This is a genomic window from Pseudomonas sp. TMW22089, assembly GCF_022496645.1.
GTDB classification, from domain to species: domain Bacteria; phylum Pseudomonadota; class Gammaproteobacteria; order Pseudomonadales; family Pseudomonadaceae; genus Aquipseudomonas; species Aquipseudomonas paraversuta.
The window spans coordinates 1-115343 of the sequence record NZ_SCFG01000004.1 but is presented as its reverse complement, the minus strand read 5'-3'; the positions used below and the strand labels follow the sequence as shown (position 1 = coordinate 115343).

General features: G+C 59.3%; 95 protein-coding genes, 3 pseudogenes and 1 riboswitch (1 of these 99 running past the window's edge). Of the genes and pseudogenes, 43 read left to right on the top strand and 55 right to left on the bottom strand.

The window, feature by feature from the left end; genetic code table 11:
- The 5 genes from EQV90_RS06070 to EQV90_RS06050 all read left to right on the top strand — a co-directional run.
- Nucleotides 1-175, top strand: partial view of an iron chelate uptake ABC transporter family permease subunit gene (locus tag EQV90_RS06070; protein ID WP_160627522.1) — the 3' end only. Its footprint begins 767 nt before the window's first position; 175 of the gene's 942 nt are visible here — the last part of the coding sequence; its start codon lies off the left edge, out of view; its stop codon occupies nt 173-175.
- Entirely contained in the window at nt 172-1122 is a 951-nt protein-coding gene (locus tag EQV90_RS06065) for an iron chelate uptake ABC transporter family permease subunit (protein WP_276617499.1), read from the top strand. Before EQV90_RS06070 ends, EQV90_RS06065 begins: the two co-directional genes overlap by 4 nt.
- Nucleotides 1119-1880 (top strand): ATP-binding cassette domain-containing protein, encoded by a 762-nt coding sequence (locus EQV90_RS06060; RefSeq protein WP_240877880.1) that lies wholly within the window; start codon nt 1119-1121, stop codon nt 1878-1880. Before EQV90_RS06065 ends, EQV90_RS06060 begins: the two co-directional genes overlap by 4 nt.
- Nucleotides 1881-1891: 11 nt before the next feature.
- Nucleotides 1892-2875, top strand: coding sequence for a siderophore ABC transporter substrate-binding protein (locus EQV90_RS06055; protein ID WP_240877879.1), 984 nt, complete (start codon nt 1892-1894; stop codon nt 2873-2875).
- Nucleotides 2876-2990: 115 nt separating this feature from the next.
- A complete protein-coding gene (locus EQV90_RS06050) occupies nt 2991-5207 on the top strand; it encodes a TonB-dependent siderophore receptor (protein WP_240877878.1) in 2217 nt (738 codons plus the stop codon).
- A 108-nt stretch (nt 5208-5315) separates the two neighbouring features.
- Here EQV90_RS06050 and EQV90_RS06045 read toward each other — a convergent pair whose 3' ends face one another.
- Nucleotides 5316-6194: a LysR family transcriptional regulator gene (locus tag EQV90_RS06045; protein WP_240877877.1), complete on the bottom strand. Its 879-nt coding sequence runs from the start codon at nt 6192-6194 to the stop codon at nt 5316-5318.
- Nucleotides 6195-6325: 131 nt separating this feature from the next.
- Between EQV90_RS06045 and EQV90_RS06040 the strand changes: the two genes are divergently transcribed.
- The 9 genes from EQV90_RS06040 (at nt 6326) to EQV90_RS06000 (ending at nt 18090) form a co-directional block, all read left to right on the top strand.
- Nucleotides 6326-7192 carry a hypothetical protein gene (locus EQV90_RS06040; RefSeq protein WP_003445253.1) on the top strand — a complete coding sequence of 289 codons (867 nt, stop codon included), beginning with the start codon at nt 6326-6328 and terminating at the stop codon, nt 7190-7192.
- 126 nt (nt 7193-7318) lie between these two features.
- Entirely contained in the window at nt 7319-8887 is a 1569-nt protein-coding gene (locus tag EQV90_RS06035) for an ABC transporter substrate-binding protein (protein WP_240877876.1), read from the top strand.
- Nucleotides 8888-8898: 11 nt separating this feature from the next.
- Nucleotides 8899-9840 (top strand): ABC transporter permease, encoded by a 942-nt coding sequence (locus tag EQV90_RS06030; RefSeq protein WP_003445255.1) that lies wholly within the window; start codon nt 8899-8901, stop codon nt 9838-9840.
- A complete protein-coding gene (locus EQV90_RS06025; protein WP_003445257.1) occupies nt 9837-10706 on the top strand; it encodes an ABC transporter permease in 870 nt (289 codons plus the stop codon). The genes EQV90_RS06030 and EQV90_RS06025 overlap by 4 nt, the downstream gene beginning before the upstream one ends.
- 2 nt (nt 10707-10708) lie before the next feature.
- Nucleotides 10709-12340, top strand: a complete 1632-nt coding sequence (locus tag EQV90_RS06020) for an ABC transporter ATP-binding protein (protein WP_161718598.1) — start codon at nt 10709-10711, stop codon at nt 12338-12340.
- A 130-nt stretch (nt 12341-12470) separates the two neighbouring features.
- Nucleotides 12471-13751 (top strand): OprD family porin, encoded by a 1281-nt coding sequence (locus EQV90_RS06015; RefSeq protein WP_010656587.1) that lies wholly within the window; start codon nt 12471-12473, stop codon nt 13749-13751.
- Between the two features lie 66 nt (nt 13752-13817).
- Nucleotides 13818-15335, top strand: a complete 1518-nt coding sequence (locus tag EQV90_RS06010; protein ID WP_240877875.1) for a serine hydrolase — start codon at nt 13818-13820, stop codon at nt 15333-15335.
- Nucleotides 15332-16657: an aminotransferase class III-fold pyridoxal phosphate-dependent enzyme gene (locus tag EQV90_RS06005; protein WP_240877874.1), complete on the top strand. Its 1326-nt coding sequence runs from the start codon at nt 15332-15334 to the stop codon at nt 16655-16657. Before EQV90_RS06010 ends, EQV90_RS06005 begins: the two co-directional genes overlap by 4 nt.
- Nucleotides 16658-16671: 14 nt before the next feature.
- On the top strand, nt 16672-18090 hold the full coding sequence (locus EQV90_RS06000) for an aldehyde dehydrogenase family protein (protein ID WP_240877873.1): 1419 nt from the start codon (nt 16672-16674) through the stop codon (nt 18088-18090).
- A gap of 12 nt (nt 18091-18102) precedes the next feature.
- Here the strand turns inward: EQV90_RS06000 and EQV90_RS05995 are convergent, their stop codons facing one another.
- From EQV90_RS05995 to EQV90_RS05985, 3 genes are all read right to left on the bottom strand, one after another.
- Nucleotides 18103-19287, bottom strand: coding sequence for an MFS transporter (locus EQV90_RS05995; protein ID WP_240877872.1), 1185 nt, complete (start codon nt 19285-19287; stop codon nt 18103-18105).
- Nucleotides 19288-19742: 455 nt separating this feature from the next.
- Nucleotides 19743-20681, bottom strand: coding sequence for a LysR family transcriptional regulator (locus EQV90_RS05990; RefSeq protein WP_240877871.1), 939 nt, complete (start codon nt 20679-20681; stop codon nt 19743-19745).
- A gap of 439 nt (nt 20682-21120) precedes the next feature.
- A complete protein-coding gene (locus EQV90_RS05985; protein ID WP_003445313.1) occupies nt 21121-22035 on the bottom strand; it encodes a LysR family transcriptional regulator in 915 nt (304 codons plus the stop codon).
- 242 nt (nt 22036-22277) lie between these two features.
- On the opposite strand from EQV90_RS05985, the gene EQV90_RS05980 reads away from it, so the two are divergent.
- The 5 genes from EQV90_RS05980 to EQV90_RS05960 all read left to right on the top strand — a co-directional run bounded on the left by EQV90_RS05980 (nt 22278) and on the right by EQV90_RS05960 (nt 29402).
- Nucleotides 22278-23300, top strand: coding sequence for a zinc-dependent alcohol dehydrogenase family protein (locus EQV90_RS05980; RefSeq protein WP_127195441.1), 1023 nt, complete (start codon nt 22278-22280; stop codon nt 23298-23300).
- A gap of 482 nt (nt 23301-23782) precedes the next feature.
- A complete protein-coding gene (locus EQV90_RS05975) occupies nt 23783-25432 on the top strand; it encodes a VRR-NUC domain-containing protein (RefSeq protein ID WP_003445318.1) in 1650 nt (549 codons plus the stop codon).
- Nucleotides 25429-27681, top strand: a complete 2253-nt coding sequence (locus EQV90_RS05970; RefSeq protein ID WP_037001755.1) for an ATP-dependent DNA helicase — start codon at nt 25429-25431, stop codon at nt 27679-27681. The genes EQV90_RS05975 and EQV90_RS05970 overlap by 4 nt, the downstream gene beginning before the upstream one ends.
- A gap of 73 nt (nt 27682-27754) precedes the next feature.
- Nucleotides 27755-28144, top strand: a complete 390-nt coding sequence (locus EQV90_RS05965) for a RidA family protein (protein ID WP_003445324.1) — start codon at nt 27755-27757, stop codon at nt 28142-28144.
- Nucleotides 28145-28184: 40 nt separating this feature from the next.
- Nucleotides 28185-29402, top strand: coding sequence for an amino acid deaminase (locus EQV90_RS05960; protein ID WP_177412908.1), 1218 nt, complete (start codon nt 28185-28187; stop codon nt 29400-29402).
- 101 nt (nt 29403-29503) lie between these two features.
- Here the strand turns inward: EQV90_RS05960 and EQV90_RS05955 are convergent, their stop codons facing one another.
- A complete protein-coding gene (locus EQV90_RS05955) occupies nt 29504-29779 on the bottom strand; it encodes a peptidylprolyl isomerase (RefSeq protein ID WP_003445327.1) in 276 nt (91 codons plus the stop codon).
- Between the two features lie 69 nt (nt 29780-29848).
- A pseudogene (locus EQV90_RS05950) lies at nt 29849-31147 on the bottom strand (ATP-binding protein); the annotation flags it as partial.
- A 242-nt stretch (nt 31148-31389) separates the two neighbouring features.
- On the opposite strand from EQV90_RS05950, the gene EQV90_RS05945 reads away from it, so the two are divergent.
- Entirely contained in the window at nt 31390-32691 is a 1302-nt protein-coding gene (locus tag EQV90_RS05945; protein WP_003445331.1) for an OprD family porin, read from the top strand.
- Nucleotides 32692-33085: 394 nt separating this feature from the next.
- Here the strand turns inward: EQV90_RS05945 and EQV90_RS05940 are convergent, their stop codons facing one another.
- From EQV90_RS05940 to EQV90_RS05905, 8 genes and pseudogenes are all read right to left on the bottom strand, one after another.
- Nucleotides 33086-34021 (bottom strand): carbohydrate kinase, encoded by a 936-nt coding sequence (locus tag EQV90_RS05940; protein WP_240877913.1) that lies wholly within the window; start codon nt 34019-34021, stop codon nt 33086-33088.
- Between the two features lie 5 nt (nt 34022-34026).
- Nucleotides 34027-35508 carry a xylulokinase gene (xylB, locus tag EQV90_RS05935; protein WP_240877870.1) on the bottom strand — a complete coding sequence of 494 codons (1482 nt, stop codon included), beginning with the start codon at nt 35506-35508 and terminating at the stop codon, nt 34027-34029.
- 195 nt (nt 35509-35703) lie between these two features.
- Entirely contained in the window at nt 35704-37179 is a 1476-nt protein-coding gene (locus EQV90_RS05930) for a mannitol dehydrogenase family protein (RefSeq protein ID WP_003445362.1), read from the bottom strand.
- Nucleotides 37180-37199: 20 nt separating this feature from the next.
- A complete protein-coding gene (gene ugpC / locus EQV90_RS05925; RefSeq protein ID WP_240877869.1) occupies nt 37200-38303 on the bottom strand; it encodes a sn-glycerol-3-phosphate ABC transporter ATP-binding protein UgpC in 1104 nt (367 codons plus the stop codon).
- Between the two features lie 22 nt (nt 38304-38325).
- Nucleotides 38326-39158 (bottom strand): annotated as a pseudogene (locus EQV90_RS05920) (carbohydrate ABC transporter permease).
- 7 nt (nt 39159-39165) lie between these two features.
- On the bottom strand, nt 39166-40092 hold the full coding sequence (locus EQV90_RS05915; RefSeq protein WP_003445367.1) for a sugar ABC transporter permease: 927 nt from the start codon (nt 40090-40092) through the stop codon (nt 39166-39168).
- Nucleotides 40093-40222: 130 nt separating this feature from the next.
- Entirely contained in the window at nt 40223-41533 is a 1311-nt protein-coding gene (locus EQV90_RS05910) for a sugar ABC transporter substrate-binding protein (RefSeq protein WP_240877868.1), read from the bottom strand.
- Nucleotides 41534-41673: 140 nt separating this feature from the next.
- Nucleotides 41674-42609, bottom strand: coding sequence for an AraC family transcriptional regulator (locus EQV90_RS05905; protein ID WP_050949476.1), 936 nt, complete (start codon nt 42607-42609; stop codon nt 41674-41676).
- Nucleotides 42610-42711: 102 nt separating this feature from the next.
- On the opposite strand from EQV90_RS05905, the gene cobF reads away from it, so the two are divergent.
- Nucleotides 42712-43470, top strand: coding sequence for a precorrin-6A synthase (deacetylating) (gene cobF, locus EQV90_RS05900; RefSeq protein ID WP_203008739.1), 759 nt, complete (start codon nt 42712-42714; stop codon nt 43468-43470).
- Nucleotides 43471-43986: 516 nt separating this feature from the next.
- Here cobF and EQV90_RS05895 read toward each other — a convergent pair.
- A complete protein-coding gene (locus EQV90_RS05895) occupies nt 43987-45285 on the bottom strand; it encodes a glycosyltransferase (RefSeq protein WP_003445374.1) in 1299 nt (432 codons plus the stop codon).
- A gap of 184 nt (nt 45286-45469) precedes the next feature.
- Nucleotides 45470-45668, top strand: a riboswitch (cobalamin riboswitch).
- Nucleotides 45669-45760: 92 nt separating this feature from the next.
- Here EQV90_RS05895 and cobW point away from each other — a divergent pair.
- The 4 genes from cobW (at nt 45761) to EQV90_RS05875 (ending at nt 52371) form a co-directional block, all read left to right on the top strand.
- Nucleotides 45761-46831, top strand: a complete 1071-nt coding sequence (gene cobW, locus EQV90_RS05890) for a cobalamin biosynthesis protein CobW (RefSeq protein ID WP_003445375.1) — start codon at nt 45761-45763, stop codon at nt 46829-46831.
- A gap of 3 nt (nt 46832-46834) precedes the next feature.
- The gene (gene cobN, locus EQV90_RS05885; RefSeq protein WP_203008738.1) at nt 46835-50605 is read left to right on the top strand and encodes a cobaltochelatase subunit CobN; all 3771 of its coding nucleotides are present in this window, start codon (nt 46835-46837) and stop codon (nt 50603-50605) included.
- Nucleotides 50606-50698: 93 nt separating this feature from the next.
- On the top strand, nt 50699-51706 hold the full coding sequence (locus tag EQV90_RS05880; protein WP_240877867.1) for an AAA family ATPase: 1008 nt from the start codon (nt 50699-50701) through the stop codon (nt 51704-51706).
- Nucleotides 51631-52371: a VWA domain-containing protein gene (locus EQV90_RS05875; RefSeq protein ID WP_167542004.1), complete on the top strand. Its 741-nt coding sequence runs from the start codon at nt 51631-51633 to the stop codon at nt 52369-52371. Before EQV90_RS05880 ends, EQV90_RS05875 begins: the two co-directional genes overlap by 76 nt.
- Before the next feature lie 62 nt (nt 52372-52433).
- Here EQV90_RS05875 and EQV90_RS05870 read toward each other — a convergent pair whose 3' ends face one another.
- Entirely contained in the window at nt 52434-52700 is a 267-nt protein-coding gene (locus EQV90_RS05870) for a hypothetical protein (protein ID WP_003445381.1), read from the bottom strand.
- A gap of 347 nt (nt 52701-53047) precedes the next feature.
- On the opposite strand from EQV90_RS05870, the gene EQV90_RS05865 reads away from it, so the two are divergent.
- Complete coding sequence (locus tag EQV90_RS05865; RefSeq protein ID WP_240877866.1) at nt 53048-54373, top strand: sigma-54 dependent transcriptional regulator; 1326 nt, start codon at nt 53048-53050, stop codon at nt 54371-54373.
- A gap of 72 nt (nt 54374-54445) precedes the next feature.
- Here the strand turns inward: EQV90_RS05865 and EQV90_RS05860 are convergent, their stop codons facing one another.
- The 22 genes from EQV90_RS05860 to EQV90_RS05755 all read right to left on the bottom strand — a co-directional run bounded on the left by EQV90_RS05860 (nt 54446) and on the right by EQV90_RS05755 (nt 77054).
- Nucleotides 54446-55729, bottom strand: a complete 1284-nt coding sequence (locus tag EQV90_RS05860) for a transporter (RefSeq protein ID WP_160627572.1) — start codon at nt 55727-55729, stop codon at nt 54446-54448.
- 45 nt (nt 55730-55774) lie between these two features.
- A complete protein-coding gene (locus tag EQV90_RS05855; RefSeq protein ID WP_240877865.1) occupies nt 55775-56515 on the bottom strand; it encodes a hypothetical protein in 741 nt (246 codons plus the stop codon).
- A gap of 45 nt (nt 56516-56560) precedes the next feature.
- Complete coding sequence (locus EQV90_RS05850) at nt 56561-57241, bottom strand: C39 family peptidase (protein WP_003445386.1); 681 nt, start codon at nt 57239-57241, stop codon at nt 56561-56563.
- A 63-nt stretch (nt 57242-57304) separates the two neighbouring features.
- Nucleotides 57305-58303 (bottom strand): heme utilization protein, encoded by a 999-nt coding sequence (locus EQV90_RS05845; protein ID WP_160627576.1) that lies wholly within the window; start codon nt 58301-58303, stop codon nt 57305-57307.
- A 70-nt stretch (nt 58304-58373) separates the two neighbouring features.
- A complete protein-coding gene (locus EQV90_RS05840) occupies nt 58374-58946 on the bottom strand; it encodes an adhesin (protein ID WP_127195427.1) in 573 nt (190 codons plus the stop codon).
- A 4-nt stretch (nt 58947-58950) separates the two neighbouring features.
- Entirely contained in the window at nt 58951-59391 is a 441-nt protein-coding gene (locus EQV90_RS05835; RefSeq protein WP_003445389.1) for a hypothetical protein, read from the bottom strand.
- A gap of 593 nt (nt 59392-59984) precedes the next feature.
- Nucleotides 59985-60452, bottom strand: coding sequence for a tail fiber domain-containing protein (locus EQV90_RS05830; RefSeq protein ID WP_003445392.1), 468 nt, complete (start codon nt 60450-60452; stop codon nt 59985-59987).
- A 123-nt stretch (nt 60453-60575) separates the two neighbouring features.
- On the bottom strand, nt 60576-61100 hold the full coding sequence (locus tag EQV90_RS05825; protein WP_010656538.1) for an AAA family ATPase: 525 nt from the start codon (nt 61098-61100) through the stop codon (nt 60576-60578).
- Nucleotides 61097-61660 carry a nicotinamide riboside transporter PnuC gene (gene pnuC, locus EQV90_RS05820; protein WP_003445396.1) on the bottom strand — a complete coding sequence of 188 codons (564 nt, stop codon included), beginning with the start codon at nt 61658-61660 and terminating at the stop codon, nt 61097-61099. Before pnuC ends, EQV90_RS05825 begins: the two co-directional genes overlap by 4 nt.
- A gap of 144 nt (nt 61661-61804) precedes the next feature.
- On the bottom strand, nt 61805-63412 hold the full coding sequence (locus EQV90_RS05815) for a phospholipid carrier-dependent glycosyltransferase (protein ID WP_240877864.1): 1608 nt from the start codon (nt 63410-63412) through the stop codon (nt 61805-61807).
- A gap of 75 nt (nt 63413-63487) precedes the next feature.
- Entirely contained in the window at nt 63488-64852 is a 1365-nt protein-coding gene (locus tag EQV90_RS05810; protein ID WP_003445400.1) for a UDP-glucose/GDP-mannose dehydrogenase family protein, read from the bottom strand.
- Complete coding sequence (gene arnF, locus EQV90_RS05805; RefSeq protein WP_003445402.1) at nt 64849-65256, bottom strand: 4-amino-4-deoxy-L-arabinose-phosphoundecaprenol flippase subunit ArnF; 408 nt, start codon at nt 65254-65256, stop codon at nt 64849-64851. Before arnF ends, EQV90_RS05810 begins: the two co-directional genes overlap by 4 nt.
- A complete protein-coding gene (gene arnE / locus EQV90_RS05800; protein WP_003445404.1) occupies nt 65253-65597 on the bottom strand; it encodes a 4-amino-4-deoxy-L-arabinose-phosphoundecaprenol flippase subunit ArnE in 345 nt (114 codons plus the stop codon). The genes arnF and arnE overlap by 4 nt, the downstream gene beginning before the upstream one ends.
- Nucleotides 65594-67243, bottom strand: coding sequence for a lipid IV(A) 4-amino-4-deoxy-L-arabinosyltransferase (gene arnT, locus EQV90_RS05795; protein WP_160627586.1), 1650 nt, complete (start codon nt 67241-67243; stop codon nt 65594-65596). Before arnT ends, arnE begins: the two co-directional genes overlap by 4 nt.
- The gene (gene arnD / locus EQV90_RS05790; RefSeq protein WP_003445409.1) at nt 67240-68124 is read right to left on the bottom strand and encodes a 4-deoxy-4-formamido-L-arabinose-phosphoundecaprenol deformylase; all 885 of its coding nucleotides are present in this window, start codon (nt 68122-68124) and stop codon (nt 67240-67242) included. The genes arnT and arnD overlap by 4 nt, the downstream gene beginning before the upstream one ends.
- Nucleotides 68124-70115 carry a bifunctional UDP-4-amino-4-deoxy-L-arabinose formyltransferase/UDP-glucuronic acid oxidase ArnA gene (gene arnA / locus EQV90_RS05785; protein WP_029612633.1) on the bottom strand — a complete coding sequence of 664 codons (1992 nt, stop codon included), beginning with the start codon at nt 70113-70115 and terminating at the stop codon, nt 68124-68126. Before arnA ends, arnD begins: the two co-directional genes overlap by 1 nt.
- A complete protein-coding gene (arnC, locus tag EQV90_RS05780; protein ID WP_003445413.1) occupies nt 70112-71125 on the bottom strand; it encodes an undecaprenyl-phosphate 4-deoxy-4-formamido-L-arabinose transferase in 1014 nt (337 codons plus the stop codon). Before arnC ends, arnA begins: the two co-directional genes overlap by 4 nt.
- 460 nt (nt 71126-71585) lie before the next feature.
- Nucleotides 71586-72410, bottom strand: a complete 825-nt coding sequence (gene efeO, locus EQV90_RS05775; protein ID WP_240877863.1) for an iron uptake system protein EfeO — start codon at nt 72408-72410, stop codon at nt 71586-71588.
- Nucleotides 72411-72442: 32 nt separating this feature from the next.
- The gene (efeB, locus tag EQV90_RS05770; RefSeq protein WP_240877862.1) at nt 72443-73762 is read right to left on the bottom strand and encodes an iron uptake transporter deferrochelatase/peroxidase subunit; all 1320 of its coding nucleotides are present in this window, start codon (nt 73760-73762) and stop codon (nt 72443-72445) included.
- A 26-nt stretch (nt 73763-73788) separates the two neighbouring features.
- Entirely contained in the window at nt 73789-74973 is a 1185-nt protein-coding gene (gene efeO / locus EQV90_RS05765) for an iron uptake system protein EfeO (protein WP_240877861.1), read from the bottom strand.
- A gap of 8 nt (nt 74974-74981) precedes the next feature.
- Nucleotides 74982-75824 carry an iron uptake transporter permease EfeU gene (efeU, locus tag EQV90_RS05760; RefSeq protein WP_003445418.1) on the bottom strand — a complete coding sequence of 281 codons (843 nt, stop codon included), beginning with the start codon at nt 75822-75824 and terminating at the stop codon, nt 74982-74984.
- Between the two features lie 231 nt (nt 75825-76055).
- Entirely contained in the window at nt 76056-77054 is a 999-nt protein-coding gene (locus EQV90_RS05755; RefSeq protein ID WP_240877860.1) for a DNA-binding protein, read from the bottom strand.
- A gap of 178 nt (nt 77055-77232) precedes the next feature.
- Here EQV90_RS05755 and EQV90_RS05750 point away from each other — a divergent pair, with 178 nt between their 5' ends.
- The 3 genes from EQV90_RS05750 to ahpF all read left to right on the top strand — a co-directional run bounded on the left by EQV90_RS05750 (nt 77233) and on the right by ahpF (nt 80584).
- The gene (locus tag EQV90_RS05750) at nt 77233-78171 is read left to right on the top strand and encodes a site-specific integrase (RefSeq protein ID WP_240877859.1); all 939 of its coding nucleotides are present in this window, start codon (nt 77233-77235) and stop codon (nt 78169-78171) included.
- Nucleotides 78172-78338: 167 nt separating this feature from the next.
- Nucleotides 78339-78902 (top strand): alkyl hydroperoxide reductase subunit C, encoded by a 564-nt coding sequence (gene ahpC / locus EQV90_RS05745; protein ID WP_003445433.1) that lies wholly within the window; start codon nt 78339-78341, stop codon nt 78900-78902.
- 128 nt (nt 78903-79030) lie between these two features.
- Nucleotides 79031-80584 carry an alkyl hydroperoxide reductase subunit F gene (gene ahpF, locus EQV90_RS05740; RefSeq protein ID WP_003445435.1) on the top strand — a complete coding sequence of 518 codons (1554 nt, stop codon included), beginning with the start codon at nt 79031-79033 and terminating at the stop codon, nt 80582-80584.
- A gap of 53 nt (nt 80585-80637) precedes the next feature.
- On the opposite strand, the gene gloA is transcribed toward ahpF, so the two are convergent.
- From gloA to EQV90_RS05725, 3 genes are all read right to left on the bottom strand, one after another.
- Nucleotides 80638-81159, bottom strand: coding sequence for a lactoylglutathione lyase (gloA, locus tag EQV90_RS05735; RefSeq protein WP_003445437.1), 522 nt, complete (start codon nt 81157-81159; stop codon nt 80638-80640).
- 425 nt (nt 81160-81584) lie between these two features.
- The gene (locus EQV90_RS05730) at nt 81585-81944 is read right to left on the bottom strand and encodes a histone-like nucleoid-structuring protein, MvaT/MvaU family (protein ID WP_003445439.1); all 360 of its coding nucleotides are present in this window, start codon (nt 81942-81944) and stop codon (nt 81585-81587) included.
- A 251-nt stretch (nt 81945-82195) separates the two neighbouring features.
- Nucleotides 82196-83746, bottom strand: a complete 1551-nt coding sequence (locus EQV90_RS05725) for an EAL domain-containing protein (protein ID WP_240877858.1) — start codon at nt 83744-83746, stop codon at nt 82196-82198.
- A 298-nt stretch (nt 83747-84044) separates the two neighbouring features.
- Here EQV90_RS05725 and hppD point away from each other — a divergent pair, with 298 nt between their 5' ends.
- The gene (hppD, locus tag EQV90_RS05720) at nt 84045-85121 is read left to right on the top strand and encodes a 4-hydroxyphenylpyruvate dioxygenase (RefSeq protein ID WP_003445442.1); all 1077 of its coding nucleotides are present in this window, start codon (nt 84045-84047) and stop codon (nt 85119-85121) included.
- 102 nt (nt 85122-85223) lie between these two features.
- Here the strand turns inward: hppD and EQV90_RS05715 are convergent, their stop codons facing one another.
- From EQV90_RS05715 to EQV90_RS05705, 3 genes are read right to left on the bottom strand one after another with little or no spacing between them, the layout of a single operon-like run.
- Entirely contained in the window at nt 85224-85862 is a 639-nt protein-coding gene (locus tag EQV90_RS05715) for a DUF1345 domain-containing protein (RefSeq protein ID WP_003445443.1), read from the bottom strand.
- A gap of 56 nt (nt 85863-85918) precedes the next feature.
- Nucleotides 85919-89020, bottom strand: coding sequence for an efflux RND transporter permease subunit (locus EQV90_RS05710; protein ID WP_003445445.1), 3102 nt, complete (start codon nt 89018-89020; stop codon nt 85919-85921).
- Nucleotides 89021-89067: 47 nt separating this feature from the next.
- Nucleotides 89068-90177 (bottom strand): efflux RND transporter periplasmic adaptor subunit, encoded by a 1110-nt coding sequence (locus EQV90_RS05705; protein ID WP_240877857.1) that lies wholly within the window; start codon nt 90175-90177, stop codon nt 89068-89070.
- A 178-nt stretch (nt 90178-90355) separates the two neighbouring features.
- On the opposite strand from EQV90_RS05705, the gene EQV90_RS05700 reads away from it, so the two are divergent.
- Both EQV90_RS05700 and EQV90_RS05695 read left to right on the top strand, forming a co-directional pair.
- Entirely contained in the window at nt 90356-91057 is a 702-nt protein-coding gene (locus EQV90_RS05700; protein ID WP_003445448.1) for a response regulator transcription factor, read from the top strand.
- A gap of 4 nt (nt 91058-91061) precedes the next feature.
- Nucleotides 91062-92357 (top strand): ATP-binding protein, encoded by a 1296-nt coding sequence (locus EQV90_RS05695; RefSeq protein ID WP_240877856.1) that lies wholly within the window; start codon nt 91062-91064, stop codon nt 92355-92357.
- Between the two features lie 6 nt (nt 92358-92363).
- Here EQV90_RS05695 and rarD (EQV90_RS05690) read toward each other — a convergent pair whose 3' ends face one another.
- The 3 genes from rarD (EQV90_RS05690) to EQV90_RS05680 all read right to left on the bottom strand — a co-directional run bounded on the left by rarD (EQV90_RS05690) (nt 92364) and on the right by EQV90_RS05680 (nt 95857).
- Nucleotides 92364-93245 carry an EamA family transporter RarD gene (gene rarD, locus EQV90_RS05690; RefSeq protein ID WP_240877855.1) on the bottom strand — a complete coding sequence of 294 codons (882 nt, stop codon included), beginning with the start codon at nt 93243-93245 and terminating at the stop codon, nt 92364-92366.
- A gap of 281 nt (nt 93246-93526) precedes the next feature.
- Entirely contained in the window at nt 93527-94411 is an 885-nt protein-coding gene (gene rarD, locus EQV90_RS05685; protein ID WP_003445455.1) for an EamA family transporter RarD, read from the bottom strand.
- Between the two features lie 132 nt (nt 94412-94543).
- A complete protein-coding gene (locus tag EQV90_RS05680) occupies nt 94544-95857 on the bottom strand; it encodes an MFS transporter (RefSeq protein WP_003445458.1) in 1314 nt (437 codons plus the stop codon).
- Between the two features lie 158 nt (nt 95858-96015).
- Between EQV90_RS05680 and EQV90_RS05675 the strand changes: the two genes are divergently transcribed.
- From EQV90_RS05675 to EQV90_RS05655, 5 genes are all read left to right on the top strand, one after another.
- Nucleotides 96016-97116, top strand: a complete 1101-nt coding sequence (locus tag EQV90_RS05675; RefSeq protein ID WP_003445464.1) for a sugar diacid recognition domain-containing protein — start codon at nt 96016-96018, stop codon at nt 97114-97116.
- Between the two features lie 118 nt (nt 97117-97234).
- Complete coding sequence (locus EQV90_RS05670) at nt 97235-98377, top strand: glycerate kinase (RefSeq protein ID WP_240877854.1); 1143 nt, start codon at nt 97235-97237, stop codon at nt 98375-98377.
- Nucleotides 98378-98643: 266 nt separating this feature from the next.
- On the top strand, nt 98644-99987 hold the full coding sequence (gene pssA, locus EQV90_RS05665; RefSeq protein WP_127195415.1) for a CDP-diacylglycerol--serine O-phosphatidyltransferase: 1344 nt from the start codon (nt 98644-98646) through the stop codon (nt 99985-99987).
- 626 nt (nt 99988-100613) lie between these two features.
- Complete coding sequence (locus EQV90_RS05660; protein ID WP_003445473.1) at nt 100614-101219, top strand: SCO family protein; 606 nt, start codon at nt 100614-100616, stop codon at nt 101217-101219.
- A gap of 29 nt (nt 101220-101248) precedes the next feature.
- Nucleotides 101249-101719, top strand: coding sequence for a copper chaperone PCu(A)C (locus EQV90_RS05655; protein ID WP_003445475.1), 471 nt, complete (start codon nt 101249-101251; stop codon nt 101717-101719).
- A gap of 318 nt (nt 101720-102037) precedes the next feature.
- Here EQV90_RS05655 and EQV90_RS05650 read toward each other — a convergent pair whose 3' ends face one another.
- The 4 genes from EQV90_RS05650 to EQV90_RS05635 form a co-directional block, all read right to left on the bottom strand.
- Entirely contained in the window at nt 102038-103357 is a 1320-nt protein-coding gene (locus tag EQV90_RS05650; RefSeq protein ID WP_240877853.1) for an OprD family porin, read from the bottom strand.
- Nucleotides 103358-103380: 23 nt separating this feature from the next.
- Nucleotides 103381-103821, bottom strand: a complete 441-nt coding sequence (locus EQV90_RS05645) for a pseudoazurin (RefSeq protein WP_003445478.1) — start codon at nt 103819-103821, stop codon at nt 103381-103383.
- Nucleotides 103822-103920: 99 nt separating this feature from the next.
- Nucleotides 103921-105084 (bottom strand): heparan-alpha-glucosaminide N-acetyltransferase domain-containing protein, encoded by a 1164-nt coding sequence (locus EQV90_RS05640; RefSeq protein ID WP_240877852.1) that lies wholly within the window; start codon nt 105082-105084, stop codon nt 103921-103923.
- A 115-nt stretch (nt 105085-105199) separates the two neighbouring features.
- A complete protein-coding gene (locus EQV90_RS05635) occupies nt 105200-105973 on the bottom strand; it encodes an SDR family NAD(P)-dependent oxidoreductase (RefSeq protein ID WP_010656522.1) in 774 nt (257 codons plus the stop codon).
- A gap of 146 nt (nt 105974-106119) precedes the next feature.
- On the opposite strand from EQV90_RS05635, the gene EQV90_RS05630 reads away from it, so the two are divergent.
- From EQV90_RS05630 to EQV90_RS05610, 5 genes and pseudogenes are all read left to right on the top strand, one after another.
- Nucleotides 106120-106995, top strand: a complete 876-nt coding sequence (locus tag EQV90_RS05630) for a LysR family transcriptional regulator (protein WP_010656521.1) — start codon at nt 106120-106122, stop codon at nt 106993-106995.
- A gap of 106 nt (nt 106996-107101) precedes the next feature.
- Nucleotides 107102-108136 (top strand): DNA topoisomerase IB, encoded by a 1035-nt coding sequence (locus EQV90_RS05625; protein ID WP_085994789.1) that lies wholly within the window; start codon nt 107102-107104, stop codon nt 108134-108136.
- A gap of 76 nt (nt 108137-108212) precedes the next feature.
- Nucleotides 108213-108773: pseudogene (locus tag EQV90_RS05620) on the top strand (DNA polymerase ligase N-terminal domain-containing protein); the annotation flags it as partial.
- Nucleotides 108774-108885: 112 nt separating this feature from the next.
- A complete protein-coding gene (locus EQV90_RS05615) occupies nt 108886-109221 on the top strand; it encodes an RcnB family protein (RefSeq protein WP_003445489.1) in 336 nt (111 codons plus the stop codon).
- 141 nt (nt 109222-109362) lie between these two features.
- Nucleotides 109363-110598: a M20/M25/M40 family metallo-hydrolase gene (locus EQV90_RS05610; RefSeq protein WP_003445492.1), complete on the top strand. Its 1236-nt coding sequence runs from the start codon at nt 109363-109365 to the stop codon at nt 110596-110598.
- Between the two features lie 77 nt (nt 110599-110675).
- Here the strand turns inward: EQV90_RS05610 and EQV90_RS05605 are convergent, their stop codons facing one another.
- The 4 genes from EQV90_RS05605 to EQV90_RS05590 form a co-directional block, all read right to left on the bottom strand.
- Entirely contained in the window at nt 110676-111176 is a 501-nt protein-coding gene (locus EQV90_RS05605) for a PaaI family thioesterase (RefSeq protein WP_160627613.1), read from the bottom strand.
- Nucleotides 111177-111380: 204 nt separating this feature from the next.
- On the bottom strand, nt 111381-112568 hold the full coding sequence (locus EQV90_RS05600) for an acetyl-CoA C-acetyltransferase (RefSeq protein WP_240877851.1): 1188 nt from the start codon (nt 112566-112568) through the stop codon (nt 111381-111383).
- Between the two features lie 25 nt (nt 112569-112593).
- Nucleotides 112594-113253 carry a CoA transferase subunit B gene (locus tag EQV90_RS05595; protein WP_240877850.1) on the bottom strand — a complete coding sequence of 220 codons (660 nt, stop codon included), beginning with the start codon at nt 113251-113253 and terminating at the stop codon, nt 112594-112596.
- Nucleotides 113254-113290: 37 nt separating this feature from the next.
- Nucleotides 113291-113989 (bottom strand): 3-oxoacid CoA-transferase subunit A, encoded by a 699-nt coding sequence (locus EQV90_RS05590; RefSeq protein ID WP_003445501.1) that lies wholly within the window; start codon nt 113987-113989, stop codon nt 113291-113293.
- Between the two features lie 134 nt (nt 113990-114123).
- On the opposite strand from EQV90_RS05590, the gene EQV90_RS05585 reads away from it, so the two are divergent.
- Nucleotides 114124-115023, top strand: coding sequence for a LysR family transcriptional regulator (locus EQV90_RS05585; RefSeq protein ID WP_003445503.1), 900 nt, complete (start codon nt 114124-114126; stop codon nt 115021-115023).
- Nucleotides 115024-115343 lie beyond the last annotated feature (320 nt).

Sequence of the window (115343 nt, the reverse complement as noted above, 5' to 3'; positions counted from 1 at the left end):
CGACAACCTCAGGCGCACGCTGCCCATCGTTGCGCTGGGCGGCGCGTGCCTGCTGCTGGTCTGCGACATCCTCGGGCGGCTGCTGATCTACCCGTTCGAGGTGCCTATCGGCCTGACCGCGGGCAGCGTGGGCGGGGTGCTGTTCCTCGCGTTGATCATCCGGAGGTACAGATGATGCGCCTGCAACCCCGGCACGCGGTATGGATTGTGGTGGTGACGCTGGCACTCATCTTCGTGTTCCTGCACTCGGGCCTGGACTTTGACTATGTGATCCCCAAGCGGATCGCGCGGCTGACGGCCATGCTGATCGGCGGAGCAGCTATTGCCTGGTCGTCGATCACATTCCAGACCCTTACCGGCAACCGGATACTGACGCCGGCGATCATGGGCTATGAGGCTGTCTACTTACTGTGGCAGGCCTTGCTGATTCTATTTATGGGCAGCGCCAGCCTGGTGCTGCTCGGGGTCAACGGCAACTTTATGCTCTCGGTGCTGCTGATGCTCGGCTATTCGTGGGGCATCCATCGCTGGTTGTTCCGCGATGGCAAGAGCAACGTGTATTTCCTGCTGCTGGTGGGGTTTGTACTGACCCTGTTGATCAGCACCTTTACCCAGTTTGTCCAGCTCAAGGTCAGCCCTGGCGAGTTCTCGATCCTGCAGGGCTTCAGCCAGGCCTCTTTCAACCGGGCCCAACCCTCGCAGTTGCTCTTTTCGGGACTGCTGGTGGGGGCGGTTTGCCTGCTGGGACGCAAGACCTTGCCGACCCTCGATGTGCTTTCTCTGGGACGCGACCAGGCCGTTTCTCTGGGGGTCGACTATCGGCGCAATGTACGCCTGCATCTCGCGCTGATCGCGATCCTGGTCGCTGTGTCCACCAGCCTGCTCGGGCCCACGGCTTTTATGGGGGTGTTCGTGGCAAACATCACCTACGCCCTGGCACGCACCTTCAGGCACCGCGTCACGCTGCCACTGGGGGGCGCGATAGCCACCGGCATGTTCATCACCGCGCAACTGCTGGTCGAGCATGTTTTCAACTACAAAACCACCGTCGGCATTCTGGTCAATCTGGTCTGCGGCGGCTATTTCCTGGTGCTGATGGTTCGTACCCGAGGAGCCCCATGATCACTGTCCACGACATCCACAAGGCCTATGGCGCCAAGGCCGTACTGAAGGGCGTAGATGCCTGTTTTCCGGCCCGGAGCCTGACTTCGCTTATTGGCCCGAATGGCGCGGGCAAGACCACGCTGCTGCTGATGATCGCGCGGCTGACGGCGCCTGGCCGTGGTGAAGTGCGCATCGAGGGCCGCCCGGTTGCAGGCATTGATATAGGTGAATACGCCAGGCGGGTTGCGACCCTGCGTCAGGCGCCGGACTTCAACCTGCGCCTGACGGTGGAGGAGCTGGTCGCGTTCGGGCGCTTTCCCTACAGCCGTGGTGCGTTGACCCGCGAAGACCAGCGGGTGATCGACGAGGCCATTGCGTTCCTGTCCCTGGAACCCCTGCGCCATGCCTACCTCGACGAACTCAGCGGCGGGCAACGGCAAATGGCCTTTCTGGCGATGACCATCGCCCAGCAGACGGACTATCTGTTGCTGGATGAGCCGCTGAACAACCTCGATATCAAGCACGCCGTGCAGATCATGCGTGCGCTGCGCCGCCTGTGCGATGAGCAAGGGCGCACCATCATCCTGGTGGTGCATGACATCAATTTTGCCGCCAGCTATTCCGACCACATCGTTGCGATGAAGGAGGGTGCGGTGTATTGCGCCGGCAGCGTTGCCGAGGTGATTACCGAGGCGCGCCTGGGTGAACTCTACGGTCTGGCTTTCGATATCACACAGGGTCAGCGCGGGCGCCTGTGCAACTACTTCAACCCATAAAGAGATCCCCCATGTCCAGCCATCACACACACCGCAGGTGGACGTCGGCCTTGCTGATCGCCGTGACTGCCGCACTCTGTGCATGTAATGAAAAGTCCGCCCAAGCGCCATCCCCACAATCATCAGCGGCGGCTTACAGCCCTGTCACAGTGCAACACCAACTGGGCACGACCCGGATCGACCATGCGCCACAACGGGTGGTCGCCCTGGACATGAACGAGGTCGATTTTCTCGACCAGTTGGGGGTACCTGTGGCGGCGATGCCAAAGGATTTCGTCCCGCATTTTCTTGCCCGCTACAAGGATGCAGCGAGCGTCGAGGACGTGGGCTCGATCGTGCAGCCCAATCTGGAACGCGTTCATGGCGCCCGGCCTGATCTGATACTGATTACATCGCTGCAGGCCAATCGCTTTGAGGAATTGAGCGAGATGGCCCCGACCCTTCATTTTGATGTCGACTATCGCGATAGCCAGGCGCGCCACATCGACGTCATCAGGGAGCACCTGATGACGTTGGGAGACGTCTTCGCCCGGCAGGCGCTCGCCCGGCAGAAGGTCAACGAACTGGACACCCGGGTCGAGGAGGTCAGGCGTATCACTGCGGGGCGCCCCGACAAAGCATTGGTGGTTTTGCACAACAATGGCGCCTTCAACTCCTTCGGCGTGCAGTCGCGCTACGGCTTCATCTTCAGTGCCCTGGGGGTGAAGCCGGCCGGCCCGAATGCCGAAACCGGCCTGCATGGCCAGCCGATTTCCAGCGAATTCATCCTGCAGGCCAACCCCGACATCATCTTCGTCGTCGACCGCACGGCAGTGATGGAGCGTCGACCGGTGATGGATGCCCGAAGCATGGATAACCCGCTGCTGCGCCAGACCAAGGCCTGGAAAAACGGGCGGGTGATCTTTGTCGATGCCCAGGCCTGGTACGTGACCGGGGCCAGTCCGACCTCACTGAAATTGATTATCGACGACGTCGAAAAGGGCTATCAGCGCTAAAGGGTGCCAGGCCGTAGCCGCTTACGTCTTTGATAGTTATCGATTCTCATTAAAACCATTCTTTAGATTCAGATTCAACACAACAAATACCTTCTCAATTGAACGGAGTCATAGCGTGCGTAAACGCCACTTTCAAACCCGCATTGCGCCACCACGCGCAGTCTTTGCCTTGAATCGCACTGCCGCCGCCGTACAGGGTGTACTACTGGGCCTGACCCTGGCCGCAACCGGCTTGCCGGCTTATGCCCAGAGCACGACCAGTGAAGAAGAGGGTGTCTCCACGCTGCCCGCCACCCTGGTGGAGGGCGAAATGCTATTGCCTTTCGGGCTGCCGCCCACCTATGCCGGCGGGCAGGTGGCGTACGGCAGCCGTGTCGGCCTGCTGGGTAACAAGGACTTCATGGAAACGCCGTTCAGCACCGTCAGCTACACGGAGAAGTACATCGCCGACCGTCAGGCGCAAAACATCACTCAGGTGATTGCTGCCACTGATCCTTCAGTGTTCAGCAACGGCCTGACCGGCACCTTCAGTGAGAACTACTCCATCCGTGGCTTCGCCAGTGACATCAGCGACGTGACCATCGGTGGTTTGTATGGCGTCGCGCCGTACTATCGGATTTCGCCGGAAATGTACGAGCGCATCGAGGTGCTCAAAGGCCCGTCTGCACTGCTTAATGGCATGCCGCCCGGCGGCTCGGTAGGTGGCAGCGTCAACCTGGTACCCAAGCGTGCTGGCGATGAGCCGTTGACGCGGCTGACCGGCACCTACATGTCGGATGCCCAGTTTGGCGGGCATCTGGATGTGGGCCGGCGGTTTGGCGAGGACCAGCAGTTCGGCATCCGTTTCAACGGTGTTTACCGTGATGGCGACGGAGCGATCAATCACCAGGAGCAGAAGGCCGAACTGACGTCGCTGGGCCTGGACTGGCGCGGCGAGCGTGCTCGCCTCTCCGCCGACCTGTATGAAAGTGAAGACCGTATTCGCGGGCAGAACCGGGGGATCAACCTGGCCTCCGGCGTGGCAGTACCCAAACCGCCCAAGGCCGACACTCTGCTGAACCCCGACTGGGCGTATGTGCAGACTAAAGACCGGGGGGCGATAGTGCGCGGTGAGTACGACCTGACTGACAGCCTGATGGCTTATGCGGCCTACGGCGCCAGCAGGACCCGCTACACCTACAGCGGCACGATGCTGGCCACTGTGTTTAACGATGCGGGCGACTTCAGGACCAGCATGGGCCAGTTGAAAATGGAACTCGAGAAGACCTCGGGGGAGGTTGGCTTGAAGGGCCACTTCCAGACGGCGGCCATCAAGCATCAATGGTCCTTGAATGCCACGCATTACGGCGATACCCAAAAGGACTTCGGGCGCCGCACGGTGCCGGGTGCAGACTGGGTGACCAATATCTACAACCCGGTCTGGGGCCCGGCTGCGCCCACCGATTTCCCCTACATTGCCCATAACGAAAGCCGTCTGACCAGCTACGGCGTGGCAGATACGCTGTCGGTTCTGGAGGAACAGGTGCAACTGACCCTTGGCGTGCGCCGTCAGCAAGTGCTCACCGACAGTTTCAGTGTGACTACCGGGGCGCGCACAGACCGTTATGACGAAGAGGCCACCACGCCTGCGGCGGCGTTGCTGGTCAAACTCAGCGAGCATGTGTCTTTGTATGCCAACTACATCGAAGGCCTGAGCCAGGGGGCGACCGCACCGATGACGGCCGCGAATGCGGGAGATGTATTCGCGCCCTACAAGTCCAAGCAAAAAGAGGTCGGGCTCAAGGTCGATCTCGGTGACTTCACCCACACCCTCAGCCTGTATGAAATCAAGCGTCCCAGCAGCTATCTGGACCCGAACAGCAATATCTTTTCGTTTGGTGGCGAACAGCGTAACCGGGGTGTCGAGTGGGGATTCTTCGGCTCACCGCTGGACAATGTGCGCCTGATGGGGGGCGTGGCTCATGTGGACCCGAAAATCACCAAGACCGAGGGCGGCGTCAACCAGGGCAAGACGGCCACCGGCTTGCCCAAGCTGCAAGGAAAGCTGGGCGTGGAATGGGACACACCGGTACTCGACGGTTTAACCCTGACCGCCAATGCGACATCAGTGTCAAAGCAGTACATCAGCGACGACAACACGCAATCGATACCTGGCTATACGATCTTTGACCTGGGCACACGCTATGCCACCCGCGTAGCCAGTCGCCCGGTGACGTTGCGCGCCAGTGTCACCAACCTGACCGACAAGGCCTACTGGGGCACGCCGTTGTTGTCCAGCCTGGGCCTGGGGGCGCCACGTACCTTTGAGCTCTCCGCGTCGGTGGACTTCTAACTGACAGGCGGAGCAAAACCTCTGGCGGCATCCGCCGCCAGAGTCCGCTTCAACAGCGATCGGACTCGAGCCGATACGCCTGACGCTACCGGCAAAGCTGCAAAAAGCTCACTTCGCCACCGCCTGCATCAGCAACTTGCGAATCTCCCCGGTAATCGCACTTTTGGTGCCTTGCTCCAATATCCCCACCCGGCGTACCGCCAGGTCGCCCGGCAACGGCAGCACCCGCAGGCAAGGGTCTTTGTCCCAGTCAAAGTTCTTCAGCAACGGCACGATTGCCACACCGACTTGCTGGCGAACCAGGTCAGCGATGCCAATGATCGAGTTGAGTTCCAGAATCTCCAACGGCTCGATGGATTCGCTCTTGATGATCGACTGCACTTTGCGGCCCACTGCCGTGGACCTGTCGTAGCGAATAAACGGCTGGGTTCTGAGCAGATCCACGGCGTCGTTGATGCCGGCGGTTTGTGTAGCGTTGGCAAGCATGACGATGGGTTCGTTGTAGAGCAGGGTCCAGCTCAAGCCATCGAAATTCTGCCGCGCGGTTTCGATCAGCAAGGCGGCGTCGAGCTTGGCGGCATGCACCAGGTTGACCACTTCATCGGAGCGGGCGGTCATCAGGTTGACCGATATCCGCGGGTGCAGCTTTTTCAGTTGCACCAGGCAATTGGCGAGCAGGCCCATACCGGAGGTAATGCCGCCAATGGACACTTCGCCCTCCATGGCCAGACCGTCAGGGGCTTCGGCGATCATCTGCTCGTAGTCCTCCAGTAAGCGCTTGGCTTTGGGCAGCAGCAACACGCCATCGCGGCTCAACTTGATCTGTCGCTGGCTGCGGTCGAACAACGGCCTGCGCATCTCCTCTTCGAGGGCACGCATTTGCTGGCCAACGGCGGCGTTGGTAAGGGCCACGCGGTCGGCGGCGGCAGCGAAGCTGCCGTACTCGGCGACGGCGATAAACGTCTTGAAAAAACGCATGTTGCTCATGGGCAGACCTGTAGCGAGGGCAGGGGGTTGATAGTAAAGATAATGTTTACTATTGATAAAGTTAAATTAGTTTTTCTTTTTATAGCCGCCGAACAATACTCAAGTCCGAACTGATTCGGCGAACTTTCCCCATGAGCAATCCTGATAACAACACCCTCGACGCGGCCTTGCGCGCTGCCAAAAACGTCTATCACCTCGGTGCAACCACGGTTTACTCGCACCAGCAGGACAGCCGTTTTGCCTACACCCTGTATGTGCCCGAGGCCATCGAAGACAGCACCCGGCCGGTTGACCTGGTGGTCTCGCTGCACGGTTCTACCCGGGCGATGGAAATCTACCGCAATGGCTTCGCGGAATTTGGTCGCTGGAACGATTGCGTGATTCTGTCGCCGCTGTTCCCGGTCGGCGTGCTGGGTGACGACAATGGGGACGGTTACAAGCAGATGGTCGAAGGCGATATTCGCTACGACAAGGTCTTGCTCGACATGATCGCCAGCGTCGGCAAACGTTACGGTCGCCGCTTTGAGACCTTCGCCCTGTTCGGTTATTCCGGCGGCGGGCAATTCAGCCATCGCTTCTGCTATCTGCACCCCGAAAAACTCTGGGCGGCATCTATTGGCGCGCCGGGTTCTGTCACCTTGCTGGATGCCGACCAGGACTGGTGGGTCGGGGTGCGGGACTTCGCCGCGCGCTTCGGTAAACCGCTGAACCTGCAAGCCTTGCAGCAACTGCCGGTGCACATGGTGGTGGGCGATTCCGACCTTGAAACCTGGGAGATCACCCACCGCGAAGGCGGCAAACACTACATGGCCGGCGCCAACTCCGCCGGACGTACTCGTCCGGAACGTCTGGCGGCCTTGAAGCAAAGTTTTGAAGCCGCCGGGGTGCAGGTGCATTTCGACCTGCTACCCAATGTGGCCCACCAGGGCATCAAGGCCATGCCGGCTGCCCAGGATTTTTTCGCCAGGGTCTTGCGCCACAAGCGCAGCCTTGGCTGATACAACGCTGGTAGCTGCACTCAGAACAGACCGTATAACAATAATCAAGGATTCACTCATTCTGATGCCGGTCCTGCCTTGGCCCTTGCCACCGACCGGAATATTTCTTCAAGGAGTCTTTCTCCCGTGAACAGTTACGTAAAGACGGCGCTGGCCGTCGCAATGTCGGCGTGCACAGTGTCCATGGCCGTCGCGCAAGACAAGGTCATCAGTGTTGGCCTCAATGGTGATATCCGCAGCACCGACCCGGGCGTCAACCGCGACGACAATACCGACGCGGTGATGATGCATATCGTCGAAGGGCTGGTGGCGTATCGCGAAGACACCAGCATCGCGCCACTGCTTGCCAGTGCGGTGGACATATCGCCGGACGGCCTGCGCTACACCTTTACCCTGCGTGACGGGATGCACTTTCAAAATGGCCAGTTGTTGACGGCCCGGGATGTGCAATGGACCTGGCAACGCTATCTGGACCCCAAGACCCAGTGGCGCTGCCTGGCGGAGTTCGATGGCCGCGGGGCGGCGAAAATTGTCGATGTGGCCACTCCCGACCCGAAAACCGTGGTGTTCCAGCTGGACCAGGCCAACGGCTTGTTCCTGGCGGCAATGGCCCGCCCGGATTGCGCCGGCAGCGGCATTGTGCACCCGGACTCCCTGGCCGCCGATGGCAGTTGGCGCGCACCGATTGGCACCGGGCCGTTCAGTCTGGGCAAATGGCAGAAAGGCCAGTACGTCGAGCTGGATCGCTTCAAGGACTACAGCCCCCGTGCCGAGGCCGAGGTGGACGGTTACACCGGCAACAAGCAGGCGTTTGTCGACAAGGTGCGTTTCGAGGTGATCCCCGATTCGGCGTCGGCCAAGGCCGCGTTACTGTCGGGTGGCGTGGACCTGCTGCCGGATGTAACGGCAATGGACGCAGCACAGCTCAAGCAGGTCAAGAACCTGCAGATACAGGTCAGTCCGATCATGACCATCAGCGGCCTGCTGTTCCAGACCAATGACCCGCTGCTCAAGGACGTGCGTATTCGTCGAGCGGTGGCGCTGTCCCTGGATTACGCGCAGATGGTTGCGGCGTTGTCCGATGGTTTGTCGGTGGTCAACAACTCGGTAATCCCCACCGCCAGTCCCTATTACGACGCCACCGCCCACCAGGGTTACACCTACAACCTCGACGAGGCCCGGCGCCTGTTGAAAGAGGCGGGTTATGGCGGTGAAAAAATCCGCATGCTGGTCAATAAACGCTACCCGCAGATGTTCGACATGGGCTTGCTCAGCCAGGCCATGGCCCAGGCGGCGGGGCTGAATATCGAGATGGAGACGCTGGAGTGGGGCACGCAACTGGAGCGCTACCAGACCGGCAGCTACCAGATGATGTCGTTTTCATATTCCGGGCGCTTTGATGCTGCGCAAAGCTATGAGTCTGTCATCGGCGACAAGCAAAAGGAGCCGCGCAAAGTGTGGGACAACCCCCAGGCCCTGGCGATATTGCGCGACGCCCAGCGTGAGGTCGACCCCGCCAAACGCCAGCCACTGTTCGACAAGCTGCACAGCATGATGCTCACGGATGTGCCGCTGGTGGTCATCTACAACGGTACAGCCATCGGCGCCATGGGCAAGCGCGTTGAAGGTTACCGCTCCTGGCCCGTTGCCAAGCCGCGCCTGTGGGGCGTGAAGCTGGCCGACACTTCCAAGTAAGGCGTAGAGCTATGTTTCGATTCATATTGCACAGGCTCGGCATGGCAGTGCCGACCCTGTTGCTGATCTCGGTGATTGTATTTGCCTTGATCCGCCTGATTCCCGGCGACCCGGCATTGCTGATGCTCGGCGACATGGCCGACCCGCAAAGCCTGGCCGACATGCGCAGCAGCCTGGGTCTGGATCACTCGGTGGTGAGCCAGTACCTGATCTGGATCAAGTCGGTGCTCAGTGGTGATCTCGGGGTGTCCATCAGCAGCCGCCAGCCAGTGCTGGAGTTGCTGGTCGAGCGTTTCAGTGTCAGCGCCACGGTGGTGCTGGTTTCGGTGTTACTGGCAACCTTGCTCGCGGTGCCGGTGGGCTTGCTCGCGGCCTGGAAGCAAAACAGCGTGATGGACCTGGGCCTGGTGGCAACTGCGACCCTGCTGCTGTCGGTGCCCAGTTTCTGGCTGGGATTGCTGCTGCTGTATGTCTTCGGCATTCAGTTGGGCTGGCTGCCGGTGATCGGTTACGTCGGCTTCGCCAGCGACCCGCTGAAGGCTGTGACCTATGTGGTGCTGCCGATCATCACCCTGACCCTGGTGGAGTTCGGTGCCATTGCGCGGATGGCACGGGCCAGCACCATTGAAGTGCTACGCCTGGAGTATATCGCCCATGCCCGGGCCAAGGGCTTGTCCGAGAGTGCGGTGTTGTGGAGGCACGCCTTGCGTAATGCCTTTGCGCCGACCTGGACGCTGATCGGTCTGATTCTTGGCAATCTGCTGGGCGGCATTGCGGTACTGGAGACGGTGTTCACCTTGCCGGGGATCGGCCGGCTGATGGTGGATGCGATCTTCTCCCGCGACTATCCGGTGCTGCAGGGCTGCCTGCTGCTGATCACTTGCATCTACGTGTTGGTCAACCTGTTGGTGGATCTGCTGTATCCGTTGTTCGATCCAAGGGTGAAGCTATGAACCTCAAGACTCTTTCCTTGCCGGCAGAACCGGCTTGCCAGCCCCGGCGGCCCTGGCGTTACCCGCCGCTGAATGCATTGATCGGCGGCACCTTGCTCGCGGCATTGGTGGCACTGGCTCTGCTGGGTGTGGTGTGGACCCCGTACGACCCGCTGAAACTGGATCTGTTGTCGCGCCTGCAGCCGCCGAGCGCAGCGCATTGGCTGGGCACCGACGAATTCGGCCGTGATGTGTTCAGCCGCTTGATCATTGGTGCGCGTACCAGCCTGTGGATCAGCCTGCTTTCGGTAGCTGTAGCGGTTATCTGCGGCACGCTGATCGGCATGCTCGCCGGTTACCTGCGGGGCTGGACAGACCGCGTGCTGATGATGCTCAACGATGCGTTGCTGGCATTTCCCGGCATTCTCATGGCCCTGGGCATCATGGCGATCGTCGGTGCCAGCCAGTACGGCATCGTGCTTGCCTTGGGCATCGCCTACACCCCCTCAGTGGTGCGCGTGGTGCGTGGCAGCGTGCTGTCGTTACGTGAACTGGAATTCATCGAGGCCTCGCGGGTGATCGGCAACTCGGAGCTGTACACCATGTTCCGGCACATCACCCCCAATTGTCTGGCGCCATTATGTGTGCTGGCCACTAGCATGTTCGGCTGGGCCTTGCTCTCGGAGAGTGCGCTGAGCTTCCTTGGCCTCGGCGTGCCACCACCCGCTGCCACCTGGGGCAGCATGCTGTCGGCAAGCCGCACCTATATTTCCAGTGCGCCATGGCTGGGGATCTTCCCGGGCATCTTTATCAGCCTGACCTTGTTGGCTATCAATCTGTTCGGCGATGCCTTGCGTGATCGTCTCGACCCGCGCATGAGGACATGAGCATGAGCGCTCCAGTTACGTTACTGGCTGTTGAAAATCTACAGATTCGGGTCGGTGCAGACGGTCCGCTGGCCGTCGATGACTTCAGCTTCAACATGGCTCCCGGCGAGATCGTTGCGCTGGTGGGCGAGTCGGGCAGCGGCAAGACCATGGCCGCCCGCGCGGTCATTGGCTTGCTGCCGACGCCGATGCAGGTGTGCGGCGGGCGCATCACCTTTCAGGGCGAAGCGCTCAATACCGCTGATCCCAAGGGTATGCGCCAGGTACGGGGGGCACGGATCGGCATGGTATTCCAGGAACCCATGGTGTCGCTCAACCCGGCTCTGACCATAGGCCGGCAGATGAGTGAGGCGCTCAAGTTGCACACCACCCTGGACGCAGCCGCGATCCGCGAGCGCTGTATCGCGATGCTGCAACGTATCGGCATCAAGGACGCCGAGAAATGCCTGGCGTCCTACCCGCACCAGTTTTCCGGCGGCATGCGCCAACGCATCATGCTCGCGTCGGTGATGTTGTTGCGCCCGGCACTGCTGATCGCCGACGAGCCCACCACCGCGCTGGATTGCCTGGCACAGCTGGACGTGATCGAGCTGATGCTGGAACTGACCCGCGAGCAAGGCACCGCGATTCTGTTTATCAGCCACGACCTGTCCCTGGTGGCGCGTTATGCCCACAAGGTGGTGGTGATGCGCTCGGGCAAAGCCGTGGAGCAGGGCCGTATCGAAGACATCCTGTTTGCGCCCCGGGCCGACTACACCCGCCAGTTACTGGAGGCGTTGCCGCGCCGTGGCAAGCTGGTTCCACTCCCGGCCTCAGACAGCGCGCTGTTGCAGGTTCGCGATGTGTGTATCGAACATCCCGGCCCCCGCAGTTTCTGGGGCCGTAGCGTGCCAAAGCGCGTGGTGCATTCGGTGAACCTGAGCATCGCCCCGGGGGAGACCCTGGCGCTGGTCGGTGGCAGCGGTTCGGGCAAGACCACCCTGGGACGTGCGGTGGTCGGGCTGGTCACGCCCTGCGCCGGGGCGATCATGTTTCAAGGCGTGGATATCCTCAAGGCCGCCAACCGCGCGCATCGCCTGCAATGCCAGATGATTTTCCAGGACCCGTATTCATCCCTTGACCCGCGCATGACCGTCGGCCAGATCATCGCCGAGCCGCTGCGCCATGAGCCGGGGCTGAACCCTGCGCAAAAACGTCAGCGGGTCACCGATACCCTGGTGGACGTGGGCTTGCCCGAGCAGTTTCGTGAGCGCTTTGCCCATCAACTCTCCGGTGGGCAACGTCAGCGCGTGGCGATTGGCCGGGCGCTGGTCAGGCGGCCAAAACTGGTCATTGCCGACGAGCCGATTTCGGCGCTGGACATGACCATTCAGAAGCAGATCCTCGAACTGTTCGAGCGCTTGCAGCGCCAATATGGATTTGCCTGCCTGTTTATCTCCCACGACCTCTCGGCGGTGGAACGCATCGCCCATCGCGTGGCGGTGATGAACCAGGGCGAGGTGGTTGAAATTGGCTCGCGGGACAGTATTTTCGACACCCCGCAACACCCCTATACCCGTCGGCTCCTCGCGGCGGCCAGCCCCCTGGAGAAACGTGCGGATGGCAGTTATCGCCTTCGTGCCAGTGTGATTTAGCGACTGCAGCACCCCAGGCCATGGCGTAGAACCCCAACCCTTCGCAAATCGATGATTTGCGAAGCGGGCGAAGCCATGGCCGAAGAAAACAAAAATAACCTTACTCAACCTGTCTGCCAGGAACCTACACATGAAGAACCGCATCAACCAAGTCGTTACCAGTGCCGGGGTCGTGGGCGCCAGTTTCATGCCCGTGTTTGCCCAGGCCGACTTCGTCTCCGACAGCAAAGCTGCACTTGAACTGAAGAACTATTACTTCAACCGCGACTACCGCGAATCCAGCGGGCAGAACAAGCGCGAGGAGTGGGCACAGGGCTTTATCCTGAACCTTGAGTCGGGCTTCACCGAGGGCACCGTCGGTTTTGGTCTGGATGCAGTCGGCATGCTGGGTGTAAAGCTCGATTCCAGCCCGGACAATTCAGGCACAGGGCTGCTGGCGCGCTCGAGCGTGGCCGAGCCGGGCTCCCCCAGCTATGCCCGCCGCGCCCATGACAACTACTCCAAGCTCGGTATCACCGGTAAGGCGCGCCTGGCCCAAAGCGAGCTGCGGGTGGGCTACATGGTGCCCGACCTGCCGACCCTGCAGCCGAACCTCAGCCGTCTGTTCCCGCAGAGTTTCAGTGGTACGGCGCTGACCTCCAAAGACATCGACAATCTGACGTTGAGCGTGGGCCAGCTGGATCAGGTCAAGCAACGGGACTCGACTCACTACGAGGACATGGGGCTTACCAGCCAGTACGGCGCCTACAAAAGCAGCGCCAGGAGCGACGAGTTCCGCTACGCCGGCGGCGACTACAAGCTGACGCCGACCACCCTGGTCACCTACCAGTTTGCGCAACTGGAGAGCCTGTATCGCCAGCATTACCTGGGTTTGAAAAACAGCTTCAAGTGGGGCCCCGGTACCTTCAAGACCGACATCCGTTACTTCAGTGCCAGCGAAGACGGCTCGGCGCTTGCCGGCAAAGTGGATAACCGTGCGTTGAGTACCCGGGTGGGCTACGGCCTCAATGGCCACAACCTCAGCGGGGGCTACCAGCAGCAGTACGGTGCGACACCCTTCACCTATGTTGACGGCAGCAACACCTACCTGTTCACCGAGTACCAACTGGCCAACTTCTCCCAGACCAACGAACGGGTGTGGCATGCCCGCTATGACTATGACTTTGCCGTACTGGGCGTACCGGGCCTGCTGTTTTCGACGCGTTATGCCAAGGGCTTTGACGCCAAGGTCATCGGCTTCAACGGCGAAGGGCGCGAATGGGAGCGTGATTTAAGCCTGGGCTATGTGGTGCAGAGCGGCACCTTCAAGAACGTGTCGCTGCGTTGGCAGAACGCCAGCGCCACCAGCAACTTTGCCCGCGACACCAATGAGAATCGAGTGATCCTGGGTTACAGCCTGGCGCTCTGGTAGCGGTATCGGCGTGCGCCAGGGTGAGCCTGGCGCACGCCCAAGCAGTGGAATGAGGGGATAGATCAGATGACGAGTTTGCCGTTGCGGCGGGCATTGCCCGGCCAACAACGCGTGTCGGCGCGTGGCGTGAGTGATTTCATCGATGCGGTGAACGCTGCGGGCCTGGAGTTGCACAGTTTCATGCTGTATCGCGACGGCGCGGTGGTGGCCGAAGCATTTTGGGCGCCTTACCGTGCAGACCGGCTGCACGTTCAACATTCGGCAACCAAGAGCTGGGTGTCCATGGCCATCGGGCTGTTGGTGGATGACGGCGTGCTGTCGCTGGACGCCAAAGTAGTGGATTTTTTCCCCGGCCAATGCCCGACCCCCATCAGCCAACACCTGGCGGCCATGACCGTGCGCGATTTGCTGACCATGCGCACCGGCCATCGTCAGGGAATTTCCGGCGGGGCCTGGCGCGGGCGCAGTGAAAGCTGGGTCAGATTGTTCCTCAATGAGCCGGTCGAAGAGCCGCCAGGACAGCGCTTCATCTACAGCAGCGCGTCGAGTTTCATGCTCTCGGCCATTGTCAGTGTCGTCAGCGGCCAGACCGCCTTTGAACTGTGCAACGCACGTATCTTCGAGCCCATGGGCATGGGCCGTATCGAGTGGGATCTGGCGCCTGGCGGTTACAACACCGGCGGTAATGGCTTGAGTTGCAGTACCGAAGATTTGCTCAAGTTCGGTGTACTGCATTTGCAGCAAGGAAGCTGGGAAGGGCAGCAACTGCTGTCCCGCGAGTGGGTGGCCGAGGCCACGCGCGGGCATGTCGAGGATGTGTGGATGGGCGCCTTCGATGGCAAGCGCTACCTGGGCCGCGACGAGTCCGGCGACGCCGGTATCACCCGCCGCGAGGGCTACGGCTACCAGTGGTGGATGACCCTGCACGGTGGCTATTACGCCTCCGGGGTGTTTGGCCAGCAGTGCATTGTGCTGCCGGAGCAGAACGCGGTGATTGCCTTTACTGCCGGGCTGCCATTGGGCGAACGGCGCTTGCACAGCCTGCTGTGGGAACACCTGTTGCCTGCGCTGGACGGGCCGGCCGACAGCGCGGCAGACCCGGGGCTGGCGGCGCTGTTGGCCCGCCAGCAGCGGCCGTCTCTGTCTGGCGCATCGACCTCATCGCGCCAGGCCGGGTTCAGCGGCAGGTTCGTGATGCAGGCCAATGAAGATCAGGTCAGCCAGGTGCGTCTGGTGTTTGGTGCCGGCTTCTGCGACTTCTACCTCACCGACCCGCGAGGCACCCACTGCATCCGCGCCGGGTTCGCCGACGCCATCGAAAGCCGGACCAGCATGACCGGCCACTATCTGCATCACCAATACCAGCCGGACATGACCCCGGTAGTGGCGCAAGCGGTCTGGACCGAAGACGGGGCGCTGAGCATGAGCTGGCAATTTGTCGAAACGGCCTTTTGTGACCGCGTCATCTGCCGGCTTGAGCACGGCACCTTGTCTGTGGACCGCAGCGTCAACGTTAACGCAGGTCCGTTGCAGCGCCCGACGCTGAGCGGACATCCCGCAACAGCTTTTCAGGAGTCACCATGAACGATCTTTCCCACCCGGCAGGTTCCGCGAGCAGCGCGTTCTGGGCGCCGTTTACCCCGATGCGCCAGTTCCAGCAACAACCGATGATGTTCACCAGCGCCGACGGGATGTACTACACCACCAGCGATGGCCGGCGCGTGCTGGATGCGATGGCCGGGTTGTGGTGTGTCAACGCCGGGCATGGCCAGGCAAAAATTGTCGAAGCCATTCGCGAGGCCGCGGGGCGCCTGGACTTTGTTTCGTCATTCAAGATGAGTCACCCACAGGCCCTGGAGATGGCCGAGCGCCTGATCGAAATCAGCCCGGCGGGTATGGAGCAAGTGTTCTTCACCAATTCGGGTTCCGAAGCGGTGGACACCGCCCTGAAGATCTCCCGGGCGTATCACCAGGCCCGGGGCGACAGCCGCCGCACCAAGTTTATCGGGCGTGCCAAGGGCTACCACGGCATGGGTTTCGGTGGCCTGTCGGTGTCGGGTATCGGCCGCCAGAAGCGTGACTTTGGTCCGCTGCTGGGGGAGGTCTCACACCTGCCGCTGCCGTACGACGCGGGCATGCGTTTCAGCGCGGGGCTCGCGCAACAGGGCGAGAGTTACGCTGATGCACTGACTCAGTTGCTGGATATCCAGGACCCGAGCACCGTGGCCGCTGTCATCGTCGAACCGGTTACAGGCTCGGGCGGCGTCTATCCACCGCCCCAGGGCTATTTGCAGCGCTTGCGCGAGATCTGCACCCGCCACGGTGTGCTGCTGATATTCGATGAAGTGATTACCGGCTTTGGCCGCGTAGGTGCCAGCTTTGCCGCCCAGGCCTTCGGCGTGACGCCGGACCTGATCACCACGGCCAAAGGTCTGACCAACGGCGCCGTACCTATGGGGGGCGTGCTGGTCAGCGGCGCGGTGTACGAAGCGTTCATGGCCGGGCCGCCGAACGTTATCGAACTCATGCACGGTTATACCTATTCGGCGCACCCGCTGGCGTGTGCGGCCGGGCTGGCGACCATCGAGGTGCACCGCGAACTGGGCATCAACGAGCACGTTAACGCGGTCAGCGGCCTCTGGCAGTCTGCCGCGCTGGCACTGCAGGGCGTTGGGCCGGTACTGGATGTACGCGCCATCGGCTTGCTCTGCGCCGTCGAACTTGAGCCGCGCCCCGGTGCTGGCGGCGCCCGTGGCAGCGAAGTTGCGCAGTGGTGCTTTGAACATGGCGTGCTGGTACGCGGCTCGGGCGACACCATCGTGATCTCGCCGCCGCTGGTGATCAGCCCGCAGGAGATTGCCCAGGTGTTTGACACCTTGGCAGGTGCTTTGAATCAGGTGGCCTGAGGGGAGTCGACGGCATGTCCGATCTGTTTGAGTTCTATATTGACGGCGCCTGGGTCAAACCCCACGGCGAAACCGTCGAAACGGTGGTGAACCCGTCCACCGAACAGGTGGTCGCGCGCATCATCCTGGGTGACGCGCAGGATGCGGACCGTGCAGTCAGCGCGGCCCGCCAGGCTTTCCCGGCGTACGCCGCCAGTTCACTTGAGGCACGCATTGACCTGCTGCACAGCATCATCGAGGTCTACAAAGGCTACAGCGAAGCGTTAATCGAAGCGGTGCACCTGGAGATGGGCGCGCCGTTGTCCCTGGCGCGCAGCGCCCATGTACCGGCGGGCCTTGGCCACCTGATGCAGGCGCTGGAGGTGTTGCGCGAGTACCGTTTCGAACGTCGCCTGGGCAATACGCTGGTGGTGCGTGAGCCCATTGGCGTGAGTGCCCTGATCACCCCGTGGAACTGGCCGCTCAACCAGCTCACCTGCAAGCTCGCGCCAGCCCTGGCGGTGGGCTGCACCCTGGTACTCAAGCCGAGTGAGCGTGCGCCTTTGTCGGCCCATATCCTCGCTCAGATATTGCATGAAGCCGGCGTGCCCAAAGGGGTATTCAACCTGGTCCACGGCGACGGCCCTGGGGTGGGAGCCGCACTGGCCCGCCATGTTGATGTGGACATGGTGTCTTTTACCGGTTCGACCCGCGCCGGTATCGCTGTGGCCAAAATGGCCGCCGATACGGTCAAGCGTGTATCCCAGGAGCTGGGCGGCAAATCCGCGAATATCCTGCTCGACGATGCCGACCTGCCCAGCGCGGTGCGCCACGGCGTGCTGGGCTGTATCCGCAACAGCGGCCAGTCGTGTAATGCACCGACGCGCTTGCTGGTGCCTCGTGTGCAGCAACAGGCGGTGATTGATATCGCCCGTCAAGTGCTGGACCAGGTGTGCTTCGACGACAGTGAGCCGACCTCAGCCATAGGCCCGGTGGCTAACGCCATGCAGTTTGAACGGGTACAGGCCATGATCGCGCAGGCCATTGCCGAGGGGTCGCGGTTGGTCGCCGGAGGACCGGGACGACCCCATGGGATTGAGCGTGGCTACTACGTGCAACCGACGATATTTGCCGACGTCACGCCGGACATGCTGGTGGCGCGAGAAGAAATCTTCGGCCCGGTGCTGGCGATCATGCCGTACGACAGCGAAGCCGAGGCCATCGCTATTGCCAACGACAGCCCTTACGGCTTGTCGGGGTACGTCACCTCGGCAAGCCTGGAGCGCAGTCGCAAGGTTGCCCGCCAACTGCGCACCGGCATGGTCCACCTCAACGGCGCACGGGCCGACCAGGCCGCGCCTTTTGGCGGCTACAAACAGTCGGGTAACGGCCGTGAGTGGGGCGAGTCGGGGTTTGACGAATACCTGGAGAGCAAGTCGCTGTTCGGCTATTAGCGGCACGTCTGGTCAGACCGCGTGTCCATCGGCAGTTGGAGGCCTGCTTTTCATTTGCAGGGCAAGTGCGCCGATGGCCACACCTGCTGCAGCGGCGCCCGTAATGGGGATATAGGCGAGCCCGAAATGGGTAATCACCCAGCCTGCACCTATGCCGCCCAACGCCGTTCCGAGGTTGAAGGACGCAATATTAAGCCCTGAAGCCACTGCACTGGACTGCGGAGTGTAGTGGTGTGCCAGGCGCAGCATGCGCAGGGTCGACATGGTCACTATGGCAAAGAACACCACTCCCAATAGCCCCACCAGCGTTAACGTGGCGATCATCGAATCGCCCCAGAGGTACAACCCCGACAGATTAAGCATCAATGCCGTCAACCCGCCGAGCAAACATCGATCGGCGTCGAAGGCATCCACGAGATAGCCCCCCAGCAAATTGCCGAGAATGGAGCAGATACCGAACACCAGCATCGCCAGGCTCAGAACCTGCGGCGGGACACGGGTGATGTCCAGCAGGAACGGCGATACGAAGGTAAAGAATGAAAAAGTCGCCACGCTCACCAGCATCGCGATCGTGGCAGCCCCCAACAGTTCAGGGTGCAACAGGGCCGCGAGGCTTTGTTTCAGGTCTGTGGTGCGGGGACTTGCGCAACGGGGTTGCTGGCGCATCAGCAGCACCAGGCCCAGGGTGCTGATCAGGCCCAGGCCGCTGATGGCCAGGAACACCATGCGCCATGACCAGTAGCTGCCGAAGAAGGTGCCCAGAGGCACGCCAAAGGCGATTGAAAGGGTCAGGCCCATCCATACCAGCGATAGCGCTCGCCCTGCGCGCACCGGGTCGACCAGTTTGACCGCCGCGTTGGAGGCCACGGCCATGAATACCCCATGCGCGAGGCCGATGATGAAACGTACGCCATGCAAGGTCAGTACATCGGGCGCCAGACTGATGGCCACGCTGCCGGCGGCAAGCACGCCGAGGGTCAGCAACAAGACGGTTTTGTCGCGCCAGTTGGCCAACAGGGCCGTGATGATCGGGGCGCCGATGGCTGCGCCCAAGGCATAGGCGGCGATGGCTGAGCCAACTTGGGAGATGGACTCATGCAAGTCCATTGAGATCGCCGACACCAGGCCGGCAACAACGAATTCGGACAGGCCGAAGGTAAAAGTACAGAGCGAAAAAATGTAGATGACGGCTGGCATAAAAACTCGGTTGTGGGGGAGGGGCGCAACCCGTTGTTGCAAAGGTGGAGGGGATAGTGCGGCGCCAAGAGTGAGATGAGAAATACTTTAAAAGTCTCTGTTTAATACTATTGGCGGGGCTTGGTTGCTTTTTGATGGCGCGAGTATTGATCCGCGGTGAATGGCTGGTTTAGTTGTGATGTTCGGCGGGTTGGCGTATCACGGGGCGGCACGATCCTGAATAACAGGTCGATTACTCAAGTATCGGTTTTTCTCGCTGACAGCTGCAGGCGCTTGCCAATAGACGTGAAAGTAATTTGCTTTATCGGTCGGCTCGGCAATGTTTGTTTGAGCTTTTTAACGGGGGCAAGTGAATCTCGGTTCATAACCATTATCTGCACCGTTGATGACGGCCGGGCCGCCAGGTTATTGATCCCGCGCACTGGCGTCGCGAGCTTGAACAGCCTGCTGGCACTCTAACTGACCCGGGCGGCCAGCATCCCCTCGACCCGGGGACCGGCGTTGAAGTCGAGCATGGAAATGAAGCTGTCCATCAGCGGTGATTGGTTGTCGATGTTCCAGCTCATATACAGGCCGATGGCCGGGTTGGGGGAGGCGGTCACGGGGTTGATCCGGCGGAACAGGACCTTGTCGCGCATGATTGAGCCGGCAATCGACTCAGGCACCAGGGCAACGCCGAAACCGCAGGCCACCAAGCCGATCAAGGTCTGGATCTGCGCAGCCTCCTGCACCACCCTGGGGTAAAAACCGGCGGCTTCACACAAGGCGATCAACTGACTGTGATAGCCGATGCCCAGGGCTTGGGGGGTGAATACGAAGTCTTCCCCGGCGAAATCCCTCAAGTCGATCCGACCTTCCTTCGCCTTCGGGTGATCGGCGGGCAGCGCCATCACGATCTCTTCGTCCAGCAGCAGGCGTGACTCGACGTTTTGCGCCGAGATCGGCAACTTGCGCATGAAGGCAATATCCGCTTCTCCCGACACAATGGCCCTGGCCTGGCTGGAAGAAGGCATCTCCTTGATGATCAACTGGACTTTGGGGTAGGACTCGCGGAACTGGCGCAAGGTACTGAGCAGTGACTCGTAGTAGGCGATCGACAACGCAGTCACCGTGAGTTTGCCGGCAATGCCCTGGGACACCTGGCGGGCGTGTTCGATGCCCAGCTCCAGCTCCTTCAACGTGCTGTAGGCAGTGTTCAGGAATGCATCGCCAGCCGGGGTCAGCTTGACCCCGCGTTTATTGCGCGTGAACAGACTGAACCCCAGTTTGTCTTCCAGCCGGTTGATGGCCTGGCTCAACGGGGGCTGGGCCATATGCAGGCGAATGGCCGCCTTGTTGAAATTCAGCTCTTCAGCCACGGCGATGAATTGGCGTAGCAGGCGGGTTTCGATCATTTCTTCTGTTCCTTCATTGAACTGATCTGTGGGCTGGGTGCGGCAATGGTAGCGGTAAACAGGCGCTCGACTAAGGCATAAACATCGCCAAGTTGTAGGTTTGATCCAAAAACGTGCAGGCGCTGTCGAGCAGGCCTGAATGCCGCGGGGACGTTTGCGGATGGGCCTTGGAATAAATAATCGTCAAGGGATCATTTGGATTGAACATCAGCTTGATAGGCCGCATGTATCAACTTGCGTCGCCGTTAGTATTAAACAATGTGCATATACATTGTCAGGCTGAGGCAGCACCCAAGAGCAAACCGATATCTTGACTCACAACATCGGTTGGGTCGGTTATCAAGCAATTGAAGAGGCCGACCCGACAACTGGAAGTGAATGGAGCTCCATGGTTGGTGGAAAGGCATAAATGATCAGATAACAGTCTTTCCGACGACACCTACAGACTCTCAGGGTCGCCAAAGAACATCTGAATTCGCGAGCGCAACCAGCGCTCCCCGGGATCGTTGTCCTGGGCGCCGCGCCATGCCATGTGCAGTTCAAAGGCCGGGGTGTCCAGCGGCGGGTCTTCGGCGCGAACGCCGCCGGCGGCGGTCAGGGCTTCGGCGGTGTAATCCGGCACGGTGGCGATGATGTCGGTGCCGGCGAGCAGGGTACTCAGGCCGTTGAACTGCGGTACGGCCAGCACGACGTGGCGCTTGCGGCCCATTTTTTCCAGCTCGGTGTCCATAAAGCCGCTGAGGTCGCCGGCAAATGAAACCAGGGCATGGGGCCGGGCACAGAAGTCATCCAGGCTTAACGGGCCGGGCACTGTGTCGGCGCGCAACAGTTTGGGCTTGCTGCGGCGCAATACCTTGCGCTTGGCATTGGCTGGCAGGTCGCTGGTATAGCTGACACCCACGGAAATTTCACCGGAGGCCAGCAGCGGCGGCATCAGGATGTAGTTGACCCGGCGCACCACCAGCACGATCCCCGGCGCTTCTGCCCGCAAGCGCTTGAGCAGCATGGGCAGCAGCGCAAATTCCACATCATCTGACAGGCCAATCCGGAATACCGAGGTGCTGGTGGCCGGGTTGAACTCCGAGGCGCGGCTCACGGCCGTGGAAATTGAATCCAGGGCCGGAGACAGCAGGGCAAAAATCTCGATCGCCCGGGCCGTAGGCTCCATGCTGCGCCCGGTGCGCACAAACAAAGGGTCGTCGAACAGGTTGCGCAGGCGTGAAAGTGCCGCACTGATTGCCGGTTGCCCCAGAAACAGTTTCTCGGCGGCGCGGGTCACACTGCGCTCATGCATCAGGGTTTCGAAGACGATCAGCAAATTCAGATCGACGCGACGCAAGTCGTTACGGTTCATCTGGCAGGCTTCACAGGCGGTTCAACGGTGAGGTAGGTAACGGATCTTACTGGCAAAACTCGTAAATCGACACACGGTAGATTGGCTTTCTGCGTTTTTACTGGCCGCAGTGCTGTTTGCCAGCGGACAAAATGCCTGCGGATCAATGTCAGGCATGTCGACTATTAATGCTGTCTGTTAGTCTTGCGCACAAAGCCCGGATAAAGTCCGTGGCATTAGCGATTAATTAGGCGAGGTTTGTAATGTCGCGCACGATCCGTTTTCACAAGTTTGGCCCGGCCGAGGTACTCACGTGCGAAGAGCACGAGGTCGCTGCGCCTGCGGCCGGGGAAGTGCAGGTGCGTGTCCAGGCTATTGGTATCAGCTGGTATGACGTGCTCTGGCGGCAGAACCTGGCCCCGAGCCAGGCCCGCTTGCCTGCAGGTATCGGCCATGAGATGGCCGGTATTGTCACTGCCGTAGGTGCCGGTGTGGAGGATCTGGCGGTGGGTGACAAGGTCGCCAGCTTTCCCGGCCAGAGTGCCAACGACTATCCCACCTATGGCGAGCTGATCGTGATGCCGCGTTCGGCCCTCACTCGCTACCCGGATGTCCTGACCCCGGTTGAGGCCAGTGTGCATTACACGCCTTTGCTGATCGCCTACTTTGCCTATGTCGATCTGGCGCGGGTCAAGCCCGGCCAGACCGTGCTGATCACCGATGCCAGCCACTGCGCAGGGCCTTCGTTCGTGCAGCTGGGCAAGGCGTTGGGGGTCAAGGTCATTGCGGCGACCCGGGATGCTGCAGAGCGTGAAGGTTTGCTGGCTCTGGGTGCAGACAAGGTCATAGTCACCGAGGAGCAGGACTTGCTGATGCAAATCAACAAGATCACTGACAACAAAGGGGTCGACGTTGTACTTGACGGCCTTGGCGGCCCGCAGATGTCGGTGCTGGGTGATGTGCTGGCCCCCCGGGGCAGTCTGGTGCTGTATGGCCTGCAGGGCGGCAACAACACCCCGTTCCCGGCCTGTGCGGCGTTCCAGAAGAACATCCAGTTCTTTGTTCACTGTATCGGTAACTTCACCGGCAAGCCGGAGCTGGGCATTGCCCAGGATGAAGAAGCCATGCAACGGGCGCTGCGCGAGATCAACCAGTTGACCGCCGACCGGGTGCTGTTGCCACTGGAAGTGCGGGTGTTCCCCTTTGAAGAGTTCGTAGAGGCCCATCGCTACATGGACGATTGCCCATGCCGTGGGCGGGTCGCCTTGCAACTGACCGACGCCTGAAACTGCCAGCGCCCCCAGTGCAAGGCTAAGGGGCGTTGATTTCACCCCGTAGTCTGCATCGCTGGCAAGCCAGGCTCCCACAGGGAGAGTTGACCGGGTTGAGTCTGCAGGAGCGGGCTTGCCCGCGATGCGGGGTCAGACGCAGCACCCCGTGGTCAGCATCGCTGGCAAGCCAGACTCCCACAGGGAGAATCGACCGGATTGATTCTGTAGGAGCGGGCTTGCCCGCGATGCGGGGTCAGACGCAGCACCCGGTGGTCAGCACCGCTGGCAAGCCAGGCTCCCACAGGGAGAATTGACCGGGTTGAATCTGTAGGAGCGGGCTTGCCCGCGATGCGGGGTCGGACGCAACATCTGCGTCAGCGCCCACTGATTTTTCATTAACAACCCGCACCACTCATCCAATAGGGTTTGCCAGAGCACCGGGCAAACTGATATCTGTACGCATATCCAGTATTCGACGCCAGTGGTTTGTCCTGCCCGTGATTTCCGATCCTCTTGAAGATCCGCTTTATTACCTGAAGAATTTCCAGCACGTGCTCGGCTGGATCGCGACCCGCTACAGCGATGTCCTCAGTACCGAAGAGCAGCAATTCATCGCCGGTTTTGCCCTGTTGCCCAATGCCTCCCAGGCGCTCTGGGTGCGCATGATCATGCGCAAGGGGCAGCACTTTCGCGCAAGCAAGCTCGACTACCCGGAAATCGGTGATTGCGCGCAGGCGGCTGCGCCTCTGCTGGCTCTGGGCTGGCTGGATGATCAGGCGCCCCTGGCCCTGGCCGAGGTGTTTGAAGTGCTGACCAAGCCGGAAATCCAGGCACGGTTCAGCGCCCATCTCACCCGGCCCAAGGGTAAAAAAACCGATTGGCTGCAGGACCTGGCCGGCGACTTTCCGCAAATACAGAGCCTGTGTGCATGGCACCCCACGCTGCAAGAACCCCTCTACAGCCTCGGCAACCGGGCGCTGGGGGATCGCCTGCGGCTGATGTTCTTTGGCAACCTCAGTCAGGGCTGGTCAGATCTGGTGTTGGCCGATCTGGGTCTGTTCACCTACGAAAAGGTTGATATCAGCCCCGAGTCACGGGCCTTGCGCTGCCGGGCCGATATTGACGGTTATCTGCATCTTTATGCCTGTCGCGAACAGTTTGAAAGTGCTGGCGATGTGAGTGCCGTGCTGCCAGCGGTGCTGGACTACGTGGCAGATAACCCCTGGCTGCAACGACGCAGGGCGCGCTTGCTGTTCCAGTTCGGCCAGCACCACGAACGGGCAGGGGAGCTGGCCCGGGCACTGGAGGTTTACCAGCACTGCGGGCACCCCGAGGCGCGCCTGCGCATGATCCGGGTACTTGAATTGCTGGAGCAATACCCGCAGGCCATGACCCTGGCAGACGCTGCGCAAGGTGCGCCGTTCAACGACGCCGAGCATCAGCAATTGCAGCGCATGCTCCCGCGGCTGCGACGCAAGCTCGGACTGCCGGCGCTGGTGCGAACCAAACCCAGCCCCCCTGAACGGTTGGACCTGAGCCTGGAGCGCATTGAGGCAACCTCGGTCGAGTTCATGGTGGTGGCACATCTGCACACGCCGGACGAGCCCGTGCATTACGTTGAAAACACCTTGATCAACGGGCTGTTTGGCCTGTTGTGCTGGCCGGCCATTTTTGCACCGCTGCCCGGGGCATTTTTTCACCCGTACCAAAGCGGCCCGGCTGATTTGCTGGAGCAAGACTTCTACCTGCGCCGGGCCGAGCTGTTCGAGGCCTGTCTGGCGCAGCTGGACAGTGGCCAGTACCTGAAGACTGTCCGCGATGCATATAGCGCCAAGTTCGGTGTGCAATCACCCTTTGTGGCCTGGAACTATCTGAGCGAGGCGCTGCTGGAAGACGCACTGACCTGCCTGCCGCCCGCCCACTTGAAGGTCTGGTTCCTGCGCCTGCTGCAGGACATCAAGGCCAACCGCTCGGGCATGCCGGACTTGATCCAGTTTTGCCCGGCGCAAAAAACCTACCGCATGATCGAGGTCAAAGGCCCGGGTGACCGTTTGCAGGACAACCAGCTGCGCTGGCTGGACCTGTGCGAGCAACATCAAATGCCCGTCACCGTCTGTTACGTGCAATGGCAGGCCCCGGGCCCTTGAACTATCGGGTGGCAGTCCGTGCCCTGTGCGAGTTCACGGCCAAGGTCGGCGATCTGGACTTGCGCTTCACCCCGTCACCCACGGCCCAGCAGGGAATTGCCGGGCATCGCACCGTCGCTTCCCGACGCAGTGCCGGGTACCAGGCCGAGTTGAGCCTGGAGGGGCAGTTCGGCGCATTGACCGTACGCGGCAGGGCGGACGGCTATGACCCGTCGGGCAATGTGCTGGAGGAAGTCAAAACCTATCGCGGCGATTTCACGGCGATACCGGCCAATCACCGTCAATTGCACTGGGCCCAGTGCCGGGTTTACGGCTGGTTGCTCTGTCAGAGCCTGCAGTTGCCCGAGGTCAATCTGGCACTGGTGTATTTCGATATCGTCAGCGAGCAGGAAACCCGGCTCCAGGAAACCTGGAGCGCCGAGCGGCTGCAGGACTTTTTCAATCAGCAATGCAGGTTGTTTTTGACCTGGGCCGATCAGGAAATGGCCCATCGTGAAGCGCGGGATGCGGCGGCCCGCAGCCTGGCGTTCCCTCATCCACAGTTTCGTACCGGGCAAAGGGCTCTGGCCGAAGCGGTGTACAAGACCGCCAGCGGCGGGCGCTGCCTGATGGCCCAGGCGCCCACCGGCATTGGTAAAACCATCGGTACGCTATTCCCCTTGGTCAAGGCCATGCCGGCCCGGGAACTGGACAAATTGCTGTTTCTGACGGCCAAGACCCCCGGGCGCAAGCTGGCCCTGGATGCCGCTCAGGTGCTTTATCCGCGAGCTGCCAACCCGGCGCTACGGGTTTTGGAACTGGTGGCCCGGGACAAGGCCTGTGAATACCCGCAGAACGCCTGCAATGGTGAATCCTGCCCGTTGGCCAAGGGTTTTTATGACCGCTTGCCGGCAGCGCGGCTGGCGGCTGTCGCACAGTCGCCGCTGGACCAGCAGACCCTGCGCGAGGTGGCCCTGGCCCATCAGGTATGCCCGTATTACCTGAGCCAGGAAATGGCACGCTGGGCCGACCTGATCATTGCCGATTACAACTACTACTTCGATTTCACGGCCTTGCTTTATGGCCTGGCCCAGGCCAACCAGTGGCGGGTCGCGACCCTGGTGGACGAGGCGCACAACCTGGTGGAGCGCGGGCGCCAGATGTACAGCGCCAGTCTGCACCAGCAAACCCTCAATAGCGTGCGCCAGGATGCCCCGCCAGCGCTGGACAAGGTATTCAAGCGCCTCAATCGGGAATGGAATGCCCTGCACAAAGACCAGCCAGGGCCTTATCAGGTGCACGGGCAATTGCCGGCTAAATGGCTCAATGCCTTGTCCGGCTGCATCACCGCCATTGGCGACTACCTTAACGATCACCCCCAGGGGCTGAGTGGAAAACTGCAAGGCTTCTACTTTGAAGCCCTGCAATTCAACCGGGTGGCGGAGTTGTTTGATGCGCATTTCCTGTTCGACGTGAGCCTGGTTGAAGGCGGCAAAAAACGCCTGTCACAACTCAACCTGCGCAATATTGTGCCGGCGCTCTTTATCGGCCCGCGACTGGCCAGTGCGCAGAGCAATGTGCTGTTTTCCGCCACCCTCAGCCCGCGGAGCTATTACACCCACTTGTTGGGGCTGCCCACTGATGCGGTGTGGATCGATGTGGAATCGCCGTTTCAGGCCCGACAACTGGCGGTACAGGTAGTCAGCCGGATATCCACCCGCTTTGTGCATCGCCAGGCCTCGCTGGAGCCCATCGTGGAGCTGATCTGCGGGCAATTCACCCGGCGCCCCGGCAACTATCTGGCCTTTTTCAGCAGCTTTGATTACCTGCAACAGGTGGCCGGGTTGCTCGCCGAGCGCTATCCGCACATTGCCCAGTGGTCCCAGGCTCGGGGCATGGATGAAGCAGCGCGCCAAGGGTTTCTCGATCAATTCACGCTCTCGGGGCAGGGCATTGGCTTTGCGGTGCTGGGCGGGGCGTTTGGCGAAGGCATCGATTTACCCGGTGCACGGTTGATCGGTGCCTTTGTCGCGACCCTGGGGCTGGCGCAGTTGAACCCGGTCAACGAGCAGATCAAGCAGCGCATGGGTGCCCTGTTCGGTGCCGGGTATGACTACACCTACCTGTATCCGGGGGTGCAAAAAGTGGTGCAGGCGGCAGGGCGGGTGATTCGCACCCAGGATGATCAGGGCACGCTGTTTCTGATTGATGACCGGTTTGCCGAGCCCAAGGTGCAACAGCTGTTCCCGCGCTGGTGGCAGTTGGGTTGAGAGCACAACCTTGTGGCACACTGCTGAGCCTGTGGTGCATGACGCGCCTTGTCCAAGCAGTGGAGTTTTATCGATGAGCATCAAACGTTTCGGTACCGGCGCAGTAGGCGCAGGTGGGCAGCCTTTACCTTTCGCCCGCGCTGTTGAAGCCGATGGCTGGCTGCATGTGTCGGGTCAGGTGGCCATGGAAAACGGCGAAATCATCAACGGCGGCATCGTTGAGCAGACCCACAAGACCATGCAAAACCTGATCGCGATTCTTGAAGAAGCCGGCTATGGCCTTGAAGACGTGGTCCGCGCTGGCGTGTGGCTGCAGGACCCGCGGGACTTCTGGAGTTTCAACAAGGTGTTTGCCTCGTATTTCAAAAGCGAACACGCCCCGGCCCGCGCCTGTGTCCAGGCGATGATGATGGTGGATTGCCGGGTCGAAATCGACTGCATCGCCTACAAGGCCAAGCGCTAAACCCTGGCTCGCGATCAATATAAAATGTGAGGAGTCGAGTGTGTCGATGACGTTGAACAATGCCCAAGTACTCAAAGGTGCTGCCAACCCCGCCGACCATCTGGTGCGTGATGTCAGTTTGCCGGCGCTGGTGATTCACCGGGCTGCACTGGAACACAATATTCGCTGGATGCAGGACTTCGTCAGCCGCAGCGGCGCAGAGCTGGCGCCCCACGGCAAGACCAGCATGACCCCGGCATTGTTTCGCCGCCAGCTGGCGCAAGGCGCCTGGGGTATAACCCTGGCCAGTGCAGTGCAGACCTGCACGGCCTATGCCGGGGGGGTGCGCCGGGTACTGATGGCCAATCAATTGGTCGGCCGCGCCAATATGGCGTTGATCGCCGGTTTGCAACAAGACCCGGCCTTCGAATTTCATTGCATGGTCGATCACCCGGACAACGTCCAGGCGCTGGGGGCTTTTTTTGCCGAGCGTGGTCAGCGTCTGAACGTGATGATCGAATACGGTGTGGTGGGCGGCCGTTGTGGCTGTCGTACCGAGCAAGAAGTGCGGGCCCTGGCTGCTGCGATCAAGGCACAACCGGCCCTGGCGCTGACCGGCATCGAAGGCTACGAAGGGGTGATACACGGCGAGCAGGCGGTCAGCGGGATTCGCGCGTTTGCCGCTTCCCTGGTACGCCTGGCCCTAGAACTGCAACGTGACGGCGCCTTTGCGCTGGACAAGCCGATCGTCACGGCCTCGGGCTCTGCCTGGTATGACCTGATTGCCGAAGGTTTCGCCGCCGAGGCGGCCAGCGGGCGTTTTCTGAGCATTCTGCGCCCCGGCAGTTATGTGGTGCACGATCACGGGATCTACAAAGACGCCCAGTGCTGCGTGCTGGACCGTCGCAGCGACTTGCACGAGGGCTTGCGCCCGGCGCTGGAAGTCTGGGCCCATGTGCAATCGTTGCCGGAACCGGGCTTTGCGGTGATTGCCCTGGGCAAGCGCGATGTGGCCTACGATGCGGGGCTGCCGATGCCGTTAAAGCGTTACCGCGAAGGGGTATTGCCGGCCGTGGGTGATGACGTCAGTGCCTGTACGGTCACGGCGGTCATGGATCAGCACGCGTTCATGACGATCGCTGCGGGCACTGAACTGAAGGTGGGCGACATCATCAGCTTCGGTACCTCGCACCCTTGTCTGACGTTCGACAAATGGCGCACGGGCTGCCTGGTGGACGAGCAACTGAATGTGGTCGAGAGCCTTGAAATAGTGTTCTGAAACCAGCGCACCAGGCTTGTGTAGGAGCGAGCTTGTCTCGCGAGCTTTTGTGCCGCTAACAGCTCGCGAGGCAAGCTCGCTCCTACAGGTTTGGTGGTGTTTCAGTCGCGGTAGAACACCTGTACCAGGTGATAGCCGAACTTGCTTTTGATCGGTCCGTGCACCACCCGCAACGGCTTTTTGAAGATGATCTGGTCGATAACGCCAACCATCTGCCCCGGACGAACCTCACCCAAATCCCCCCCACGCTTGCCTGACGGGCAGGTGGAGAATTTTTTCGCCAGCACATCGAAGGCTTCGCCCTTGGCGATGCGTTGCTTGAGCGATTCGGCTTCTTCGGCGGTTTTCACCAGGATATGGCGGGCTTGAGCTTTCATGGGGCGTATACCTTGAAACTGTGGGGCAGATTGCGCGGCCGCGGATTATGCCTGAGTTTTGCTGTTGTAGCGCGGCAGGTACAGGCGCACGCAGGTACCACTGTCGATTTCGCTGCTGATGGTCACATGACCGCCGGACTGCTGGGCAAAGCCGTAAATCATCGATAACCCCAGGCCGGTGCCCTGGCCTACAGGCTTGGTGGTGAAAAAGGGGTCGAAAGCCCTGGCCAGAATCTGCGGGGACATGCCGGTGCCGTTATCACAAACCTCCAGCAGTACATACTCGCCGGATTTGACCGGTTCCAGACTTTGCAGGTCACTGGTATCCAGGTGGCTGTTGGCGGTCTTGACCACCAGTTTGCCGCCGTCGGGCATGGCATCGCAGGCGTTGATAATCAGGTTGAGCAGGGCGCTTTCAAGCTGGCCGGTATCGGTATTGACGGCCCAGATGTCCTGGCCCAGATCGACCTGCAGGTCGATGTGGGCACCCTTGGTACGACTGAACAGCTCCTGCAGTGAGCTCACCAGGGCATTAGGGTCCAGAGGTTTGCGATCCAGCGACTGGCGGCGGGAAAACGCCAGCAGACGATGGGTCAGGGCGGCTGCCCGTTGCGCTGAAGCGACGGCGGCATCGGTGAAGCGGACTATTTCGTCACTGCGCCCGGCCGCGATATAGCGATTGGCCAGGTCCAGGCTGGCGATGATACCGGTCAGCATGTTGTTGAAATCATGGGCTATACCGCCGGTCAGCTGGCCAACGGCTTCCATTTTTTGCGCATGCCGCAGGGTGTCTTCAATCCTTTCGCGCTCGATCATCTCGCGCTGCAGTTGATCGTTGGCCTCGGCCAGGGCCTGGGTGCGTTCCGTGACACGCTCTTCAAGGGTGTCATTGAGCTCGCGCAAGGCCTGCGCTGTACGCTTGATAGACGTGCGGCGCCTGGATGTCTGAACTGCAACCATCAAAATCCCGGCCACCTTGTGCGTCTCATCGAAAACGGGACTGAAGGTCAGGTCAAGCCACAGCTCGGTTGCCAGATACTGGTCCGGAAGCACGTAGTACTGGTCAAGATAGGAGCGGCTTTCACCGGCCAGTACGGCCTCGATAATCGGCTGGCTGTATTCACGGAACTCCGGCCAGCAGCGCTGCATGGGCTGACCAAAGGCGCCCGGGTGCTTGTTACCCGCCAGCGCTGCAAAACTGTCGTTGTAGATCTGGGTCAATTGCTCGCCCCAAAACAGCAACATCGGCAGCGGGGAGTTGAGTACAAGCTGTGCGCTGGTGCGCAAGCTCTGAGGCCATTTTGCGACTTCACCCAAGGGGCTGCGGGCTAATGCCCCACGTTGGCTGACAGAAAATACGGCGCTCATGGATAAGTCCCGAGATTGAATCTGAAAATGTACCTATTAAAGGCTGAGTGAAGGCTAAAGGCTATCATTGGTACTAACAAGTCCGGCTTAGACAGTACGACTAAGGTCGAGTGAGGCTCAGGCTTGGCCTTTCGTACAATTGCGCTCTCATTTTTGATCGAAGAATCCCGTTTGGGTCGTTAACCCCAGGCGCGTCTTCGATTGTTTCTGTTTTGCGCGTCATTCGCTGCTGGAGCTTGTCCATGGTTGTCCCTTTTTCATTGTTGACGCATTGCCGGGTTGCACGTGTCGGCGCACTGGCGGTGTGTACCGGTATTGCAACACAGACCCAGGCTGGCGGGTTCATTGAAGACAGCAGCGCCAGGCTGGAAGCGCGAACGGTGTATTTCAACCGTGATTTCCGTGATGGCAGCACTTCGAACCCCCAGGGCGCCTCCAAGCGTGACGAGACTGCTCAAGGCTTTATTCTCAATCTGCAATCGGGCTACACAGAAGGCACGGTGGGCTTCGGGCTCGATGCCTTGGGCATGTTGGGGCTGAAAATCGACTCCAGCCCCGCTGACAGCAACAGTGGCTTGCTACCTTCGACCGGCAGTGATCCCCGTCGTTCCAAGGATCAGTACGCCAAATTCGGCCTGACCGGAAAAATGCGGGTATCGCACAGCGTTCTGAAGTACGGGGCGTTGCTGCCGGACCTGCCATTGCTCAAGTACAACGACGGCCGTCTGCTGCCAACCATGTTCAATGGCGCGATGCTGGAGTCCCGGGAATTGAGCGACCTGAAGTTCACGGCCATGCGCCTTGATCGCTATACCGCACGGGACTCCACCGACGCTCAGGACCTGCGCCTGAACTGCAAGAACAAGCGTTATGCCTGCAATATCACTGCCGACCATTTCAATATGTACGGCCTGGACTACAAGGTGAACGAGCGGCTGACAGCGCAATACCACTATGCCGAACTGGAGGACATCTACCGCCAGCAATTTATCGGGATAGTGGCCAGTCAGCCTGTGGGTTCGGGCGTCGTGTCGGCCGATGTACGTTTGCTCAAGAGTGATGACGCCGGTTCGGCCAAGGCCTCGACCATTGATAACCGGGCGCTTGGTGCCCTGTTCAGCTACGCATTGGCCGGTCATAAATTCAGCGCCGGCTGGCAGCGCATGAACGGCGACACCTCGATGCCGTACCTGGATGGCAGCAACCCGTATCTGGTCAACTACCTTCAGGTCAACGACTTCGCCAATGCCCAGGAGCGTTCGTGGCAGCTGCGTTATGACTATGACTTCAAGGCGGTGGGCATTAACGGATTGTCGTTCCTGACCCGTTACGTCAATGGTGACCACATCAAAGTGGTTGGCCGTAGCGAAGAAGGCAAAGAGTGGGAACGCGACAGCGAGCTCAAATACATAGTGCAAAGCGGCAGGTTCAAGGACGTCAGCCTGCGTTTGCGCAATGCCACCTATCGCACCAACTACGCGCAGTTCGCCCGCGATGTTGATGAGACCCGCCTGATCGTCAGCTATAACCTGTCGATCTGGTGATACCACGCCCCTCAACCCTGTAGGAGCGAGCTTGCTCGCGAGCTTTTCAACCAAACCGCGAAGAGCTCGCGAGACAAGCTCGCTCCTACAGAGGTCGGGGTGTGATCAGTCCAGTTGGTGGCGGTAGGGCAGGTCCGGCCCGGTTTTGCTGCAGGTCTCCGATCTCCCCCAACCTGCAGGAGCGAGCTTGCTCGCGAGCTTTTCAACCAAACCGCGAAGAGCTCGCGAGACAAGCTCGCTCCTACAGAGGTCGGGGTGTGATCAGTCCAGCTGGTGGCGGTAGGGCAGGTCCGGCCCGGTTTTGCTGCAGGGCGCCGATCTCCCCCAACCTGTAGGAGCGAGCTTGTCTCGCGAGCTTTTCAACCAAACCGTGAAGAGAGAGGCCGGGGTGTGATCAGTCCAGTTGATGGCGGTAGGGCAGGTCCGGCCCGGTTTTGCTGCAGGTCAGCGCCGCCGCGCGGCTGGCGAAGTCCAGCAGGGCGCCGATCTGGTTTTTGCTCAACTGTTGCAAACCTTCAATCGAGTCCAGTCCATGCTCGGTCAGCCAGGCAATCACTGCCGCCTGAAAGGTATCGCCCGCACCCACGGTGTCGGCAACCTTTACTGCACTGGCCGCAACCCTCTGATGGCCATGCTCGCTGAATACGCTGGCGCCCTGGCCGCCACGGGTCAAAAACACCAGCTGGCAGCGCTGGCCCAGCCATGACCGGGCTATCTGTTGCGGGTCTTGCCCCGGGTACAGCAGTTCGAGATCTTCATCGCTGACTTTGATCAGGTCGGCATAGGGGATCAGTTGCTTGATCCGCTGACGCCAGATCTCTATATCCGGCTCCGGGTTGAGTCGCACGTTCGGGTCGAGGCTGATCAGGCGCCGTCCGCTTTCGCGTCTGACCAGTGCCAGCAGGGTGTCGGCAACGGGTTGCACCACCAGAGAGAACGATCCGACATGGATGCCCCGTATCTGCCTGCTTAGCTGCGGCAGATGATGGAGTTGCAGTTGCCGGTCGGCGCAGCCTTCGCCGCGAAAGCTGTAGGCGGGCGAACCCTTGGCGTCCAGCGCGACCATGGCCAGGGTGGTGGGAGCCTCCATATCCAGTAAAAACGCCTGGCTGACGCCTTCCTCGTTCAGTACCTGCTTTAACCGACGGCCAAGGTAATCGGTGGACAACCCGGCAAACATGCCGGCTTCGACGCCCAAGCGCCGCAGGCCCACGGCGACGTTGAACGGCGAACCTCCGGCAAGCGCCTTGAAGTCCACTTTGCCCGCCTGTTGGCTGCTGTCTGCCTGGGCAAAAAAATCAAACAGCGCTTCACCACACACCAGATACATAGCATTCACTCGGATAAGGCCGCGACCTGTAGACGGTAGCGCACATAGGATTGTTCATAGGCCGCGACGTTTTTGGCGTCGGGCCTGGTTTCGCTGGCGTGGTCAAGGCGCACGCAGCGTTGGCACAGTTGCTCAAGGCTGTCGGCACCTGTACACCATGCCGCCTGAATGGCTGCGCCCAGTGCCGCGGCTTCACTTTGTTCGGCACAGATGACCCGGGTGTCCATGATATCGGCCACGATCTGGCGCCACAGCGGGCTTTTCGAGCCACCGCCGACCAGCAGGATGGTGTGGCTTTGCAAGCCGTTGCGGCGCAGCAGGTCAAGACCATAACGCAAACCGAAGGTGGTGCCCTCGATTGCTGCCCGGCAAAAATTGGCCTGGTTCAGGTTGGTCAGGGTCAGGCCGTGGAAACTGCCGGTGGCGTCGGGCAGGGCGGGCACCCGTTCACCGTTGAGAAACGGCAGCAGGCTGACGCCTTCGGCGCCTATCGGTGCCTGGCCGGCCAATTGATTGAAGGCATCCAGGGACAGGCCAAACAGTTCGCGTATGGCGCTGGTGACATTGGTCAGGTTGAGGGTGCAAATCAGCGGCAGCCAGCCACCGCTGGACGAGCAAAAATTGGCAACCGCTGGCTCCGGGCTGGCCTGGGGTTGCGGGTCAAAGGCGTAGACGGTGCCGGATGAGCCGAGGCTCATGGTGATGATCCCGGGTTGGATATTGCCGGTGCCTATGGCCCCCAGCATATTGTCGCCGCCGCCGCTGCAGACCACTGCCTCGGGGTTGAGGTCTAGCAAGCGGGCAATTTCAGGCCGCAGCGTGCTTGCAGCGGCACGGGATTCGATCAGCTCGGGCAATGCTCGTTCCAGGCGCCCCTCGGGGTCGATATAACGCAGGATGTCGAGGTCCCACTGCCGGGTGCGCACGTTGAAATAACCGGTGCCGGAGGCATCGCCGTATTCACTGCAGTAACGGCCGGTCAGCCAGAAATTCAGATAGTCATGGGGCAACAGGATATGGGCGATGCGCTCAAACACTTGCCGATGGTGGTGGCGGGTCCAGAGCAGCTTGGACACCGTATAGCCGGGAGCTATTACCAGCCCCAGGCGTTGCAGTGAGCCGGCCTCACCGCCCAGCCACTCGAGCAGTTGGCGGTTTTCAGGGGTGGACTCGGTGTCGCACCAGAGTTTGGCCGGGCGCAGCACAGTGCCATGTTCATCCAGCAGCACCAGCCCGTGTTGCTGACCGCTGACCCCGATACCACGGATTTGCTGACCACTGACTCCGGCGGCCGCCAGCGCCTGTTGCGTGGCTGTCGTCAGGGCCTGCAACCATTGGCCGGTGTCCTGCTCGCGGCGACCGTGCTCACCCTGAATCAGCGTGTGCGGCGCCGAGCCCTGACCCAGAACCTGACCGCTCTGGCTGTCCAGGATCAGCGCCTTGGTACCCTGGGTGCCGCAATCGATACCGAGAAATAAGTGATTCATGGGGCGTTGACCTAATCAGAATCCGGAGAAATACCGCAAACCCTAAAACCACTGCTATCTCAATTGTAGGAGCGAGCTTGTCTCGCGATGGCCTCGAGAGCGTCGTGTTCAACTTGTAAAAACGCGTTATCGATAACAATCATCGCGAGACAAGCTCGCTCCTGCAGGGGCAGCACGGCATTGCGGCAGCACAGTTCAGAGCTGTACCAGCTGTTCCAGAGTGGCGGTTACCCCCACCTCTCGCAAACTGTTGAGGCACCACTCAAACGCCGCTACAAACTCGGCAGACTGGGCAATGGCTCCGCCAAATATCTCCTCTGCGCCCAGCAAGCGCTGCACGATCAGCGGGTCATCCTTGACCAGCGCCTGACAATAGTCAGCCCTGGGGTCGGGTATGGCATAGGTCTGGCCATTCTCGTCAACCCCCTTGAGATACAGGGCCCAGGCCGCCACCACCAGCGCCGCACGCTTGAGCTCGCGACCATCGGCAATCAAGCGGTTAATGGTCGGTACGGTGAATTTGGGGAATTTTGACGAACCATCGGAGCACACGCGCTCCAGCTGGTCGGCGATGGCCTGGTTGGAGAACCGTTGCACCAGGGTGTCTTTGTACGCCGTGAGGTCAATCCCGGGCACCGGCGCCAGTTGCGGAGTCACGTCCAGATCCATGTAGGCGCGCATATAGGCCACGAACAGCGGGTCATTCATGGTCTCGTGGACGAAACGATAGCCCTTGAGAAACCCCAGGTAGGTCAGCGCCAGGTGACTGCCATTGAGCAGTTTGATTTTCATCTCTTCGTAGGGCGTGACGTCATCGGTCATTTGCACGCCAACGGTTTCCCAGGCCGGGCGGCCAGTGCTGAACTTGTCTTCAAGTACCCACTGGATAAACGGCTCGCAGACCACCGGCCAGGCGTCGTCGATGCCCAGTTGATCGTGCAGTTGCAGGCGATGGGCGTTGCTGGTCATGGGGGTGATGCGGTCAACCATGGCGTTGGGAAAGCTGACATGGGTCGCGATCCAGTCATGCAGGTCGGCATCGCTCAGGGCTGCATAGGCCAGCAGGGCTTTGCGCGCCACGCCGCCGTTGTGGGGCAGGTTATCGCAAGACATCAGGGTAAAGGCGTCCGTACCCGCTGCCCGGCGTCGGGCCAGGGCGGCAAACAGCACGCCAAATACGGTTCGCGGTTGTTTCGGGTGGGCCAGATCCCGCTGAATCCGGGGCAGGGTGGCCATGAATTCACCGCTGCTGTCGTCAATGCAATAACCGCCTTCGGTAATGGTCAGCGAGACAATCCGGATGTCCGGGCTCGCGAGCTTGTCGAGCACCGCCTCGATACTGTCTTCGGCCAGCAGCATGTCACTGATGGAGCCGATGATGCGGCTTTGGGTGTCGTCGCTGTCGCCCAGTTCGAACAGGGTGTAGAGATAGTCCTGCCCGGCCAGGTCATCGCGCATTTTGCGGTCTTCGGCCCGCAGGCCGATGCCGCAGATGCTCCAGTCCAGGTCGCGGCCCTGATTCATCAGCGCATCGGTATAAAAGGCCTGATGCGCGCGGTGAAATCCACCGACCCCGATATGGGCTATGCCGTGCCGTCTGTCGCTCGCGAGGTAGGCTGGCTTTTCAACTTTACTGGTCAGGTTATCGAGGTTGCGGCGATTGAGTTTCATGGGTGCGATCTCAAAAAACGTTAGGCAGCAGCGCGCAGCGGGCGGGTGATCGCCAGCCCCTGTGCGTCGAATAGGTGGCAATGTTCACTGTCCAGGTGCAAGTGCAACTGCTCGCCGTACTGGCTCGCCATGTCCCCGCGAATGCGCATGGTCAGCGGTTCGCCGCAGGCAGTAATCACATGGCAATAGGTATCGCTGCCCAGGCGCTCGCCGACATCGGCGGTGACGGTCAGGGTGCAATCACCGGGTCTGGCCAGGTTCAGGTGTTCCGGGCGGATCCCCAGGGTAACCTCGCCGCCAATGCTCAATGACGCGCCGCTCAGGGGCAACTGGATACGGGTACCGGCGTCCAGTTCAACTTCGCAGCTTTGGCCATCGACCCGGCTGACCTTGCCTTTGAGGAAGCCCATTTTCGGGGTGCCGAGAAAACCGGCGACAAACAGGTTGACCGGCTGGTGGTACAGATCCAGCGGCGAGCCGACCTGCTCGACCTTGCCGGCGTTGAGTTCCACCACCTTGTCGGCGAGGGTCATGGCCTCGACCTGATCGTGGGTCACGTAAATCATGGTCGCCTGCAGTTCCTGATGCAGACGCGCCAGTTCCAGGCGCATCTGTACCCGCAGGGCGGCATCGAGGTTGGACAGCGGTTCGTCAAACAGGAAAATCTTCGGGTTGCGCACGATTGCCCGGCCGATTGCCACCCGCTGGCGTTGCCCGCCGGACAGGTGCTTGGGCTTGCGCTCGAGCAAAGGCGCAAGCTCGAGAATACGCGCCGCTTCGTTGACCTTTTTTTCGACTTCGGCTTTGGCCACACCGGCCAGGTCGAGGGCGAACGACATGTTTTTACGCACGGTCATGTGCGGGTACAGGGCGTAAGTCTGGAACACCATCGCCAGATCACGCTTGGCCGGGCTGACTTCGGTGATGTCGCGTCCGTCCAGCTCGATGGTACCGTCAGTCACTTCTTCGAGCCCGGCAATCAGGCGCAGCAGAGTGGACTTGCCGCACCCCGACGGGCCGACGAAGACCACGAACTCACGGTCGTTCACTTCAAGGTCGATGCCCTTGATGATCGAGAAACCTTCAAAGCCTTTTTGCAAATTCTTGATTTTCAGGTTGGCCATGATGGGCCTCCAAAGGTGATTTTTATTTGACTGCGCCAAAGGACAAGCCGCGAACCAGCTGTTTCTGGCTGATCCAGCCAAAAATCAGGATAGGGGCACAGGCCAGGGTCGAAACGGCAGACAATTTGGCCCAGAACAAGCCTTCGGGGCTGGAGTAGGAAGCGATCAGCGCGGTCAGTGGCGCGGCGCTGGATGACGTCAGGTTGAGTGACCAGAAGGCCTCGTTCCAGCACAGGATCAGCGACAGCAGCAGGGTCGAGGCCAGCCCGCCCTTGCTGATGGGCAGCAGTACGCGAAGCATTTCCTGCCACAGAGTGGCGCCATCAAGGCGGGCCGCTTCCAGGATGTCCTTGGGGATGTCCTTGAAGTAGGTGTAAATCATCCAGACCACGATCGGCAGATTGATCAGGGTGTAGATGATGATCAGCGCGGTCCGGGTATCCAGCAGGCCGAAGGATTTGGCCAGCAGGTAAATCGGCATCAGCACCCCCACCGGCGGCAGCATTTTGGTGGAGAGCATCCACAGCAACGTGCCTTTGGTCCGTTTGGTCTCGTAAAAGGCCATGGAGTACGCGGCCGGGATGGCAATCAACATGCTCAGGGCAGTAGCGGTGAACGAGATCACCACCGAGTTCCAGGCGAAGTGGAAATACCCGCTGCGTTCTTCGATGTGCACGTAGTTCTCCAGGGTCGGAGTGAAAATGAACTGCGGCGGCGTGGCGAATGCGTCGATCTCGGTTTTGAAGCTGGTAAGCACCATCCAGAAGATCGGGAAGAAATCAGGATGGCGATGGCCCAGGCCAGGGTGCCCAGCAGCAGGCTTTGCAGTCGACGCGATTGTTGCAGTGTCATCACTTGGCCCTCACGGCTTGTCAGTCAGGTTTTTACCCAGCATGCGCACCAGGATGATGGCTGCGATGTTGGCAATCACGACCGCGATAAGACCACCGGCCGAGGCCATGCCCACATCGAACTGCACCAGCGCCTGGTTGTAGATCAGGTAGGCCAGGTTGGTCGACGCGTAGCCGGGGCCGCCATTGGTGGTGGTGAAGATTTCGGCAAACACCGAAAGTAAAAAGATGGTTTCGATCATCACCACCACGGCGATGGGGCGCGCCAGGTGTGGCAGGGTCAGGTGCCAGAAAATCGCGATGGGGCCGGCGCCATCCAGGCGAGCGGCTTCTTTTTGATCCTGGTCGAGGGACTGCATGGCGGTCATCAGGATCAGAATGGCGAAGGGCAGCCATTGCCACGACACAATGATGATGATCGACAGCAGCGGGTAGTGCGCCAGCCAGTCAACCGGCTGGGCGCCAAACAATTTCCAGACCGCGGCGAGCACGCCGGACACCGGGTGAAAGATCAGGTTTTTCCAGATCAGCGCGCCCACGGTGGGCATGATGAAAAACGGCGAAATCAGCAACACCCGCACGATGCCGCGGCCCATGAACTCACTGGCCTCCAACAGGGCGCTGATCAACACCCCGAGGACCACACTGATCAGCAATACACTGCCCACCAGCAGCAAGGTATTGGTGGCGCCGGGCAAGAACCCCGAGTCGGTCAGGAAGTAGGTGAAGTTTTCCAGCCCTACAAACTGGTTTTCGCCCGGGTACAGCAGGTTGTAGCGAATCAGCGAAAAGTACAGGGTCATGCCCAGCGGTACGATCATCCACAGCAGCAATAGCGCCACCGAAGGCGTGACCAGGAACCAGCCGGGGTTGAACAGCCGTGATTTACGCACCGGCAACGGGGCGTCAATCGCCGGGGTAACAGTCGAAGTGGTCATGGTGAATGGCACCTGTGCTTTTGTGGGCGCTGGCTTGCCTGCGATGGCATCTACTCAATCTGAAAGTCAGATCGGGTTGTTAGCATCGCTGGCAAGCCAGCTCCCACAAATTCGGGAGGCTATCCCGCCTTTATTTTGGGTAACCCGCGCGTTTCATTTCGCGCTCGGTGGTCTGTTGTGCTGCGGCCAGGGCCTGGTCAACCGTCATCTGGCCAATCAGCGCGGCGGAGAACAACTTGCCGACCTGGGTACCCACGGCCTGAAACTCCGGGATGGTGACCAGCTGTATGCCGACGTAAGGCACAGGTTTGAGGGTAGGGTCATTGGGCTTGGCGGCCTTGAGCGATTCCAGGGTCACTTTGGCAAAGGGTGCGGCCTTGAGGTAGGCGTCACTGTAGGTCGAGGCGCGGGTCCCCGGCGGCACATTGGCAATGCCGTCTTTCTCGGCCACCAGTGCCCCGTACTCCCTGGACGTGGCCCAGGTGCTGAAGGTTTTGGCGGCGTCCTTGGCCTTGGAGGTGGTGGGGATGGCCAGCGCCCAGGAATACAACCAGGCGCTGCCTTTGTCGGTCACTGCATGGGGGGCGAAGGTGAAACCGACCTTGTCGGCCACTTTGCTCTGGGTCGGGTCGGTAACGAATGAACCGGCGACGCTGGCATCGACCCAGATCGCGCATTTGCCGCTGTTGAACAGCGCCAGGTTTTCGTTGAAACCATTGCTGGTGGCACCCGGAGGGCCCGAGGCTTTCATGGTGTTGACGTAAAAATTGAGGGCGTTCTTCCACTCGGGGCCGGTAAATTCAGGCTGCCACTTCTCATCGAACCAGCGCGCACCGTAGGCATTGGCGACCGTGCTGATCAGCGCCATGTTTTCACCCCAGCCCGCTTTGCCCCGCAGGCAAATCCCGTATTGCTCTTTTTCGGGTTTGTTCAGGGTTTTGGCGAATTCTGCAATCTGCTCCCAGGTCGGGTGCTCGGGCATGGTCAGCCCGGCCTCCTTGAATAGGTCGGTGCGGTAGTAGGTCATCGAGCTTTCGGCATAAAACGGCAGGGCGTAAAGCGTGCCCTTGACTGACAAGCCATCGCGTACCGAGGGAAATACATATTCAATGGCGTAGGACGCAGGCAGGTCGTTCATCGGTTCCAGCCAGCCCTTGGCTCCCCAGAGTGCAGCTTCGTACATGCCGATGGTCAGTACATCGAACTGGCCGCCCTGGGTGGCAATGTCTGTGGTGAGGCGTTGGCGCAGTACGTTTTCTTCCAGCACCACCCAGTTCAGCTTGATATCCGGGTGTTCGCTCTCGAAGGTTTTGGCGAGCTTCTGCATGCGGATCATGTCGCTGTTGTTGACCGTCGCAATGGTCAGCGTTTGTGCGCCCAGGCTGATACCGCTGAGGGTCATGCACATGGCTACACATAACGCTTTGACAGGAATATTCATTGAGCACTCCACTTCTTCGGCCAAGGCGGCCTTGAAGGACGGTTATTGTTTTTATGGCTGCCCGCTGACACGAGCGCATAGGGCCGATTACAGCCCTCAATCACCGGCGTGACAAATCACTGGTAGCACTGCAACCGATACTATTTTGCACTGCGCAGACGTTCGCTCAGCACCGGCAGGTTTTGCTCGGTCAAACGCTGTACGGCCAGACGGCGGTAGTGTGACGGGGTCATGCCTTTAAGTTGCTGAAAGCGCCGGTTGAAGTTGGAAATATTGCTGAAACCCGACTCGAAGCACACGTCCGTTACCGCTTTGCGGCCATCGGCGAGTAATTCGCAGGACTTGCTGATGCGCAGGCGATTGACGAATTCGATAAAGCAGCGCCCCGTGGCTTGCTTGAATACCCGGGAAAAGTAGGTAGGTTTCATGCCCATGTAGTCGGCGACTTCTTCGAGGGTCAGCTCCCGGGCATAGTGACTGAAGATGTAATCCACAGCGCGGTTGGTCCGCTCTATGGTGTGCTCGTCGGCCAGGTTGCCTGAGGTGACGCCGGACAGCAGTTGATAGTTGTCGCAGTCGGCCAGCAGCTCCATCAGGATCAGAAAGTGCCCGAGGCGGGTCACTCCGGTGGCATTGGCAATGGTCTGCATCAAGGCCATGGCTTTGCGGATGGTGGGCTTGCAGTGAAACTCGATGCCGTACTGGGCCCGCTCCAGCATCGGCGTGAGACCTTTGAGCTCGGTAAACACCGAGGCGGCGCTGCCCAGCAGCTCATCGGTAAAATTGACCAGCATGTCGCGCTTGGGCACCACTTCATCTGCGGCCACCTGGCTGATCCAGTTGTGGGGCAGGTTGGGGCCGGTGAGGAACAGCGTCTCGGGGTAGAAGTTACCGATATAGTCGCCTACGAACACTTTGCCGCTGCTGGCCACAATCAGGTGCAGCTCGTATTCCTTGTGGAAATGCCAGCGTACCAGCGGGCAAGGGAAGCCATGCTGGCGATAAATGATCGACAGGCCATTATGGTCATCCATCAATTCGTATGAAGGGTCTGTAGCTCGGGCGAGACGAGTCATGGGCTTGGCCGTTGGTGGTCTTGTTATGGGGCTGATCATGCTGTCTTTTGAAAATTCCTGCCAGCCACGGCTCAATTTCCTGCCTGTTCAAGGATAGACACTATGAAAACACTGTTATTGATTGGCATGGGCTCGGGCAATCCGCAGCAGATCACCGTGCAGGCAATTGAGGCACTGAACCGCACCTCGGTGTTCTTTGTGCTGGACAAGGGCAAAACCACTGACGACCTGGTGCGGCTGCGGCTGGAAATCTGCGAGCGTTACATCCGTGAGCCGGGTTATCGGGTGGTTCAGGTCAGTGATCCGCAGCGTGACAGTGCTACCCCGTCCTATAGACAGGGGGTTGAGGACTGGCATGAGCTGCGGGCCGAGGTGTTTGCGCGGCTGATCGAGGACGAGCTGGGGGAGGGTGAGTGCGGGGCATTTCTGCTCTGGGGCGAGCCGGCTTTGTATGACAGCACCTTGCGCATTCTGCAGCGGGTGCGGGCCAATGGTTGCAGCGGGTTCGACTATGAGGTGATCCCCGGTATCAGCAGCGTGCAGGCCCTGGCGGCCCGGCATCGGGTGGCACTCAATGACATCGGTCAGCCGATCCGTATCACCACGGGGCGGCGACTGGTGGCCGAAGACCTGGACAATGTGGTGGTGATGCTCGATGCCCACTGCGCGTTCCAGGCTTTTGTCCATGAAGACCTGGATATTTACTGGGGCGCCTATATCGGCACAGCGGACGAGATCCTGATTGCCGGCAAGCTGGCGGATGTCAGCCAGCAGATCAGGCATGCCCGCGAGGCGGCCAGATTGCGCAAGGGCTGGATCATGGACACGTATTTGCTGCGCCGGTCAGCGAAATCGGACTGACCCCATCGCGAGGCAAGCTCGCTCCTACAGGCGACCGGGGTGATCTGTGGGAGTGACCTGTGGGAGCTGGCTTGCCAGCGATGGAGGCGACCGGGATGGAGGCTGGTGTACTGTGGGAGCTGGCTTGCCAGCGATGGAGGCAACCGGGTGGTGGACGGGGTGCTGCCATCGCGAGGCAAGCTCGCTCCTGCAGGCGACCGGGGTGATCTGTGGGGGTGACCTGTGGGAGCTGGCTTGCCAGCGATGGAGGCAAACCGGGTGGTGGCCGGGTAATGCCATCGCGAGGCAAGCTCGCTCCTACAGGCGACCGGGGTGACCTGTGGGGGTGACCTGTGGGAGCTGGCTTGCCAGCGATGGAGGCAAACCGGGTGGTGGCCGGGTAATGCCATCGCGAGGCAAGCTCGCTCCTACAGGCGACCGGGGTGATCTGTGGGAGTGACCTGTGGGAGCTGGCTTGCCAGCGATGGAGGCAACCTGGTGGTGGCCGGGTGCTGCCATCGCGAGGCAAGCTCGCTCCTACAGGGAGTGGCTACGGTTCTTGGCTTCGATCCACTGCGACATGTATTGGGTGCTCTTGTGCTGGTGATGACGCAACATGGCCCCGGTGAAGTTGTTGCGCCGGTGCTGTTCAAGCTCCGCGCGGCAGGCTTCGATGCGTTGCACCAGCGCCGGGCCATGGCTGGCTTTGAGGTACCGCGCCTGCAGTAACGCCTGGCCGTTGTGTTGCGCCTGCTGCCACGCCTGGGGGTTGCGGTACAGCTCGACGGCCGCCTGCGCAATGGCGCTGGCACTCTGTTCTACGGCACCGGCCCACGGCATGTCACCGTGCATGCCTTCCGCACCCACCGGAGTCGTGACATTAGGGGTGCCGCAAAGCATGGCGTCGGCGATTTTGCCTTTGATGCCGGCGCCAAAGCGTAAAGGGGCCAGGCAGATCCGTGCGTTGCTCATCACGGCCAGGGCATCCTCGGCCCAGTTGAGTACATGAAAACCCTGGGCCGGGTTATGCAGGGCCGTGGCTTTGGGCGGCGTGTAGGCACCGTAGACATGCAGTTGGGCGTCGGGCAGTTGCTGGCGGATCAGCGGCCAGATATGGGTTTTCATCCATAACACGGCGTCCCAGTTCGGCCCATGGCGGAAGTTGCCGATGCTCAAGAAATGCTGGCGCTGCTCGTAAGGCACGAATTGCTCAGGGACGCTGTCAACCATCAGCGGACACCAGTGCAACAGTGCCTCGGGAACCTGAAACTGCTCCACCAGAAGATCGATTTCATATTCGGAAATCATCAGGTTCAGGTCGCTACGGTAGATCGCGGCGATTTCCCGTTGCGCAAGGTCGGCATCGGCCATGTGTTCAAAGGTGGTGCGTTGCCCCGGGGCGAACAGGCTGCTGAAGTCATCCTGCTCCGGGTTGTGCTTGAGCCGCGCCTTGAGTTGCAGGTGACGGGCGTCGCGCAGGCTTTGCAAGTCGGAGGTTTCCAGGACACGCAAGGCATTCGGGCAGTGCTTCTCAACGCGCCAGCCGAATTGCTCCTCCATCATGAAACGGTCGAACAGGACGATGTCCGGGGCCAGTTCACTGATAAAGGTGTCGAAGCTGCTGTTATTGAGCTCGATCCCCACTTCATCGATGCCCAGCGCTGCCAGGTCGGCCTTGTGCTCGCCAACCCCGGCCGGGCTACTGAAGGTGATCTGCCAGCCGTGCTGCAAGAAACTGTCGATGATTTGCATCATGTGCCCGCCCGCCGCAGAAGAGCGAGGCTCGGGCCACACGTAGCCAATGATCAGGACGTGGGTTGGGCGAGGGGACGACATGGGCGGTTCCTTGAAGCCTGAGGCTGAAAAAAGGCGGCAATTAGAACACAACACTGCATTGATCATGTGTGGGAGCTGGCTTGCCAGCGATGAGGTCGCCATGATCGGTCCTGCAAGCCGGGTTGAATCCATCGCTGGCAAGCCAGCCGCCACAGGATGACATTGACCTGTTACAAAGCACTGCGTAGCCTTGCACGTTCGAGGTTCTTCGCCACGCGAAGCTAAGAAGGGAACGCGGTATGCCGCGGCTGCCCCCGCAACTGTAAACGGTCGATGACCTTGCAATGCCACTGCTGAACAAGCGGGAAGGCGCAAGGTCGGTGTCAGCCCCGGCTGATACCCCGCCGTAAGCCAGGAGACCTGCCTCGTCACAGATTCTTACTTCAACCGGGCGGGGTGATCCGGTGGCGAAGACTGACCGCGCACAGCCTGCGGTCGTCGTCCCGTATGCCCGCCGCTTGCCAAAGGGCATCCGATGAAAACACTGGCCAAAATCCCTGTCACTATCGTTACCGGCTTTCTCGGTTCGGGCAAAACCACACTGCTGCGGCACATGCTGGATAACGCCCAGGGCCGCCGTATTGCGGTGATCGTCAATGAGTTCGGTGAGCTGGGTATCGACGGTGAAATCCTCAAGCAGTGCACCATCGGCTGCACCGAAGAAGAAGCCAACGGCCGCGTTTATGAACTGGCCAATGGTTGCCTGTGCTGCACCGTGCAGGAAGAGTTCTTCCCGGTGATGCGCGAACTGGTGGCCCGTCGCGGCGATATCGACCATATCCTGATCGAAACCTCGGGCCTGGCCCTGCCCAAACCTCTGGTGCAAGCCTTCCAGTGGCCGGAAATCCGCAGCGCCTGCACAGTTGACGCGGTTATTACCGTCGTCGACAGCCCGGCTGTGGCTGCCGGTACTTTTGCCGCGTTCCCGGATCAGGTCGACGCCCAGCGCAAACTCGACCCGAATCTGGACCACGAGTCGCCGCTGCACGAGCTGTTTGCTGATCAGCTGGCCAGCGCCGATCTGGTGATCCTCAATAAAGCCGACCTGATCAGCCCTGAAGATCTGGCCCGGGTGCGCGCCGAAGTCGCCGAAGAGCTGCCACCTGCGGTGAAGGTGATCGAGGCCAGCAGCGGCCGCTTGCCTCTGGATGTGCTGTTGGGGCTGGGTGCCGGCTCCGAGGATCATATCGATGACCGCCACAGCCACCACGATCACCACCACGACGGTGATGATGACCACGACGATCATGACCACGATGCCTTCGATTCCATTTCCATCGAGCTGCCTGAAGGCGAAGAAAGCGTATTGATGCAAGCCCTGACGCAACTGGTGGTCCAGCACGGCATTCTGCGGGTCAAAGGCTTTGCCGCCATCCCGGGTAAGCCGATGCGCTTGTTGATCCAGGGCGTGGGTACCCGCTTTGACAAGCACTTCGACCGTGCCTGGGGCCGCGATGAAGCGCGCAGCACCCGGCTCGTGCTGATCGGTCAGGATCTGGACGCGGCACTGCTCGAGTCCACCCTGCGCACAGCGTTGAGCGCTTAAACCATGCATTTGCTCAGGACCCAGCCTGGTGGCTTTGTATCGGACGACAACATTGCCGACCTCGGACAGACCCCCGCCGAGCTGGTGATCCTGTGCAGCGGTGATTCAAGCCTGGCACTGCTGGCGCAAGCCGCGCAGCAGTTGCCTGAAAATTATCCTGGCCTGCGTCTGGCAAACCCGATGCAGGTACAGAACCACGGCTCGGTCGACCTGTATTTCGATCAGGTGCTGCAACACGCCAAAGTGATCCTGCTGTCATTGCACGGCGGCATAGGTTACTGGCGCTACGGCATCGAGCGCTTGATGCAGCTGGCCGAACGTGGCGTCACCCTGATTCTGGTGCCGGGCGATGACCGTCCCGACCCGGAGCTCAGCGCACTGAGCACGGTGGCGGCCGGCGAGGGTGAGCGTCTGTGGCATTTTCTGCGCCAGGGCGGGTTGCACAATGCCTTGCAACTCTATCGTTGCCTGGCCACCCAGTGGCTGGGCCGCGACTATGGGTGGGACGAGCCGCAAACCTTGCCCCGTACCGCGATTTATCATCCGGCGCATTCCAGCCCGCAACTCAGTCACTGGCAGGCTGACTGGCAACCCGGGTATCCGGTGGCGGCGCTGCTGTTCTATCGCTCGCATTTGCAGGCGGCCAATACCGCGTTTGTCGATGTGTTCTGCCAGCGCATGCAGGCCGCAGGTCTCAATCCCTTGCCGGTTGCCGTGGCCAGTCTCAAGGAGCCGGGTTGCCTGGCAATGGTGGAGGACTGGCTGGATGAGGTTCAGGCCGCAGTCATTCTCAATACCACCGGTTTCGCTCAGTCGAGCCCCGAAGCCCCGCACCTGCGGCCGTTTCGGCGCAATATCCCGGTAATTCAGGCCATCTGCGCCCAGGACAACGAGCCCGGCTGGCGCGACAGCGAACAAGGCCTTGGCCCGCGAGACCTGGCGATGCACATTGCCTTGCCGGAACTGGACGGGCGAATCATCAGTCGCCCGATCAGTTTTAAAGACCTGGCCTGGCGCAGTGAGCGCAGCCAGTCGGATGTGGTGTGTTATCGCGCGCAACCGGAACGCATGGACTTTGTCGCGGAGCTGGCGCGGCGCTGGGTCGAATTGGCACGGGTGCCGAACCCGCAAAAGCGCATTGCGCTGATTCTGGCCAACTACCCGACCCGCGACGGTCGCATCGGCAATGGCGTGGGGCTGGACACACCGGCCGCCGCGCTGAATATCCTGCGGGCTTTGCAGCTCGAGGGGTATCCGCTGGATTGCCGGTTGCCCGAGACTGGCACTGCGCTGATTCAGGAGCTGCTCGGCGGGGTCAGTAATGATCCCGACAGCCTGGACCTGCGGCCCTGCATGCAAAGCCTGGCTCTGGAAGAGTACTGGACCATGTTCAATCGCTTGCCCGAGGCCAATCGCCAGGCAGTGATTGAGCGCTGGGGCATGCCGCAGACCGATCCAATGTTCCGTAGCGGACGGCTGATGGTCGCGGGGCTGCGTTTTGGCCTGACGTTTGTCGGGATTCAACCGGCCCGGGGCTATCAGGTGGATGCCAGCGCGGTGTATCACGACCCCGATCTGGTGCCGCCCCATGGCTATCTGGCGTTCTACTTCTGGTTGCGTAACACCTACGGCGCCCATGCCGTGGTCCATGTGGGCAAGCATGGCAACCTGGAGTGGCTACCGGGCAAAGGCGTCGGGCTGTCGGAACAGTGCTGGCCGGACGCAATTCTCGGCCCCATGCCCAACGTCTATCCGTTTATCGTCAATGATCCCGGGGAAGGCGCCCAGGCCAAGCGCCGGACCCAGGCGGTGATCATCGATCACTTGATGCCACCGCTGACCCGGGCTGAAACCTATGGTCCGTTGCGCGACCTGGAACTGCTGGCCGACGAATACTACGAAGCGCAGCTGCTTGATCCGCGCCGGGCCCGTGAATTGCAGCGTGACATCCTCAAGCTGGTGCGCGAAACCCGTATCGACCGCGAGTTGCAGCTGGACGAGAAACTCGACAGTGATGCCGATGCCGCGATCTGGTTGCCACGGCTGGATACCTATCTGTGCGACCTGAAGGAGTCACAGATCCGCGACGGCTTGCATATATTCGGCGAATCGCCGGCCGGGCGTTTACGTATCGACACGCTGCTGGCGCTGTTGCGCATCCCCCGTGGCGATGGCCGCGGGGCGCAATCCAGTGTGCTGCGGGCGTTGGCCAAAGCCTTTGAACTGGCGTTTGATCCGCTGGACTGTGCGCTGGCCGAACCCTGGACAGCACGCCAGCCGGCGGCGCTGGTGGCGGTCAGTGATGCGCTGTGGCGCACTGCCGGGGATACCCGCGAGCGTCTGGAACTGTATGCCGGGCAGCTGATTGAACAGGCATTGGCCGGCACTCTGCAATTGCCCGAAACCCCGCAATGGCTGGAAGTGCGGGGGATTTTCCAGGCCTTGCTGGAGATCGTGGCGCCGCGTCTGGATGCTTGCGGCCCGGCCGAGATGCAAGGCTTGCTGGATGCCCTGCATGGCCGCTTTGTGCCGGCGGGGCCCAGTGGTGCGCCGAGTCGCGGACGGCTGGATGTATTGCCCACCGGGCGTAATTTCTTTTCAGTGGATGTGCGCAACCTGCCAACCACCACCGCCTGGCGCATAGGTTTTCAGTCGGCCAATCTGATTCTGGAGCGTCACTTGCAGGACCACGGCGATCACTTGCGCCAGTTGGGCCTGTCCGTGTGGGGCACCGCAACCATGCGTACCGGCGGTGATGATATCGCCCAGGCCATGGCCCTGATGGGCGTGCGCCCGGTGTGGGCCACCGGCAGTCAGCGGGTGGATGATTTCGAAATCCTGCCGGTCAGCTTGCTGGACCGGCCGCGGGTCGACGTGACCTTGCGTGTGTCGGGCTTCTTCCGCGATGCCTTTGCCAATCTGATCCGCCTGTTCGATGCGGCGGTGCAAGCCGTGGCCGCACTGGACGAGCCGGATGATCTGAACCCGCTGGCTGCCAAAGTCCGCAGTGAACGTGAGCAACTGGTGCAGCAAGGGCTGGCACCCGAGCTGGCGGCGCGGCAAGCAGGCTGGCGCATATTCGGCGCCAAGCCCGGGGCCTATGGCGCCGGTGTGCAAAACGCCATTGACGGTCGTTTGTGGCAGAGCCGCGATGATTTGGCGCAGGTGTATCTGAACTGGGGCGGTTACGCCTATGGTGCCGGTGATGAAGGCACCGGTGCCCGTGACCAGTTCGCCCGGCGCTTGAGTCAGGTGCAGGCAGTGGTACAAAACCAGGACAACCGTGAGCACGATGTGCTCGACTCCAACGACTACTACCAGTTCCAGGGCGGCATGCTCGCGGCGGTGGAGACCTTGAGCGGTGAAAAAGCCGCCAGTTATCACGGCGACCACAGTCAGCCGGACCTGCCGAAAATCCGCACCCTCAAGGAAGAGCTGAACAGGGTGATCCGATCCCGTGCCGCCAATCCGAAGTGGATCGACGGGGTCAAGCGTCATGGCTATAAAGGCGCGTTCGAAATGGCCGCGACCCTGGATAACCTGTTTGCCTTTGACGCGACCACACATCTTATCGATGACCATCAGTACGCGTTGCTGGCAGATGCCTATTTGCTCGACCCGGATACCCGTGAATTTGTTCAGCAGCACAACCCCCATGCCTTGCGCGATATGACCGAGCGCCTGCTCGAAGCCCAGCAGCGCGGGTTGTGGGAGGCGCCCGGGGACTACCGCGAGGCGCTGGAAAACCTGTTGCTGGATATCGAAGAAGATTGAGCTTGGCTCTACTGCAGTGCTCTTGGCACGGCCCCCGTTGCCGGCATCGCGAGCAAGCTTGCTCCTACAGACTTTACGCAAGGATTTGGATACATGACTGACACCCCGCATTTCCCGTTGTCGGCGGTGGTCGGCGCGGACTCACTCAAGCTTGCGCTGTGCTTGACGGCTATCGACCCGAAAATTGGCGGGGTGCTGATCGAGGGCCCCCGCGGCATGGCCAAATCCACCCTGGCCCGGGGCCTTGCCGACTTACTGGCAAGCGGTCAGTTCGTCACCTTGCCATTGGGCGCCACCGAAGAACGGCTGGTGGGCACGCTCGATCTGGACGCCGCGCTGGGGCAGGGCAAGGCGCAATTCTCCCCAGGAGTGCTGTCCAGGGCCGATGGCGGAGTGCTGTATGTCGATGAAGTGAACCTGCTGGCCGATCATCTGGTGGACGTACTGCTGGATGTGGCTGCCAGTGGCACCAATGTGGTCGAACGCGACGGTATTTCCCATCGGCACGCTGCGCGCTTTGTCTTGATTGGCACCATGAATCCGGAAGAGGGTGAGTTGCGCCCGCAATTGCTTGACCGCTTTGGCCTTAATGTGGCCATGAACAGTCAGCCGCAGCCTGCCGAGCGCGGCGAAATCATTAGGCGGCGCTTGAGTTTTGACCTGGATCCCCAAGGGTTTTGTGAGCAGTGGGCGGCTGCACAGGATGCGTTGCGTGAGCGTTGCCAGCAGGCTCGTGAACGGCTGCAGGGCATTGAACTGGATGACCAGTCGCTGGCAGTGATCACCGCGCGCTGTTATGCGGCGGCGGTTGATGGCATGCGCGCGGATCTTGTCTGGCTGCGCGCGGCGCGGGCCCATGCCGCTTGGCGTGGGGCCGGGGTGATCAGTCTGGAGGATATTGATGCGGTGGCCGAGTTTGCCTTGCGCCATCGACGTCGCCAGCAGCCTGCTGAGGCGCCGACGCCACAACAGTCGCAACCGCAAGCGCAATCCGGCAGTGCCTCGTCCAGTACCGGCCAGGGCCAATGGGGCGAATTGCCTGCGCAGCCTCAGGCCATGGGTGGCCGGCGCGAAGTGCCGAGCTGGCCAAAAAAGCCTTAGGCATTCGCCCCCGATCCAGTGCGGGGGCGGATGCCAGACCCCGGGCAGGCCAACTGGGTGAGGGCAAACTGGGTGCCAGTCGCAGTGCAGCCGGCGGTACCGTGGACTGGGTGCAAACCCTGCTGCGCGGCCGCCCGCAACAGCGTACAGATCTGGCCTACAAGACCCGCCAGAGTGCAGCCCAAGAGCTGTGGCTGGTGGTGGTGGATGCTTCGTCTTCCACCCGTCGGCATCAGGCGCTGGGGGATGCCAAGGGGTTACTGGCCCAGGTGTTTGAGGATGCTTATCGGCAGCGGGTGCGGGTGGCGGTGATGACTGCCAGTGGCAGTGCGCCGCAATGGCAGGTCTGCGGCGCCAAAGCATCTGCGGCCTTGAACCAGTGGTTGCTGACGCTGGGAGCGGGGGGGGGAACGCCGTTGCTGGAAGCCCTGGCGGATGTTGCACAGTGGCTGAAAACCCGTCGCAAGCAGTTTGCAGAAGAACAACAACGTTTTTTATTGCTCACCGACGGTCGTCTCAAAGACGGTCCGGCTCTGCCCGCCATTGAATGTCCGGGGTTGTTGATCGATATGGAACGGGGGCCGATTCGACTTGGCAAGTCACGGCGGATGGCGGTTGATCTGGCTCTTGAATACACACATATCGATGAGTTGAAACAACTGTAGGAGCGAGCTTGCTCGCGAGCTTTCAAGCGCTCGCGAGCAAGCTCGCTCCTACCGGTTCGGGATCAGGCCGGCATTACCCAGGGTTGCAAGGTGTAGCCTTCGCTGCTCAGTTCGGCACGGGCTTGTGCCAGCAGGCTTGCAAGTTGGGCGGCGTCGGCACAGGCGCTGCGCGGGATTTGTTTGCGACCGATACGGGTGTTGGTGCGGTCAATGACCGTCAGGCTCAATTCGCCATGACCGTCTTGTGCAGCCCAGGCAACACATTGAAAAGGTTCAAAGGCGTGGCCGGCAATCAAAAGTGCTTCGTTGAAACGGAGCGGGGCGTTCATAGGGTTGTCTCTCTGGTGTGCCCATCAAGTGATTAACCGTCGGCTGGGCTTACCGTTCGGTTGGTTACTTGTACTGATGACCTCAGACCCGCCTCAGGTCACACACTTTCATGACTTTTTTAAAAGTATTTTTAAAAGCCTGATGCAGATCAATTTTTAACCCCCTGAAAACCTCTGCCGCCGGTTTTCGATGGCCCCGCACGCCTTTGTGCTCAAGTGCGTATTTGGCGATGAGGGTTATAGGGAATTGATCCAAGTGGCGGGCACAGTTTTGTCATACGTTACACCTACCTTAAAACCCTGCCTGTTCTCATCCCATTTATGCTTTTTGGCGTCAAGGAACAGTCATGCTTGTGATGTCCTCCCCGCGACGCCTTTTAGTTGTAGATCCCTGTGACGATTGCCACGCACTGCTGCCGGGGTTGCGTACCATTGGTTGGGCAGTGGACAGCTGTAGCCTTGAGTCGGTCAGCAGCCATTCATGTGATGTCGGATTGTTCCGGCTCCAGCCATTTCATCTAGAGCACCCCGAAGCCGTCAAAGACATGATCAGTCGCAGTGGTACCGAGTGGATCGCCGTACTCAGTGCTGACGTATTGAAGCTGAAAAACGCAGGCGATTTTGTTTGCGAATGGTTTTTTGACTTCCATACGCTTCCCTTCGATGTTTCGCGGGTCCAGGTCACCCTTGGCCGTGCATTCGGTATGGCCCGTTTACGTGGTCACGCCACCACTCACGCCAATAATCCAGGGCACGAGTTACTGGGCCAAAGCCGGGTCATTCATGACTTGCGAAAACTGCTGGGCAAATTGGCACCTACCGAATCGCCCATATTGATCCGTGGCGAAAGCGGCACGGGAAAGGAACTGGTCGCCCGTACTCTGCATCGAGAGTCCCAGCGCAACGGCAAGCCCTTTGTGGCGATAAATTGTGGCGCCATCCCTGAGCACTTGATTCAGTCAGAGCTGTTCGGCCACGAGAAGGGCGCCTTTACCGGTGCGCATCAGCGCAAGATCGGGCGCATTGAAACGGCCAATGGAGGCACCCTGTTTCTGGATGAAATCGGTGACCTGCCGCTGGAGTTGCAAGCCAACTTGTTGCGTTTTCTGCAGGAGAAGCACATTGAGCGGGTAGGGGGCAGCCAAGCGATTCCTGTTGATGTGCGGGTACTGGCGGCAACCCACGTCGATCTTGAGACTGCCATTGTCGACGGCCGGTTTCGTGAAGATCTGTACTACAGGCTTAACGTATTACAGGTTTTCACCGCCCCTTTACGAGACCGTACGGGTGATCTGGCGTTGCTGGCCAATCATTTTGCGCATCTCTACAGCCTGGAGACCGGGCGTCGCCCGCGTACCTTCAGTGATGATGCATTGTTTGCCATGGGCATACATTTCTGGCCCGGCAATATTCGCGAGTTGGCCAACCGTGTGCGACGTGGTCTGGTATTGGCTGAAGGTCGTCAGATCGAGGCCACTGATCTGGGCCTGGAATCGTATCTACCAGTGATAGAGGTATCGGGCACGCTGGAGGATTACAAAAGCCGTGCCGAACGTCAGGCGCTGCACGATGTGTTGCATCGACACAGTAATAACTTGAGTGTTGCGGCCAAAGTGCTGGGTGTGTCGCGCCCTACGTTTTACCGGTTACTGCACAAGCATCAAATCCGCTAGGGCAGTATCAAAAGAAAAGACCCGCAGCCTGTATCTGCTGCGGGTCTTTTTTCGTGCGGGCCCGGGGGCAGCCTAGAAGTAGTACGGGAATTTCAGACTGAAGGTGAAGTCAGGAGCATCCTCTGTCAGGCCTATGGACAGATTGGGCACGATGGTCAGCTTGTCGGTTGCAGCAATGGTCATACCGACGTTGAAGTAGCCTGCGTTGGCATCGCTGGTGGCGACGGTTTGCCAATCACCACCATCCTGTTTGAGCTTGCTCTTTTTCTGAATCAGGTCTGACACGGAGAACGACATGCTCATTTTTTCGTTCAGGGCAAATGCCACACCGGCACCCAGCTGGAAGCTGTCGCCCAGTTTGACCTTGCCAGGCTGAGACAGGCCGACTGTCGAACTGATGTCGTCGAATGAGCCTTCAAGGTTATGGGTGTAAGACAGCGTTCCGAACAGCACGGCGGGATCGAAGGTTTTGACCAGAGAGATGCCGGGGCTGATCGACCACACGCCATTGCCGGTGGGCAAGTCTTCCGGAGTGAAAATGTTGGTGTTGGCCCCGGACTGGATCAGTTTGATGCCGAACGGATCTTTGCCGGTGGGCGCTTTCACCCGCACGGTAAAGACGGCATCCGGGGTGTTGGCCGACTCGTCGAGGAACTTGTAGGCCACACCAAAGTTGACGTCGCCAATGGTCGGGTCGCGGGTGACGGTCTGCTCGGAGGTCGCTTGAGCATCACCGCCATTGGCCCCCCCTGACTGATAAGCCGATTCGCGATAAACCACGGGGACGTTAATGTCGAACTGCCAGCGGTTGTCGAAGTTGTATCGACCGGTAAGGTCCAGAGTCCAGGTGTCAGCCTTGATGCGATCCAGGTTGAGATTGCCCAGGAATATTGAGTCCAGGGCCAAAAAACCATTGAGAATCAACTGCCGGGTATCGTAATGGGAGTAAGTGAGTCCGGATTCAAAACTGAACTTGCCACCGCCAAAAAAGCCACTGGCTTCGTCGTAAAGGTTGACCACACTTTTGGCGGGTGCGGAATCATCTTTCAGTGACTCTCCGTAAGAACTTCCGCCTGCTGCACTGCTACCGGTCGTGGCCACTTTCTGGTTGCCGGTCAAGTCTGCAGGCGACTTGGCCAATCGTTTAGGAACCGGTGTTGTCGGTTGATCTTCTACTTGTCGTACACGCTGTTCGAGTACGGCCAAGGCCTTTTGTTGTAGATCGTAACGCTGACGGAGCTCCAATAATTCTTGTTTTAATTGCTCTACATCAACATCAGGGGCTGCATAAAGCAGGGCTGATGGAAACAGAGTGCTTATGCATACAACTGCGCGAAAGGTAAACAATCGGTGCATGAAATAAGCCGTCCAGTGGTTCTAATTGTAAGGGGGGAGCCTAGTTCAATATCCCAAGTTGCGCAGGCCTATTAATTGATTAATATTACAATTTGAGGCGGCGGTGGTCTGACTATTAGCGCCCATGACGACATTAAGTTGCGTCATATTCGTAATCGCATTACCAGCGCCCAATAGAGTTGTGCTCTGTAACACACCACCTTGAGCGATTTGTTGCAATGAGGCGCCTTGATTATTATTGGCCTCAATTGCCATTTGAATACCGCCCCCCGAGGCCGATACCGTCAAATTACCTGCACCGCTGGCGACTGAGACGGAATTATTTTCCGTTAATAATGTGCCTTGCTGATTAACCGCCGGTGCTTGACCGGCGTGGGAGATAGTGATGTCAACATTGTTGTAGGCGCTGTTATTGTCGCCGGCGGCCCTTACGCTTTGTGTGACCCCCTGTCCCGTACTCAGCCCTGCGCCCCCCGTGACGATGCCGGTACCCTTGGCCGCTGGCGTACCGTTCCCTTCGGCGCTGTAGGTCGATACATAAAACTGTGGCTTGACCGTATTTTGCAGTTGCATTGACGTGGTTGCACCGACCACATCCCCTTTGCTGCTGACCCAGGTACTGCTCATGACGATCCCGAAGCTGATGATCCGGCCGGGCATGACAAAACGCCCGCGCAAGTCAGCCATTTCATTGTCTTTGAGCTCCACAGGTTTGAATATCGAGGCTGCGTGGGCTGGCAGGCTGAGGGCAAGACAGGCGGCTATCAGCCAATAGGGCGTTTTCATGTGCTGCTCCAGGAGCGGGCGGCTCCATAGTCATCTTTGGCGCACTTAAAAAAAGTCGCTCTGGATAAACCCGAAATCCATTAGCTCTGCATCCTTGACCGGACTGAACATATCGAGCTTGTTCTTGACGGTCAGTGGGGCAGGGGGACTCAGCAAAGCGTTGGTCTTGTCGTAACCGGGGCCAATAATGGCGAATACAATGCCATTCCAGCCTTTGGCGAAGTCTTCATGTGAGAAGCGTTTATGTCCCAGCACCGGGTCGGCGATATACACCCAGTCTTTTTGTGCACGCTGCATGACTACAAAATGCTTGTAACCTCGAATTTCCAGCAGGACGACGACAGGAATATTGACGCTTTCCAGGCTTTGCGCCGGGATCCGGTAACCCCTTGCCCGCATGCCGATACTTTCGAGATAACGCTTCATGTCGAGCATTGAGAACCCCTGGGTACGTACCAGTTTTTGATCCGCATTGATCAACATGCCTTTAATGATTTCGTCTTCATTGACGTCCATCCAGTAGGCCTGCCGCAGCACAGTTGCCAGAGCTGCTGCGCCACAACTGAAGTCGGTTTTTTGCTCAACAATGTCTGCAAAGCGACGCTCGCGAATACTCTGTACATGCTTGAAAACCAGATTGCCGCCGGGCATGGCCGCAACCGGCATCTGCGCGGCCTGTGTGATGCCGGCCATACAGAGCAACAGCAAGAGAGAGGTCGTGCGCATGATGGATACGCCTTGAAAATTGAAACAAGGGCCTCGGGATCGAGGCCCTTGTGAAGGCCCCGGTTACATGCAGGCGCGGCAGCCTGCTGCGATTGACAGCGAGTTGCTTTGTTGGTTGCCCACACCCGAGGACACGTTGGCGCCACCGTTACCCGAGAAGTTGTTCATCGAATTGGTCATCGATGCGTGGTTGATTGTCGGGCTGGTCCAGCCGCTTGGAGTCAGCACTTGATAAGTCGCCACGCCACTGAGGCTGAAAGTGCCTTCTTCATGAAACTTGAGCGGTTGTGGACCGTTGTTGCCGCCCCCGTTACCACCGCCGTTACCGCCCTGAACACTACTGTTGTGATTACCGCCACCACCGCCACTGTTGCCCCCGACAGTACCTTGACCCTGGCCATGATAAGCGCCGTGCAGATTGATACTGGCCGTCAGGTTTTTGGTGTCGTATGTCTGAACGGCCTTGTTAGACACATTCAGGCTGGTAGAGGTTTGATCTGCCGAGGCTGCCGCAACCGCAACCCGACCGCCTGAAACGGCAATTGCCAGGTTGTTTTTCTGCTGGTTGAAACTGCCTGTGGTGACGTTGACACCGACATTGCCGGAGCCATTGTTGGCCGAATTGTTAAGGCTTGAGACATTCACCGCGGAGTAGTTTCTAACGGTGTTGCCATAGTTGCCCTGATCAGCCGTCGTCGCGGCCACTGCACTGCCAAAAATGAAGCTTTGATCCGCAGTTGCCAGCGCCGCCGCATTATCCTGCTGGTTGCCATCACCTGCCGCGACGTTGGCGCCCATGTTGCCGCTGGAGTTGTTGATCGAGCCGTTCACATTGGCGAGGTTGTGTGTGCCCTGGTTGAGTGCCTTGTTGTTTGCACTGGTTTGACCATCCTGGACCATGGCCGCTGCACCTGCGCTTAATTGCAGCTGGGTCAGCAACTGATCATTGTTGTTATTGTTTCCACCGCCATTGCCATTTCCGCCTCCGCCCGCCTGGGCAGCAACAGCCATAAGTGCAGCAATAGCGAAAACCAGCGGTTTAAGAGCCATTACAGGTTTCATGGTGATTCTCCGTGCTTTATTAGTTGAGTTACGTGTTGGCACTTTCTAATTGCACTGCGTTGTAATCGGGTCAGTCGGCAACCCGGACGTTCAGGGTGTTAGCCATGCGGTTCCCCACCCCTGCACTCTGGTTCAACTGCACGACCCCGCGGCTGCCGGTGAAGGCCTGGTCGCTGGTAACGACCTGGCGGCTGCCACTTACGGGGAGTACGGTTCCGGAGCCTGGTAACAGCGCCACGTTTTGCTGTGACAAAGCGCTGTCATCGATGCCTTGTGGCTGGGCACTAATGCCGATCCGCACTGCATTGATCATTTGATTGTTGGCACCGGAGGATTGGTTGACCCCCAGCACACCGCTGCCATTACTGAATGAGTTGCCCTGTATCGCGGCCTTGGCATTGAGCGAAGGGTCGGCCGCAGTGTTGAGTTTCTGACTGATCCGGGTTGAGGCAAGGCCCTGGGTGCCGATGGCAATTGCCCGGCTATTTACCTGCTGCTGTTGATCGCCCGCAGCCTGGTTTACCGTAATGTTGCCGCGGTAGCTGAGGCCGGAATTGTTGATTTCGGCGTTGTTATCGGAGGCTGCGTGAACCTGAGCACTGGCAAGCAGCACAGCAACCAGCAAGGGCAGGGGAATGTTCATGATGTTATTTCCCCTGACTCAGAGCGGTGAGCGGGCTCATGCCCTGCTCGATGCTTCGATTGATGGTGTTGCTGATCGAACCGCCGCTGCCACCACCATGACCGCTGGCCATACCTGGCAGGCCATTGGCTGTATTCAAACCTGGCAGAGCGTTGCCGTTGGGCATCATCGAGTGGGTAATTGAGGCACCGCTGCTGACACTGGCGAAATCACCATCACTGAGCTCACTGGAAGCACTGGTGATACGCACTGCGGGGTTCGCGTTTACAGTCGTGGGGTTAGGGTCCGGATGCATGGCCGGGTTGCCGACTGCAAAAGGTTGAACATCGCGGGTAAGTACAATCACGCCATTACCACCTGCTTGAGCAGTGCTGTAGATACCGAACAGAACAGTCAGGCTGCACGCTGTCAGCAGGCGGTGTTTGCCACGATATATATTCCCCATGATTGTGTTCCTTCTTTATTGGAGCTGGCCCTGGTCGGCGCTACGAAGGGAAGAGCAGTAGTTGTGCCACTTTAAATTAAGTGATTAAAAACAAGCGCTCACAGAGCGTGATGAGTCAGTGCATGGCGTCGATGTTTCAAACGTGAGACAGCGCGAGGCTATTATTGCGGAGGGAAACAAGGAATTTACGTTGCACTTGATACGAGAGGGGGTGTTTCAGAAACGTTACATTTATTCAGGATATTTTAGGACGCCGCCAATAATCGGCTTGCAGGCTAACTCGGTGTTTCATGAATGGACATATTGGCGGCTCGAAGCGCTAACTTTTCCAGTGCCCATTGCAAACTCCCGGTGTCCTGATTAACAGACTGGAGATTGCTGAATAAGTTGCCTTGGCTTGGAGGATTTATTAATTGAGCACTACCCAGGCTGGCGATCAGTCGTTGTTCAAACAAGCCAATATCGTCTGCTGCGCATTTTTAATTCGATTCACAAACAGGGTGGCTTTTTATGAGCTTTCGTACATATGTAAGCCATGCAGGGTGCAGACCACCGACCAGAAGGGGGGAGGCAGCGGTCATGCACCCGGCTATTTACTTGGCTTGGGCTTTTTCCAGGGTTTCAATGCGCTGGTTAAGTTCGCGGATCGATTCGATCAGTGGAGCCACCAGTTTGTCGTAGTCGACCTGCATCAAACCATCCTTGGTGCGTGTCAGCTGTGGATACACCTTGGCCACTTCCTGGGCGATAACCCCGATGTCCTTGCGCCCGCCATCTTTCCATTCGAAGGTGACGCCCTGAATCTTCAGCAGATTCTCGGTAGCCGATGTCAGCGGCACGACTTTGGTTTTCAGGCTTTCATCGCTGAACGGGCAGCACTCGGCGCCAATGTCGCCGGGGCCGCCAAACGGAGGGCAGCCAGGGCCGGTCGGGTTGCTTGGTGAGCATTGGCTGCTATTGGCCAACGGTGCAGGACGGCTGTCAGCTTGAGCCAGGGCGTTGGCCGCAAAGGCCAGGGACATGGCGCCAAAGACACCCGAGACAAAGAATATTGATTTCATTATTTTCCTTGAGGTTGAGATAGCCCGTCGTCAAATGTTTGACGACTGGCCTCAAGGTAAAACTTCCAGTTGCTGCTGGATCTAGGAATACTCTGAATTCATTAAGAATCTTCCTAAAAATTCTTATTGCGCCAGCAAGTGTTCAACCGCGGCACAAGCTTGTTGCTGACGGGCCTGCCAGTCACCTCTGATGATCTGCACGGGTTGATGGTGGTGCTCCAGCCACTGAAGGCTGGCAGCGAAAAACCTTTGGCGTTCAGCCAGAGATGGTTGGCAACGCTGGCCGTCGGGTATCCATTCCACATCGTCGGGTGACAGCAGCAAGTGCAGGTCGTAATGCCGGCTGAGAAGTTCGGGTTCAAGCCATGCCGGACAGTCGCCAAACAGGGTCTGGCTCCACAGGATGTTGCTTAACAAATGGGTGTCCAGAATCAGCAGTTCTGGCTGTTGGGCACGGGCTTGATCCTCCCATTGCAGTTGACCTGCAGCAATCGCCGGAATATCGGCCAGGCAGGTGTCCCGGGGGTTTTGCTCGATAAAATAACGAACGTATTCGCCCACCAGTACGCCGCCAAATCGCTGCTGCAAGAGCGCCGCCAGCCAGCTTTTGCCACTCGACTCCGGCCCCGCCAGTACGACCACCTTCATGTGCGCAGCGCCGGATCGCGGCGCCAGTCACGCCAGCCCTGAATGGCAATAACCGTGAACAGTGCATACAGGCCTGCTGTCAGGTACAGCTCTTGCCAGGCAAAGAACAGGATGTAGAGCACGTCGATGACAAACCACAGGGCCCAGCATTGCAGGCGCTTTTGTGCCATCCACAATTGCGCGACCAGGCTGAATGCGGTCAGCGCTGCATCTTGCCAAGGGACGCCGGAGTCAGTCCAGCGGGCCATTGCCGCGCCCAGAACCAGACTGCCAACAGCACCTGCGCTGAGGCCCGCGAGGACTTGCAAAGGGCTTAACCGGGTAACCACACGGCCCTCGTGCTGTGTCCCGGCGCGGGTCCACTGCCACCAGCCATAAACTTGCAGCAGGGCAAAGAAGACTTGCAGGAGCATGCCCGAGTACAGCTTCATGCCGAAGAATATCCAGCTATACAGCAGCACCATCACCAGGCCGATGGGCCAGCACCAGGGGTTTTGTTTGACTGTTAACCAGACGGCGATGACGCCAAGCGCGGCGGCAAACAGTTCGAGCCCTGACATTGGCATTTCCGGGATGAGTGAAGAAGGGCGGGGATTGTACCTGCAGGCAGGTGGCAGCTCTAGCAGGATTCACATCGTCGCTGATGAGGACCGAAGGCTGCGCAAAGTGATCGCAGCCTTGGTGTCTCGTCAGCGACTACAGGTTCAAGGGATGTGCAGCAACACGTAGTCATTCTTGTCGAAGCGACCGCTCAACGCCGGTACTACATTGCCCAAGGCTGTGCCTTGCAGCCCCTGATAATCCTTGCGGTCCATAACGATCCATACCGGGGCTGGCAGGGCCTCCAGCTCGGCGTCGGCCCGGGTGAACAGCGGCAGCAGGTCGCGATTGACATTGACCATGAACTTGATGGCCTTGGCGTCTTTGCCCATGCCGTGCAGTACTAGCGGGGCAGGCTCGCGGTCGATCATGCGCATGGCGTTTTCGGTAAAGTTACGGGTGTCATACAGTTCGCGCTCCACCGGTTCGAACACCATGATGAAGCAGGCCCACAACGCCAGAACGGCGCATGCCGCCAAACCGCCCGTTCGCCATTGCGCCCTGAATAGCAGGACCAGCGCCGCCACTTGCAGCACGCCCAGCACCATAAAGATCGCAGTCAATGAAGGCAGCTGGTCGTCAAAGCGTTTGCGCACAATGCTCAGGCCCACCATCAACAACGCGGGCAATAGCAGGAAAAGCCCCTGAATCAAACCGCGCAGCCCGGCATGGACCCGTCCCTGCAAACCTTGAAACGGATACGCCGCAATGATCGCCGCCATCGGCAACATGGGCAGCAGGTAACGGGCTTTTTTCGCCTGCGGGATCGACAGCCCGATCATTACGATCAAGCCGGCGCCCACGCAGTATTTGACCAGCTGCAGCCCCGGGCCCGATTGCTTGCGCCCGACGATCAGGGTCGCCACCAGTACCAGCACCGCCAGCGGGTACGCCAGTGCGTAGTTGCCCATGGAACTGGTGAAGTAATACAGGGTGCTGCTCGCACCTTCCGTACCGTCCATGCGGCCAGTCACTTGCATGCGGATCACTTCATGGACGAAGGCCTCACCGCCGCTGATCCAGGCCAGCAACAACAGGGTACCTATGCACGCAGCCAGCAGAATCAGCGCTTGCAGGCCAACGCTGATCAGCCGGCGCCATTGACCGCTGAGCAGGTAGTAACTGCAGAGCATGCCGGTGGGAATGACCAGGCCAATCGGGCCGCGTATGGCAAACCCCAGTACCAGCAAAAGCAGTAGCCAGTGATGCCGGCGCGGTGCAGAAAAATGGTCGTGTGCATAGGCCAGATAAAACGCTGCCAGGCTGACGGCTGCAAGCATTTGATCCAGGGAGACGGCGCGGGTTTCGGTGACAAAGGTCATGCTCAGCAGCAACAGCGCCACACTGACCAGCGCCCAGGTCCTGGACTGCGGTGCGACCAGGCGATACATCAAAGTAACAATCAGCGCACCGGCAATGGCTGTGGGCAGCCATGCGGTGAGGCTGGTCACCTGTCCAGACGGCAAGGACAATAACCAGGTGAACAGAGTCGAAGTGGCGCTGTAGTCAGCATATGGCTGGCCGTAGGTGGTCGGAAAAAAGCCCGGGCCGTGACGCAGCATTTCCTTGGCAAACATTACAAAGCGCGAATCAAAACCGATCGCCGCCAGTTGCGGTTCACCCAAGATGAACAGCACCAGTACCAGTGCGCCTAAAATCAATGACTGACGGTGCAGTGCACGTAAACTGCTGGAAGAATAATTGGCCTGCATCTCGAGTTTCCCTGCCTCAAAACAGTACAAAAAAAAAGCGCCGCCATTGTTGCCAATGGCGGCGCTGTCATTTCATCAAACGGTCGTTGAACCTTGGGACACTGGCAAGTTGCAGGACTCGCCACGCCCCATCGGGTAGTACTGCAACCCTGCACGCGCCAGACGCTCGCCGTCATACAGGTTGCGTCCGTCGAAGATCACCGGGGTTTTGAGGCGGGCCTTGATCAGATCAAAGTCCGGCGCCTTGAATTGTTGCCACTCGGTACACACGATCAGTGCGTCGGCTCCGTTGAGGGTCGATTCCGGAGTCCCCATCAGGCTCAGGCGCGGTTCGTCACCGTACAACCGTTGGGTTTCCTGCATGGCTTCAGGGTCGAATGCGCGAACGTCGGCGCCGGCATCCCACAGTGCCTGCATCAATACGCGGCTCGGTGCATCGCGCATGTCGTCGGTATTGGGTTTGAACGCCAGGCCCCACAGGGCGAAGGTTTTACCTTTCAGATCACCTTTGAAGAACCCGTTGATGCGATCGAACAGCTTGTGCTTCTGGCGTTCGTTGATGGCTTCAACCGCCTGCAGCAGGTCGCTGGAGCAATTGACTTGCTGGGCACTGTGGATCAGCGCGCGCATGTCTTTGGGGAAACACGAGCCGCCATAGCCGCAGCCAGGGTAAATAAAGTGGTAGCCGATGCGGGTATCGGCACCGATGCCCAGGCGCACTGCTTCAATGTCGGCCCCCAGGTGCTCTGCCAGTTCGGCAATCTGGTTGATAAAGCTGATCTTGGTGGCGAGCATGCAGTTGGCGGCGTATTTGGTCAGCTCGGCGCTGCGCAGGTCCATGAAAATAATACGGTCATGGTTGCGGTTGAACGGGGCGTAAAGGTCGCGCATCACTTCGCGCACTTCTTCACGGGCGCAGCCGATGATGATGCGATCCGGACGGCGGCAGTCAGTCACTGCCGAGCCTTCCTTGAGGAATTCGGGGTTGGACACTACGTCGAATTGCAACGAGCGCCCGGTCTGGCTCAGCGCTTTATTGATATGGATCGTCAGGGCGTCGCCGGTGCCTACTGGAACGGTGGATTTTTCTACCAGGATCAACGGTTCAACGCGATGGCGGGCGACTGCGTCTCCGACCGAGAATACTGCGCCCAGGTCTGCCGAACCGTCTTCGCTGGGCGGGGTGCCCACGGCGATAAACAGCACCTGGCCGTGCTCAACCGCGAGTTTCTCATCGCTGGTAAATCGCAGGCGCTTGCTTTCAAGGTTATCCCGCACGAGGCTGGAGAGTCCCGGTTCAAAAATACTGACATGACCTTGTTGCAGCAGTTCGACCTTCTTCTGGTCGATGTCCATGCAGATCACATCGTGGCCGACTTCCGCCAATACCGTCGCCTGCACCAGGCCTACATAACCACTACCAAATACACTGATTTTCATGCGCAGTTCCTGGAACTTGGGGTACGTCGAGAGTTGATCGTTAGTACCCCCAGAATGACCAAGGTCACACCAAGGGTTTTCGAAAGGGTGAAGCTTTCATGGAACACCGGCAGGCTGGCGGCCAGCAGGTACACCAGGGCGTAACTGATGCTTAACAGCGAATAGGCGCGGCCCAGGGGCAAGTCCCGCAAGGCCAGCAGCCAGCAGAGCATCGATAGCGCGTAGGCCATGATGGCCGCAAAAACCACACCCAGCGCCGGCACTGATACCTCCCCCTGACTGATCGCGCTCAGCCATTGAGCAGGTTCCGGCAGGCGGGTCATGCTCCAGCGCATGCCCAGTTGGGCCGTGCTGACCAGCAACACGCTGGCCGAGGCAAAGACAAATCCACGGCGCAGGCTCATGTGTGTTGTCCTAACAGGACCACACCGGCAATTACCAGCCCTACACCTATCCAGTGACGCCGATCGATGTGTTCTTTGAACAGATAGCGGGCTACCAGGGTGATCAGCACAAAATTCAGGCTGAGCATCGGGTAGGCAACCCCGACTTCAAGCCGTTGCAGTACCAGCAGCCATACCAGCAAACCGAAGCCCAGGCACAGCAGTGCCAGCCACAGCCAGGGCGATTGCAGCTTTTGCGCAACCCCGGACTCGGGGCCGCGCCAGCTTTCGACTGCGTATTTTTGGGCAATCTGGCCTGCGCAGGTCAGCAGGCAGGCCAGCAACAGAAGTGCAAATGTCATTGGGCGCTCTGCGGGAAGATCAGAATCACCATGTTGCCGTCGTCATAACGCTGGCCATCTTCAGGCAGCATGTCCATTTCATGGCTTTCATCGCTGTCCTTGACCCGCATTACCACGCCCACCGGACCCTGGCGTCGCGCTTCAGTCATCCACGGGCCAATGTCGGCCAACGCAATGCTTTTGCCTTTGGCATCGTCATAGGTCAGGCCGTATTTGACTTCACCCTGGGTGTTGTACAGCGTCACATCGGGGCGGCGCAGGCGCCAGGACAAGGCAGAGGCTGCACCCAGATCGTTGCTGAGCAAGGTTTTGGCCTGGGACAGCTCCTGGATATGCTCAAGAATGAACTGATCGGGCATTTTGTTGTGCACAACGCTGCTGGGCATGCTGGCTGGTAACGCAAGCACCAGAACCCCCATAGCCAGGGCAGGCGCCGCCCACATCTTCAGCGGCCGGGAAAGTGTCAGCAGGCCGGTGACGATCCACGTCAGCAGCACGCCGACCAGCAACGCCATGTGTTGCGGCTCGTTGTCATAGAACGGTTTCTTGATCTGGAAGTAGATCAGGGCCGCCAGTCCCGCACTGCCCACCAGCAAGTTGACCAGGCCGTTAAAGCGCAAGGCACCGGTTTTGGCCTGTTCTACCCGCTGGATCATCCCGTGGCCAAGCAACAGAGCCAGCGGCAACATGCAGGGCATGATGTAGGTCGGTAACTTGCCTTTGCTCAGACTGAACAAGGCCAGCGGCAGCAGAAACCATAGCGACACGAAAACTACGCTGGCATGGCGCTTGTTCTGCCACGCATCCTTGAACGTAACGGGCAACAGGGCTGCCCAGGGCAGGCTGGAAACCACCAGCAGCGGCAGATAGAACCACCACGGGCGCCCGTGCTGGGCATCGTCACCGGCAAAACGGCGAATATGCTCGTGCCAAAAGAAGAAGCGCCAGTAGTCAGGCTCCTGGGCGTGAACGGCGAGGACCCAGGGCAGCGATACAAGGGCGGCCACCAGCATGGCCACCAGACCGTATTTGACCAGCTCGACAAAGCGCTTTTGCCAGATCATGTAGGGCAGGGCAATCAACACCGGCAACAGCAGGGCCAGAAAGCCTTTGGTCATAAAGCCCATGCCACAGGCAAAACCCAGTACAGCCCAACTGATCAGGCGATCGCGCCGGGTGCTGCTGTCAACCGCAAACCACAACGCGACCAGACTCAAGTTAACCCACAGAGTGAACTGCGGGTCGAGGTTCGAGTAACCCGCCTGGCCGGCGATCAAGCCGAATGTCATGTAGACCAGGGCGCAGGCAAAGCTCTTGCGCGGGTCATTCCACAAACGGCGGGCCACGACATAGGCCAGAAACACGCTGAGGCCGGTGGCAACGGCGGAGGCTATGCGCACGCCGAACAGGTTTTCGCCAAAAATGGCCTGGCCTATGGCGATCATCCAGTAGCCCGCAATCGGCTTCTCGAAGTAACGCAAGTCCATGAAGTGCGGGGTGATCCAGTTGCCGTCGACCAGAATTTGCTGGCCGATTTGCGCGTAGCGTGTTTCGTCCGGGATCCACAAACCGTGGGTGCCCAGCGGCAACAGATAAAACGCGATAAAAGCCAGAACCAGAAGCGGTATCGTCCAGCGCTGAGTCATGGTTTCTGCACTCCCAGCCAGCCTTCACGCCCGTCCAGTACGCCCCGGCTCAATTGTCCGGCTGCAATACTGTCGGGATCGGCGGGCAGCAAATCCCGCAAGGGCTGGAAATGAATGTCACGGGTACGGGCCTGCGCCAGTAATTGACGGAAGTCGTTAGCCATCAGAATCCCTTCTACTTCAGCGTGGATAGTGTACGCATTCAGCTTTTGTGGGCTGAAGCGATCAAGAATGTATGAATTGAAGTCGGCGGCACTCAGCTCTGGCCCGACCACTTCATCGAAAGTGGGTAGATCCACAGGGATTTGCGGCGCGCCCAGGCTGCCGTCGGCCAACCTTGGCCGAAACAGACTGTGCCCGCGGCAATCACTGTTGTAACGAAAGCCAAAGGTTTCCTTGGCCTGGACTACGCGCTCGTCTGCACGCCAGCCGGCGGCGGCCGAACATTCGACCGCCTGGCCGGTAATGTCGCTCAAGGTGTCGACGCCGCGCCGGATCTGCTCGATCAGTTGCGCCTCGCTCCAGCGCCCGGTGTTGGCTTGCCAGCCATGGTGATCCCAGGCATGCAAGCCGACCTCATGGCCCGCAGCCAGGGTCTGGCGCATTAAATGCCCCAGATCCTTGCCGATGGGCTTTCCTGGCCAGGCAGTGCCGGCCAGCAAAATATCCCAGCCATAGAGGCTGGCGGCCTTGGAACGCATCATCTTCCAGAAAAACTGGGGCTTGATCAGCCGCCATAAATGGCGGCCCATATTGTCAGGCCCCACGCTGAAAAAAAACGTGGCCTTGATCTGGGCTTCATCGAGCAGTTCGAGCAACCGCGGAACCCCTTCTCGGGTTCCACGGTAGGTATCGACATCTATGCGCAGTCCAGCTTGCATTAGCGTTTTTCCGCGATTTCAACCATGGCTTCACGCAGGAAGAAATCCAGGGTCTTGCCAATGGTTTCGCTGAGTTCGGTCGTCGGGGTCCAGTCGATCAGGCGACGGGCGTTCTCGACGCTTGGCTTGCGGTGGCTCACGTCCTGATAGCCGGTGCCGTAGAACGACTGGCTTTCAACATCGCGGAAACCGGCAAATGGCGGGAAGTTGTCACGCAGCGGATGCGCTTCGAACTGACGCAGCAACTCTTCACCCAGTTCACGGATACTGGCTTCGTTTTCCGGGTTGCCAATGTTGATGATCTGGCCGTCGCACTTGCCGCCTTTGTTGTCGATGATGCGCGCCAGAGCTTCGATACCATCGGCCACGTCGGTGAAGCAGCGTTTTTGTTCGCCGCCGTCTACCAGACGAATCGGGGTGCCTTCCACGAGGTGCAGGATCAGCTGAGTGATGGCGCGCGAGCTGCCAACCCGTGCCGAGTCCAGACGGTCGAGACGCGGGCCCATCCAGTTAAATGGACGGAACAGGGTGAACTTCAGGCCTTTCTGGCCGTAGGCCCAGATCACGCGGTCCAGCAGTTGCTTGGAGACCGAGTAGATCCAGCGCTGTTTGTTGATCGGGCCAACAATCAGGTTGGACGTGTCTTCGTCGAAGTTCTTGTCCTGGCACATGCCATACACTTCGGACGTGGACGGGAAGATCACACGCTTGTTGTATTTGACGCAGTAGCGCACCAGCTTGAGGTTTTCCTCGAAGTCCAGTTCGAATACACGCAACGGGTTGCGGGTGTATTCGATTGGCGTGGCGATGGCCACCAGCGGCAGAACCACGTCGCATTTTTTGATGTGGTACTCGATCCACTCGGTGTGGATGCTGATATCACCTTCCACAAAGTGGAAGTTCGGGTGGCTGCGCAGACGCTCAATGGCGTCAGAACCGATATCCAGACCGTAAACTTCGTACTGGTCGTCCTGCAGCAGGCGCTCGGACAGGTGGTTACCGATAAAGCCGTTAACCCCCAGGATCAGGACGCGGGTACGGCGGGCCTTGCGACCCGACTCGCTACCGCGCAGACGCGAACCTTCTACCAGACCCAGTTCCCGGGCCAGTTGCGGGCCGCTCAGGTACAAGCCGTTTTCATTGCGCTGACCGGCAGTCACTACCAGCGAGTCCTGACCACATGCGATGCGCAGCGGATCGCAACTGATGACCTGGCCCGGTGCGTGGCCCTGGTTACCGGCAACCACTTCGGCGCCCCAGACGATCAGTTTGTGCTCGCCCACTGCACAGAAGGCCCCCGGATAAGGTTGAGTAACAGCCCGAACCAGATTGAACAGCTCTTCTGCAGGGCGTGCCCACTGCAGCAGGCCATCAGCTGGCGTGCGACGACCAAAGTAGGTGGCTTTGGATTCGTCTTGCGGGGTTTCCTTGAGCTTGCCCTGGGGCAGCAGCGGCAGGGCTTCGGCCAGCAACTGGGCAGCGGTTTCGCGCAATTTGCCGTGCAGGGTCAGTGCGGTGTCGGTGCGTTCGATGCTGATCCGTTGTTGCGCCAGAATGTCGCCTGCGTCGGCTCGTTTGACCATACGGTGCAGGGTCACGCCGGTTTCGGTTTCGCCCTTGACCAGTACCCAGTTCGCCGGAGCGCGGCCGCGGTAGCGCGGCAGCAACGAGCCGTGCAGGTTGAAAGCACCCTGGCTGACGCTGGCCAGCAACTCTTCGCCCAACAGGTTGCGGTAGTAAAACGAGAAAATGTAGTCGGCGTTCAGCTTGCGGATACGTTCGATCCACAGCGGATGGTTGGCGTCTTCCGGTGCATGTACCGGAATGCCTTTGCGGGCACACAGCTGGGCGACTGAACCATAAAAGTTATTTTCTTTCGGGTCATCGGCATGGGTAAACACAGCAGCAATTTCGTAGCCTGCATTGAGCAAGGCTTCAATGCCTGTGCAGCCAATATCGTGATAGGCGAAAACAACGGCTTTCAAACTCATGATTGAACCTGTGTCGAAGTTGAAGAAGTCGGGGTGCAAGTTGAAACGGTAGAAGTTGCAGGTTCGGCGCGAACGATTTTTTCAATGAAAAACCGTGGCCGGGCCCGCACATCGCTGTACATGCGGCCCAGGTATTCGCCCAGTAGCCCCATGCCGATAAATTGGCCGCCGGTAAACACGAACAGCACCGCAAACAGTACGAAGGTGCCGTGTCCGGCCCACGAGGCGCCGAAGATCAGGCGCAGCATGATCAATGCAATGGCGAAGAGCACGCCCAGTACCGCCATGCTGAAACCGATGATGCTCAGCAGACGCAAAGGTGTGGTGGTCATGCAGGTGATCAGGTCGAACATCAGGTTGATCAGGCGCATGGGGCTGTACTTGGAATCACCGTGTTCGCGCTCGGCATGTTCGACCAGCACTTCAGTGGTGTGCCGGGCAAAACTGTTGGCGAGAATCGGGATAAACGTACTGCGTTCGCGACAGGCGAGCATGGCCTCAACGATGGAGCGGCGATAGCAGCGCAGCATGCAGCCGTAATCGCTCATGGCAACACCTGTCGAGCGTTGCACAGCTAGGTTGATCAGCCGTGACGGCCAGCGGCGCCAGGCGGAGTCCTGACGATTGTTGCGCACTGTGCCGACCACGTCGTAGCCCAGGGCTGCCTGGGCGACCAGGCGCGGGATTTCTTCCGGCGGATTTTGCAGGTCGGCGTCCAGAGTGATGACAACATCGCCTTTGGAATGCTCGAAGCCCGCCATGATCGCAGCATGTTGCCCATAGTTACGATTGAGAATTACCGCAACTACCGGGCTGCCTTCGCGTGCAGCCGCGTCCTCGAGGATTTGCGCCGATTGATCCCGGCTGCCGTCATCGACCAGAACGATTTCATAGGCCTGCGTCAACTGTGCACAGGCTGCTTCAGTACGGCGCAATAGCTCAGGAAGACTCTGCTCTTCGTTGTAGACCGGTATGACGATCGACACGCACTGGATAGGGTAGGGTTTCAAATTATTCGTTCCAGTCAGTTTCAATGGCACAAGACGACTCGGTAAAAGTCGATCTACTTGCGCGCAGGCCAAGGCTCGCGTGCACGTGGAGTAAAGACTATTATGTCTAAAGGTAAAGTCATCGGACTACGTTATCTGCATGATTTTGTTGCAGACTTTTGCGTACTTCCGTCGCAGGAATGAGCATACGTTAAACGCAGAGTTGTGAAAAACCTATGAAAGTTCGATCAAGGTCCCATGCTTTTAAGGGCTAGACAGCTGTTATTCAGGAAAGCATTTCTCGCGTCCAAACATCCAGCGTTTAGAGGCTTTTCAATAACGCATTATCTTTTAGCGCTTGTTGCGCTAATAAAACAGTGATGCAGGTCGGGATAGGGCACATATAAATATTCAGTAATTAATGCGCCAACCTGCGGGCATGTGATGCGAGTCACATCGGTTGGCGCATTCAAACAGGCTATTAGTTCAGGCCGAGCTTGCCACGCAAGGTCGACAAGTCTTCGGCCAGGGTGTTGACGGGGCCAATCAACGCCTTGCGGTCGTTGTCCTTGACCTTGTCATAGGTTTCAAAGCCGCCGTCCTGGGTACGGTATTTGGCCAGAATCCTGTCAACAGTGGCGAAGTTCTTGTCCACCTTGGCTGCAAACGCCTGGTCGCTCTGCTGGATCTGGCTGCGAAACAGGTCGAAGATTTTTTTCGCGCCGTCAACGTTCCCCTGGAAGTCGTACAGATCGGTGTGGCTGTAGCGGTCTTCTTCGCCGGAAATCTTGGTATCAGCCACTTCTTCCATCAGCGAAGCGGCGCCACCGACAACTTTCTCAGGCGGGAACGTCAGCCCGGCGACACGCTTTTGCAGATCCTGGACGTCTTTGTTCAGCCCGTCTGCCAGTTCATTCAGGCCCTGGGTGCTGTTCTCGGAAAACAGGCTGTATTCGATGCGGTGAAAACCGGTGAAGTCCGGGGCTTTTACCCCTTGTTCATGATCGTCGACCCGGGAGTCGATCGACGCGTCCAGGTCGCTGAACAGTTCGGCAATAGGCTCAATGGACTCGTAATGGACGCGAGTCGGAGCGTAGAGCTTTTTGGCTGCGGCCAAATCACCCTTTTTTACCGCATCGGTAAATTGCTGCGTATTGTCGGCCAGTAGATCCAGCTGCTCGGTGACGTAAATCTTGTAGTCCGAGACCGGGCCCACCAGATCCAGCGGTGCAGTCGCTGCCAGGGCCGAGAGCGGGGTATGGAGCAAGCCAAGTGTGATGAGCAGTGCGAATGGCGTCTTCTTCATGGGACTTTTCCGGTTGGGTTCAGATGATTGGGTCAGGCGTTGGCAACAGGTGCGGCGGCATTGAGCAAGGAACGCCCAATGAAATCCTGCTCGTCGCGAACCCCGGGCAGCGTGAAGAAGTAACCGCCGCCGACCGGCTTGAGGTATTCCTCCAGGGGTTCGCCATTGAGTCTGGTTTGCACCGCGATAAAGCCTTGTTCCAGATCGCTCTGGTAGCAGATGAACAGCAGTCCCATGTCCAGCTGGCCGTTTTTGTTAACCCCGTTGGAGTAGTTGAACGGTCGACGCAGTATCAGGCTGTTGCGGGTTTGTGCCGTGCGCGGGTTGGCCAGGCGGATGTGTGCATCAAGCCTGGTCACTTTGCCATCGGGATCGTTGCTGTAGTCCGGGACATCGGTTTCATGGGCGCCATCCATGGGGGCGCCACTGGCTTTGTTGCGACCGAAAATACTTTGCTGCTCTTGCAGCGGTGTGCGGTCCCAGCGCTCCACGAAGTTGCGGATGATGCGTACCGCCTGGTAACTGCCGTTGACCGCCCAGTGCGGTTCGTGAGTTTCGGGCCCGACCCAGACAATGCTGTTCATCAGGCTGTTGTCGGTGGAGTCCGGGTTGGCCGAGCCATCGCGAAAGCCCAGAAAGTTGCGCGCGCTTTGCGCCGGCTCGCCGGGCTTGGTCGGCGCTTGTGGCGGCACTGTACCTTCCTGCTTCCAGCGCACCAGCAACAAATCCGGCAGGTTTTTCACAATGTCGCGCAGGGCGTGAATATTGGTGTCCGCAGTGTTGGCGCAAAACTGCAGGCTCAGATCGCCATGGCACTGTGCAGGCTCGAGTGCATCGTTGGGGAAACCTTGCATGCGGCTCAAGCGCTTGGGCTTGGCGGTCGCCAGGCCAAAGCGCTCATCGAACAGCGACGCCCCCACCGAGACCGTCACAGTCAGGTTGTCCGGTGTCACCTGCGGGCCGAGAATCCCTGAGTCAGGAGGCGGCAGCCTTGGGTCGGCCTGAGGGGCCGGGCCGCCCTTGACCAGGAACGCAATGCGTTGATTGAGGGTGCGAAACAGGCGTTCCAGGTCTTGCCGGTCGCTGGCCAGCACATCAAAAGCCACCAGCATGCCCGCTGCGGGGCGCGGGGTGAGAATACCGTTTTGATGCTGGCCGTAATAATCATGCCGGTCCCGGGTTTTATCGCTGCTCGGGGCCTGGGTCACCTGAACGTTTTGCCCGCCACTGGCGGCCATGGCCGGGCAGCTCAAAGCGCCGCCTGCCAGTGCCGCCCCGGCGACTCCCATGCCCAGCAGCACACGACGGCGCTGCAGATTGAATGGATCAAGACTGTTTTCTGAGTCGCTCATGTGCATCTCGTCTGCAATTACAGGCCTCAAAGGCCAAGGGCGGGATCGATTCCATCGAGTGCATCGGCCAGAGCCTTGGCCTTGTTACTGATAGCTTGACGCCGCAGGTCGCTCACGGTGTCGTAAGTGATGTAACCCTGGGGTGTTTTGAGGCTGTTGATCTCAGCCTCGAGCGCGGTACTGGCAGTATCGATACGCTGCAGGAGCTCGGTATTGTTCTTGGCCAGTAAAGGACGCAACAGATCAACGACCTTGCGTGTGGTCTGCAGGTTGGCAGCAAAACCACTGAGGTCGATATGACTGTAACGCTCTTCTTCGCCGCTACCGGCGCGGGTATCGGCCAGGTTATGCAGGCTCCGGGCGACAATGCTGACTAATTGCCCGGGAGGCAGTGACTGGGCCAGCAACTGCTGCTTGAGCAACACCGCATTGGCATGCAGTTGCTGGGCAAAGACACCCAGGCCCTGGGTGCTGCTCTGGGAAAACAGCCCGTACTCGATGCGGTGGAAGCCGCCGAAGCCGGGGTCCTGTTCACGTTTTTCGAAGTAGTCCGCGCGGGCGTTGATGGCGTTGTCCAGTTCGGCCAGGCGTTGCGCTGCCGGGGCCAGTCGCTGATAAGCCTCGCGGGCGGGCAGGTAAAGCGCCCGGGCCTGTGCGAGGTCGCCCGTGGCAATGGCTTGCGACAAGGCATCCACCGCCGTGATCAAAGCGTTGCCCTGGCTGTTCAGATAGACCCGGAACTCAGACAGCGGACCGATAAATGCCACCAGGGACGGTCGCGCTTTGGCGCTGGCCTGGGATTGGGCAGTAGGCGTGACGTGCAAGGTGCCGCGCGGGTTGCTGAGCAAGCCGCAGGTGATGGCGTAATCCCCGGGTGCCAGCGTGGCATTGATCACCTGACTAAGGCCGGGAGCGATATTTTCACGCTCCTCGACCACCAGTACGCCATCCAGAATTTCCCACTCCACAGCCCGCTCGGAGGCGTTGACGATGCGAAAGCTATTGAAGCCTGCGGGTACCGACAGCGAGTCGGGCTCGCAACTGTGGGGGTGAATGGTCACGGTGATTTCAGAGCTGTGAGCCTTGCGTTTGGCTGCAGCCAGCTGGGAGGCGTAATAGAACAAAGCGCCGGCCGCGATCATCACGATCACCGAGCCGGCCACCGCCCAGCGCATGGCGCGAGGGGGTGTACCGCTTGCAGGGGTAGGCATGCAGGACCTTATGGGTTTGTCACTGAAGAAACGGGGGCGTTTTTGGGGCTGGCGGCAGGGCGAAAGAACATCGCCAGCGTCAGCAGCAGGTAAATCACATAGGCGCCAAGCACGCTCACTGTGGGCGCATCCTGATACCCGAACATGCCGGCCAGCACAGAACCCGCCGGTCCATCCATTGGCAGTGCGGCACTGATATCAAACACCACGCCTTGCAGGTGGTTCCACAAGCCGGCTTCGTGCAGGGCCTGTACCGAGTTGGCCAGAATGCCTGCGGCAACCAGCAGAATGAACAGTCCGGTCCAGCGGAAGAACAGGCCCAGATTCAAGCGCATGCTGCCGCTATAAATGGCGAAACCGACGAAAATGGCGAGGACCAGACCGAGCAGGGCGCCCAGCGGTGCTGCGGGGCCTTCGCTCTGCTGAAACACGGCGAGCAGAAAGAACACGGTTTCGAGTCCTTCGCGGGCAACTGCAAAGAACACCATGGCAATCAGTGCCGTGACTTGATGTTTTGACCCCGCGAGGGCGTGATCCAGGGAGGTGTGAAGAGAGTGCTTGATGGAGCGCGCCACTTTGCGCATCCAGAACACCATCGAACTGAGAATGCCGACGGCGATCAGACCGACAATGCCTTCGAAGAGCTCCTGCTGTTTCTGCGGGAACTCTGCACTCATCAGCTCCAGGCCGCCGCCCACCAGCAGGGACAGAGCGACAGCAAGGAAGACTCCGGTCCACACGGCGGGCATCCACTGTCCGCGCCCCGTTTGTTTGAGGTAACTGGCAATGATGCCGACTATAAGAGCGGCCTCGATTCCTTCGCGCAGCATGATCAGAAATGGAACCAGCATGGGATGAGTACCGCGTCACGAATTGGCCAGGGTGGCAATTTGTAACATTTTGATACTCATTTACAAACAGGAATCGATTGCATTTGCTGAACGCTAGCTGAACAAAGACTTGACCCGGGTAATCGCTGGCGAGGCCCAAGGCCGCGAAGGCCTTGTGCACGGCTCTCGGACGTCGCGCACGGTCCTTCGCACCTTATCGCAGCCTCGTTCCTCGTCAGCGAGTACGGGCTTCTAGTCGGCTGTTTGTTCGGGTGTGTCGTCTTTCTGCGCTTTCAGGCTTTCAAGTGCTGCTTCGGCTTTTAGTGCCCGCAGGGTCAATGCCGTGCCGGCTTCCTGCGCCTTGCTTTGCGCTTGTTGCAAGACTTCGCTGTCCTCAAGTGCAACCCGCAAGCGTTCCTGGAGCAGGGTGCGCTCGTTTTCCAGCTTAGTTAACTGGCTGCTGAGCTGGCCATTGAGGTTGCTCAATTTGTGTTGCTGGTCGTTGGACTGATTCAGTTCCTTGCCCAGTGCGCGGCTTTCGCTCAATACGCGCTCGTTGTCGCGATGCAGCTGGGTGATCTCATCCTGGCGTACCAGTGCACTTTGTTGTGCCTGGCGCAGTTCCATCTGAATCTGCTGAACCTGTCCTTCGTGGCGGCGCTGATCCTGCTCGCGCTGCTCTTTGACGGCGCTGCGGTAGTGCTCAAGTGCTTCGCGGGCATGCAGGTGTTTGTCTTCCAGCGAGCGAATTTGCTCGTCGCGGTCTTTGAGGCGCAGCTCAAAGTCGCTGCAAGCCTGATTCAGTGCAGCGTTGCGGGTTTGCTCGGTCTGCAGCATGGAGCGTGTGGACTCAAGATTTGCCGTTTCCTGGCTCAGTGCATTGCCCTGGATCTCAAGTTGCTGCTGGAGCCGGGTTTGCGTCTGTTGTGCCTGGTCGAGCTGCTCCTGCAGCGTTGCCTGGAGTTGTTCGTAGTGTGCCCGGGCCCGATCGATCGGCTCCTGGGCTTGCTCTTGCAGGCGCTGGGCGAGGCGGGCGACCAGCTCCGCCAGTTCGTCTCCGAGCTGTTCCTGTGGCGCGCCCCGGCGTGAATCGACCTCCTCCAGCTCTTTCAGATAGCGGTGGATAGTGGTTTTCGACCCGGTATTTCCCATCTCGATACGTACTGCATCAATGCTCGGGTGTTCGCCACGGGCCAGGATTGCCGTGCGTGCAATTTGCACCACCGCCTTGTTTACGCCGCCACGGGCCATGGTCTTCTCCTACGATTATGTACTGTGGTATGTATCATGTAATTACATACTATATTATCGATTAAATTTTGTCTTTATTTAAGAATCAAGAGGCGGGATATACTGGTATTATCCCGTGTTAGAGCCTTGGAACTGCTTTTAAGGCCCGTTTTCAGTACGCCAATCAAGAGAACTGCCCATGAGCGAGCTGGATCGCTACTTAAACGCCGCGACCCGCGATAACACCCGCCGCAGTTATCGGGCAGCCATCGAACACTTCGAAGTCACCTGGGGCGGGTTCCTGCCTGCCACCAGTGACAGCGTGGCCCGCTACCTGGTGGCTCACGCCGGCCAGCTCTCAATCAACACGCTCAAGTTGCGCCTGTCGGCCATTGCCCAGTGGCATAACAGCCAGGGGTTTGCCGACCCGACCAAGGCGCCGGTGGTGCGCAAAGTGTTCAAGGGCATCAGGGCCTTGCACCCGGTACAGGAGAAGCAGGCTGAGCCGTTGCAATTGCAGCACCTGGAGCAGGTGGTCGACTGGCTCGAAAGTGAGGCCCGGGCGGCGCAAGCCGATGCCGATCAGCCTGCACTGCTGCGAGCACGACGGGATGCGGCCCTGATTCTGTTGGGGTTCTGGCGCGGGTTTCGCAGTGACGAGCTGTGCCGCTTGCAGATCGAGCATGTGCAAGCGGTGCCAGGTTCCGGTATCACCCTGTACCTGCCGCGCAGCAAAAGTGACCGCGACAATCTGGGCAAGACCTTTCAGACCCCGGCCTTGCTGCGGTTATGCCCGGTGCGGGCCTACATTGAGTGGCTCAATACGTCGGCGCTGGTCCGCGGCCCGGTGTTTCGTGGCATAGACCGCTGGGGCAACCTGGGGGAGGAGGGGTTGCACGCCAACAGCGTAATTGCGCTGCTGCGCCAGGCCCTGGAACGCGCAGGTATTGCTGCAGAGCAATACACCAGCCACTCGCTGCGTCGCGGTTTTGCAACATGGGCCCATCAAAGTGGCTGGGATTTGAAGTCACTGATGAATTACGTCGGCTGGAAGGACGTAAAGTCCGCCATGCGCTATGTTGAAGCGACCCCGTTTACGGGGATGAGCATTACCGCGCAAAAAGTTATCGATGTCTGACGAGGGTTGAAATGGCGCAAGGTGGCCCCTATTTGGTTTTCTACTATCTATAGGCTCACCTGATAGCTAAAACCAATCGTCAGCATCAGCTTTGCCAATGAGCCAGATACGAAATGAGTTGTTAGGATTCACCCCATCAACTTTTCAACCCTGACGGAGAGACAACGATGCCTATCATCAACAGCCATGTAAAACCGTTCAAAGCTACTGCATACAAAAACGGCAGCTTCGTGGAAGTGTCGGACGCTGACCTGAAAGGCAAGTGGTCTGTCGTTTTCTTCTACCCGGCCGACTTCACTTTTGTTTGCCCGACCGAACTGGAAGACCTGGCTGACAACTACGAAGAGTTCAAAAAACTCGGCGTGGAAATCTACAGCGTGTCCACTGACACCCACTTTGCTCACGCTGCCTGGCACAACACTTCGCCAGCCATCGGCAAAATCCAGTACACCATGATCGGCGACCCTACGCTGACCATCTCCCGCAACTTCGACGTACTGATCGAAGAAGCAGGCCTGGCTGACCGCGGTACTTTCGTGATCAACCCTGAAGGTCAGATCAAAATCGTCGAGCTGAACGATGGCGGCGTTGGTCGTGACGCTTCCGAGCTGCTGCGTAAAATCAAGGCAGCCCAGTACGTTGCTGCTCACCCGGGTGAAGTTTGCCCGGCCAAATGGAAAGAAGGTGAATCCACCCTCGCTCCATCGCTCGACCTGGTCGGCAAGATCTAAGCCTGTGAGCCAGCCAAGGGCGGTGACCCGCACCTGAGTTGCACGCAGCATCGCCCTCAAAACGCCCGGGCGACATTCGCTCGGGCGTTTTTTTTACACAGCATTAAAGGTCAAAGGAGATCGCCCGTATGTTGGACGCCAATCTAAAAGCACAGTTGAAGTCATACCTGGAGCGGGTTACCCAGCCGATCGAGATCGTTGCTTCCCTCGACGACGGTGCGAAATCCCGTGAAATGCATGACTTGTTGAAAGAAATCGCCAGCCTTTCCAGCATGATTACCTTGCTGGACAACGGTACCGATGCGCGCAAGCCTTCGTTTTCGTTGAACCGCCCGGGCGGCGATATCAGCCTGCGTTTCGCAGGCATCCCAATGGGCCACGAATTTACTTCGCTGGTGCTGGCCTTGCTGCAAGTCGGCGGCCACCCATCGAAAGCCAGTCCTGAAGTGATTGAACAGATCCGCGCCCTCAAGGGCGAGTTCAACTTCGAGACTTATTTCTCGCTGTCATGCCAGAACTGTCCGGATGTGGTGCAGGCGCTGAACCTGATGGCTGTATTGAACCCGAACATTCGCCACGTGGCGATTGACGGCGCGCTGTTCCAGGACGAAGTCACCGAACGTCAGGTGATGGCAGTTCCCAGTGTTTACTTGAACGGCGTGAACTTCGGCCAGGGCCGTATGGGTCTGGAAGAAATTCTCGGCAAGCTGGACACCGGCGCCATCGAGCGTCAGGCCGAAAAAATCAGCGCCAAAGAGGCGTTTGATGTGCTGGTCATAGGCGGTGGTCCGGCCGGCGCAGCGGCTGCCATTTATGCGGCACGTAAAGGCATTCGTACCGGCGTCGCCGCTGAACGCTTTGGCGGCCAGGTGCTGGATACCATGGCCATCGAGAACTTTATCTCGGTGCAGGAAACTGAAGGGCCAAAACTGGCCACCGCCCTTGAAGAGCACGTCAAGCAATACGACGTCGACATCATGAACCTGCAGCGTGCCGACAAGCTGCTGCCGGGCAAGGCGGGCGAGTTGCATGAGGTGAAATTTGCCAGTGGTGCCTCGCTGAAAGCCAAGACCGTGATTCTGGCAACCGGTGCCCGCTGGAGAGAGATGAATGTACCCGGCGAGCAGGAATACCGCAGCCGTGGCGTCGCTTACTGCCCGCACTGTGACGGCCCGCTGTTCAAAGGCAAGCGCGTTGCAGTTATCGGCGGTGGCAACTCGGGTGTTGAAGCGGCAATCGACCTGGCGGGTATCGTTTCTCACGTCACCCTGCTTGAGTTCGATACCAAACTGCGGGCCGATGCGGTGTTGCAGCGCAAGCTCAACAGCTTGCCGAACGTAACCGTGATTACCAATGCCCTGACCACCGAAGTCACAGGCGACGGTCAGAAGGTCAATGGTCTGCGTTACAAGGATCGGGCCACAGACGAGTTGCACCACGTCGAGCTGGAAGGGATTTTTGTCCAGATCGGCTTGCTGCCGAACACTGACTGGCTTAAAGGTACGATCGAGCTTTCACCTCGCGGCGAGATCGTGGTTGATGCCCGTGGTGAAACCAGCATCCCCGGCATCTTTGCCGCCGGCGACGTCACTACCGTGCCATACAAGCAGATCGTGATTGCGGTGGGCGAGGGCGCCAAAGCTTCGCTGAGTGCTTTTGATCACCTGATCCGCTCGGAATAACCGGCTGAAACAAAAAACCCATGAGCGATCATGGGTTTTTTTTTGCATCCGGTTTACATCGGTTGCGGCTGGATAATCTCGACCCAGTAGCCGTCCGGGTCTTTGATAAATGCCAGCGACTTCATGCGCCCGTCAGTCAGGCGCTTCTGGAAGTCCACACCCAGCGCCTCGAAGCGTTCGCAGGCGGCAACGATGTCCGGCACCGAGATGCAAATGTGGCCAAAGCCGCGCGGGTCAGTGTTGCCGTTGTGGTAGACAACGCTGTCGTCGGTTTCCGAACCGTGGTTGTGGGTCAGTTCCAGAATGCCGGGAATCGACTTCATCCACAGGGTACGGGCGGCATCGTCAGCCGGGATCTGTGCCTTATCAACCAGCGCCAGGAAATACAGGCTGAATTCGGCTTCCGGGAAGTCGCGCTTTTCAACCAGCGAGAAGCCCAGCACCCGGGTATAGAAATCCAGGGACTTATGGATGTCCTTGACGCGGAGCATGGTGTGGTTGAAGACAAAATTCTGGGTAGCGCTGTCTGGTTCGCCAGTGACGCCAGGGATGTTGTTCAGGTCTTGCAGGCTCATGAACCCTCCGAAAGTGATACGTGGTGATCGGTCGCTACGGTGAGCGTGATGGGCGAATGATACGGAATCCGGTGGCTTGCGCCAAACCCGTTTTCAGCCGGGGCAGGCATCAGCGCGGCGGGTCTTGGCAAATTCCGGGCAAAAAGAAGCCCGCCGAAGCGGGCATGGGGCGCTAGTCCTTTAGCAGCCCCCATCCTGTGACCATTGGTGTGAAAAATCTGTGAAAGGACCTGTTATTTGAAGACTGTCTGTCCGCCCCGGAGCTTTCATGGCTGTCGTGCCTGGTAAAGCTGCGGTCGGCGCCAGAGATGGGCACGGGAGTGTCTTGAATTATTGACTTGAATCATTCCGTACATCTGGCTCCCGTGATATTGCCGTCCAATAAAAAGCCCTGCATGGGCAGGGCTTTTTATTGGGTGCAGACTTTAATGACGCAACCATGAATCCACGGTGCTGGCACCGTATTGTTCTTTCCATGCCTTCAAGCCATGGTGGTTGCCGCCTTTAGTTTCGATAAGTTCACCGGTATGCGGGTTTTGATAAACCTTGAGTACGCGGGCCTTGCGTTGTTTGGGGGCGGCACCGGACCTGGGGGCAACCGTGCCGGGGTCAAGAATGGCAATAATGTCCCGAAGGTTCTTGCCATAGAACTTCATCAAGTCTTTGAGTTTTTGCTCGAACTCAATTTCTCTTTTAAGTCCGGCGTTATTTTTCAATGCTTCGAGCTGGGCAATCTGCTCTTTAAGTGCTTTCTCAGCAGCGCGAAATTCAGCGAGTCTGGACAAAGTCATTACTCCATTCACTGGTCCGGCCTTGGAGAGCCGGAGTGTTTTAATGATGATTGAAGTGCATGGGCCAGGGGCCGGGTCCAGTACCTTGAACACCTGAACACCGTCCATGACCTTTTTAAATAACGTGACAACCTTTAAACAATCGAAAAAATTGTAGTTGTTAATTGTCACACTGCCAAGCCATGAACCCGCACAATTAACAAAAGACTTTGCCCCGAAGGGGGCAGGTTCATAGAGGCAAGTATTTATTGCGTCGGTGCAGGGCGCGCCACTAAAGATTTGATGAAGTCAGGGGCGGGCAAGGGGCGGGCGAACAGATAACCTTGTAAAAACACCACCCCTTTAGACGCCAGATAGTCGCTTTGTTCTTGTGTTTCAATCCCTTCGGCGACTATTCCCAGGTCCAGTTTTGCACTGAGCTCGATAATACTGTCGAGAATGTGTCTGGACAGGGCGTCCACGCCGATCATTGCGACAAAACTTTGATCGATTTTCAAGTAATCAATGTTGAACTCATGCAAGTAACTCAGGCTCGAATGGCCGGTGCCAAAATCATCAAGGGCAATCATCACGCCCAGGCTATGGAGTGCCGAGAATAATTGATGGGTGATTGCAGTGGGCACAATCAACTCGCGTTCGGTCAGTTCCAGAACCAGGGTGATTTGCCCTGCCGGGAAAGCGTCCAGGAACTCGCGGCAATCATCAATTAGTTCAAGGTTTTGACAATGGCTGGCCGCGATATTGAAGCCTATATGGAAGCCGGGCTCCATGCTGGAGGCGTGGGGCGCCAGTAGCCGGGCAGTTTGCTGCATCAGCGAGCGGGTCATTGGCACTATCAGGCTCGAGTGTTCGGCAAACGGAATAAACAAGTCAGGACGTACCAGTCCTTCTCTGGGATGCTGCCAGCGCATCAACACTTCGGCTCCGGCCCATTGCTTAGTATCGCTGCGTACGACCGGCTGGAAGTAAGGAATAAACTCTGCCGCGTCCAGACCACGCTGCAATTCATGGGTGGGTGAAGATGAGCGCTTATTTAACCAGTGCACCGTTAAAGCAGACACCAGCCCCAAAAATACAAACAAGCCCATCAGTCCGGTGTATCGCGCCCATACAAAACGCCCGACCGTTCCGGGGCCGAATCCCGCAACAACCTGGTAGGGGTACTGGGTGGAGGCGACACTGACTTGTGCCACCGGAAAAGGCTCGGCCGTAGCGTCACGCACCTGGCCATACTTATCGATCGAATCACTGCCCACTTGAATCAGTAATTGCGTGTACTGATTGATCAAGCCCAAAACATTGACCAGATGTGCGCCATACAGGCTGACCAGCACCCCTGCTTTGCCTTCCTCGCGCCTGTAGACCAGCAACGGGTCGTTGGGCGTTACCGGATTGCCGGCCATCAGCTTGAGCTCGCCTTTGGCATATTCATCCGGGTTTACGATTTCTTTGAAGGGGCCGAACAGGGAGGTGCAATAAATCAGGTTGTCCCACACCATGTTCACCGCGCGCACGAAAGGCCGGCGCGTCACCTGGTCACGCAACGCCAGCTCCACCTGGGCGCAATCGCGCCCCGCCATCGGCAGCATCACATCGGCTGCCTGTGCGGCATTGTCGAGCATCAAGTCAAACTGGCGAATGGCTTCTTGCGCGGTGTGGGTGGCCTCAAACTCCAGGGCTCGATTGGCCTGCCAAAAAATAATACACATGCCGAGTACCACGGGCAGCAATCCACTGAGCAGAACCAACGCATAGCGATCAGTCCATTTGCGGGTCGACTTCAGCGTTAATGGCATTGCATATCCTGGGCTAGGGGTAAAGGCTGATTAAAGACAGCTGGTTAACATGATGTAAGACAAACCGGATTACGCCATGTAGAATCGGCTTACGCATACAAGAATAATGACTTCTGCCAGCAGAAGCCCCTCCGCGTAAGAGATGGGTCGAAATGAAGATATTCGGGTTCCAATTGATCTACGGCGATTTCCTGGCTCGCAGTGTACGCGGGATCTCGTGCGCGCCTCCCGTCAGCCTCAGCATTCTTAGCAAATAACCTTCTGTTAATTCTAAAAATGACCATGATGAGGCGCCAAAATGGCCGATCTATACGAAAACCCAATGGGCCTGATGGGCTTTGAATTCATCGAATTCGCGTCCCCGGTACCCAACACCCTCGAACCCATTTTTCAAATTATGGGCTTCACCAAGGTGGCCAGCCACCGTTCCAAAGACGTGCACCTGTATCGCCAGGGCGAGATCAATCTGATCCTCAACAATGAGCCCCATAGCGTAGCTTCTTATTTTGCCGCAGAGCACGGTCCTTCGGTGTGCGGTATGGCCTTCCGCGTGCGCAATGCGCAACAGGCATTTTCCCGGGCGCTGGAACTGGGTGCGCAACCCATCGAAATTCCCACCGGCCCCATGGAGCTGAACCTGCCGGCAATCAAGGGTATCGGTGGCGCGCCACTGTACTTGATTGATCGCTACGGCGAAGGCAGCTCGATCTACGACATCGATTTTGTGTTCATTGAAGGTGTTGATCGTCATCCGGTGGGAGCCGGCCTGAAAATCATCGACCACCTGACCCACAACGTTTATCGCGGGCGCATGGCCTATTGGGCCAACTTCTACGAGAAGCTGTTCAATTTCCGTGAAATTCGCTACTTCGATATCAAGGGTGAATACACCGGCCTGACCTCCAAGGCAATGACCGCACCGGACGGCATGATCCGCATTCCTTTGAATGAAGAATCATCCAAAGGCGCAGGGCAGATCGAAGAGTTCCTGATGCAGTTCAACGGTGAAGGCATCCAGCATGTGGCCTTCCTGTGTGACGACCTGATCAAGACCTGGGACGCACTGAAGGGCATAGGCATGCGCTTCATGACCGCGCCGCCCGACACCTACTATGAAATGCTCGAAGGCCGTCTGCCTGATCACGGCGAACCGGTAGATCAGCTGCAGTCGCGGGGCATTTTGCTGGATGGCTCTTCCGAGCCGGGTGACAAGCGCTTGTTGCTGCAAATCTTCTCGGAAACCCTGATGGGGCCGGTGTTCTTCGAGTTCATCCAGCGCAAGGGTGATGACGGATTCGGCGAAGGCAACTTCAAGGCGTTGTTTGAGTCCATCGAACGCGACCAGGTGCGCCGTGGCGTGTTGAGCACCGATTAAACATCCATCCTGTAGGGGCTGGCTTGCCAGCGATGGCAGTCTGCGGTTCACCAGTAACACCGCATGGACTGCATCGCAGGCCGGCTCCAACAGTTCGGTTACTTAAAACAATCCCGCCGCAATATTGATCGAGAAGCCCAGTACCGCAGTGTTGAACAAAAAGCCTAACAGCGAATGCACCAGCACGGCTTTGCGCATCTCACGGGTAGCGATGCACACGTCCGACGTCTGTACCGCAACGCTGAGGGTGAAAGAGAAGTACAGAAAATCCCAGTAATCCGGGTTCAGCTCCCCCTCCGGAAAACGCAAGGCCGGCTCCGGCCCCTCATTGTTATAAAACAGCCGCGCATAGTGCAGGCTGAAAATCACCCCGATCATCAGCCACGACCCCACCACCGTCAGCCCGGTAAACCCGTAGTGCATCAGTTGCTCGGATTGATCGAGTTTGCTGTTGCCTGACAGCTCGAGGGTGATGGCCGCCAGACTGGCAATGGCGGCGATGCAAACGGTGAACAACACCATGCTGGCATTTTCATCTTCGACTTCGGCGGTGCTTTTTACGTCGCTGGCTGCGGAGCGAATCACCAGCCACAGGGTCAATCCCAGATACAACCAGACACAGACATTCCAGCCCAGCAAGAACTTGGTCGTCAGGGTTGCAGCGGGAGCAAAGATGCCGACCGCGACCCCAAGCAGGGTGGCAACGGTCAGGCGAGGATGAGTGCGGGCAAGGTGCGACATCGACAAGACAATCCCTGTTACTAATTGATGCAGCACCTTACCACGGGCAGAACCTGTTACAGCTGGCGCGGCTTGCTTCTCACCAGTTTCATCACCACCACAAAGAACACCGGTACAAACACCACGGCCAGGGTGGCGACGATCATGCCGCCAATTACCCCGGTACCGATGGCCTGTTGACTGGCCGAACTGGCCCCGGTGGCAATCGCCAGAGGCACCACCCCGAGAACGAAGGCCAGTGAGGTCATCACAATCGGCCGCAAGCGCAGGCGTGCGGCTTGCACCGTGGCATCTACCAGATCATGCCCTTCGTCATACAGGGTCTTGGCAAACTCGATGATCAGAATGGCGTTTTTCGCCGACAGGCCAATGATGGTGATCAAGCCAACCTTGAAGAACACGTCATTGGGCATCCCGCGCAACGTCACGGCCAATACGGCCCCGAGTACACCCAGGGGTACGACCAGCAAGACCGCAGTCGGAATCGACCAGCTTTCATACAAGGCGGCCAGGCACAGGAACACGAACAGCAACGACAAGCCCAGCAAAATCGGGGCCTGGGCTCCGGACAGTTTTTCCTGCAGGGACAAACCGGTCCACTCCAGGCCCAGCCCGGCAGGCAACTGATCCACCAGACGCTGAACCTCGATCATTGCCTCGCCGGTACTGCGCCCGGGGGCTGACTCACCGGAAATACTGATGGCCGGGTAGCCGTTATAACGCGTCAGTTGCGCCGGCCCCTGAATCCAGCGGGCTTCGACAAAGGCCGAGAGCGGCACCATTTTCCCCAGGTTGTTGCGCACATTGATCTTCAGCAAGTCTTCAACCTGACTGCGCTGATCACCCTCTGCCTGCACCACAACCCGCTGCATGCGCCCCTGGTTCGGGAAATCATTGACGTAGGCCGAGCCCACGGCCGTCGACAGTACGTCGCCAATGTCAGCGAACGAGACCCCCAGGGCATTGGCGCGTTTGCGGTCGACTTCAAGTTGCACTTGCGGGCTTTCAGCCAGCGCGCTTTCGCGCACGTTGGCCAGTACCGGACTCTTCTCGGCCAGAGCCAGAAATTCGCTACGGGCCTGCATCAGTGCGTCATAGCCGACGCTGCCACGGTCCTGCAGGCGGAACTCAAAACCGCTGGAGGTCCCCAGACCACTGACTGGCGGCGGCAGGATAGCGAAGGCTATTGCATCCTTGAGTTCGCCAAACACGGCGTTGGCCCGTTCGGCGATGGCCGAAGCCGAGTCCTTGGCGCCGCGTTCAGACCAGTCTTCAAGGGTGGTAAAGGCCAGGGCCGCGTTCTGTCCGTTACCGGAAAAGCTGAAGCCCAGAATCATCGTGGTGTTGCCTATGCCGGGCTCGCTGGCGTTGTGCGCCTCGATCTGCTCGGCCACCTTGATTGTGCGGTTCTGGCTGGCACCCGGCGGCAACTGGATATCAGTGATGATGTAGCCCTGGTCTTCAACCGGCAAAAACGAGGAGGGCAGGCGGGCAAAAAGCACCACCAGCACCACCAGCAGCGCGCCGTACAGCAACAGATAGCGGCCACTGCGCTTGATCAGGTGCACAACCCAGTGCTCGTATCCCTGTGACAGGTGTTCGAACTTGCGGTTGAACCAGCCAAAGAACCCGCCCTTGGCATGGTGCTCGCCCTTGGCGATCGGCTTGAGCAGGGTCGCGCACAGGGCCGGGGTCAGTGACAGGGCCAAAAATGCCGAGAACAGAATCGAAGTGGCCATCGACACCGAGAACTGCTGGTAAATGATGCCCACCGAGCCCGGCATGAACGCCATGGGGATAAACACCGCCACCAGCACCAGGGTGATGCCGATAATGGCACCGCTGATCTGGGTCATGGCCTTGCGGGTGGCGTCGCGCGGCGACAGCCCCTCGCTGACCATGATCCGCTCGACGTTTTCCACCACGACAATCGCATCGTCCACCAGAATGCCGATGGCCAGCACCATGCCGAACATGGTCAGCACGTTGATCGAGAACCCCATCACCAGCATGGTGGCAAAGGTGCCCATCAAGGCCACCGGCACCACCAGAGTCGGGATCAGGGTGTAGCGCATGTTCTGCAGGAACAGATACATCACCGCAAACACCAGGATCATGGCCTCGACCAGGGTGTAGATCACTTTGGTGATCGAGACCTTGACGAAGGGTGTGGTGTCATAGGGGATGGAGTATTCAACGCCTGCCGGGAAATAGCGGCTCAGTTCATCCATCTTGGCGCGGATCAGGTTACCGGTACTCAAGGCGTTGGCCTCGGGCGCCAGTTTCACGCTGAAAGCACTGGCCGACTTGCCGTTGAGGCGGGTGCCGTATTGATACTCCTGGCTACCGATCTCGACCCGTGCAACATCGCCAATACGTACGGTAGAGCCGTCCGGATTGGCGCGCAGGACAATATCGGCAAACTCCTGCGGGCTTGACAGCTGACCCTTGACCAGCACCGTGGCAGTGATTTCCTGGGTCTTGCTGCCTGGCAAGTCGCCGATGCTGCCGGCGGCAACCTGGGCATTCTGACTGGCAATGGCATTGTTCACGTCAGTGGTCGTGAGGTTGAAACCGATCAGCTTCTGCGGGTTGATCCAGATCCGCATCGCCCGTTCGGCGCCATATAGCTGGGCCTTGCCGACACCCTCCACGCGCTTGATTTCGTTCATCACGTTGCGCGCCAGATAATCGCTGAGCGCAACTTCGTCGAGGTTGCTGTCCTTGCTGGCTGTCAGGGTCACCAGCATCAGGAAGCCCGAGGAAATCTTCTCCACCTGCAAGCCTTGTTGAATCACTGCCTGGGGCAGGCGCGACTCAACGGTCTTGAGACGGTTCTGGACATCGACCTGCGCCATCTCCGGATCGGTACCGGGCTTGAACGTCGCGGTGATACTGGCGCTGCCCAGGCTGCTCTGGGATTCGAAATACAGCAGGCCGTCAGTACCGTTGAGCTCCTGCTCGATCAGGCTGACCACGCTTTCGTCCAGGGTTTGTGCCGATGCGCCGGGGTACACGGCATAGACCTCAACCTGTGGCGGGGCGACCACCGGGTATTTGGCAACCGGCAATTGCGGAATGGCCAAAGCCCCGGCCAGCACGATAAACAACGCAACGACCCAGGCAAAGACCGGGCGGTCGATAAAGAACTGCGGCATGCTCACTGATCCGTGGAGTGTGCGAGAGGGAGTTTCGGATCGTCGATCTACACTTGCTCACCCGCACGGGCATGCTGCAAACCTTCAATCACAATACGGTCACCTGCCTTGAGGCCGGCATTGACGATCCAGCGATCGTTCTGAACGCTGCCCAGTTGTACCGGCTGCTGTTTGACGCGGTTATCCGCATCCAGCAACAACACTTGGGCAACCCCGGCACTGTCTCGCAAAATCGCCCGCTGGGGCACGCTGATGGCTTCTTTGTTGACCGCCTGCTCCAGGCGCACACGGACAAAGCTGCCGGGCAGCAAATCGTAATCCGGATTCGGGAACTCGCTGCGCAAAATGATCTGTCCGGTACTTGGATCAACACTCACGTCGGTGAACAGCAACTTGCCGGGCAGCGGATAAAGGCTGCCGTTATCACGGATCAGCGTGGCCCGGGCCTGGTTCTTGCCCACCTGCTGCAACTCGCCGGCGCGGAATGACTCGCGCAGATTGTCGAGGTCGCGGGTGGACTGAGTAAGGTCGACATGGATCGGGTTCAGTTGCTGAATACGGGCCAGCGGGGTGACTTCGCCCTGGCCCACCAGGGCGCCTTCAGTCACCAGTGCCCGGCCAATGCGCCCGGAGATCGGCGCCGTAACAGTGGCATACCCCAGGTTCAACTGGGCGCGGCGCACGGCGGCCTGATTGGCAGCCACATCGGCATCGGCCTGCTGGGCCTGGGCCCGGGCATTGTCATAGTCCTGACGACTGATGGCGTTACTTTCAACCAGCTCGCTGTAACGCTGATCCTGAAGTTTGGCCTGCATGGCAAGTGCTCTGGATTTGCTCAGGGCTGCCTGGGCGCTGTCCAGATCTGCCTTGAACGGAGCGGGATCAATCAGGAACAGCACCTCACCCTGTTTGACTTCACTGCCTTCGGTATACATCCGCTTCAATACCACTCCGGCGACCCGGGCACTGACTTGCGCCACGCGCGGGGCAACCACCCGGCCACTGAGTTCGTTATTGATCGACAGGGGCGCGGTGGCAATGACTTCGGTGCGAACTTTGGCCAAAGGAGCCTTGGTCTCGGCGACCGGGCTTTTATCACAGGCACTGAGGGTCAGAGCCAGTGCCGAGAGGCAGAGGGGGGCGAAGAGCTTTTTCAACGATCGTGCCTTCTTATATATGCGGGATATTTCTGTAAGTGCTCCTGCATGCTAAGGGCAGCACGCAAGGGGCGTTGTGAAGCTGTGTAGGTGGTATGTGAAAAAGTGTGAAGGTTGTGCGCCTATCCATGTGAGGTTGTATATCCTTCGGGTTTTCCCCTGGTTGTAAGCATTTATTATGCCCACTATTTTGCTGGTCGAAGACGACGCTGCCCTCTCGGAGCTGATTGCCAGCTATCTGGAGCGCAACGGTTACCAGGTCAGCGTGATTGCCCGAGGCGATCAAGTCCGTGAGCGCGCAAAAAGCAATCCACCTGATCTGGTTATTCTTGACCTGATGTTACCGGGTCTTGATGGCCTGCAAGTCTGCCGTTTGTTGCGAGCCGACTCGGCAAGTTTGCCGATCCTGATGTTGACAGCGCGCGACGATAGCCATGATCAGGTGCTGGGGCTAGAGATGGGCGCCGACGATTATGTGACAAAACCTTGCGACCCCCGTGTGCTGCTGGCCCGGGTTCGTACTTTGTTGCGTCGCAGCAGCCTGGTCGAACCCCACGTGGCCAGTGACCGGATCATTATCGGCAACCTCTGCATCGACCTGTCGGAACGTACCGTGACCTGGCGCGAACAGGGCATTGAATTGTCCAGCGGCGAATACAACCTGCTGGTGGTACTGGCCCGGCATGCCGGAGAAGTGTTGAGTCGCGATCAAATCCTCCAGCGTTTGCGCGGTATCGAGTTCAATGGCACCGACCGCTCGGTGGACGTGGCCATCTCCAAGTTGCGGCGCAAGTTCGACGACTGCGCCGGCGAAGCGCGCAAGATCAAGACCGTATGGGGCAAGGGCTACCTGTTCAGCCGCTCCGAGTGGGAATGTTGAGCCCATGTTCAAGCTCCTGCTTCGTTTGTATCTGGTAACGACGGTTACCTTTGCTGCTGCCATCTATGCCGTGCCTGAACTGGTGGTGACGCTGTTCCATGAGCGTTTCGTCAGCTACAACGCCGATATGTCGCGGGGCATGCAGACCCTGCTGGTCAAACAGTTTCAGCAACTCCCCGTCGGGCAGTGGCCGGACCTTGCCCGGGATCTGGACGCCCAGTTCAAACCCATACGCGTCAACTTGCTGCCCATCAACGACCCCAAGTTCACCCCCAAGGAGCAACACCAGCTGCAGCAAGGGCAGGGCGTGATACGCATCGGCGACTGGGGCTGGCGCACCCTGGTGGTCTCGCCGCTGAACCGGGAGCAGGCCATCGAGTGGGTGATGCCCCCTGATCCGCTGGAAATGAATCTGTTGTACTGGGGTATCAACGTCTTGATCGGCGCTGCCTTGCTCGGCGGCTTGCTGCTCTGGATGCGCCCGCACTGGCGCGACCTGGAGCGTCTGAAACACACCGCGGCGCGCATTGGCCAGGGACAGTTGAGCGAGCGCACGCAAATTTCACCGCGTTCAAACATTTATGCCCTGGCCACGGTGTTTGACACCATGGCCCAGGACGTTGAAAGCCTGCTCAATCAGCAGCGCGACCTGCTGAACGCAGTTTCCCATGAGTTGCGTACACCCCTGACGCGACTGGACTTCGGTCTGGCCCTGGTACTGTGCGACGACCTGCCCGAGGCCAGCCGCGAACGCCTGCAATTACTGGTCGGACACATTCGTGAACTGGATGAGCTGGTACTGGACCTGTTGTCTTTCAGTCGCCTGCAGAATCCCCGGCTGGCACCGGAGCGGGTCGAGGTATCGCTGGACGAATTTATCGACAGCATCCTCGGCAGTTTTGATGAAGAACTGGAGACCCCCGACATAGTGCTGGATGTGCGCCTGCACGGGACTCAACAGCGCTTTGCCCTTGACCCGCGCCTCACGGCCCGGGCCCTGCAAAACCTGTTGCGCAATGCCATGCGCTACTGTGATCGCCGAATTCAGGTGGGCGTAAACGTAACGCCACAGGGCTGCGAACTATGGGTCGACGACGATGGCATCGGCATACCGGAGCCCGAACGCGAACGGATTTTCGAGCCGTTCTATCGTCTGGACCGCAGTCGGGATCGTGCAACGGGAGGTTTTGGTCTGGGGCTGGCAATCAGTCGACGCGCCCTGGAAGCCCAGGGCGGCAGTTTGAGCGTGGAGCAATCACCCTTGGGTGGTGCCCGCTTCAAATTATGGTTGCCCGGTTAGCGCGGCTCAGATAGAGCGGCGCTGGCGGCTCACATGCTTGAGGCCTTCGATGATCAGCACCACCACCGCGAGCCAGATCGGACCATAGGTCAGCCACTGACCCTCTTCAAGACTGTCACCGAGCAACAGGGCCACGGCTACCAGTAGCACCGGCTCGACATAGCTGAGCAGGCCAAACAGGCTGAACGGCAACAGGCGACTGGCCAGAATGTAAGCAAAGCCTGCGGCGGCACTGATAATCCCCATCAGCGGCACCAGTGCATACAGCGCCTCGCGCTGGGCGCCCAGATCTACATGGGGGCCTGCCATCACGAACCATAGCGAAACCGGGATCATCAACAGCATGTCCAGCCACAGACCGCCGAGGTTGTCGATACCGATTTTTTTGCGCAGTACGAAGTACATCGGGTAACCGATGGCGACCACCAGGGTCGTCCAGGAGAAACCGCCGGTGCGGTACAACTCGTTGGCAACGCCGATAACGGCCAGGGCCGTGGCTATTTTCTGCAGGTGCGACAGGTGTTCACCGTAGACGATGCGACCGGTGAGGATCATCGTCAAGGGCAGCAGGAAATATCCCAGTGACACATCCAGACCGTGCCCGTTCAGCGGCCCCCACATGAACATCCACAGCTGTAGGCCGACCAGGAAGCTGGTGAGCAATACGCAAGGAATCAGTAGAGGTTTATCGCTTAAGCGCTTGAAAATGATGGGAACCCATTTCCAGTCGCCGGAGAGGCAGATAAAGAGTGTCATGAATGGCAGCGATATGAGTATTCGCCAGCCGAAGATTTCCTGACCATCAAGGGGCCAAAGAAGAGAAGTGAAGTAGTACAGGACGCCGAACAAGCAGGAAGCCAAAATCGATAGAAAAATGCCTTTAGACACAACAACCTCAATGGATCTACAACGTTACTCGTTTGAGTGGGAACATAGCTTGAGGCTGTTCAGGGTCGTTGGCAAATGTCTTTTAAACCAACTACTTGGGACTGATTCTTGTTGAGTGCGCTCAAGAGACAAAACGCCAAGCAAATACTGGGCCAAAGTCGTTTTAAACGAGCGTTCGTGTTTCTGAAAAAAAAGATAAACGGTCTACCGCCACCGGGCAGTCGCTGCCGGGGCACGAGGCTGCGAGGTCTTTCAGGCCCCGCATACCTGGCCCCCGGACCTCACACCGAGCGACGTTGGCGCACGAGATGCTTGAAGCCTTCAAACATCAGAACCAATACCGCCAGCCAGATTGGCAAATAGGTCAGCCATTGTCCGGCGCTGATACTTTCCCCCAGCAGCAGCGCGACAATCACCAGCAATACCGGCTCTACATAGCTGAGCAAGCCAAACAAGCTGAATGCCAGCATGCGACTGGCCAGAATGTAGCTGATCAATGCCAGGGCGCTGATGCCCCCCAGCAGCGGAATAAGCGCATACAGCGCCGGGCGATGGCTGGCCACAGCGAATCCTTGCTCACCGCTCTGCACAAACCACCAGGCCACCGGCACCAACAACAGCATATCGACCCACAGGCCGCCGAGGTTGTCCGTGGCTGCGCGTTTGCGCAATACGAAGTACAGCGGGTAACCGATAGCAACCACCAGGGTGGTCCAGGAAAATCCGCCGACCCGGTACACCTCGTTGGCGACCCCGAGGGTGGCCAGAGCCGCAGCGATTTTCTGCAAATGCGATAACTGCTCGCCATAGACCAGGCGCCCGGTAAGAAGCATGGTTAGAGGCAACAGGAAGTAGCCCAGCGAGACGTCGAGGCTATGGCCGTTAAGCGGTGCCCACAGAAACAGCCACAACTGCACCCCCACCAGTGCGCTGGACGCCACCAGCACTGCCCACAGCCGGGGTTGCTGACGCAGCCGCGAGACGATCACCGGAACCAGCCGCCAGTCACCGGAAAAGCACATGAACAGAGTCATGCAGGGCAGGGTCAGGAGCATTCGCCAGCCGAAGATTTCGGCGCCGCTCAAGGGCCAGAGCAGGGACGTGAAGTAATACATGACACCGAACAGGCTCGATGCCAGAACTGATAAGACAATACCTTTGGACACAACAGCCTCGTTGAAACGCACATTCTGATTATTGGAGGTGCATAGCTTGAGGCTCAGCGGGCCGAAGGGCAAATGGCTTGCTCACATTGGCCTCTGCAGGAGCGAGCTCGCTCCTGCAGAGGCCAAGGGGGTTTATGCCTGAGTCATGCCGCGGGTCATGCGCAGCGCCAACAGGCTGCCGCCCACAATGACTGCCGCCAACAGGTACAGGGCTACGTCGGTGGAGCCCGTGGCGTCTTTGACAAAGCCCACCAGGTACGGGCTGAGAAACCCGGCCATCTGCCCCATCGAGTTGATCAGCGCCAGGCCGCCCGCTGCCGCACCGGCACTGAGCATGGCGGTCGGCACCGGCCAGAACATTGGCAAACCGGTCAGGGCACCCATGGTGGCGATGGTCAGCCCCAGAATGGCGATCACCGGCTGGGCTGCAAAATTGACGGCAATCACCAGGCCCAGTGCACCCATCAACATAGGCACCACCAGATGCCAGCGGCGCTCTTTGCGCAAGTCCGCAGAACGGCCCACCAGCAACATGAACACAGCCGCCAGCAAGTAGGGGATAGCGCTGATCCAGCCGATCACCAGGGTATCGCTGAAGCCCATGTTCTTGATGATCGACGGCAGCCAGAAGTTGATCGCGTATACGCCGCTCTGGATACAGAAGTAAATCAGACCGAACGCCCAGATGGCCGGGTTCTTGAATACTGCGAGCAATGAGTCGGAGGTGGTTGCAGGTTTGTTCAGGGCGTCCAGGGCATGGTCCGCTTCCAGCACTGCGCGCTCTTTTGCACCGAGCCATCTGGCGTTGGCAAAACTGTCACTGAGCAAGAAAATCGCCAGTGCGCCCAGCACAACCGTCGGCACCCCTTGCAGCAGGAACATCCACTGCCAGCCGGCGAGACCGCCCTGGCCCGCGGCAAAGTGGCTAAGGATCCAGCCGGAGAAAGGGCCGCCAATCAGGCCCGAAACCGGAATGGCACACATGAACAACGCCATGATCCGGCCGCGGCGGAAGGTCGGGAACCACTGCGAGAGATACAGCACCACCCCGGGAAAGAACCCCGCTTCAGCCGCGCCGGTGAAAAAACGCAGGGTATAAAACCCGGCAGGGGTGGTGACAAACATCAGGCAGGTCGACAGCAGGCCCCAACCGATCATCATTACGGCGATCCAGCGCCGTGGCCCGAATCTGCTGAGGGCCAGGTTGCTCGGCACGCCGCACAGCACGTAGCCGATAAAGAAAATCCCGGCGCCAAGGCCGTATACCGTCTCGCTGAACTTCAGCGCGTCGAGCATCTGTAATTTGGCGAAGCCAACGTTTACCCGGTCCAGGTAGTTAAACAGGTAGCAAATGAAGATGAAGGGGATCAAACGCAGGGTGATGCGTTTGTAGATGGCGTTTTTATCGTCATCGCTGATCAGCGATGCGGCGGCGCTCTGTGACATCTTATGTCTCTCTTTATTATGATTTTTCACGATCCGAGGTTAACGTTGATCGCGTGTTGAGTCTCGGCCACCCCAACGCTGCTGTCTTTGTGCCCCTGCACAGGTTTTATCCGCGCCACCTGTGCCCGTGAACAAATGCCTACAAGGATTTTCACCCTATGTTCGAACTGGATCATGATTTGGCACAGGACATCGTGGATCGCGCGATGGCCATCTTGCCGTACAACGTAAATGTCATGGACAGCCAGGGCCTGATCCTTGGCAGTGGCGAGCCTGAGCGTATCAATACCCGGCACGAAGGGGCGCAGTTGGTACTGGCCAATGGACGGGTGGTGGAGATCGACGAACAAACCGCCAAGTGCCTCAAAGGGGTACAACCGGGGATCAACCTGCCGCTCTTGCTCGATCAGCGCCTGATCGGCGTACTGGGCCTCACCGGCGATCCGCAATTGCTGCGCACCTACGCCGAACTGGTGCGCATGACCGCCGAGATGTTGGTGGGCCAGCGCTTTCAGCAAGCCGAACAACAATGGCGACGCCAGCGCTGTGATGATCTGGTGGCCTTGCTGCTCAGTGAAGGCGGCGATTCCGCGCGCTTGATCGATGAGGCCCGGCAATTGGGGCTAAAGCCACAGTTATCGCGCATTCCATACCTGTTTGAACTGGGCAGCGGGCAAAGCGCCGAGGCCTTGAGTGCCTGGTTGCAATCGCGCTTCCCCGACAGCTGGTGCGTGAGCCCGGCCACCGGCTCACTGCTGTGGTGCCGCCCGGCAACGGCGGCGCTGGATGACCTGCGCCTGCTGGAAAAGCTCGACGCACAGGGCTGGAAGGTTTTGCGCATAGCCGCAGGAGGGCAGGCCGATGCTCTCAATGGCTTGCGCCGTTGTTATCGTCGGGTCGGCGACCTGCTGGCCTACGGTCGTGATGTATTGCCGCAGACGCGACTGCTTAGCCTCAATCGCTATCGCCTGCCGGTCATGCTGTGGCGTCACCGCAATGACGATGCCCTTGAAGAATTGCTTGGCCCGCTGCACAAAGTGGTGGCCAAAGACGGCAACGGCCAGTTGATCGCGACCTTGCGCAGCTGGTGTGAGCACGATGGCCAGAGCCAGGCGTGCGCCGATGCCCTTGGCATTCACCGCAACAGCCTGCGCTATCGCATGGAGCGCATCGCCGAACTGAGCGGTGTCGACCCGCTGAGTCTGAACGGCATGCTGGCCCTGTACCTGGGCGTGCAACTGCTGCCCCAGAATCTCTAGGGTCAGCCGCGTCTTGTAAAAATGAACAACAAAGGCCGTTATTGCTTGTGCACCAGACTGGCGTGTTTGCAGTCAGTTGCTGGCAGCATGGACGCCATAAGAACTGGAGATGCGCCCCATGAAAATCGTGATTGCCCCCGACTCGTTCAAAGACAGCCTGAGCGCTGAAAAAGTCGCTGCTGCCATTGCTGCCGGTTTCGCCCAGGTATTGCCACAGGCACAGTTGATCCAGTGTCCCATGGCCGATGGCGGAGAAGGCACCGTGGAGGCGATCGTGGCCGCAGGCAATGGCCAGTTGCGCCGCAACCAGGTGCAAGGCCCGTTGGGCGCAGCGGTCGAGGCCCACTGGGGCTGGCTGCCGGACAGCCACACGGCAATCATTGAAATGGCCGAAGCCAGCGGCTTGCAACTGCTGACACCGGGACAGCGCGATGCGTGCATCAGCAGCACCTTCGGCACCGGCCAACTGATCGGGGCGGCCCTGGATGCGGGCGCCCGGCGCATCATCCTCGCCATCGGCGGCAGCGCCACCAACGATGCCGGCGCCGGTGCGTTGCAAGCCTTAGGCCTGGGGCTGTTCGACGAGCAGGGCCAGCCCCTGGCACACGGCGGCCTGGCCCTGGCCGGACTCGCCCGTATCGACCTTGCAGGCCTTGATCCGCGCCTGGCCCAGGTGCGCTTCGAGATTGCCGCAGACGTCAACAACCCCCTGTGTGGCGAACACGGGGCATCGGCCGTATTCGGCCCGCAAAAAGGCGCGTCCCCTGAGCAGGTCCAGCTACTGGACAAGGCCCTGGGGCATTTTGCCGATCACTGCGCCCGGGTCTTGCCCGGGGATGTTCGTCAGGAGCCCGGTTCGGGGGCTGCAGGCGGTCTCGGCTTTGCCGCCAAGGCGTTTTTCGCCGCGCAGTTTCGCGCCGGAGTTGAAGTGGTGGCCGAACTGGTGGGCCTGGCCGAAGCGGTGCAGGGCGCTGATCTGGTGATCACCGGCGAAGGCCGTTTTGATGCGCAAACCCTGCGCGGCAAAACCCCTTTCGGGGTCGCGCGCATCGCCCGGGCCCAGGGTGTACCGGTGGTGGTACTGGCCGGCACTCTGGGCGAGGGCTACCAGGCCATGTACGAGCACGGGGTCAATGCCGCATTTGCCATCACCAGTGGCCCGATGAGCCTGGAAGACGCCTGTGCCCGGGCCGAGCAATTGCTCACCGATCGGGCGCGGGACATTGCCCGCCTGTTGAGCCTGAAACCGGGCCCGTATTAACCCGCCCCCGTCTTGATTGACCGACCCGCGTAGTCGCAGACGAGATTCTAAGGCTGCGAGCTTTCTGGTTGTGACACCGCAGGTGCTTTTTGATACCGCCACAGGTTTTCTGTGTGGCCGTCAAGCAAGGTCCTGCGGACCTAATCGCAGCCTTCGAGCCTCGTCAGCGACCACCGGCAACCTGGCGGTTTGCCATGGCCGGTATGGCTTCGGGGCACGATCGTGTAAGCTTCGTGGCTCTTCGCATTCGACCCTTAGCGAGCCCTATGCCGTCGCTCTTCAAACGCTCTTTGCTGCCCAAGCTACGCAGCTTCCCGATATCCGCCGATGCCTTGAGCATCTTGCCCGGCGCGGCTGACTTTCGTCGGTGCCTGCTGGAGCAGATCGCGGGTGCACGCCAGCGCATCACGCTGGTGGCTTTGTACCTGCAACAGGACGAGGCCGGACAGGAAATTCTCGATGCCCTGCACGCAGCCAAAGCCGCCCGTCCCGAGCTTGAAATCGTGGTACTGGTGGACTGGCTGCGCGCCCAGCGCGGACTGATCGGCGCCGGCAAGCAGCCCGGCAATGCCGCCTGGTATCAGGCGCAAACCGCTGCCCATGCCAGCCACGTGCCGATTTACGGGGTGCCGGTGCAAACCCGGGAGCTGTTCGGGGTACTGCACCTCAAGGGCTTTATCGTTGACGACTGTGTGATTTACAGCGGCGCCAGTCTGAACAATGTCTACCTGCACAAGTTCGACAAGTACCGGTTCGACCGCTATCACCTGCTGCACAACAAGCAGCTGGCAGACTCCATGCAGCACTTCATTGAACAGGACCTGATTCAGACCAGGGCCGTGCATCGCCTGGACCTGCCATCATTGCCTTCAACCCGCAGCCTGCGCAGTGCCATCGGCGATTTTCGCAGCCACCTGAAAAAAGCCAGCTACGACACCAGCGCCGGGGTCAGCGGTCACTTTGGCCTGTCGGTCAGTCCGCTGCTGGGGGTCGGCAAGAACAATCCCCTGAGCCGGGTGATCTGTGAGCTGATTGCCAGCAGTCAGCAGCAACTGACTATTTGCACGCCCTATTTCAACCTGCCGCTACCCGTGACCCGGGAGATCAATCGGGCCCTCGAACGAGGGGTGAAAATTGATATCGTGGTCGGTGACAAGACCGCCAACGACTTCTACATCCCGCCGAGCGAGCCGTTCAAGGTCATCGCGGCATTGCCTTATTTATATGAGATGAGCCTGCGCCGGTTTGCCAAAAAACATCAGTCCATGATCGATAGCGGCTTGCTCAACCTGCACCTGTGGCGTGATGGCGACAACAGCTTTCACCTCAAGGGGCTGTGGGTCGATGACCGCTACACCTTGCTCACCGGCAACAATCTGAACCCCCGAGCCTTCCGTCTGGACCTGGAAAACGGCCTGTTGATCGATGACCCGCGCCGCGAACTGCTGGAGCCGCGAAGCAAGGAGCTGGCGGCGATTTTTGCCAACACCCGACGCATAGAGAGCTACAAGATCCTGGAATCCATGGCCGAGTACCCGCCGGCCGTGGCCAAGTTTCTGCGCCGGGTCAGCCGGGTCCGGATTGAACGTTTGCTCTACAGGATCCTGTAGATCGTCAATTGCTGGCGGAGCATTGCTGCCCGCCAGTCGCCCTCAAGGCAGGCCCGGGATATAGGCGATGCTGCCTTCGGCGCGCCGATGCAGCAAACGCTCACCGTTATCAGGCTGACTGATAACCGCCTGATAATAGCTGCCTGACGCGCAGTTCAACCGGCTGATTCAAACCGGAACAGGCTAAGGGCTGGCGGGTAGCGGCGAGGTGAAGCCAATGTGAAAAAAATGCTGTACCTGCTGTTTGAGGGCGGCAATTTGCTTACACGCTGAAACCTATTCGCTACCAATTACGGTTGACCTCTGCGGTTAATCGCAATCACGTATTTAATCAAGCGCAAATGTGCTCCAGGGCCCGACAAATCGGGCCTGAGGCGATTTGTCGCAGGCCAGCGCCGTTACCGCCCGGTTTGCCTGCCTGCAAGCAGACAGGGCCACTACCGGGGGGCTGTCCGGCCGTGCGGGCGGCAGGTGAGAGTGTTAAATTGCGCACCCATGAAACGCGTCTACCCCACAGCAATCGTGCGTACTTGAGCCAATGGCCCGGGCGACGTACACCCCTGTTGCGTACTGCGCAGGGTGAAGGCTTTTGTTTGTAGTAAAAGCCGCTTAAAGGAACCTCATACATGAACGAATTACTGACTCGCCGCCATGTCGTTGCAGGACTTGGCGTGCTCAGTCTCGGTTTGCTTGCCGGCTGCGACATGGGCAGCGGTTTGTCATACAAGTACGCAAAAGACCTGAGCAATGAAATCATGGGGCGCAAGTTCAAGTTGCGTGATGCCGAAGGCAACGAAATGATGCTGGGCAGTTTCCGCGGCATGATGCCGATGATTTTCTTCGGTTTCACCCAGTGCCCGGCCGTGTGCCCGACCGCGCTGGCCCGTGCTGCCCAGGCCAAGAAGCTGATGGGCCCGGACGGTGACCGGTTGCAGGTGGTGTTTATCACCCTCGATCCGGAGCGCGACAAGCCCGCCATGCTCGATGCCTATGTCAAAGCCTTCGATCCGACGTTTATCGCGCTGTCCGGGACGCTGGAAGAAACAGCGGCCACGGCTAAGGAATTCAAGGTTTTTTACGAGAAAATTCCTACCGGCGACTCCTATACCATTTCGCACACCGGCACCAGTTTCGTCTTCGACTCCCGTGGCGTGCTGCGCATGGGCCTGTCACCTTCGCTGTCGGCCAAGCAGTGCACCGAAGACCTGCTCACCGTCATGTCAGTCTGCTGATTTCACGCACCTTTGAACGAGCCACTTATATGAAACCCGTCAAGTATCTGTTGCTGTCCCTGCTGGGCATGAGCCTGCATGTTTCCGCGCAAACCGTGGTCGATGATGCCTGGGTCCGCGCGACCGTTGCCGGCCAGCCCTCGAGCGGTGCCTTCATGCACATCACCGCGAGTACCGACAGCAAGCTGGTCGAAGTCAAATCCCCGGTTGCCAAAACGGTGCAGATCCATGAGTCGACGATGAAAAATGACGTGATGAGCATGCAGCAAGTGCCATCGGTGGCATTGCCGGCTGGCAAGACCGTCGCCATTGATCCAGAGGGCTATCACGTGATGCTGATGGACCTGAAGGGGCAGATCAAAGAAGGCGACAACGTGCCGCTGACCCTGATCGTCGAAGACAGCAAAGGGGTCAAGGAAGCCATTGAAGTCACGGCCAAGGCCCGCGCCCTGAACAGCATGCAGATGGACATGCATGACCACGGCGCCATGCAACACTAAACCCTTGTAGGAGCGAGCTCGCCTCGCGATGGCGCCGCACGTATTGACTGACTCACCGCCATCGCTGGCAAGCCAGCTCCCACAGGATGCAAGCGACACCCCGCACTCTGCAGGAGCGAGCTTGCCTCGCGATGGCGCCGCATGTATTGACTGACTCACTGCCATCGCTGGCAAGCCAGCTCCCACAGAATCTGCAAGCGACACCCCGTACTCTGTAGGAGCGAGCTTGTCTCGCGAGCTCTTCATTGCTGCGTTGAAGGGCTCGCGAGACAAGCTCGCTCCTACATCCAGTCGCCCGTCGTCAGTGCCGCCCGGCGGTTAAAAACGCCCGGTCAGGGGGTATTCAACGGCCAGCCGGACTTGATCGGTATCCAGTTCGGCCTGGGCCGTATTGCCCCGATGCACGTTATGGCGCAGTGACAGGATGGTGCCCTTGGCGGTACCGCTCTGGATCACATAACGCGCTTCCAGATCCCGCTCCCAGTGCTTGCCGCCCTTGCCGTAACCCAGATACGCATAACCGCCACGGGGGTCGACATGACTGCCGTCGATCTGGCTGCCACGCACATACGCCGCGCTGAACACCAGGCCGGGCATGCCCCACGGCGTCATCCCCAGGTCGTAGCGGGCCTGCCACGATTGTTCATTCGGCGCGTTGAAGTCAGACAGTTGTACGGCGTTGGTGAGAAAAATCGCACCCCGCGTCACATAGTCGAACGGCGTATCGCCATGCACCTTCTGATAACCCAGGCTGAAACTGTGGGGGCCTTGAGCGTAGGTGCCCATCAGGCTCCAAGTGGTGTTGTCGATATTGCCCGACAGTGCCTTGCCTTCATCGGTGGTGCGATACAGGTTGAAGTTGTAGGTCAGCGAGCGGTTGTCATCAATCGCCTGGCTGTACAGGGCGCCCAGGTACTGCTGGTTCCAGGTGTCCTCGTAGCGCGAGCTGTAAATGCTGGCACTGAGGTTTTTACTCGGCGTATAGACCACCCCGGCCAGGTCGAAGGCATCGCCTTTGGGCCCGTTGGAGTAATTGACCACAAAGCCTTGATCGTGACTGCTGGCGTTACGGTCGGTGCTCCCGGTGAAATGCCCGCCGACCATCTTCAGGGCAGTGAATTCATTGCTGGTGAGAAACACCCCGGTGGCGGTTTCCGGCAGCAGGCGGCTGTCGGAGGAACTGAACACCGGGGTTTTGACCCGTTGTTCGCCCCAGGACAGCACTGTGTCCGACATGCGCAGCTTTATCGCCGCGCCGCCCCGGCCGAAGTTGTCCTTGGGGTAGCCGTCGTTATCCAGCCCCAACAGGCGCGCCTTGCCAGCGCGGCCACCACCGCTGTCCAGTTTGACCCCCAGATAGGCGTGGGCATCCACCCCGACCCCGATCAGGCCCTGGGTGAACCCTGATTGCAACGTGCCCATCAACCCGTAGGCCCATTCCTCGGCATAATCATTGCGTTCGGCGCGCGGTTTATAGGCATTGCGCGCTCCGCTGTTGCGTGCGCCGTGGCGATACTCGCGGCTGTCGTAAACCGTGCGGTTGACCAGGCTCCAGGTACTGTCTTCGACCAGGCCCGCGGACCGATCCTGGGTGCCCGGGTCGGCGAGCGCCATGGGGCTGGCGAGGGCCAGCAGCATCGCAGATCGCCAGTGGACTTTGCTCACTGCCCGGCCTGCAGTTTTTGCAGGGCCACATGTAAACGCTCAAGGGCCCTGGCCGGTAGCGTTGCAGGCAGTACCGCAGGCTGCGGCCCGGCCTCACCGACCTGAATCAGCATCACCATGCCCATGGCCAGGTGGGGAACGCATTGAATACCGTAGAGCCCAGGCACAGTGAAGGTTTGCTCGATTTGCTGATTGATCTTGCCAGCGAAGGGTTGCGCGCCTTCGGGCAACAGTCCGGGCAAAGTGGCGGCGTTATGACCGGTTTGGGTGGCAACGAATTTAACCGTATCGCCGGGAGCTATGTGCAAATAATCCGGCTCGAACACCATGCCCGCAGTAGCACTGCGGGTGAGCATCTTAACTTCATGGGTTTGCGCCAGTGCCGATGAGCAGAGCAGGGCCGCACTGAGCAACAGGCTCAGGGATGAAATACGCATATCGGGCTATCCATATAGGCTTTGAGGAGTAACGCAGTCGCAGGGTCAGAAGCCCGCTAAAGTAGCCTGCGGGCGCGGCGCTGTCTGCTCGAAAAGGATTCAGAAATACTTCAGCAGGCTAATGTCGCGACGACGGGCCTTTAACCCGGCAAACCAGCGCACCGGCAGGTAAAGCGCAATTGCTAGCAACATCGCCGTCAGCCACACCGGGCCCATGCCGTCGAAACCGAAATAGTTGCCCTGATTCAGGCCGAGCAGGCCAGCACTGAGCAGATAGAGCACTTTGAGCACATACAGATGCAGCAGATAGAAAAACATCGGCGCCGCGCCAAACACCGCCAGCATGGCGATCCATTTGCTCTGTTGAACCCGCTCGAAGGCCAGTAACAGCAACAGTCCGACGCCCAGGGTCAGGGTCAGGAACAGCAGCGAAGGCGGGTACTTGGTGATGTTGAAAAAGCTCATCAGAGTCTGCAGGTAAGTGCCATGGGCCACCCAGTGCGCCTCACCGTAACCGTTGAACAGGCGCAGTGCGACAAAACCCAGCAGCGCCCCCGCACCTGCCAGCAACAGGTAGCGCTGGCGCTCGGCAGCCGAAGCAGAGCGGGCGAACCAGGGCCCCACGCAGTAGCCCAGGGCAATCACCCCGATCCATGGCAACACCGGATAGGACGTGCGCAGGCGCAAGGTGTCGGAAAACTCTATCCAGCCGCGGTCATGCAAAATCGCCCAAGGCACATGCAGCGTCGAATCGGCAGCGAAGTGCAGGCTGTCCAGCAGGTTGTGCCCGCCGATGATGCCAAGGGCCAGCAACAGCAGGACGGGCCGCGGCAACCACACCAGCGCCGCCAGGGCGAGCATGCTCAGGCCGATGGCCCAGATCACCTGCAGGTATATCACCGAAGGCGGGAACTGGAAGGTCCAGGCGAAGTTCACCAGGGTCAACTCCAGTAGCACCAGAAACAGCCCGCGTTTGAACAGAAAGACCGAAACGTCGCGCTTGCCCTGATATTTCTCGCCATACAGATACGCCGAAAGGCCGGTGAGCAAGACAAACACCGGGGCACACAGGTGGGCAAGGGTACGGCTGAGAAACAGCACCGGCTCGGTGCTGTCGATGTTCATCGGGTCGGCTACCTGGCGGTGCAAGAAAAACGTTTCGCGCACGTGGTCCAGCAGCATCAACAGAATCACCAGACCCCTGAGGGCATCGATGGACAACAGGCGCTGACTTGAGGGTGGAGCTTGGACTGGGGTGGTCATCAAGGGATCACAGACAAGGGGAGGTCATAAGGGATGGTTACCTTATAACATTTCTAGTTGTGATGTCATCCCTATGGGAAAGATTCCCAATAACCCCGGCTTCGACGGCATTGGTTTACACGACGCTGGTCAGGCCACCATCCACAAACAGGGTTTGTCCGTTGATGAAATCCGAAGCCGGCGAAGCCAGAAATACCGCGGCACCGCACAACTCCTCGACCTGGCCCCAGCGCCCTGCGGGCGTGCGTTTGCACAGCCACTCGGAGAATTGCTGGTCATCCACCAGCGCCCGGTTCATCTCGGTGGCAAAGTACCCGGGGGCCAGGCCATTGGCCTGAATCCCGTGGCGTGCCCACTCGGCGCACATGCCTTTGGTGAGCATTTTCACGGCACCTTTGGACGCGGCATAGGGCGCGATAGTCGGCCGGGCCAGTTCGCTTTGCACCGAACAGATGTTAATGATCTTGCCGCGACCACGGCCAATCATGTGCCGTGCAACCGCCTGGGACACATGGAACACACCGTCCAGATTGACCCGCATCAGCTCATGCCAGTCCTGGGCAGTAAAGTCTTCCAGTGGCGCACGGCGCTGCACACCGGCGTTGTTGAGCAGAATATCGATGGGCCCGGTCTCGGCCTCAAAGGTGTTGATTGCCTCGAACAGTTGCGCCCGATCGGTGACGTCGAATACCGCGAACTCGGCGTTGAGACCTTCGTCGATTAATTGACTGGCGACCCGGCGGGCTTTGTCCATATTGCGATCATTGATCACCACCGTTGCCCCGGCAGCGCCCAGGCCCCGGGCCAGCGCCAGGCCGATGCCTTTGCCGGAACCGGTGATCAGGGCCCTGCGGCCATTGAGCCCAAAGCTCGCGAGATTGAATGACATGCTGTTCTCCCGGGCCGTTTATTATGTTCGAGGGCCCGGTTGCTACTTCACCCCAGGCCGGGGGTAGCGTCCAATCGTCATTGATGATCTGGTGATCAGCTATTTTGATCAGTGCCCCCAGAGACCCTTTTCAGCGGAGCACCCAATTGGAAATCAAACATCTCAGATCATTTGTGACCCTGGCCGAAGAGCTGCATTTCGGCCGTGCGGCGCAGCGTCTATCCATCGTGCAACCGGCCCTGAGCATGCAAATCAAGATGCTTGAAGAGGAACTGGGTGTGCGCCTGTTCGAGCGCAACCGGCATTCGGTCATGCTCACCCAGGTGGGGGCGGTGTTTTTGCCCGAGGCCCGGGCCACGCTGCATCAGGCCGCCCATGCGGCGGATGTGGCCAGGGCTTCGGGGCGCGGCGAGATCGGCCGGGTGCGCTTTGGTTTTGTGTCCTCGGTGCTGCCGCAACTGTTGCCGGCACTGGTGCGGGCACTGCATGCACGGTTGCCGCGGGTTGAACTTGAACTCAAGGACATGCCGGGGCCGGATCAGGCCACTGCATTGAAAAACGGCCAGCTGGATTTCGGGCTGATGCGCTTGCCCGCCGTGATCCCCGGGATCCACACCCGCGAGGTGTTGCAGGAGAGCTTTATCCTGGCACTGCCCGCCGATCACCCGCTGGCCGCGTACGACAAGGTACCGGCGGCCGCACTTGCCGGTGTACCGGTATTGGTCCTGGCCAGACGCTACGCGCCGGGGTTCTACGATGAATTGATGCAATCGCTCAACAGTCATGGCCTGCAGTTGCAAATAGCCTCGGAACTCGGGGAGTTCACCACCATGCTGGCACTGGTCTGCGCCGGGCTCGGCATTGGCCTGCTACCGGCCAATGCCGGACGAGCATTACCGGCCAATGTCATCGCCAGGCCACTGGAGCTGGGCAGCTATCGGGCAACCACCGGCCTGGCCTGGGTGGACCTGGACAGTGCAGTAAAACTCACGGTGTTCAACCTGCTGAACGAGATCCTGTAAGGCCGGGTGCGTCCACCTCACCCTGAAAAAACTCCGGGCAAATCCTCGGCACGTACGTCAACCGCTGCGGTCAATGGTTTGAAGGGGCCATGAATCCCCGTACAGGATGAGCGCCATGTCCGACCTGTTGCCCCCAGACCTGCACTATGTCGATGACACGCAGCCAGGTATCACGCGCAAGAAACTGCGCGGCAAGTTTGCCTACTTTGACCCGCACGGGCAGCGCATCAGCGATCCCGGGGAAGTTCAGCGGATCAACGCCCTGGCCGTTCCGCCGGCCTATACCGATGTCTGGATCTGCGCTGACCCGCGCGGCCATATGCAGGCCACCGGCCGTGATGCCCGGGGCCGCAAACAATATCGCTATCACGTTCGCTGGCGGGAAGTGCGCGATGCCGATAAATACTCCCGGCTGCGGGACTTTGGCCTGGCCTTGCCGAAACTGCGCCGGCAACTGGACAGCCTGCTGGCGGCCCCCGGTTTCAGCCGCGAAAAAGTCATGGCCACGGTACTGACTTTGCTCGATGCGACCCTGATCCGGGTCGGCAACAGCCAATATGCCAGGGACAACCGTTCCTACGGCCTGACCACCTTGCGCAGCCGGCATGTGGAGGTCAGCGGCAGTACCATCAATTTCCGTTTCCGCGGCAAAAGCGGGGTAGAGCACAACATCTCCGTGAAGGACCGGCGTGTGGCGCGGATCATCAAGCGCTGTCTGGAGATTCCGGGGCAAAACCTGTTCCAGTACCTGGACGAGAATGGCGAGCGCCACACTGTCAGTTCTTCCGACATCAATGCCTGCCTGCACAGCCTCACCGGCGCGGACTTCACGGCCAAGGACTACCGCACCTGGGCCGGCAGCGCCATGGCGTTATCGGTGTTGCGCGAACTGCAATGGCAGCCGCAGGCCGATGCCAGGCGGCATGTGGTGGACATGGTCAAGAGCGTTGCCAGGCATTTGGGCAACACTCCGGCAGTCTGCCGCAAGTGCTACATCCACCCGGCCGTACTTGAAGGGTATGTAGCGGGCGCCCTGGCCGAACTGCCCCGCCCCAGAGTGCGCAAGGGGCTCAAGGCAGAAGAAGTCGGTCTGGCGATGTTCCTTGAAAAGATGCTCGAAACGGCCCCGGCCGGGCAATAGAAGGAGCCCGTGCGGGGCCGTGGCTCGACCACCGATTACGCACCAGGTTTTTGGCAGCGAAAAAAGAGGATCCGTCATGAACGACAAGCTGGATGAGTACCAGAAAAAACGCGATTTTGCAGCCACGCCGGAGCCCGGCGGTGCAGATCAAAAGGCTTCGCAACGCCATGGGTTCTGTATCCAGAAGCATGACGCAAGCCACCTGCACTACGATTTTCGCCTTGAGCTGGAAGGCACGCTCAAGAGCTGGGCCGTGCCTAAAGGACCAAGCCTGGACCCCCGGCTCAAGCGTCTGGCGGTGCAAGTGGAGGACCATCCACTGGATTACGCCACGTTCGAGGGGCATATCCCTGAAGGCAACTATGGGGCAGGGGATGTGATTGTCTGGGATAACGGGGTGTGGAAGCCCATAGGCGACCCGGTCGAGTCATTCAAAAAAGGCAAGCTGCAGTTCCAGCTCGAAGGCCACAAGCTGCAAGGCATCTGGAACCTGGTGCGTTCACAGCAAGAGGGCAAGAAAAAGCTCTGGTTTTTGATCAAGCACAAGGACGATGCCGCCAGAGCGCAGGCCGATTTTGATGTGCTCACCCAACGCCCGGAATCCGTAATCAGCGGTCGCACCCTGGGCCCGGGCCGGCAAAGCACAAGCCACGGCAGGCCTGATAAAGGGAACGTTAGCGGTCCTGCACTTGTCCACCGTTGCTATAACCCCAAACCGGCGTCTGGCCGGTAACCACAACGAGGTGAACATGCGCAGCATCATTTCTGCATCAATACTGGCCGGTCTCATGTGCGCAGTACCCTTCGCAGCCCAGGCTGGCGATGAAAAGCCCAGTGACTGCAAACCGGGGCAAATCCTGGCGCAGTCCATGGATCTGAGCAGTTGCTATGGCAACGGCGACAAGGCACCGGACCAATACACCCGCGACACGGCCGCGATAAAAAACTGGAAAGCCAAGGGGCTGCCGCAACCCTCGGATACCGAGCAGTGGGTTGAAATCAGCGGGCACTACGTCCTGGTCAATCGGGTCAATTCGGTGATCAAGGAGATACGCAGCAAGGACGCCAAAGTCCTGGCGCAGTAGCTTCCCCACGCGCAAGGTGCTCCCGATGACCCACCCGACCCCACTGGAAAAGTCGGCGAGCACCTGACATCTGTAGCGTCATATGGGTTACAAAGTGCACTTGATAAAAATAATTACCCATGATGGATCGAGGCCTTACCTATGCAGTTGTCCCGCTTTTCCTTCACCGCAGCCACCGTTCTGGCGCTGCTTGTCAGTGCCGCCGTCAACGCCGCCGAGACGGATCCGCAAGCCTTGCTGGCCAAAGCCCGGGCCGAACAGCCGGCTTATCTGGACACCTTGAAAACCCTGGTCGCAGTGGATACCGGGACCGGGACCAAGCCGGGTCTGGACCAGGTCAGCGCGCTGCTGGTCAAGCGCCTGGAGGCTCTGGGGGCCAAGGTCGAGACCAGTCCGGCCAGTCCTTCGGCAGGTGACAATATCGTCGGCACCTTCAAGGGCACAGGTAATAAAGACTTCCTGCTGATGGTGCATTACGACACCGTATTCGGCCCCGGAACCGTGGCCAAAAGGCCGTTTCGCACCGAAGGTGAGCGTGCCTATGGCCCGGGTGTCGCCGATGCCAAGGGCGGAGTGGCAATGATCCTGCACGCGGTCAAGTTGTTGCAGGATCAACAGTTCAAGGACTACGGCACCCTGACCATACTGTTTAACCCCGACGAAGAAATGGGCTCTGCCGGGTCGAAAAAAATCATTGCCGAACTTGCCCGCAAACATGACTACGTATTCTCCTACGAGCCACCGGACACAGATGCCGTGACCGTGGCCACCAATGGCATCAACCAGCTCAGTATGGAGGTCAAGGGCAAGTCCTCCCATGCGGGCTCCGCGCCGGAAAAGGGTCGCAATGCCCTGACCGAACTGGCGCATCAGATCGTGCAGCTCAAGGACCTGGGCGACCCGGCCAAAGGCACCACGGTTAACTGGACCATGGCCCGGGCCGGCGACAAGGCCAATATCATCCCCGACCTGGCGAGCGCCCAGGCCGACATGCGCTACTCGGATGTGGCCGAAAGCGACCGGGTTCTGGCCGATGCCAAGCGCATTGCGCAGAACACATTGATCCCGGACACCGAAACTGCGATCACCCTGCACCAGGGCCGGCCGCCGTTGGCGAAGAATGCCGGCTCCGAATCCCTGGCCAGAACGGCGCAACAGCTCTATGGCGAAATTGGTCTGAAGGTTGAACCTATCGCCATGCGTTTCGGCACGGATGCGGGTTATGCCTATGTGCCGGGCAGTGCCAAGCCGGCAGTGCTGGAAACCATGGGCGTGGTCGGTGCAGGTTTACACGCAGAGGACGAATACATCGAACTGAGCAGCATTGCGCCGCGGCTGTACCTGACCGTGGCAATGATCAGGGAGCTCTCCAGATAAACCCGCCCCCCGTCCATCTGTAGGAGCTCGCTTGTTGTAGGAGCTCGCTTGCTCGCGAGCCTTTCAGCGAAGAGCTTCTACAGGCGGCCATGGGCCTGGGAAGCCAGTTCTGCGGTATCCACGCGCACAAAGATTGAATCACCGACCGCCGTCAGCACATCCCCCGCATAGACCTCGCAGATCACACGGCTTTTGCGTCCCACCTCACCTTCGACTCTCGCCCGCAAGGTCAGGGGCACACCCATCGGGGTCGGTTTGATGAACTTGATCCCCAGATTGCCGGTGACGCAATTGATCCGCGGCAGGCTGTCGACCTCACGCTGCTGCACACGGTAGTGAAAAGCCATCGCGGTCCAGTTCGAATGGCAATCAACCAGCATCGCAATCAAGCCGCCATAGACCAGGTCCGGCCAGCCGCAATATTTGGCATCCGGCAGGTGCTCGGCGATTACATGCACCCCGTCCTCATGCCAGAAACTCTTTACGTGCAGGCCGTGGACATTGCTGGTGCCGCAGCCGAAACAAACCCCTTCAGGGGCCGCGCTGTCTTGCAGGGAACAACCGAGCTGAGTAGTCATTGGGCATTGCTCCTTGATATGTGTCTGCCAGATGCCCTTACGTTAACGTAACCCCCCCGTAGGAGCGAGCTTGCCTCGCGATAGCCTCGAGAGCACCCGACATCCAGACAAAAAAAACGGCGTGACCGAAGTCACGCCGGGGTGTTGCCAGTCAGTGCGCGGATATCGTGGGTCCTTGCCCTGACTGTTTGAACCTGTAGCGCTTCAGCCGCGCTCGATGGCCACGGCCACTCCCTGACCACCACCGATGCACAGGGTAGCGAGGCCTTTTTTGGCGTCGCGCCTGATCATCTCGTGCAACAAGGTCACCAGCACCCGGCAGCCCGAGGCGCCGATCGGATGGCCCAGAGCAATGGCTCCGCCGTTGACATTGACCTTGTCCATGTCCATGTCCCACTCCAGCTCTTTACCCACCGCCAATGCCTGGGCTGCGAAGGCTTCGTTGGCTTCGATCAGATCCAGCTGGTCGAGGCTCCAGCCAGCCTTGGCCAGGCAGCGCCGGGTGGCCGCTACCGGGCCGATGCCCATGATGGCCGGATCAACCCCGGCACCGGCGTAACCCGAGATCCGCGCCAGTACCGGCAGGCCCAGCGCCCTGGCTTTGTCGGCACTCATCAACATCACGGCGGCGGCACCGTCATTGATGGTCGAAGAGTTGCCGGCGGTGACGCTGCCGTCTTTCTTGAACGCCGGCTTGAGCAAGCCCAGGGACTGCAGAGTGATGCCTTGACGGGGTTGCTCGTCCACCGCAAACGACAGCGGGTCGCCCTTGCGCTGGGGGATCAGGATCGGCGTGATCTCGTCGGCGAAACGGCCGCACTCGATGGCCGCACAAGCCTTTTGCTGGGACACGACAGCAAAGGCATCCTGCTGTTCACGGCCGAGCTGGTACTTGTCCACCAGATTCTCGGCAGTGATGCCCATGTGGTAGTCGTTAAAAGCGTCCATCAAGCCGTCGTGGAGCAGGCTGTCGATCATGCTGGCATGGCCCATGCGCAAGCCGGTGCGGGCAGCAGGCAGCACGTAGGGGGCCAGGCTCATGTTCTCCATGCCACCGGCAATAATGACCTCTGCATCGCCGCAGCGGATCGCCTGGGCCGCCAACTGGACCGCCTTGAGACCGGAGCCGCAGAGCTTGTTCAGGGTCATGGCGGGAACGCTGTGGGGCAGGCCGGCGAATATCGACGCCTGACGCGCGGGGTTTTGCCCGCAACCGGCGCTCAGCACCTGGCCGAGAATCACTTCATCCACCTGATCAGCGTCCAGACCGGTTTTGACCAGCAACTGGCGAATTACCGCGGCGCCCAGTTCGACTGCCGGAATAGTGGCCAGGGCCCCCTGAAAACTGCCTATGGCTGTGCGCGTGGCCGCGACAATGACGACTTCTTGCATCACATTGCTCCTTGAAAAAGCCAGGTCAGGCGAACTGCATTTCTGGTATATGCTCGGGCACGTTCAACTTGCCGGCGGTCTTGCGCACAATTTCTTCCACGCTGACCCCGGGGGCACGCTCCTTGAGGATGAACGCACCGTCAGCGATTTCCAGGTAGGCGAGGTCGGTCAGAACCCGCTTGATGCAGCCGGCACCGGTCAACGGCAGGCTGCAACGGGACAGCAGTTTCGACTCGCCGTCCTTGGACGCATGGGTCATGGTGACGATGATATTGTCGGCTCCCGCCACCAGGTCCATCGCGCCGCCCATGCCCTTGACCATTTTGCCGGGGATCATCCAGGAGGCGATATTGCCCTGCACGTCGACTTCAAAGGCGCCGAGCACGGTCAGGTCGATGTGACCGCCGCGAATCATGGCGAAGGATTCTGCCGAAGAGAAAATCGAAGCCCCGGTGCGGGCAGTAACTGTCTGTTTGCCGGCATTGATCATGTCGGCGTCAGCTTGCCCTTTTTGCGGGAATGCACCCATGCCGAGCAGGCCGTTTTCTGATTGCAGCATGACTTCCATGCCTTCGGGGATGTAGTTGGCCACCAGGGTCGGAATGCCGATGCCGAGGTTCACATAGAAGCCGTCCTGCATTTCGCGGGCGACGCGCTGGGCCATTTGTTCGCGGGTAAGAGCCATTATTGTTCTCCGTGGAGCCAGGGCTGAGGGCAGGGGATCAGGAACGTTCGGTGAGTTGCTCGATGCGTTTCTCGAACGTGCCGCAAATGATCCGGTCGACGTAGATGCCAGGGGTATGGATCTGTGTCGGGTCCAGCTCGCCGGGCTCGACGATCTCTTCAACTTCGACCACGGTGATCTTGCCCGCGGTGGCGGCCAGCGGATTGAAGTTTTGCGCGGTGTGGCGGTAGATCACGTTACCAAAATGGTCAGCCTTCCAGCCTTTGACAATGGCGAAGTCGCCGGTGATCGACTCTTCCATCAGGTAGGCGCGGCCCTTGAATTCGCGGATTTCCTTGCCGTCGGCCACAGGCGTGCCTACACCGGTAGCGGTAAAGAACGCAGGAATACCGGCGCCACCGGCACGCATCTTCTCGGCAAGAGTGCCCTGGGGGGTCAGAACCACTTCGATTTCGCCATCCAGCAGCTGCTTCTCGAACAGGGCGTTTTCACCCACGTAGGAGGCGATCACTTTGCTGACCTGGCGGTCTTGCAGCAATACCCCCAGACCAAACCCGTCAACCCCGCAGTTGTTCGAGACCACCGTCAGGTCGCGAGTGCCCTTGCGCTTGATCTCGTTGATCAGGTTTTCCGGGATACCGCACAGGCCAAAGCCCCCGGCGATCACGGTCATGCCATCTTCGAGCCCGGCCAGGGCTTCCTCGTAGGACGCCACACGTTTGTCGAAACCTGCCATAGACACCTCTTTTATTGTTAGTGGTGGGTGGTTAGCCAATGGCAGCGAGTGTCACTCCGGGCAATTGATTTGTTAAATTGTTTTTTAAGGTTTATTAATTGGTAAAGTAAATCAATGACTCCAGGGTGCAGCCCATGACCGTAAAACAGATGCGTGCCTTCCTCGCCGTGGCCCAGAGCCTGAGCTTCGCCGTGGCCTGCGAACGCCTGCATTTGTCGCAGTCGGCCCTGAGCCTGACCATCAAGGCGCTGGAGGAGGGGCTGGGAGGGCGCCTGTTCAGCCGTACCACACGGCATGTGGCCTTGACCCCCGAAGGTGAGTCGCTGTTGCCGCTGGCCCGACGGCTGATTGCCGAGTGGGACAATGCCGAGGATGAGATGCGCCAGCGCTTCACCCTGCAGCGGGGGCGGGTAACCCTGGCAGCGATACCTTCGTTTTCGGGCAATCTGCTGCCGCGTATCCTCAAGAACTTTCGTACCCGCCACCCCCGGCTCAACGTCACGGTCAACGACGTGATCAACGAACAGGTGCTGGAGATGGTGCGTGACCGTCAGGTGGAGCTGGGGGTGGCTTTCAAGCCGGGCCCGGGTTCAGCGCTGACCTTTACCCCGCTGTATATGGACCGGTTTGTCGCAATAGTGCCCAGTGATTCGCAGTGGGCCGGGCGTTTGCTGATTGATTGGCAAACCCTGCTGGAACAACCCTTCATCACACTGCAGCGACCCTCTGCCGTACGGGTGATGCTCGAAGAGCATTTGCAGGCCCGGCAGATGAAATTGCCGGTGGAATTTGAAAGTCATCAACTGGCTACGGTCGGACGCATGGTCGCCAGCGGGCTGGGAGTCAGCGCAGTTCCGGCACTGTGCGCCGAACAGATGCGCGAGCTCGGCGCCCGCTGCATCACCTTGCATGAACCCGTGATAGAACGGGCCATGGGCATCCTGACCAAACCCGGCCATGAGTTGTCGGCAGCGGCCCAGGCGATGTTTGACAGTTTGCTCGGCGAGAAACTTGGCGAACGGTTTTGCGACTAAGATCCGGATGGCCCCTGGCAGTGGTCGTGTAATCTTTGGTTACATCATTAAGATACTCTTAGTCATTGCCAGTTATTCCTAAACATCTTGCAGCACTGATTCAGTGCATGAACTTGAATGCCTCAGTGATAGTGGCAAAAAACTTAACCTGTCGCATCTGACAACTAACGCACTGCGCGCAAGTTGACCCTAGGGAAGGTCTGAAGTAAGCAGCCGTTTTTAACGGTCTAGCTGTCTGAGGTTCAAAAAACACCGACTTAATCGAAAAACAGACCTTTCCTCCTGTCAGTTCACTATTTTTTGCGGAAGAGCACCTTTTC

Excerpts from the sequence above, each read along its gene's own strand:
- EQV90_RS06065 (WP_276617499.1), top strand. The coding sequence starts at position 172 with ATGATGCGCCTGCAACCCCGGCACGCGGTATGGATTGTGGTGGTGACG.
- EQV90_RS06060 (WP_240877880.1), top strand. The coding sequence starts at position 1,119 with ATGATCACTGTCCACGACATCCACAAGGCCTATGGCGCCAAGGCCGTA.
- EQV90_RS06055 (WP_240877879.1), top strand. The coding sequence starts at position 1,892 with ATGTCCAGCCATCACACACACCGCAGGTGGACGTCGGCCTTGCTGATC.
- EQV90_RS06045 (WP_240877877.1), bottom strand. The coding sequence starts at position 6,194 with ATGAGCAACATGCGTTTTTTCAAGACGTTTATCGCCGTCGCCGAGTAC.
- EQV90_RS06040 (WP_003445253.1), top strand. The coding sequence starts at position 6,326 with ATGAGCAATCCTGATAACAACACCCTCGACGCGGCCTTGCGCGCTGCC.
- EQV90_RS06030 (WP_003445255.1), top strand. The coding sequence starts at position 8,899 with ATGTTTCGATTCATATTGCACAGGCTCGGCATGGCAGTGCCGACCCTG.
- EQV90_RS06025 (WP_003445257.1), top strand. The coding sequence starts at position 9,837 with ATGAACCTCAAGACTCTTTCCTTGCCGGCAGAACCGGCTTGCCAGCCC.
- EQV90_RS06020 (WP_161718598.1), top strand. The coding sequence starts at position 10,709 with ATGAGCGCTCCAGTTACGTTACTGGCTGTTGAAAATCTACAGATTCGG.
- EQV90_RS06015 (WP_010656587.1), top strand. The coding sequence starts at position 12,471 with ATGAAGAACCGCATCAACCAAGTCGTTACCAGTGCCGGGGTCGTGGGC.
- EQV90_RS06010 (WP_240877875.1), top strand. The coding sequence starts at position 13,818 with ATGACGAGTTTGCCGTTGCGGCGGGCATTGCCCGGCCAACAACGCGTG.
- EQV90_RS06005 (WP_240877874.1), top strand. The coding sequence starts at position 15,332 with ATGAACGATCTTTCCCACCCGGCAGGTTCCGCGAGCAGCGCGTTCTGG.
- EQV90_RS06000 (WP_240877873.1), top strand. The coding sequence starts at position 16,672 with ATGTCCGATCTGTTTGAGTTCTATATTGACGGCGCCTGGGTCAAACCC.
- EQV90_RS05995 (WP_240877872.1), bottom strand. The coding sequence starts at position 19,287 with ATGCCAGCCGTCATCTACATTTTTTCGCTCTGTACTTTTACCTTCGGC.
- EQV90_RS05990 (WP_240877871.1), bottom strand. The coding sequence starts at position 20,681 with ATGATCGAAACCCGCCTGCTACGCCAATTCATCGCCGTGGCTGAAGAG.
- EQV90_RS05985 (WP_003445313.1), bottom strand. The coding sequence starts at position 22,035 with ATGAACCGTAACGACTTGCGTCGCGTCGATCTGAATTTGCTGATCGTC.
- EQV90_RS05980 (WP_127195441.1), top strand. The coding sequence starts at position 22,278 with ATGTCGCGCACGATCCGTTTTCACAAGTTTGGCCCGGCCGAGGTACTC.
- EQV90_RS05965 (WP_003445324.1), top strand. The coding sequence starts at position 27,755 with ATGAGCATCAAACGTTTCGGTACCGGCGCAGTAGGCGCAGGTGGGCAG.
- EQV90_RS05955 (WP_003445327.1), bottom strand. The coding sequence starts at position 29,779 with ATGAAAGCTCAAGCCCGCCATATCCTGGTGAAAACCGCCGAAGAAGCC.
- EQV90_RS05945 (WP_003445331.1), top strand. The coding sequence starts at position 31,390 with ATGGTTGTCCCTTTTTCATTGTTGACGCATTGCCGGGTTGCACGTGTC.
- EQV90_RS05940 (WP_240877913.1), bottom strand. The coding sequence starts at position 34,021 with ATGTATCTGGTGTGTGGTGAAGCGCTGTTTGATTTTTTTGCCCAGGCA.
- xylB (WP_240877870.1), bottom strand. The coding sequence starts at position 35,508 with ATGAATCACTTATTTCTCGGTATCGATTGCGGCACCCAGGGTACCAAG.
- EQV90_RS05930 (WP_003445362.1), bottom strand. The coding sequence starts at position 37,179 with ATGAAACTCAATCGCCGCAACCTCGATAACCTGACCAGTAAAGTTGAA.
- ugpC (WP_240877869.1), bottom strand. The coding sequence starts at position 38,303 with ATGGCCAACCTGAAAATCAAGAATTTGCAAAAAGGCTTTGAAGGTTTC.
- EQV90_RS05915 (WP_003445367.1), bottom strand. The coding sequence starts at position 40,092 with ATGACCACTTCGACTGTTACCCCGGCGATTGACGCCCCGTTGCCGGTG.
- EQV90_RS05910 (WP_240877868.1), bottom strand. The coding sequence starts at position 41,533 with ATGAATATTCCTGTCAAAGCGTTATGTGTAGCCATGTGCATGACCCTC.
- EQV90_RS05905 (WP_050949476.1), bottom strand. The coding sequence starts at position 42,609 with ATGACTCGTCTCGCCCGAGCTACAGACCCTTCATACGAATTGATGGAT.
- cobF (WP_203008739.1), top strand. The coding sequence starts at position 42,712 with ATGAAAACACTGTTATTGATTGGCATGGGCTCGGGCAATCCGCAGCAG.
- EQV90_RS05895 (WP_003445374.1), bottom strand. The coding sequence starts at position 45,285 with ATGTCGTCCCCTCGCCCAACCCACGTCCTGATCATTGGCTACGTGTGG.
- cobW (WP_003445375.1), top strand. The coding sequence starts at position 45,761 with ATGAAAACACTGGCCAAAATCCCTGTCACTATCGTTACCGGCTTTCTC.
- cobN (WP_203008738.1), top strand. The coding sequence starts at position 46,835 with ATGCATTTGCTCAGGACCCAGCCTGGTGGCTTTGTATCGGACGACAAC.
- EQV90_RS05880 (WP_240877867.1), top strand. The coding sequence starts at position 50,699 with ATGACTGACACCCCGCATTTCCCGTTGTCGGCGGTGGTCGGCGCGGAC.
- EQV90_RS05875 (WP_167542004.1), top strand. The coding sequence starts at position 51,631 with ATGGGGCGAATTGCCTGCGCAGCCTCAGGCCATGGGTGGCCGGCGCGA.
- EQV90_RS05870 (WP_003445381.1), bottom strand. The coding sequence starts at position 52,700 with ATGAACGCCCCGCTCCGTTTCAACGAAGCACTTTTGATTGCCGGCCAC.
- EQV90_RS05865 (WP_240877866.1), top strand. The coding sequence starts at position 53,048 with ATGCTTGTGATGTCCTCCCCGCGACGCCTTTTAGTTGTAGATCCCTGT.
- EQV90_RS05860 (WP_160627572.1), bottom strand. The coding sequence starts at position 55,729 with ATGCACCGATTGTTTACCTTTCGCGCAGTTGTATGCATAAGCACTCTG.
- EQV90_RS05855 (WP_240877865.1), bottom strand. The coding sequence starts at position 56,515 with ATGAAAACGCCCTATTGGCTGATAGCCGCCTGTCTTGCCCTCAGCCTG.
- EQV90_RS05850 (WP_003445386.1), bottom strand. The coding sequence starts at position 57,241 with ATGCGCACGACCTCTCTCTTGCTGTTGCTCTGTATGGCCGGCATCACA.
- EQV90_RS05845 (WP_160627576.1), bottom strand. The coding sequence starts at position 58,303 with ATGAAACCTGTAATGGCTCTTAAACCGCTGGTTTTCGCTATTGCTGCA.
- EQV90_RS05840 (WP_127195427.1), bottom strand. The coding sequence starts at position 58,946 with ATGAACATTCCCCTGCCCTTGCTGGTTGCTGTGCTGCTTGCCAGTGCT.
- EQV90_RS05835 (WP_003445389.1), bottom strand. The coding sequence starts at position 59,391 with ATGGGGAATATATATCGTGGCAAACACCGCCTGCTGACAGCGTGCAGC.
- EQV90_RS05830 (WP_003445392.1), bottom strand. The coding sequence starts at position 60,452 with ATGAAATCAATATTCTTTGTCTCGGGTGTCTTTGGCGCCATGTCCCTG.
- EQV90_RS05825 (WP_010656538.1), bottom strand. The coding sequence starts at position 61,100 with ATGAAGGTGGTCGTACTGGCGGGGCCGGAGTCGAGTGGCAAAAGCTGG.
- pnuC (WP_003445396.1), bottom strand. The coding sequence starts at position 61,660 with ATGTCAGGGCTCGAACTGTTTGCCGCCGCGCTTGGCGTCATCGCCGTC.
- EQV90_RS05815 (WP_240877864.1), bottom strand. The coding sequence starts at position 63,412 with ATGCAGGCCAATTATTCTTCCAGCAGTTTACGTGCACTGCACCGTCAG.
- EQV90_RS05810 (WP_003445400.1), bottom strand. The coding sequence starts at position 64,852 with ATGAAAATCAGTGTATTTGGTAGTGGTTATGTAGGCCTGGTGCAGGCG.
- arnF (WP_003445402.1), bottom strand. The coding sequence starts at position 65,256 with ATGAGCCTGCGCCGTGGATTTGTCTTTGCCTCGGCCAGCGTGTTGCTG.
- arnE (WP_003445404.1), bottom strand. The coding sequence starts at position 65,597 with ATGACATTTGCACTTCTGTTGCTGGCCTGCCTGCTGACCTGCGCAGGC.
- arnT (WP_160627586.1), bottom strand. The coding sequence starts at position 67,243 with ATGACTCAGCGCTGGACGATACCGCTTCTGGTTCTGGCTTTTATCGCG.
- arnD (WP_003445409.1), bottom strand. The coding sequence starts at position 68,124 with ATGCAAGCTGGACTGCGCATAGATGTCGATACCTACCGTGGAACCCGA.
- arnA (WP_029612633.1), bottom strand. The coding sequence starts at position 70,115 with ATGAGTTTGAAAGCCGTTGTTTTCGCCTATCACGATATTGGCTGCACA.
- efeO (WP_240877863.1), bottom strand. The coding sequence starts at position 72,410 with ATGAAGAAGACGCCATTCGCACTGCTCATCACACTTGGCTTGCTCCAT.
- efeB (WP_240877862.1), bottom strand. The coding sequence starts at position 73,762 with ATGAGCGACTCAGAAAACAGTCTTGATCCATTCAATCTGCAGCGCCGT.
- efeO (WP_240877861.1), bottom strand. The coding sequence starts at position 74,973 with ATGCCTACCCCTGCAAGCGGTACACCCCCTCGCGCCATGCGCTGGGCG.
- efeU (WP_003445418.1), bottom strand. The coding sequence starts at position 75,824 with ATGCTGGTTCCATTTCTGATCATGCTGCGCGAAGGAATCGAGGCCGCT.
- EQV90_RS05755 (WP_240877860.1), bottom strand. The coding sequence starts at position 77,054 with ATGGCCCGTGGCGGCGTAAACAAGGCGGTGGTGCAAATTGCACGCACG.
- EQV90_RS05750 (WP_240877859.1), top strand. The coding sequence starts at position 77,233 with ATGAGCGAGCTGGATCGCTACTTAAACGCCGCGACCCGCGATAACACC.
- ahpC (WP_003445433.1), top strand. The coding sequence starts at position 78,339 with ATGCCTATCATCAACAGCCATGTAAAACCGTTCAAAGCTACTGCATAC.
- ahpF (WP_003445435.1), top strand. The coding sequence starts at position 79,031 with ATGTTGGACGCCAATCTAAAAGCACAGTTGAAGTCATACCTGGAGCGG.
- gloA (WP_003445437.1), bottom strand. The coding sequence starts at position 81,159 with ATGAGCCTGCAAGACCTGAACAACATCCCTGGCGTCACTGGCGAACCA.
- EQV90_RS05725 (WP_240877858.1), bottom strand. The coding sequence starts at position 83,746 with ATGCCATTAACGCTGAAGTCGACCCGCAAATGGACTGATCGCTATGCG.
- hppD (WP_003445442.1), top strand. The coding sequence starts at position 84,045 with ATGGCCGATCTATACGAAAACCCAATGGGCCTGATGGGCTTTGAATTC.
- EQV90_RS05715 (WP_003445443.1), bottom strand. The coding sequence starts at position 85,862 with ATGTCGCACCTTGCCCGCACTCATCCTCGCCTGACCGTTGCCACCCTG.
- EQV90_RS05710 (WP_003445445.1), bottom strand. The coding sequence starts at position 89,020 with ATGCCGCAGTTCTTTATCGACCGCCCGGTCTTTGCCTGGGTCGTTGCG.
- EQV90_RS05700 (WP_003445448.1), top strand. The coding sequence starts at position 90,356 with ATGCCCACTATTTTGCTGGTCGAAGACGACGCTGCCCTCTCGGAGCTG.
- EQV90_RS05695 (WP_240877856.1), top strand. The coding sequence starts at position 91,062 with ATGTTCAAGCTCCTGCTTCGTTTGTATCTGGTAACGACGGTTACCTTT.
- EQV90_RS05680 (WP_003445458.1), bottom strand. The coding sequence starts at position 95,857 with ATGTCACAGAGCGCCGCCGCATCGCTGATCAGCGATGACGATAAAAAC.
- EQV90_RS05675 (WP_003445464.1), top strand. The coding sequence starts at position 96,016 with ATGTTCGAACTGGATCATGATTTGGCACAGGACATCGTGGATCGCGCG.
- EQV90_RS05670 (WP_240877854.1), top strand. The coding sequence starts at position 97,235 with ATGAAAATCGTGATTGCCCCCGACTCGTTCAAAGACAGCCTGAGCGCT.
- pssA (WP_127195415.1), top strand. The coding sequence starts at position 98,644 with ATGCCGTCGCTCTTCAAACGCTCTTTGCTGCCCAAGCTACGCAGCTTC.
- EQV90_RS05660 (WP_003445473.1), top strand. The coding sequence starts at position 100,614 with ATGAACGAATTACTGACTCGCCGCCATGTCGTTGCAGGACTTGGCGTG.
- EQV90_RS05655 (WP_003445475.1), top strand. The coding sequence starts at position 101,249 with ATGAAACCCGTCAAGTATCTGTTGCTGTCCCTGCTGGGCATGAGCCTG.
- EQV90_RS05650 (WP_240877853.1), bottom strand. The coding sequence starts at position 103,357 with ATGCTGCTGGCCCTCGCCAGCCCCATGGCGCTCGCCGACCCGGGCACC.
- EQV90_RS05645 (WP_003445478.1), bottom strand. The coding sequence starts at position 103,821 with ATGCGTATTTCATCCCTGAGCCTGTTGCTCAGTGCGGCCCTGCTCTGC.
- EQV90_RS05640 (WP_240877852.1), bottom strand. The coding sequence starts at position 105,084 with ATGACCACCCCAGTCCAAGCTCCACCCTCAAGTCAGCGCCTGTTGTCC.
- EQV90_RS05635 (WP_010656522.1), bottom strand. The coding sequence starts at position 105,973 with ATGTCATTCAATCTCGCGAGCTTTGGGCTCAATGGCCGCAGGGCCCTG.
- EQV90_RS05625 (WP_085994789.1), top strand. The coding sequence starts at position 107,102 with ATGAGCGCCATGTCCGACCTGTTGCCCCCAGACCTGCACTATGTCGAT.
- EQV90_RS05615 (WP_003445489.1), top strand. The coding sequence starts at position 108,886 with ATGCGCAGCATCATTTCTGCATCAATACTGGCCGGTCTCATGTGCGCA.
- EQV90_RS05610 (WP_003445492.1), top strand. The coding sequence starts at position 109,363 with ATGCAGTTGTCCCGCTTTTCCTTCACCGCAGCCACCGTTCTGGCGCTG.
- EQV90_RS05605 (WP_160627613.1), bottom strand. The coding sequence starts at position 111,176 with ATGACTACTCAGCTCGGTTGTTCCCTGCAAGACAGCGCGGCCCCTGAA.
- EQV90_RS05600 (WP_240877851.1), bottom strand. The coding sequence starts at position 112,568 with ATGCAAGAAGTCGTCATTGTCGCGGCCACGCGCACAGCCATAGGCAGT.
- EQV90_RS05595 (WP_240877850.1), bottom strand. The coding sequence starts at position 113,253 with ATGGCTCTTACCCGCGAACAAATGGCCCAGCGCGTCGCCCGCGAAATG.
- EQV90_RS05590 (WP_003445501.1), bottom strand. The coding sequence starts at position 113,989 with ATGGCAGGTTTCGACAAACGTGTGGCGTCCTACGAGGAAGCCCTGGCC.
- EQV90_RS05585 (WP_003445503.1), top strand. The coding sequence starts at position 114,124 with ATGACCGTAAAACAGATGCGTGCCTTCCTCGCCGTGGCCCAGAGCCTG.